Below are 112972 nucleotides of genomic sequence, written 5' to 3' on the forward strand. Positions count from 1 at the left end.
TTGCGGAAAGCCGCCGAAGTCATGAATCGTGCGCGGCTGGGCCATGCCGGTCAGCGCCCAGTCGGACTCGGTCAGCCAGTGGGCCGAGACGCAGAGAATCAGCTGCGGCGCAATGCCTTTGGCCGTCAGCTCCTGGCCCAGCGCCTTCCAGCTCTGGCGCCAGTGCGTGTCCTCGATCACATTCATGGGGCTGCCGTGGCCGAGAAACATCACCGGCATGCGCGGCGAAGGCTTGAGCTGCTGCAGCAGCTGCTCGGGCAACAGGGAAGAAGAAGTGGAGTTCATGGAAAAAGCCTTCCAGCCCCCGCCGGCGGCCAGCACGGAGGCTGCGCCCAGGGACAAAAGCGTACGTCTACGCATCTCGGTCAATCGAACACGCCCCCCAGGGGCATTTTTTGCAGATAGCGCAAGCTTGCCACAGCGCAACAGCGCCTGAAAGCATCGCCAGCGCAACAGACTGTCCTGAAAGTGCCAGGGTCAGGGCCCGGCTTGCACTACAACAGCAGTTGCACAAGCAGTTGAACAAGCACGACTCACGTCAAACATGCTCAGGCAAGGGCTTCGCCTCAAGGAAACCATCCTGATGCCACCCTGGCTTGCACAAGTCCAGACAAGGAATACGCCCACTCATGCCCAGCACCGCCATTCAGCCCCTGCAAGGAATTCGCATACTCAGCCTGGCTCTGAACCTGCCCGGCCCCGCCGCCCTGTGGCGCTGCGCCAGCATGGGAGCCGATTGCCGCAAGCTCGAGCCTCTGGCCCCTGGCTCAGGCCGCAGCGCCGACCCCATGGGCCTCTACTGCCCCGATGCCTACGCGCAGATGCATGACAAGGTGCAAACCCTGCAGGCCGATCTCAAGACCGCCGAAGGCCAGGCCAGTCTGCATGAGCAACTGGCGCAAACCGATGTGCTGCTGACCTCGTTCCGTCCCTCGGCCCTGAGCAAGCTGGGCCTGGGCTGGGAAGCCCTGCAGCAGCGCTACCCCAGGCTGTCGCTGGTGCGCGTGGTCGGCAGCGCGGGCGAGCTGGCCGATGTCCCCGGCCACGACCTCACCTATCAGGCCGAAGCGGGCCTCGTGCACAGCACCGCCCTGCCCCCCAGCCTGTTTGCCGATATGGCAGGGGCGCTGATGGCCAGCGAGGCCGTGCTTCAGGCCGTGCTGGTCAGCAACCGCAGCGGGCGCGGCATAGTGCGCGAGGTCGGCCTGGCCCAGGCCGCGCAATGGCTGGCCCTGCCCTGGCACTGGGGCCTGACCCAGCCCACGGGCGATGTCGGCGGCGCCCATGCGGGCTACCGCATCTATCCCTGCGCCGACGGCATCGTGGCCGTGGCCGCGCTGGAGCCTCACTTTGCACAGCGCCTGTGCGAAGCGGCAGACCTGGTGTTCAGCCATCCCACCGATATGCGCAAGCCAGAGATCCATCAGGGCGTGGCCCGGTTTCTGGCCGCACGCAGCTGCGCTGAGCTGATGCAGCTGGCCCAGGACAGGGACATTCCACTGCACGCCCTGCCCCAAACCTGAAGCAAACCAGAACCTGTTTACGCTCCCCTCCGCGCTAGGGCCTTCGCGGGATGGGATGCTAGGGGGCGGCCCCCGCGCGATACCGCAGCAATAGTGGTGCTATTGCGAGGATTCGCGCGGCCGGCGAGGCAACGCCGCAGACCGCCCCTGACCGGGCGTCCGCAAAGGCACTAGCCTGGGCGCTTTTCAAACGCGTATTTCTCGGTATCGACCTCGCCCTGGCCTTGCAGCGCATAGCGGTCGCCGGCAATGGCTTCAGGCTTGAAGATGTCGTCGAGCTCGGCCAGCAGCTCGGCGTCGAGATGGACGCGGCCACCGCGAATGTCTTCGTGAAGATGCTCCACGCTGGTGGTGCCGGGCAAGGCAATCACATGCTCGCCCTGGTGCAGCACCCAGGCGATGGCTAGCTCGGCCAGCGTGCAGCCGGCCTTTTCCGCCACGGCCTGCATGGGCGCCAGCAGGCGCAGATTCTGCGCATAGGCCTCGCCTGCAAAGCGCGGCATGGTGGCGCGGATATCGCCCTTGACCAGGTTGTCCACCTGCTGCAGCTTGCCGCTGAAGAAGGCGCGGCCCATGGGGCTGAAGGCCACATAGGCAATGCCCAGCTCCTTGCAGGCGGCGAGCGTGCCCAGCTCTGCATTGCGCGACCACAGCGAATATTCGCTTTGCAGCGCGGCAATCGGGTGCTCCTTGTGCGCGCGGCGCAGCGCATCGGCCCCCACTTCCGACAGGCCCAGGGCGCGAACCTTGCCCTCTTCCTTCAGGCGCGCCATCTCGCCCACCGACTCCTCGATGGGCACGCTCTTATCCCAGCGATGCAGATAGTAGAGATCGATCACATCGGTGCCCAGACGCTTGAGACTGTCTTCGCAGTTCTGGCGCAGGGTTTTGGGACGACCGTCGATGACACGGCGCATCACGCCGTCTTCGCCGCGCACGCCGGCCATGCCGCATTTGCTGGCCAGGGTGATGTGGTTGCGATGGGGCTTGAGCACAGGGCCGATCAGCGATTCGCTGGCGCCAAAGCCATAGAGTGCGGCGGTGTCGAACAGCGTCACGCCCGCATCCAGAGCCGCATGCAGCACGGCGTGCGACTGCTCGGTAGAGACGGGGTTGCCGTAGGCATGGCAGAAGTTCATGCAGCCCAGCGCGACATTGGCGACGCTGAATGGGCCGATTTTGCGGTTTTCCATTAACTTTCCTTAAGCATCCAAAGGCCTTCAACCGAACCAAGTGAGGGCGCAGGCCGCTATACAAGCTGGAGCAATATTATTCCAGCAGCCGCATTCCGGTTCGTCGATGGCCGATGCCAAGCCAAAATAATGTCCGCATCAAAATCTGTGCTCGCCAGGTGCCTGCCCGGCACCGACTCACTGCCGCAACAGGCACAGACACAGGCACAGGCGCACGGGCAGGGCCGCATGCGCCGTCGCCGTCTAGGTGCACCAAGGGCTCAGGCTTCTGAAGTACAGCGGTCGACGATGTCGGATAGCTGCGACAGTGCCGGCACCGCCAGAAAGTCCGCTGCTGCATAAGCCGGATTCGGGTAGTCGTAATAGCCCTTGCCCGCCAGCACGCCGGTGCGCCCCTTGTCCATCAAATTGGTCTTGACGTATTCGGCATTGGCCAGCTGCTGCGCATCGCCCTGCAGCCGGCCCCAGTAGGAGGACACGTCGTAGCAAGTCTTCATGCCGACGATATCCATCATGCCGAACGGCCCCATGCGGGCACCGCGGTTGGCAATCAGGAAAGTGCGGTCCACATCCTCGGGCGTGGCGATGCCGTTGGTCACCAGCGTCTGGGCCGCCTTGAGCAGTGCGGGGAACCAGGTGTTGATGACATAACCGTTGTGCTCCACGGCGATGGGAATCGGCACCATGCCGGTCTCGAGGCCGAAGCGGGTGACGGTCTCCAGCGTGGCCCGGGCCGTCGCCGCGTGCGGCATGATTTCCACGACATTGGCCGACCAGATGTAGTTGGCGTAGTGCAGCGCGCAGAACTTTTCGGGCCGGCCCGTGGCCGCCGCGAAATCGCTGGGCAAAAAGGTGGACGAATTGGTGGCGACCACGGTGTGCTCCTGCAGCAGCGGGGCCATCTGCTGGTAGACACCGGTCTTGACATCCGGGATCTCCGGCACGGCCTCGATGACCAGATCGGCCTTGGCCACGGCCCGGGCCATGTCCGTGCCAAAGCTCAGGCGCTGGCGCGTGGCCTCGATGTCGGCTTCGCTGGCACCGAGTTCTGCCAGATAGATGGCTGCGTAGTGCGCCTGTGCGGCGCGGCAGCGCTCCAGTGCATCTTCCGAGATGTCGTAGACGGCAACGGTTTTGCCCTTGAATGCGCTGTGCCAGGCAATCTGACCGCCCAGCACGCCCGAACCGAGGACGGTGAGGTGATTCACATGGGTCATCGCGGGCCTCCTCAGTGAGCTCTTGTATCGAGCAGCGCGGCAAAGCGCTCGATGCTGTGCGTGATGACAGCCTGCGCGCCGGGCGACCAGCGGCCCATGTCGAAGAAGCCGTGGATCATGCCGGCACCTTCAATCAGCTCGGCCTGCCCGCCCGCAGCACGTAGTGCCTTGGCATAGGCCACGCCCTGATCACGCAGCGGATCGAACTCGGCATTCACGATCACGGCGGGTGGCAGGTTCGTCAGACTCCTGGCCTGCAGCGGCGCCAGGCGCGGATCCAGCGCATCGGGGCAGGTGCCGGCGTAATGGTTGTAGAACCAGGCCATGGTCTCGGCTTCCAGGAAATAGCCCTTGGCGTTCTCCTCGGCGCTGGCGTACTGGGCGGCGGCATGGTCTACCGCGGGGTAGATGAGGAATTGCGCAGCCAGGGCAATGCCCGCATCGCGCAGCTGCTGCGTCACCACGGCGCAGAAGTTGCCGCCAGCGCTGTCGCCGGCCACGGCCACGGTGGCGCTGCCCCCCAGCTCATGCGCATTGGCGACCACCCATTTGGCGGCAGCCACGGCGTCCTCTATGCCTGCGGGGAAAGGATGCTCGGGGGCAAGCCGATAGTCCACCGACACCACCACGGCCCGCGCGCCACGGCAGATCTCGCGGCACATATTGTCATGCGTGTCCAGGTTGCCGATAACGTAGCCTCCGCCGTGGAAATAAGCCACGGTGGGAAAAGGCCCAGCGCCTTCGGGCCGATAGATGCGCGCGGCCACAGGGCCCGCGCCGCCGGGCACGGTGATGTCCTGAACACTGGCCACAGGCACGATCTGCTGCGGTGTGAGCGAGCCACGGGTCAGCGCCAGATAGCCGGCACGGCCTTCTTCGGGCGTGCCGTCTGCGGTGGCTTTCCTGTTGGCAGCGGCCAGTTGCTGCAGGACGCCGGCCAGATGGGGATCGAGAGCCATAGGTGAAGTCTCCTGTCGTTATAAAGAGTGAGGGAACGGATACGGGGGCGGACCTAGTGATAGGCCAAGGCATCGTCCTGCAGCGATGCGGAGGACAGAACCACGCGCTCTTCTGCGTACTCCAGGTCGTGCCTCCAGGGCTGGCGGTCGCCCTGGCCGAACATGGCATCTTGCGCACGCAGCACATAGCCGGCGTTGAAGTTGTCGGCCTCTATCCATGACAGGCGCTGCATGCCGGCATCGGCTGCAGCCACGGTGGGCCGCACCTCGGCATGGCCTTGCTCGTGCATATGGGCAAGCAGGCGGCACACCCAGTCGCACACCAGGTCGCAGCGCAGCGTCCAGCTGGAGCGGAAGTAGCCCTGGGTGTAGGCCATATTGGGCACGCCCTCGATCATCACGCCCCGGTAGGAGATGCGCTCGCGAAAATCCACCGGCGCGCCATCCACGCTGAACGCAATGCCGCCGAACAGCTTGAGATTGAAGCCCGTGGCAGTAACGATGATGTCGGCGTCCAGATGCCCGCCGCCAGTCAGCTGGATGCCGCTGGCGTCGAAGTTCTCTATGGTGTCCGTCACCACCGAGGCCTTGCCCTCTCGCATGGCCTGGAAGAAGTCGCCGTTGGGCACCACGGCAATGCGCTGCTGCCAGGGGCGGTAGCCGGGGTTGAAGTGCCTGTCGATGTCAAAGCCCTCGGGCAGGTGCGACCGGATCTCGCCAAGCAGGAAGGCGCGCATCGCTTCGGGGTGTTGCCTGGAGGTCTGCACGATCTCGTCGGTGCGCGCGATGAAGGCGCGGCGCATGATCTCGTGGTACCAGTCCTCGGGCAGGTTCAAAGGCTTGAGCAGCGGCACCAGCGGATGCTCGGACGCGGGCAGGAAAAAGGTGGGCGAGCGCTGCAGCATGGTCACATGGCCCGCATCCGGCGCCAGGCTGGGGATCAGCGTGGCCGCCGTGGCGCCCGAGCCTATGACCACGATGCGCTTGCCCGCGTAATCCAGGTCCTGCGGCCAGTGCTGCGGGTGAATGACCTGGCCCTTGAAGTCCTTGAGCGTCGGCCACTCGGGCGTATAGCCCTGGCCGTGGTCGTAGTAGCCGGCGCAGACCCAGAGGAAGCCGGTGGTGAAGGTCTGCACCTCGTCCGAGCCGCTGTGGGTGACTTCCAGCGTCCAGAGCCTTTCCTCGGAGGACCAGCGGGCCGATTGCACCTTATGGCCGTAGCGGATCAGCGGGGCCAGATCGTTCTCCTCAATGGTCTCGGCCAGGTAGTGGCGAATCTCATCGGCCGTGGCGATGGCATTGCCTGTCCAGGGCTTGAAGCCATAGCCATAGGTGAACAGGTCGCTGTCCGAGCGCGCACCCGGGTAACGGTGCGTCCACCAGGTGCCGCCGAAGCCGTCCATGGCTTCGAGGATGGCCAGGCTGCGGTCCGCGAACTGCTCGCGCAGATGACGGGCCGCACCAATGCCGGAAATACCGGCGCCGATGATGAGAGAGTCGAAATGCTGTGCCATACCGGGTGTCTCCTGCTTATCTGCTGGGGCGTGAGCCGACAGGAATGAGCAGGGATCACAGCCTTGAGGTGAAGCTCCAGCCTGGGCCCGACTTGCGTCAATCGTGTCTGTCACGCAGCCATGCTAGGTCTAGCCCTCTGGCAAAACTTGTGTTTGCGCGACAGGATTTTGATGTTGAACGACATGCAGTACATACCCCGATGCCTGCCAAACACGCTGATTCCGCCGTCATGACCAGTGTCCGCGCTGCCTCGCTCGCGGGCTTTGAAGACCTGGTGCGCGCACAGGGCGGCGACCCCGCCGCCATCCTGCGCGCCTGCGGCCTGGTGCCGGAAGATCTGGCCGACCCCGAGCGCTACCTGCCCAGCCACGCCGTGGCCCTGGTCATAGAGGAAGCCGCCTGCGTGCTGGGCGTGCACGATTTCGGGCTGCGCCTGTGCGCGCAGCAAGGTGTCGAAACCCTGGGCCTGCTGGGGCTGGTCATACAGTCCGCGCCCACCGTGCGCGAGGGCATGATGCAGGGTGGAAAGTACGTCCACTTCCACAACCCCACCCTGAGCTACAGAACCTTCATGGCGCCTGACGAGGGGCTGGAATGCGTGGAAGTGCTGTCACGCCTGCCCTCCCACGCCCCCATGCCCCAGGGCACGGAAATCTGCGTGGCCTATATGTGCCGCCTGATCCATGTACTTTCCGAAGGCGCGCTGCGCCCCTCCGCCATCCATCTGCGCCATGCCCCCGTGGGCAGCAGCGCGCAATACCGACGGCACCTGGGCCAGTTGCCACGCTTTGGCTCCAGCTTTGACGGCATTGCCATTGACCCGCTGGCCTGGCGTCAGCCCATGCCTCGCCACAACCGGCTGCTGCAGCAGTTTGTCGAACGTTTCCTGTTGGGAGCCGCGCCAGGCAGGAATACCAGTGTGACGGACCAGGTGCGCAGCGCGCTGGCCAATCTGGTTCGCATGGGCATGGCCGACCTGCCCTCGGCGGCACGCGCCCTGAGCCAGCACCCGCGCACCCTGCAGCGGCGCCTGCAGGCGGAAGGCGCCGCCTTCGAAGAACTGCGCGATACCGCGCGCAAGACCTGGGCGGCCCAATTGCTGGCACAGCCCGAGCTGAGCCTGGGCCATATCGCGCAATTGCTGGGGTATTCAGACCAGGCCGTGCTCACCCGCGCGTGCCAGCGCTGGTTTGGCCAATCCCCCCGTCAGCTGCGCCATGGTTCTTGGGAGGCATAACCTCGGCATAGGGTATAGGGCCTGGATTCGGGCAGGCAAGAGCCTGATCACGATCTCCCGCGACAGAGACTTTGCGCAATGAAACAAGCCCCCGCAGCCACAGGCTGCGGGGGCTTTCGTGCGGAGAGGCGCCAGGCAATCAGTCCGCGCTGATCAATCCGCGCTCAGCTGCTGCTCCAGGTCGTGCAGAACCTTGTAGCAGTTGAACACCTGCTGCACGCTGGAGTTGGGTTCACGGCCTTCGCGGATGGCGGCGAAGAATTCGCGGTCCTGCAGCTCGATGCCGTTCATTGAGACATCGACCTGGGAGACATCGATCTTTTCGTCCTTGCCGGTGTACAGGTCGTCGTAGCGGGCCAGATAGGTGCCGGTATCGCCGATGTAGCGGAAGAAGGTGCCCAGAGGGCCATCGTTGTTGAACGACAGGCTCAGCGTGCAGATCGCGCCGTTGGCGGCCTTGAGCTGAATGCTCATGTCCATGGCGATGCCCAGATCCTTGTGGATGGGGCCTTGCACGGCGTTGGCCTTGACGATGGGGCTGCCGGCCTGGTAGGCGAACAGGTCCACGGTGTGGGCGGCATGGTGCCACAGCAGGTGGTCGGTCCAGCTGCGGGCCTGGCCCAGCGCATTCATATTGGTGCGGCGGAAGAAGTAGGTTTGCACATCCATCTGCTGGATGTTGAACTCGCCGGCCTCAATCTTCTTGTGCACCCACTGGTGGCTGGGGTTGAAGCGGCGGGTATGGCCCACCATGGCCACCAGACCGGTCTGCTTTTGCAGCTCGGCCACTTCCTGCGCATCCTTCAGGGCATCGGCCAGAGGAATCTCGACCTGCACATGCTTGCCGGCCTTCATGCAGGCAATGGCCTGCTCGGCGTGCATCTGCGTGGGCGTGCACAGGATCACGGCATCGACTTCGGGCAGCGCCAGGCTTTCGGCCAGATCGGTTGCCACATGCTTGATGCCGTATTTGTCGGCCACTTCCTTGGTCTGGTCAAAGCGGCGACCGACCAGGGAGACGACTTCCACGCCGTCGATGTTCTTGATGCCGTCCAGGTGCTTGATGCCGAAGGCACCCGCGCCAGCCAGCGCTACTTTGATGGTCTTGCTCATGATTTGGGTCTCCGTAGAGCCGCCTCAAGGAGGCGAAGCCCCCCACAGGGGGCAGTGAATACGCGAAGCAGCGAACGTGGTGAAACGTTCACTGATTCTCGAGGATCAGATGGCCCACCGCGGTGTTCGATGCGGGCACATGGTAGAAGCGGTGCGCCACCTTGGGCAGCGGTGCGGGGCCGTCCACATCGGACATGGCGCCGCGCGCAATCAGCCACATCACCAGCTCGATGCCTTCCGAGCCGGCTTCGCGCACATAGTCGATGTGCGGCATCTGGGCCAGTCCGTGCGGGTTCTCGATCAGCAGGTCCAGGAACTGGTTGTCCCATTCCTTGTTGATCAGGCCCGCGCGCGCGCCCTGCAGCTGGTGGCTCATGCCGCCCGTGCCCCAGATATGCACGTTGATGTCCTGGTCGTAGCTCTCCACGGCCTTGCGGATGGCGCGGCCCAGGTTGAAGCAGCGCTGGCCGGTGGGCACGGGGTACTGCACCACGTTCACAGCGAAGGGGATCACCGGGCAGGGCCAGGAGCCGGTCTTGGGGTCCTGCTCGCCGCACATCAGCGACAGCGGCACCGTGAGGCCGTGGTCCACGTCCATCTTGTTGACGATGGTCAGATCGAAGTCCTGCTGGATCACGGACTGGGCGATGTGGCTGGCCAGATCGGGATGGCCGACCACCTTGGGCACGGGACGCGGGCCCCAGCCTTCGTCGGCGGGCTGGAACTCGGCAGCCGTGCCGATGGCAAAGGTCGGGATGCAGTCCAGGCTGAAGGCCGTGGCGTGGTCGTTGTAGACCAGGAATACCACGTCGGGCTTGTTGTCCTTCATCCACTGGCGCGAGAAGTCATAGCCCTTGAACAGGGGCGCCCAGTAGGCTTCCTGGGTCTTGCCCATGTCCATGGCAGCGCCGATGGCAGGCACATGCGAGGTGAAAACGGATGCGGTGATGCGTGCCATGTCTTAGTTGCCTTCCTTGTTCTGGTTGCCTGCGCTGCCCTGGGGTTGATGGTGTGCCTGCGCATCACCGTCCTCGCCCACGTAGCGGTTGCCTTCGGCAGAGCGGCCGCCGCCCATCATCATGGCGCGGTACTCCTCTTCGGTCATGCCCGTCATGGAGCCGGCCATCTGCTGGAAGCTCTTGCCGTCGGTGGCACCGATCTTGGCCAGGAAGTAGATATTGCCGCCAGTGCGCATGCACCAGTTCAGGTCGCGCGCCAGCACGGCCTGCTTCTGTTCCTCGCTCATTGCCCACTCGTCGAGATAGGCACGCTCGTTGGCGCGGAAGCGCTCACGGTTCTCGGCCTTCATCAGGCTCATGCAGAACTGGTTGAGCCAGTAGCCCTTGCGGGACTGCTCGGCATCGAAAATGATGGTGCCGGGCACGTCCAGATACGGTTTTTCCAAAGCCATAAATTCTCCTCGTTTACGGATGGCGCAGCCCATGCGACAAGGCTGCGGCCTGTTTCCGGGTGTATGTGTCGCCGGAACTCCGTCAGACCTCTTCGGGCCAGTACAGACGCATGGGGTTGTCCACCAGCAGCTTTTGCTGCAGCTCTGCGGTGGGAGCAATATGGGGAATGAAGTCCACCAGCAGGCCGTCGTCGGGCATGTGGTCCTTCAGGTTGGGGTGCGGCCAGTCCGTGCCCCAGAGCACGCGATCGGGGAACTCCTCGACCACGCGGCGCGCGAACGGCACTACGTCCTGGTAGGCATTCTGCTCGCCATCCAGGGCCTTGGGGCCGGTGACGGACAGGCGCTCGGGGCAGGACACCTTGCTCCACACGTTCTGGTGCTCGCGCATGAACTTCAGGAACAGCGCGAACTCTTCGCTGTCCACGCCCTTGCTGACGTCGGGGCGACCCATGTGGTCGACCACCACGGTGGTGGGCAGCGCGGTGAAGAAGTCCCACAGCTCGGGCAGATCCACGGCTTCGAAATAGATCACCACATGCCAGCCCAGCTTGGCGATGCGGCCCGCGATCTCCATCAGCTCGTCCTTGGGCGTGAAGTCCACCAGGCGCTTGACGAAGTTGAAGCGCACGCCGCGCACGCCGGCGTCATGTAACTCCTGCAGCTCGGCATCGCTGATGGAGCGCTTGACCGTGGCCACGCCACGGGCCTTGCCGCCCGAGGACTTGCAGGCATCGACCATGGCGCGGTTGTCCGCACCGTGGCAGGTGGCCTGCACCACCACATTGCGTGCAAAACCCAGATGGTCGCGCAGTGCATACAGCTGGGCCTTGCTGGCGTCGCAGGGGGTGTACTTGCGCTCGGGGGCGAAGGGGAACTCGTTGCCGGGGCCGAACACGTGGCAGTGCGCATCCACAGCGCCGGCAGGCAGCTTGAACTGGGGCTTGCTGGGGTTGGCATACCAGTCCAGCCAGCCGGGGGTCTTTTCAAATTGGCTCATATCAATCCAGTCCTTATCTTGAAAGAGTGATCAGATCACCATCAAATCCTTGCCAACCACGGCATCGCCCTTGAAATGCTGGCGCACATCGGACAGCAGCATTTCGTCGGTGATGCTGGGGTCGTCGCCCGGCACGATGTGCGATAGCACCAGCTTCTTGACGCCGGCGGCCGCAGCGATGCGGCCCACATCCACCGAGGTGGTGTGACAGGCCAGCAGATGCTCCTTGAGCGTGGCGGCATTGGGTACGCGCTTGACCATGGCGTCCACGGCGGGCACATAGATCACCTCGTGCACCAGCACGTCGGCGCCCTTGGCCAGCTCGGCCACGGCCGGGCAGTAGGTTGTGTCGCCCGAGAAGACGACCGAGCGGTCCTTGGTGTCGAAGCGCAGCGCAAACGAGTCCGCAATGGGCGGGTGAATATTGCGCACCGCCGTCACCTTGACCTTGTCGTTCTCCAGAATCACGCCGGGTTTGGAAAACTCGTGCGTGTTCACCATCTTGCGCAGATCGGGCTTGCTCTCGTCGGGGATGCGGATATCGATGTCGAACTTCATGGACTCCATGAAGGCCTTGGTCATCGCATCCAGCGTCGGCGGCCCCCAGACATCGACCTGGTTGCGCAGGCCGGCAGCCCAGGCCGAATACAGCAAGGGGCCGTATTCCAGGTTGTGGTCCGAGTGCATATGGGTGATGAACACCTTGCTCAGACGCGGCAGCGCAATGCCGGCCTTGACCAGCTGGGCCGCCACGCCATAGGCGCAATCGACGACGAACGGCTCGCCGTCGATCAGCAGCACGCTGGCCGGGTTGGAGCGCTCGCCGCCCACGCGCGGGCCGCCCTTGGTGCCCAGCAGAACGAGCTGCGTGCCCTTGTTCCCGGCGGCGGCCTTGACAGCCTGCGCCAGCGCATTGCCGGCAGTACCCAGGCCCAAGGCGCCGGCGCCAGCCAGGCTGGCCGCAGCGGCGAGACAGTGACGGCGCGAGAGGTTCACGGAAGATTTGAAGGAAGAGAACATGCGGTTGCTCCTGTTGTAATGATTTTTGAGGACCGATGTTCCGATTAGTCGATGTACTTGAGGCCGGCCTTTTCCAGGGGCTCGCGCATCTTGTACATATCCAGGCCGAGGACGCCCGAGGCCAGCTTGGCGCGCTTTTCGCCTTCAAAGCTTTCGCGCTTCTGGGCGGCGGCCAGCACTTCCACGGCACGCGCGGCGGGCACGCAGACCACGCCGTCGTCGTCGGCCACGATCACGTCACCGGGCGTGACCAGCATGCCGGCGCAGACGATGGGGATGTTGACCGAGCCCAGGGTGGCCTTGATCGTGCCTTTGGAAGAGATCGCCTTGCTCCAGACCGGGAAGTCCATCTCCTGCAGCGTCTTCACGTCGCGCACGCCGGCATCGATGATCAGGGCGCGTGCGCCGCGCGCCTGAAAGCTCGTGGCCAGCAGGTCGCCGAAGTAGCCGTCGGAGCACTCGGCGGTGACGGCAGCGACCACGATGTCGCCGGGCTGAATCTGCTCGGCAGCCACATGCATCATCCAGTTGTCGCCGGGCTGCAGCAGCACCGTGACGGCGGTGCCAGAGACCTGCTTGCCGGCATAGATGGGGCGCATATAGGGCTTGAGCAGACCGACGCGGCCCATGGCCTCGTGCACGGTGGCAGAGCCCAGGGCGGCCAGGCCGTCAGCAGCAGCGCGGTCGGCGCGCTGGATATTGCGGTAGACAACTCCCAGTTCGTACATGGAAATACCTCTTTGCTTTGACGTGATTGAATCAAAAAAGTGAGCTTCTATCGCATGCTATACATCAGATTTGAATAGTTTTCATACTGAAAACGTTTCATTACCTGCGGTAGCCGCTCCCTTTTTTGAGAATTTACAGACCCTTGGCCTTCAGCGCCTTGTCCAGGCGGGTGAACACGCGGCGGGCATTGCCTTCGTAGACGGCGTGCTTTTCATCGGCCGTCAGGTTCTGCGTGGCTTCGATGTAGCGCTTGGTGTCGTCGTAGTAGTGACCGGTCTGCGGATCGATGCCGCGCACGGCGCCGATCATTTCGCTGGCGAACAGGATGTTCTTGGTCGGAATCACTTCCGTCAGCAGGTTGATGCCGGGCTGGTGGTAGACGCAGGTGTCGAAGTAGATGTTGTTCAGCAGATGCTCTTCCAGCAGCGGCTTCTTCATCTCCTGCGCCAGACCGCGGAAGCGGCCCCAGTGATAAGGCACGGCGCCGCCGCCATGGGGGATCAGGAACTTCAGGGTCGGGAAGTCCTTGAACAGATCCGAAGTCAGGCACTGCATGAAGGCCGTGGTGTCGGCATTCAGATAGTGGCTGCCCGTGGTGTGGAAGCAGCTGTTGCAGCTGGTGGAGACGTGGATCATCGCGGGGATGTCGTACTCCACCATCTTTTCGTAGATGGGGTACCAGCTCTTGTCGGACAGCGGGGGCGAAGTCCAGTGGCCTCCCGAAGGATCGGGGTTCAGGTTGATGCCAACGTTGCCGTACTGCTCCACGCACTTGACCAGCTCTGGGATGCAGGTTGCAGGGTCCACGCCGGGCGACTGGGGCAGCATGGCGGCGGGAATGAAGTGGTCGGGGAACAGCTCGCTGACGCGGAAGCACAGCTCGTTGCAGATGGCGGCCCAGGTGCTGGAGGTCTGGAAGTCACCGATGTGGTGCGCCATGAACGAGGCACGGGGGCTGAAGATGGTCAGATCGGAACCACGCTCCTTCATCAGGCGCAGCTGGTTGGTCTCGATGGTCTCGCGGATTTCATCGTCGCTGATCTTCAGATCGGCCACCGACGGGGTCTTGCTCGGGTCCTTGAGGCCGGCGATCTGCAGATCGCGCCATGCGCCCAGGGCCGCTGGCGCCGTGGTGTAGTGACCGTGTACGTCAATGATCATCTTCAAGCTCCGTTCAAAATAATTTGTCTATCAAAAAGTTCAGTGCGCGCCGCCCAGGCCCAGCATGGAGGTGCGCGGTGCGCCTCCGGCATAGCGGTTCTTGACCAGCAGCGCCAGCGCAGCGATGACACCAGGAATGGCAACCACCATGAAGACCTGCGGCAGCTCCAGGTGACGGCGCGACAGCTCGGCCACGAGGAAGGAGCCTGCAATGCCGCCAAAGCGACCGATGCCCAGCATCCAGGACACACCGCTGGCGCGGCATTCCGTGGGGTAGTACTCGGCAGCCAGGGCCTGCATGGACGACTGTGCCGCATTCATCAGCAAACCGGCAATGAAGACCGAAGCCACCAGCATGCCCACGCCGCCGCCCAGCACCTGGCCGATGAAGGCCACGCCCAGGCTGGTCAGGAAGTATCCCGTCGCGATGATCAGATTGGCATTCCAGCGGTCCATCAGCAGGCCGACAAAGATCGCGCCCACGCCGCCGAGCTGGAACAGTGCGGCAATCACGGCTGCCTGGCTGGAGGGCACGCCCGCTTCCTTGAACAGCACAGGCATCCAGTTGACCAGGCCGTAGACGATCACCAGGCCCATGAAATACGTCACCCACAGGGCCAGCGTGCCGACCAGATATTTCTGCGAGAACACCAGGCGCAGGCCCTGAGGACCCTGCTGTGCCTGGGCGGCAGCAGCGCTGCTGTCGTTCAAAACGAAGCGCGCAGCATTGCGCGTGCCGGCGGCGATGCGCACCATCACCTTGCGCACGCGGTCTGCCGGATAGTTCTTGAGCACCATGAAGCGCACCGACTCGGGCAGCATCACGATCATCAGCACGGCCAGGATCAGGGGCACCACGCCACCCACGATCAGCAGGCTGCGCCAGCCGAAATGCGGAATCATCCAGGCGGCGATAAAGCCGCCAAAGGCCGAGCCGATGGGGAAGCCGCAGAACATGCAGTTGGTGATGAAGGAACGCTTGCTGTCAGGGCAGTATTCGTTCATCAGCGTGATGGCGTTGGGCATGGCAGCGCCAAGACCCAGGCCAGTGATGAAGCGCCAGGTGGTCAGAGCCTGCAGGTCGTGCACCAGACCGGAAGCAATCGATGCACCGCCCATCACCACCGCGGCGATGATCAGCACGGTCTTGCGGCCCACGCGGTCCGCCAGCGGACCCGCGCCCAGAGCGCCGAACGCCAGGCCGAACAGGGCCGCGCTCAGCACCGGGCCCAGATGGGACTTGTCGATGCCCCATTCGCCAAGCAGCGAAGGTGCGATGAAGCCGATGGCGGCGGTATCAAAACCGTCGAGCAGAACGATCAAAAAGCAGAGAAAGAAAATCCCCCACTGAAAGCGTGAAAACGGGCTCTCGTTGAGCACGGTCTGCACATTGACGACCGTCGGGTCGGTGTTCTGTTTGCTAGTTTGCGAAGTCATATTTGGTATCTCAGTTGCCTCTCTTTGTCGCCTCTATCTCCTGTCTCGCGGCTGGCGCCAAAGCCTCAAAGGCATCTGGTACGTCCGTCACGAAAGGGCTATGACTGCCCTTTTGCTGGATGGGGTGTCAGTGCCAGGCCCCCGCCTGGACACGAATCAATTCAAGCGGGCTCCATGCCCTGGCGGCGCTTGGCCGCTTCGGCTTCAGGCGAAGCCATGAAGGCCAGCAGACGCTGCACGGCATCCGCATGGGCCGAGCCCGTCACAACGCAGGCCGAAAACACGGTGTCGATGGCAATCGCGGCAGGCAGGCCGCCCACGATGCGAATGCCTTCAACATGGATCAGCTCGCTCAGTTGCTGAAAGCCCAGCGCCACTTCGCCCGAAGCAATCATGGAGCCCACGGGAACGCCGGGCCGGGCCTGCACGATGCGGGACTTGATCTCGTCGGCAATGCCCCAGCGCTCGAACAGCTTTTGCAGCGCCACACCACTGGGGCCGGTGGAGTAACCAATGCTGGGCGCTGCCAGCACGGCAGCGCGCACAGCCTCTTCCGAGCCGATATCGGGCTGGGCCGCAGCGGCAGGCACGGCCACGGCGGTGCTGGAGAGCACCAGATCCACCTTGCTGCCCTCAACCACTCGGCCGGCGGCCTGCAGCTTGTCGATGGCGTTGGAGGCCAGGAAGACCACATCAAAGGCTTCCTCACCGGACTGCACGCGCTGCGCAGCATCCACACCACCCACGGATTCGATCTGCACTGGCTCGCCGCCTTGGGCCTGCCAGGCTGCAACCAGATCTGCAAGGACCTGACGGGTTGCCATGGAAGAAATGCCTTTGAGTGCTGCGCTCATGCCGGAAGACTCCTGAAGTGGATGCCATGGCTGCCCCGCAATCCCGAATGCCGCGTCCCGGCCTTTGAGGCCTTTCGAGCCACTCCCGTCGCGTTGCGGCCAAGCCGCACCGCCAGGACAGGACGCTCGACAGGGTGGGCTTGCATCAGGGCAACCATCTAGTCAAAACGAATGGGACTATTGTCGGTAGCCCTGCGCCCTCCCACTAGGCAAGCCCTCCGCTAGCAGCTATGCCTTAAAGGCATAGCAAAGCACCCACTCATAACACGTATAAATACCTACAAACAAAGCATGTAGCCAACAAAAAGAAAAGGCTGATTGCTATTTTTTTAATAGCATTCAGCCTTCATTGCTGTGCATAAGCAACAGTGGGTTTAGTGGTTAACCCCTAATTCAGTCGTCATGGCGTCCATGCCCACGCCCATTCCCATGACCATGGCCGCGCCCCCGGTCATCGCGATCATGCCTGTCCCAGTCGCGTCGATCGCGGCGATCGTCTCTATCCCAGCCCCTATGGTCCCGGCGGTCGTCATGCCAGTCGCGTCGCTCGTAATGGTGGGGCGGCGGCGGGGCGGCACGCCAATGAGGTGGCGGATTGCGCAGGAAATAGACCGGCTGGCCGCAGGCATGGTAGCGGCCGCAGTAGCGGCGCCAGTTGCGCGAATGGCCGGGCGGCACCCACATATAGATGGGCTGCACCTGCGGCACTACCGGGCCGCCCCACATCGGCTGGGCATACAGCAGTTGCGGCGGTGCATTACCGATATTGACCTGACCGTAAACCCCAGGTGCCAGCTGCCCTGAGATGGAGCCGCTGATATAGGCCTGTGCCTGGGCGGCACCCGCTGCGCAAACCAGCGCCAAGGCTGCCAGGCTGCGGGTGAGTGAAGTGCGATTGGACATATGTCTCCATGCTCGATATAGATCACCGTGGGCCGGCGAGATCGCGCTTCAACACGGAAACGCTTCAGTCCTTAACGCGCCAGAGCTGCTTTCGGCTGACCAGAATCGACAGCAAAGCTGGATCACCACAATCCAGACCAGCCATCGCCAGATCACACACCGCAGCCCGTGCTTGTTTATCGAAGCCGATAATGGATTCCTGCCAAGCAGGATTTCAAGACACCTGCGCTCTAGCCCTAACTAGGGATGAACAGTGCAGCACTGCGGTGACTGCAAGTTAACCTACAGCCATGAACTCCACCACATCCACTAGTACTTCCTCCCCCATAACCCCGCGCCTGACCTCTCTGTCCCACGGCGGCGGCTGTGGCTGCAAGATCGCACCCGGCGTGCTGTCGGAGTTGCTGGCCAAAAGCAATCTGCCCAAGCAGTTTTTCCCCGACCTGCTGGTAGGCACAGAAACTGCAGACGACGCGGCCGTCTACAGGATCAATGACGAGCAGGCCATTGTGGCGACGACGGACTTTTTCATGCCCATCGTCGACGACCCCTATGACTTTGGCCGCATTGCCGCCACCAACGCGCTGTCCGATATCTACGCCATGGGTGGCACGCCGCTGATGGCGCTGGCCATTGTAGGCATGCCCATCAATGTGCTGCCGCACGATGTGATTGCCAAGATTCTGGAGGGCGGCGAATCGGTCTGCCGCGATGCAGGCATTCCACTGGCGGGCGGCCACTCGATCGATTCGGTCGAGCCCATTTACGGCCTGGTCGGCATCGGCATCGTCAACCCCAAGCAGATGAAGCGCAATGCCGATGCCAGGGACGGCGATGTGCTGATTCTGGGCAAGCCGCTGGGAGTGGGCATTCTCTCGGCGGCGCTCAAGAAGAATCTGCTCGATGATGCAGGTTATCGCGCCATGGTGGATGCAACCACCAAGCTCAACCGCCCCGGCGCAGAACTTGCCAAGCTCGAGGGCGTGCACGCGCTGACCGACGTGACCGGTTTTGGCCTGCTGGGCCACGGCCTGGAACTGGCCCGTGGTGCCCAGCTCAGTGCACGCATTGAAAGCGCCAAGCTGCCCGTGCTGCCCGGCGTTCAGGCGCTTGCAGAGCAAGGCATTTTCACGGGCGCATCGGGGCGCAACTGGGCATCCTATGGTGAGCACATCCAGTTGGCATCAACCGTGACAGACGCTCAGAAAGCACTGTTGACCGACCCTCAGACCTCTGGCGGCCTGCTTGTTTCCTGTGCGGCGGATGCTGTCCAGCAAGTACTCAAGGTCTTTGCCGACAGCGGATTTGGCGACGCTGCAGTGATTGGCCGCATGCAGACAGGCGCGCCCAAGGTCTTTGTGGACTGAGCGCGTCGGGCCGTCGAGAAGGAGCGCAGCCCTGCTCTCCTTCCAAAACAGAATGCAGAACGCCCGGCGCAAACCGGGCGTTTTGCATGTGAGCGTCAGATGGTGGTTCGGGGTGTCTAAGCCTCGCCCACGACCTCGGCCGTGGTGCGGCGGTCGATCTTGCGGCTCAGCACCACCGAGGTATAGGTCTGCTGAATGCCGTCGATCAGGCCGATACGATCAAGCAGCGCATCCAGTTTCTCATTGCTCTCGCAGCGCACAAACACCATGTAGTCGTACTGCCCGCTGACGGCCGACACCTCTTCCACCTCGGTGAAGCGGTTAAGCGCCTGCATCACCGAAGTTGCCGTCTTGGGCTGAACACGGATACCGCAGTAGGCACGCACGGCAGATTGCTCCATGCGCGAGCCAAGGCGAACGCCATAGCCGGCGATCACGCCTTCCTGCTCTAGCTTGGCGATGCGAGCGACCACCGTGGTCCGAGCCAGATTCATCTGCCGAGCCAAATGCGCGGTCGAGGCTCGCGCGTTGGTCTGCAGCAGGCGCAGCAGCTGGCGGTCCGTTTCATCCAGTCGATATTCCATACCTTGTCTATCCAAATCTTGCCGTGCACTTACGCAAACGCTGCGTTAAACACAAACCCCAAGAACTCTCTGCCACCACCTACAGCCATGCATTGCGCCGAGCGACTGCTGTTGCTGCTCGCCCTCGCCCGAATGTGGAGCAAACCTCAGCTACACCCAACAGTCAATCATTGTGTCAGCTAACCCAGCCTGGTAGTGCGCTTGTCTTTTCAGATGGCAAATCTGTATACATTTGTTTCAATCAGGCAAGATATTCAACATATCTGCACTTGCCTGCGCTTGTGACCATGGCAAGGGCGCACTGCAGTACTCCAGGGTGACTCCGGCCAAAACCAGATCTCTGCTGTGGGCGAGCGGTCAAGCTCATTCACAAGGACCCAAGTGCGCTCACCGAGTAACAGCGACACAAAAGAGCGAGGAGTCTAATGGTTGTTTTCCCGCGCCCATTGATGCCGCCGACGATACGGCGAAAACACTCGGTAAGTTTGGCTGGTTTGTCGCAAATATCTGTGAAAGGCAAGTACTTACCCTTATGCATCATTCGACCTGGTGCGTCGCTTTCGGTAACGCCTGAACCCACCAGAGTGCAAACAGCCTCCCAATTCCGACAACTGCGCCTTGTGCCGTCCAGCAAGGCTGGCTGCGCGATAGCGCTACCTGAATGCCCCGATCGCGCATGACTGAAAGCGTTGGGCTCGCTTGCATGCCTCCCAAGCACGCAAACAAAAAACCCTGCTCATTGCAATGAGCAGGGTTTTGGTTTTTTGGCAGGGGAGGAAGGATTCGAACCTTCGCATGCTGGAATCAAAATCCAGTGCCTTAACCAGCTTGGCGACTCCCCTACGATGGAACGAATTCTACAACGACTTTTCGCTATAAATTTCGAAGTAGCCCAAAAATGTGCAATTGCACATGGAACAGGTCTGCCGCCTTCCTGGCGTCAAGCCAGCTCAGGCTCTGGCTGCCTATTCCACGACGACGGCCGTGCCGCTGGCCGAGACCATGAGCATGCCGTTGCCCTGGCCCAGCACCTCGAAATCGAGGTCCACACCGACCACTGCATTGGCTCCTGCCTCGGCAGCGCGCTGCTCCAGTTCCTTGAGGGCAATTTCACGCGCTCTTTGCAGCTCGCGCTCGTAGGTTCCAGAACGCCCGCCCACAATGTCACGGATACCGGCAAAGAAGTCCTTGAACACATTGGCACCCAGAATGGCCTCACCCGCCACCACGCCGCAATAACGGGTGATGCGCTTGCCTTCGACGGAGGGAGTGGTAGTGACGATCATGCTTTGCTTTCTTAAAAATCGGCGCAAGGAGACAGGCAGCCATACGCTTTGGTCATCGCGCTGCGCGCGGCCGATACCCGTCGGGCCTGGACTGGCCGCAGGCACCGAGTCCTCCGGACGGAGCAGTATATGCATGCAATCTGCGCTGCTATCAAGCTATCAAGGCGGTGGCGGCTGCGTCCATCGGTGCTCAGCGCTTTTCTTGACTAGCGCCCAACTTGGTCTGGCAGCGCAGATCAGCCTCCCTGCAGCGCATGGATGCAGGGTCAAATCAGAAGTCGGACCGCCCCATAAAGAGCAGGACGCCATCAAAAATCATGCATCCGGCAACAGCAGCTTCTGCATGCCTTGCACGGCATCGCGCAGAAAGCTCCAGGTCGTGGCAATGCGCGGAATCTGGCGCGACTCCACGGGCATGCTCATCCAGAAGGTGCGCGTAAAGCACGCCTGCTCGGGCAGCACGCGACTCAGTATCGGGTCCTTGTCGGCCACAAATGCCGGCAGCACGGCCAGACCGGCGCCGGCACGCACGGCCTCGTATTGCGCGGTGATGCTGGTGCTGCGCAGCGCAAAACGCTCAGGCCGGTGCAAGGTATCCAGCAACTGCAGCTCGCGCGTGAACAGCAGATCGTCCACATAGTGCACAAAGCTGTGATGGCGCAGATCCTCGGTTCTTGCCACCAATGGCTTTCGCGCCAGATATTCACGCTGACCGTACAGATAGAGCCGGTAGTCGGTCAGCTTGGTGACAACAACCGAGCCGCGTTTGGGCCGCTCCAGCGAGATGACGATATCGGCCTCGCGGCTGGACAGATGGAGCATGCGCGGCAGCGCCAGCAGATCCACGCTGAGTAGCGGATAGCGCAGCGTGAGCCTGGCGAGCTCGGAGGCCAGCATCTGCGTGCCAAAGCCTTCGGTTGCCCCCACCCGCACCAGCCCGGCCAGCCCCTCGGCGGTCGCTGCATGCGCCAGGGGGCCTCGCTCCAGCCCGTCCACCGCGCTTTGCATGGTGTTGGTCACTTCCTGCAGTTGCCGCCCGGCCTCGGTCAGCCGCCACTGGCCGCCTTCGCGCGCAAACAGTACGGCACCGAGCTGCTTTTCCAGCGCCTGAATGCGCCGCGACACCGTGGTGTGCTCGACCCCCATGCGCCGTGCAGCCGCCGCCATGCTGCCGCTGCGCGCCAGCTCACCAAAAAAACGCAGATGGTCCCAGTCCAATGTCTTTCCTTGCGGTCTCGGTTCGAGGTTCAGTCGTTCACGCTGCCCTGCATCTTGCCCGTGAGGCCCTTGACCGCCTTGACGGCAGCACTGCGCTTGCGCTCGGCACTGCGCTGGGCCACCGCACTCGGGGCGCGTGCGAACTCGTCGTTCTCGTGGATCAGCAGCGACAGCATTTCCATGAACTGTGCCCGTTTGTCGTCGGCAAGAGGCTCCAGCATGCGGCGCTGGGCGCGCAGCACCGAAGGCTCGGCAGCGACCAGCAGATCGCGCCCCTCTTCGGTCAGGCTCAGCAAACGCACGCGTCGGTCCGCAGGGCTGGCGTTGCGAGCCATCAGGCCGCGTGCTTCCAGTCGGTCGATCACGCTGCCGATGGTGGAAGTGTCAAAACCGATATTGCGTGCCAGCGTGCGCTGGTCGATGCCCGGCTGGCGCAGCACGGCCGACAGGGCCGCGTACTGCACGGGCGTCACGCCAAATTCCTCGGTTTCTTCCATGAACACGGCCACCGCGATCTGCTGCAGCCTGCGGATGTGATAGCCGGGATAGTTTTCTAGTTCTGCGGGTTGGTATTGCATGTCTTGAGGGCCGACGCCGGGCCCGCCCTGCCGCGCGGCAGTTGAAGGGCCATGACTGAAAGACCCCGATATTCGCACGACTGCCGCCCCGATTCGCGCTAAGCCTGCTACCGGGTTTAACCCAATCATCGCTGACACAGATCAACATTATGCTAATCATCAGTGTGCTGTTTATTTGATTCACAGCCCCTCCTGGCCCATCTCAAGGCCGTCAGAACCAGACGCAAGGCAGCAACGCACTGCCAAGCTAATACCAAGGAAAGAGACAACCATGAGCCTTGCGCAAGCCCAGCCTTCACCGGTCAAGCTCACGGCCCGCGACGCCCCCGGCCAACCCGAACCCACAGCAGCACTTGCGCAGCTGTACCGGGGTTTCGAGCAGGAAATGCTGGTTCCGCTGTGGACGGAAATCGGCGGCCTGATGCCTGCCCATCCCAAAAGCCAGGCCGCCGCGCATCTGTGGCGCTGGGACAATCTGCTCAAACTCGCAGATGAAGCCGGTCGCATCGTCCCCGTGGGCCGGGGCGGCGAGCGCCGCGCGATTGCCCTGGCCAATCCGGCGCTGGGCGGGCGCCCGTTTGCCACGCCCACGCTATGGGCTGCCATCCAGTACCTGATGCCCGGCGAAGATGCGCCCGAGCACCGTCACACCCAGCATGCCTTCCGCTTTGTGGTCGAAGGCGAAGGTGTGTGGACCGTGGTCAACGGCGACTCGATCCGCATGTCGCGCGGCGATTTTCTGCCTCAGGGCGGCTGGAACTGGCATGCCCACCACAATGCGGCCAGCCAGCCCATGGCCTGGATAGACGGGCTGGATATTCCGTTTGCCTACTACACCGAGTCCCAGTTCTTCGAACATGGCCGCCTGCATCTGGAGCCGCACGAACGCGTCACGCCCGAGTTCTCGCGCTCCGAGCGCCTCTGGGCTCACCCCGGGCTGCGCCCTGTCGCTCATCTGCAGGACAGCCCGAGCACGCCTTTGCTGGCCTACCGCTGGGTGGACACCGACCGCGCGCTGACCGAGCAACTGGCGCTGGAAGCCGAAGGCTGCGCCGCCACGGTCAGCCCCGGCCATGCCGCCGTGCGCTACACCAATCCCTGCAATGGCCGCGATGTGCTGCCCACTATTCGCTGCGAAATGCACCGCGTGACCCGCGGCGCCAGCACCCTGCCTAAGCGCGAAGTGGGCTCTGCCGTCTTCCAGGTCTTCGACGGCCAGGGCACGGTGACCGTAGGCGAGCGCCAGTGGCAGGTGCGGCGCGGCGACATGTTTGTCGTGCCTTCCTGGCAGCTGTTCAGCGCGCAATGCGATGCCGATCAGCCGCAGCTGGACCTGTTTCGCTTTGCGGATACGCCGATTTTCGAGGCCGTCAACGCGTACAGGGTGGAGACCCCCTGAGCCGCTTCGCGTCTTCCCCTCAAGGGAGACGACAGCCTTTGCTGCGGGGCGGAGGCACCGCCCAGGCCCTTGCTGGCTGTCTCACACATAGAACGTGTCTTTTCAAGCACCCAGTCACCCTAGTCACCAATACCTATCAGAAATCACATATGACCCAAGCCAACTACCTCTGGGCGCCGCCCCCCGTGCAATCTCTGCCCGTGCGCGGCAGCGAACAGCGCCTGCCCGTCAATCGCCTGTTCTTCGTGGGCCGCAACTACCACGCCCATGCGCTGGAGATGGGCCGCCCCGTGGACAAAAGCACAGAGCGCCCCTTCTACTTCACCAAGGCCCCGCAGACGCTGACCGAATCGGGTGCCACCGTGGCCTACCCTCCCGAAACCAGCAACTACCACTTCGAGATGGAGCTGGTAGTGGCCATCGGCAAACCAGGCTTTCGCATTCCTGCCAGCCAGGCCCATGAACATATCTACGGCTATGCCTGCGGCCTCGACATGACGCGCCGCGACCTGCAACTAGTGGCACGCGACAAGGGCCGCCCCTGGGATCTGGGCAAGGATGTGGAGCAGTCCTCCGTCTCCAGCGAAATCGTGCCCATGGCCGGCCAGGTGATCGAGTCCGGCCTCATCGAGCTGAGCGTCAACGGTCAGGTCAAACAGCAGTCCGATGTGAACAAGCTGATCTGGAGCATCCGCGAAATCATTGCCGACCTGTCCCTGTTCTATCACCTGCAACCCGGTGATCTGATCTACACGGGCACACCCGAGGGCGTGGGTGCCGTGCTGTCCGGCGACCGGATCACAGGGCGCGTGGAAGGCGTGGGCGACATTGCCCTGTGTGTGGGCCAACCCGAGTAAGGCGCGCAGACCATGAAGCTCTACAGTTTCTTTCGCAGCGGCACCTCGCACCGTCTGCGCATCGCCCTCAATCTCAAGGGCCTCACGCCCGACTATCTCCCTGTCGATCTACGCGTGGACGAGCAGGCCGAGGCGCCATTCAAGCGCATCAACCCGCAAGGCCTGGTGCCCGCGCTGACGCTGGACAGCGGAGAGACGCTGATCCAGTCGCCCGCCATCATCGAATGGCTGGAAGAGCGCTACCCCACGCCTGCACTGCTGCCGGCCGACCCCGAGGCACGCGCCCAAGTGCGCGCCATGGCGGCCATCGTGGGCTGTGATGTGCACCCCATCAACAACCGCCGCATCCTGCAGACCCTGCGCCAGCAGTTCGGCGCCGACGAGGCCGCCATCAACGCCTGGTGCGCCACCTGGATCACGGCCGGCTTCGACGCCATCGAAGCCTTGCTGGCACAGGACGACACACGCGGGCACTTCTGCTTTGGCCATGCACCAAGCCTTGCCGATGTCTATCTGATTCCGCAGGTCGAGAGCGCACGCCGCTTTGGCGTGGATCTGGCCCGCTGGCCGCTGATCGGCGCCGTTGATGCTGCGTGCAGCGCCCTGCCCGCCTTTGCGCAGGCAGCACCTCTGGCCCAGCCCGACGCTCCGCAATAGACCCTTCCCTTGCAGCCGCGCCCAGACGCGGCTGCCCACCTACGCTCTGCAGTCCCTAAAAAACACCCACCGGAGACAAACTGTGAAATACGAGCAAAATCAGCACCAAAGCCAATACATACCCAAGAAAGCAGCTATTAAAACAATAGTTTCCGCCGCCGCTCTGCTGGCCGCAGCCGGCCAGGCGCTGGCCCAGGGTGATGCGTCCGGCTATCCCAACCGCCCCGTGACCGTGGTCACGGCCTTTGCCGTGGGCAGCGGCCCCGATGCCGTGCTGCGCATCGTCGGCGAAAAGCTGGCCCAGCGCTGGAGGCAGGGCGTGACCGTGGACAACCGCCCCGGCGGCGGCGGCTTTGTCGCCATCGAGTACGCGCGCCGCGCCAAGCCCGACGGCTATACCCTGCTGCAGCTGGACAGCGAACATATCTCGGCCCTGCCCTATCTCTACAAGAACAAGAACTTCAACACGCTGAGCCACTTCGATCCCGTTGCGCCACTGTTCCTGACTCCTTTCTTTGTCGCCGTACCCACGAACTCGCCCTGGAAGAACATGGGCGATCTGATCAAGTCCGCCAAGGCCGAACCCGGCAAGATCAGCTACGGCTCCTGGGGCGTGGGCAGCCCCGGCCACCTGGGCGGAGAATGGCTGGACTATCTGACCGGCAGCAAGATGACACATGTGCCTTACCGCGAGGTCAGCCAGCTGTTCACCTCGGTCGCCAATGGCGACCCGACCTGGAGCTTTGCCAGCCTGCCCTCCAGCCAGGGCATCTACAAAAGCGGCAAGATCCGCTATCTGGCCGTGGCCGCCCCCAAGCGCATTGCGCAAATGCCCGACGTGCCGACGGTCGCCGAAGCGGGCGGCCCCGCTGAGCTGGATGTGAACTCCTTTGTCTCCCTGCTCAGCCCCAAGGGCGTGGATGCCGCCGTGCGCGACAAGATCCGCAGCGATGTGGTGGCCGTGCTGCAGGACCCGCAGGTCAAAGAGAAGTTCTCTACCTTCGCCTTCCAGCCCATGAGCTTCACCGTGCCCGAGATGCAGCAATTCGCCAAAAAGAAGTCCGAGCAATACAAGCTGCTGATTGAAAAAGCACAGATCAGCCTGGATTGAGAGCCGCCTTCGGCCATCAAAAAGATCACGGCACAGGCATGCGCCTGCAGCCGTCAAAGCCCCGTCAGCACAGGCTGCCCGGGGCTTTTTTCATTGGCGCGACGCCCCTCTGCGATCCAGATCAAGAGGCGTTGCACGAAGACAGCGGAGCTGCCAAGGCGTGCAAAAACGACCGTGACCCGGGGTTACACTTATTGCGAGGCGTTTCTGCGGATTTCCATCCCACCTCTAGAACGCCCGCATGCCATGAGCCCCCGCTGATAAGCGTCAGGGCTGTGCGGCAGCTTCCCGCCCAAGCCGCAGCGCCGTCTGTCTGCCAGGGCTCCTTGCTGTTTTCACGTGACTCCACGTGATTCAGCCCCTTCAAATCGTTATAAAAAGATGAACAATTCCATCAAGACTGCCATCGCTTTTCTGCTGCTTCCGCTGGCCGCAGCTTCGCAGGCAGCCGAGCCCCCTTCGCCCATTGCTGCTGCCGAGCTATACATCCGCACTCTGGTCAATCACGACGAGCAAGCCATCAGCCAGCTCAATGACTACCTGCGCCCGGACCGCCTGCGCTCGGGCCGCAGCGCGGACTACGCCAACGCCGCCGAACTCAAGCAAGCCGACAAGGACTTCCCGCGTGAAGTCACCGACGTGGCCCTGCCTCTGTTCCCCGAGGCGCAGCGCAACGCCCTGCGTGCGCCCGTGGAAAGCCTGATGAGCACGGTGCAAAAGGCGCGTCAGCAATCGCAGTGCAAGACTGTATCGGCCACCAAGCCCAAGCTCGACAAGCATGGCGTGCTCAATACCGAGGTGAAGTTCACCTGCCAGCTGGTCAAGACCCCCGAGACCTGGGCCGAGGGCATTCAACGCATGGTGCGCAACAAGCTCAGCCTGGACCAGGTACAGGGCGAACTCAAGAAGCTGCAAGCTGCATACTCAGCCCCCGCCAGCTACAACTACGAGGGCGTACTTTCCCTGGGCATGGTGCCCAAGGACAAGGACAAGGCCTGGCGCAATGACTTCGCGAGCGAAGCCTTTGACGAGATGTTCAGCGAGCTCTGAGAGCACCTGAGAACGGCAAAAGGGCCCGAGTGGGCCCTTTTGCATTTTGCCGCCGCAGGTACTGCAGCCATGCGTGCACGACAAGCTCCAAGGCACTGGCAGACATAGCATCCACTTGTGCACATTTGCACACCCTATGTGCAGTGTTTGCTATTGCTACGGCAAATCCGCACACATACCATGAGGAACGAATTCACCAACGGAGACACCTCATGAACGCACCGACTTCCGCCAAGGTTCTGGCGCCCACGGTCAAGCTGCTCATCAACGGGCAGATGGTCGAATCCAAAACCACCCAGTGGCGCGATGTGGTCAACCCTGCGACGCAGGAAGTGCTGGCGCGCGTTCCGTTCGCCACGCCCGAAGAGGTCAACGCCGCTGTGGCCAATGCCAAGCAGGCGTTCAAGACCTGGAAAAAGACGCCCATCGGCGCGCGCGCCCGCATCTTTCTGAAGCTGCAGCAGCTCATCCGCGAGAACATGAAGGAACTGGCCGCCCTGCTGACGGCCGAACAGGGCAAGACCCTGCCCGACGCCGAAGGCGATGTCTTCCGCGGCCTGGAAGTCGTGGAGCACGCGGCCAGCATCGGCAATCTGCAGCTGGGCGAGCTGGCCAACAATGTGGCCAACGGTGTCGATACCTATACGCTGAACCAGCCGCTGGGCGTGTGTGCAGGCATCACGCCCTTCAACTTCCCGGCCATGATTCCGCTGTGGATGTTCCCCATGGCGATCGCCACGGGCAATACCTTCATTCTCAAGCCTTCCGAGCAGGACCCCATCGTCACCATGCGTCTGGCCGAGCTGGCACTGGAAGCCGGCGTGCCCCCTGGCGTGCTCAACGTCATCCACGGCGGCGAGGACGTGGTCAACGCCATCTGCGACCACCCCGATATCAAGGCCATCAGCTTTGTGGGCTCGACCAAGGTCGGCACCCATGTCTACAACCGCGCCAGCCTCAACGGCAAGCGCGTGCAATGCATGATGGGCGCCAAGAACCACGCCATCGTCATGCCCGACGCCAACAAGGAGCAGTCGCTCAACGCCCTGCTGGGCGCCGCCTTCGGTGCGGCCGGCCAGCGCTGCATGGCGGTCTCCGTGGCCGTTCTGGTGGGAGAGGCCCGCAACTGGATTCCCGATCTGGTGGCCAAGTCCAAGACCCTCAAGGTCAATGGCGGCACCGAGCCCGGCACCGATGTCGGCCCGCTCGTGAGCTGCGCCGCCCTGTCGCGTGTCGAGGGCCTGATCGAGCGCGGTCTGGCCGACGGCGCCACGCTGGAGCTCGATGGCCGCAAACCCGAGGTGGCCGGCTATGCCAAGGGCAATTTTGTCGGCCCCACCATCTTCAGCGGCGTCAAGCCCGGCATGAGCATCTACGAGCAGGAAGTCTTCGGCCCCGTGCTGTGCCTGGTCGCTGCCGAGGACATCGATCAGGCCATCGAGTTCATCAACGCCAACCCCAATGGCAACGGCACGGCCATCTTCACCCAATCGGGTGCGGCCGCGCGCAAGTTCCAGGAAGAGATCGATGTGGGTCAGGTCGGCATCAATGTGCCCATCCCCGTGCCCGTGCCGCTGTTCTCGTTCACGGGCAGCCGTGCCTCCAAGCTGGGCGACCTGGGCCCCTACGGCAAGCAGGTGGTCATGTTCTACACCCAGACCAAGACCATCACGGCACGCTGGTTCGACGACAGCACCACCAGCCACGGCGTGAACACCACCATCAGCCTCAAGTAAGCCGGCCATGAAACCCGACAGTGCAGCCCTGCCTCTTGTCAGGCCCGGGCTGCGCTGTGCGGCTTTGCCGATGATGGCAGGCATGTACGTTCAAGAATTGTCACGCTCCTCCCCCCTGCGCCCAGCCGCAAACACATTTCACAGCCCCGCACGGCGGCTGGCACGTCTGTGCGCCCTGGCAGCCGGCTGCCTGCTGATTGCCCATCTGCCTGTGGCGTCGGCCCAGGACAATGAACCAGCCCCGTTGCACTGCCCCTCAGATCAGCCACTGTCTCTTGCCTGCCTTGAGCAACAGGCCCAGGTCATAGAGCGCAGCATGCAGGTGCTCTATCTGTACCTGCAGCGCCAGCTGCCGCCGGCCAGCGCCCAGGCTCTGCAAGCCGAGCAGGAAGACTGGACACGGCAGCGTGACCGGCGCTGCCTGCCCAATGGCTATGTCCATGAGGCCGAAGACATGGCTGCTTGCCGCATCGGCATGGCCCTGAGCCGGGTCAAGGACTTCAAGAACAACTGGTCTCCGCTGGCGAAACAGGCTCAAGGTGCAAAACAGCCATGAACAGGCTCACCTCACACCGATTGCGCCTGCAGGCCACCACGGACTGCGATGATGCGGGCATGACGATCCGCATTCAGAAAATCAGGCAACCGCGGCCTGCGACCATCGACACCAAATCGCTTGCAGCTCTTCTGATTGCAGCAAGCTTGAGCCAGCACGCCCTGGCCCAGGCCGGAGCCGACTGCGTGCCCGGCGGCACCACGGCCCAGACCAATGCCTGCGCCATCAAGGACTTCCAGCAAGCCGACACCGACCACCAGATTCTCTATGGCGATGTGATGCGTGCGCTATCGGCCCATGAGCGCCCCGCCCTGCGCAAGGAGCAAGGCGAATGGAGCCGCCATCGCATCACCCAGTGCAAGCAGGCCACGAAGGCCTTTGAAGCGCAGCCCGACTGGCCCAGCCGCTACCACGGCTGTCTGGTGCAGCAGATCACGGCCCGCGATGCGGTGCTCAAGCGCTGGCTGCACCAGGGGCCGCCGGACTGAGCGGCAAAGCCGTCGGGGGCCAGAAGACGAATAGAACAAAAAGGAGACATGAAATGGACTTTGAACTCAGCGAAGATCAACGCGCTTTTGCCGATACCGCCCGTGCTTTTGCGCAGGCCGAGCTGGCGCCGCATGCGGCCGAGTGGGACCGCGAGCACATCTTCCCGCGCGAGGCGATTGCCAAGGCCGGCGAGCTGGGCTTCTGCGGTCTCTACGCTCCAGAGAGCATCGGCGGCCTGGCCCTGCCACGACTTGATGCAACGCTGGTATTCGAAGAAATGGCGGCCGTCGATCCATCGACCACGGCCTTCATCACCATCCACAATATGGCGACCTGGATGCTGGGCACCTGGGCCACCGATGCCGTGCGCACCGAATGGGGCGAGCAGCTCACCAGCGGCAGCAAGCTGGCCAGCTACTGCCTGACCGAGCCCGGCGCAGGCTCGGACGCTGCCTCACTCAAGACCCGGGCCGAGCTGGTCGGCAACGAGTACATCGTCAACGGCAGCAAGGCCTTCATCAGCGGCGCGGGCAGCACCGATGTGCTGGTGCTGATGGCAAGAACCGGCGATGCCGGCTCCGGGGCTTCCGGTATCTCGGCCTTTGCCGTGCCTGCCGATGCGGCCGGCGTGAGCTATGGCAAAAAGGAAGAGAAGATGGGCTGGAACAGCCAGCCCACACGCGTCATCAGCTTCGACAATGTGCGCATTCCCGCGCACAACCTGCTGGGCCGCGAAGGCGAAGGCTTCAAGATAGCCATGAAGGGCCTGGACGGCGGGCGCATCAATATCGCCACCTGCTCGGTGGGCGCGGCCCAGGGGGCACTGACCCAGGCACAAAGCTATATGCAGGAGCGCAAGCAGTTCGGCAAGGCCATTGCGAGCTTCCAGGCCCTGCAGTTCAAGCTCGCCGACATGGCAACCGAGCTGGTCGCAGCACGCCAGATGGTGCGCCTGGCTGCGTCCAAGCTGGATGCCGGCGCGCGCGACGCATCGACCTACTGCGCCATGGCCAAGCGTTTTGCCACCGATGCCGGCTTCATGGTCTGCAACGAGGCCCTGCAGCTGCATGGCGGCTATGGCTATATCCGCGAATACCCGCTGGAGCGCCTGATGCGCGACGCCCGCGTGCACCAGATTCTGGAAGGCACGAACGAAATCATGCGCGTCATCATTGCCAGGCGCATGCTGGAGGGCGATGCTCCTGAAGTGATTCGTTAAGACGACCTACATGCCTGAAACACTGACCACCACCGTCCAGGCCGTCCACCAGGACAGCAATCACCGCTTCAGCAAACAAGCAGTGCCCACTATCGCGCTGCAATCGGGCTTGGGCGTGGTGGGGGACGCGCATTACGGCGCCAAGGTTCAGCACCGTTCCCGCGTCAAAGCCAATCCCGATCAGCCGAACCTGCGCCAAGTGCACCTGATCAGCGCCAACCTGTTTGCGCACTTGGCTACGCTCGGCTTCCAAGTGCAAGCAGGGCAGTTGGGCGAGAACATCACGCTCACCGATACGCCTGGCCTCGATTGGTACGCCCTGATCAGCCTGCCCGTAGACACCCAGCTAAATTTTGCCCAAGGGCCGGTTTTGCAATTGACTGGTCTGCGCAATCCTTGCGTACAAATTGACAACTATCAAAAAGGCCTGCTTGCCGCCATGCTGGACAAAACCGCCGACGGCCAGTGGGTACGCAAAACCGGCGTCATGGCCGTGGTGCTGCAAGGCGGCACTGTGCAAGCGGGCGATAGCGTGAACGTGCAATTACCGGCAGCGCCGCATAGACCTATGGAGCGCGTGTAAACATGCCCCGCCGCCCTCTCGCCCCCGAAACCCTGCAGCTGATTGACGCAGTGCGCGAAGCGCTGGCCGAGAACGTCGTTGGCGTTGATGTGCAGGAGAAAACCATGTTCGGCTGCCATGTGTTCATGGTCGACGGCAAGATGTGCCTGGGCGTGGAGAACGACGAGTTGCTGGTGCGCCTGCCCCCCGCCAGCCATGCGCAGATTGCAGAGATGCCGGGCGTGCGCCCGCTGTCCTCGCGCGGACTGATGGACGGCTACTTTCTCGTCGGTCCCACAGCCTACGCCAGGCGTGAACAGTGGCAACACTGGATCAGCGAAGCCCTGGCCTTCAACCCATTGGCAAAGGCCACGCCAAAACGCAAGACCGCCAGCAAGGCCAGCAGCAAGGCCAGCAGCAAGACCGATAGCAAGAAGCCAGTCGATGGACAAAGCCCAGCCGGTCAAGGCACCAGCAGCGGGCGCAGGCGCACCAGGGCTGCCCCGAAACCGGCTGATGCCGACGCCCCCGGAAAGCACCCTATTTTCGACAGCGAATAAGCACAAAGGACTGACCTCATGGCCATACGCATAGTCCAGCTAGGCAGCGAACGCGCCCCCGACGAGGGCCTGCGCATAGGTACGGTGCGCAGACCGCCGCGAGGCGTGCCCAAGGCCGAGTTCGCAAGCCGCAACTACTACGACTGCTGGTATCCCGAGCTCTCGCCCGAGCAGGAGCTGATGCAGCAGGCCCTGGAGGCCATCAAGCTGCGCACGGCCGGCCAGGAGGCACAGGCCGACAAGCTCTGGAAGCAGTTTGAAAAGCAGTTCCGCAAGCAACTGGCCGAGCCCGCCGCCGATCGCACCCTGGGACTGCTCGCAGCCTTGTCGCACAGCTCCGCCTTTTCTCTGGGTTGCTACTGCGACGATGAGGCGCATTGTCATCGCAGCATCTTGCGCAGCCTGCTCGCGGACAAGGGTGCCATTTTCAAGAATTAAGTGAAAAGCCAATCAATCGCTTACGGATAAAGCGCCAGACGCTATCAATTCAACAACAGCAAGGAGACAGACATGCAAATCGCTTTCATCGGTCTGGGCAATATGGGTGCCCCCATGGCCGTCAATCTGGCAAAGGCCGGCCACAGTGTCAAAGCCTTCGACCTGAGTCAGGAGGCCATCGCCAAGGTCGTGTCCGCCGGCGCACAGGCGGCCTCCAGTGCCCAGGAAGCCGTGCAAGGCGCCGAAGCCGTCATCACCATGCTGCCCGCCAGCCAGCATGTGGAGAGCCTGTTCCTGGGCCGCGACGGTGCGGCAGGTCTGCTCGCGCATATCGCCAAGGGCACGCTGGTCATCGACAGCTCCACCATCGCCGCGGCCACCAGCCAGAAGGTGGCCAAGGCGGCCCAGGCAGCGGGCATCGACTTCATCGACGCCCCGGTTTCGGGCGGCACCGGCGGTGCAATTGCCGGCACGCTGACCTTCATGGTGGGCGGCAGCGACGCGCAGCTGGCACGCGCCCAGCCATTGCTCGAAAAAATGGGGGCCAATATCTTCCACGCGGGCGGCGTCGGCGCGGGCCAGACGGCCAAGATCTGCAACAACATGCTGCTGGGCATTCTGATGGTGGGCACCAGCGAAGCAATCGCCCTGGGCGTGGCCAACGGCCTAGACCCCAAGGTGCTGTCCGAAATCATGCGCCGCAGCTCGGGCGGCAACTGGGCCCTGGAGAAATACAACCCCTTCCCCGGCGTGCATGAGAACGCACCGGCCAGCAAGGGCTATGCAGGCGGCTTCGGCACGGACCTGATGCTCAAGGATCTGGGCCTGGCGCAGGACAATGCCACGGCCAACCGCGCCAGCACGCCGCTGGGCGGCATGGCGCGCTCCATCTATGCCGCGCACAGCCTGGCCGGTCACGGCAGCGAAGACTTTTCCAGCGTCATCAAGATGCTGCAGAAAAAAGCCTGAAGCCATGGCTCTGCCCCACGCCCAACCCGGGGTTCCCGTCGAAGTGCAGCCCTACGGCACCTCGCTGGGCAACCAGAAGACCGCGGCACTGTTCAAGTCCGACACCCTGGAAGTGATCCGCCTGGTGTTGATGGCAGGCAAGCGCCTGCCTGCGCATCAGGTGCCGGGGGAACTGACGATTCAATGTCTGGAGGGGCAGCTCGCCGTCATCCTGGGCGCAAGCCGTCAGACATTGAGCGCGGGGCAGTTGCTGTTTCTGCCCGCCCAAACCATGCATGAGGTCGAGGCCGAGGACGACTCCTCGGCCCTGATCACCATCGTGCTGCACAGCCACTAGCCACCGGCTGCGGCAACCGACCGTCCAGCCCCGTTCGGCCCCGGTGGATGTCTGCGCCAGCCTCCGATAGGGGGCGTCAAACTGTCAGCGCCGATCCAGCAAGCGCTGACAGCTATTCTTTCTGAAGCGGACGGCTCCTGCTGAAGACTCCTTGTCTGCCCACGCAAATCGACTCCTGCTGACGCTTGCCACGGTGGTGCAAATCGCCGCCCTGTGTTTAAGATGGCCCCAGAGGAAGTGATCGCTGCGTTGCTCTCAAGGAGTTCTCCATGATGAAGCTGACTGGACAGAACATTCTCATCCTCGGCGCCGGCAAGATCGGCTCAACGATCGCCGACATGGTTGCCGAGCTGCATGAAGCCACCGTCACGCTGGCCGATATGCAGCCCCCGCCCGGCAGCGACCCGCAGATCCGCCCCCTGCAGCTGGACATAGACGACGATGCGGCACTGACCCGCGCGCTGCAGCAGCACTCAGTGGTCATCAATGCCCTGCCTTTCTTCTGTGCCGAGCGCGTGGCCCGGGCTGCGGCGCTGCAGGGCGTGCATTACTTCGACCTGACCGAGGATGTGGCGGCCATGCGCGCCATACAGCAGATGGCGGCGCAGGCGCGCTCGGTGCTGATGCCGCAATGCGGACTGGCGCCCGGCCTGATCGGCATGCTGGGCGGACATCTGGCCCAGCAGTTCGACGAGCTGTTCGACCTGCAGCTGCGCGTGGGCGCGCTCACGCGTCATGCGACGAATGCGCTGCGCTACCACTTCACCTGGAGCGTGGACGGCGTCATCAACGAGTACTGCAAGCCCTGCAACACCATCGTCAACGGCCAGCCCATGCTGGTGCCGCCGCTGGAGGGGGTCGAAGCCCTGATTCTGGACGGCGAGAACTTCGAGGCCTTCAATACCTCGGGTGGTCTGGGTACGCTGTGCGAGACGCTGCAGGGCCGCGTGCGCAACCTCAACTACAAGACCATACGCCACCCCGGCCATCGCGACGCCATGCATTTGCTGCTGCACGGCCTGCGCCTGATAGAGCGCCGCGATCTGCTGCGCCAGGTGCTCGAAGGCGCGGTGCCCCACAGCCGTGAAGACATGGTGGTGATTGCCGCCATGGCCAGCGGCATGCGCGCGGGCCGGCTCGAGCAGCTGATGCGCGGCACCCGCATCTTCGGTGCGCCGCTGCGCGGCAGACAGCGCACGGCCATAGAGCTGACGACCTCTGCAGGCATGCTGGCCGCCGTGGAGCTGTTCGCCACGGGCCAGTTGCCGCAGCAGGGCTTTGTGCGCCAGGAGCAATGCACGCTGGCCGCACTCTCGAACACCCGCGTGGCCTCCTACTTCGACGGCCTGCTCGGCTGAGGCCTGTATCTCACACCCATCAGGAGGGAATGCCATGACTGCCATCTCCGCTGCCGACTTCCAGACCGTGCTGAGCCGCTGCGGCATAGCGCTGCAGGCCCTTGAAGGCAAGGACATCACTGTGCACTCGCCCATCGACGGCACGGAACTGGCCAGCCTGGCCGCCCTGCCCGGTGCCCAGGTGCCGCCAGTCATCGACCATGCGGTGCAGGCTTTCAAGCAGTGGCGCCTGGTGCCCGCCCCAGTGCGCGGCGAGCTGGTGCGGCTCTGGGGCGAGGAGCTGCGCAGCGCCAAGGCCGATATAGGCCATGTGATTTCCTGCGAGGTCGGCAAGATAGCTCAGGAGGGCATGGGCGAGGTGCAGGAAGGCGTGGACATCTGCGAGTTTGCGCTGGGCCTGTCGCGCCAGCTGCATGGCAAGACCATTGTTTCCGAGCGTCCCGGCCACCGCATCATGGAGCAATACCACCCGCTGGGGCCGGTGGCCGTCATCACGGCCTTCAATTTTCCGAGTGCCGTGTTTGCCTGGAACGCCGCAATTGCCCTGGTCTGCGGCAACCCGGTGATCTTCAAGCCTTCCGACAAGGCGCCGCTATCGGGCCTGGCCACCTTCAAGGCGCTGGAGCGGGCCATTGCCCGGTTTGGCGACCGTGCTCCGGCAGGTCTGGCGCAGATCGTTCTGGGCGGCGCAGCTGTCGCCGAGGCCCTGGTGGACAGCCCCCGGATTGCGCTGGTATCGGCCACTGGGTCGAGCCGCATGGGCCGCACCGTGGGCCCCAAGGTGGCGGCGCGCTTTGGCAAGCGCATTCTGGAGCTGGGCGGCAACAACGCCATGGTGGTCACGCCCGCTGCCGATCTGGATCTGGCCGTGCGCGCCATTGTCTTCAGCGCCGTGGGTACAGCCGGCCAGCGCTGCACCTCGCTGCGCCGCCTGATCGTGCACCGCGATGTCAAGCAGCCGCTGCTGGACAGGCTGCTGCCGGCATACCGCAGCCTGCGCATCGGCAACCCGCTGCAGCCGGATACCCTGGTCGGCCCCTTGATCAACCAGGCATCTTTCGAGGCGCTGCAGCACTCGCTGAGTCAGGCGCTGAAAGACGGCGGCCATTTGCTCACGGGCGGCCAGCGCCAGCTGGAGCAGCAGTTTCCCCAGGGCTTCTATGTGGCTCCGGCCATTGTGGACATGCCGGCCCAGACCAGCATCGTGCGGCACGAGACCTTTGCCCCGCTGCTCTATGTGCTGAGCTACGACGAGCTGGAGCAGGCCATTGCGCTCAACAACGATGTGCCTCAGGGCCTGTCCTCCTGCATCTTCTCCAACGACCTGCGCGAGGTGGAGCTGTTCTTGAGCGCGGCCGGATCGGACTGCGGTATGGCCAATGTCAATATCGGGCCCAGCGGTGCCGAGATCGGCGGCGCCTTTGGCGGCGAAAAGGAGACCGGTGGCGACCGCGAGAGCGGCTCCGACGCCTGGAAGCAATACATGCGCCGCACGACCAACACCATCAACTACTCGCGCGAGCTGCCGCTGGCCCAGGGCATTCAGTTCGGGTGAGGCACAGGTAGCGCAGCCCGTGACTGCCAGGGAGGCCATGCAACGCGGATTCCGGGGTTAACGGACTCCATTCAAGAGTCATGGCTGCCCAGCTTCCACCAGGTTCTGCACGCTGGCCACAAAGGCCTCAAGCACGGCCGACATGCCCTGTGGCCGCCAGGCCAGCACGGCCGGCGTGGTCACCCGGCTGCCGCGCAGCGCCGCAAAGCGCACGCCGTTCATGCCCACGGTCTGCATGCAGGCAGGCACCAGGGCCACGCCCTGCCCGGCCGAGACCAGGGCCATGACGGTCAGCCACTGGCGCGCGGCATGGCGTGTATGGGGATGGATGCCGGCCTGCTGCAGACAGGCGATGACGTTGTCGTAGTTGGCCGGCGCCACCTCGCGCGCAAACATGACGAAGGTGTCCTGGGCCAGTTCGCGCAGATCGATTTCGCCGCGCTGGGCCAGCGCATGGTCGCTGGGCAGGCAGCAGACAAAAGGCTCCTCGCCTATGGACAGCGTGCGTATATCGTCCTGGGGCGTGCCGATGTTGAGAAAGCCGCAGTCGATCTGCCCGCTGGCAATGGCCTGCAGCTGGTCACGCGTGGACATCTCGTGCAGGCATAGCTCGACCAGCGGGCGCTCGGCACGAAAGGCCCGGCAGAACCCTGGCACCTGCCGGTAGACCATGGACCCCGTGATGCCGATATCCAGCCGCCCCTGCAAGCCCTGGGCCACGCCGCGCACCACCTCGGCCGCATGCTGCAGCTGGGCCAGCACCTTGCGAGCCTCGTGCAAAAAAGCCTCCCCTGCGGGCGTGAGCTTCACGTTCTTGGCGTCGCGCTCCATGAGCACCGTACCCAGATCCTGCTCCAGTGTCTTGAGCGCCATGCTCAGCGGTGGCTGGGTGATGCACAGGCGCTGGGCGGCCCGGCCGAAGTGCAGCTCCTCGGCCAGGACCACAAAGTAACGCAGCAAATGGGTTTTCATCATGATTCGCAAAGTTTGGCCAAGACCATACCTGATGCAGCAAGACGCCGGGAGTTCGCCTCGGTGGGTCATGTGTCTCGCTCACCATCTCCTGCGGTCATGTAGCTGCAATAGAAAATTCAATTCAGCCTCTAGCCCTTTCACAGAAAGTGCAAGTAGCTATCAAAACAGCATTGCTTTGTCTCTAGCTACAGAGGCCTTGCCGGCCACGCCGGGATTTCGCCCCGGCGGACGACTCACTTTCTGACGCGTCAGAAAGTAAGCAAAGAGCGCCTCCCTACAGTCTGCGTCCCTGCGCTTCGCTGCGGGCAAACCTGCATCACGCCATTCAGGCTGCGTTGCCGCCCAACTCGCTGTGCGGCACGCCGCTTCGCTCAGACAGACGGCGGCAAGTCAGTTCACGATGCAACGCTGTCCTGTGGCAGCGTTGCCCGCAGCCCGAACCGCGTGCCGCAGGCGCAGACACACGGGTAGATACGGGCGGCCTGCATGAGTTGCGACGAAGCCGGTTGTTGGTCTCGCCCCTTGTGCCAACGCTGCCCGCAGGCGCAGCCGGCGGGACGGGGCAGCAGGGGCCAGCTCTTTGCTTACTTTCTTGCGGAAGAAAGTAGGTCCGCTGGCGGGCCGAGACCCGCCGGGGGGCGCCTAGCCCTCTGTCTAAAAAAACAGGCATGTTGCTGAAGCAGAAATTCAAGCCAAATCAGCCTCTAACCCGATCACTGCAAGCGACAGAAGCCTGGCCGTACACGCCGAGATTTCGCCTCGGTCCGCCCTCTGCAAACCGATCAAGCAAGCCATCCACTCGCTTCACAGGTCAATACGACTTGGGCAGGCCCAGCACCTTCTCGGCGATAAAGCACATGATGAGCTGCGGGCTCACGGGTGCCAGGCGCGGAATCCACGACTCGCGCATATAGCGCTCCACATGGAATTCCTTGGCATAGCCCATGCCGCCGTGCGTGAAGATGGCGGTCTCGCAAGCCTTGGCGCAGGCTTCGGCAGCCAGGTACTTGGCGGCATTGGCCTCGGCACCGCATGGCAGGCCCTTGTCATAGAGAAAGGCGGCCTTCTGCACCATCAGGTGTGCGGCCTCCAGTCCCATCCAGGCCTGGGCCAGCGGGTGCTGCACGCCCTGGTTCTGGCCTATGGGCCGGTCGAAGACCACGCGTTCGTTCGCATACTGGGTGGCGCGCGCCAAGGCAGCACGGCCCAGGCCCACGGCTTCGGCCGCAATCAGAATGCGCTCGGGGTTGAGGCCGTGCAAGATGTACGAAAAGCCCTTGCCCTCCTCGCCGATGCGGTCCTGCACCGGGATGCGCAGCCCGTCGATGAAGAGCTGGTTGGTGTCCACGCATTTGCGGCCCATCTTCTCAATCTCGGTCACGGCGATGCGGCTGCGGTCCAGGTCGGTATAGAACAGCGACAGGCCTTCGGTGCCCCGGCACTCTTCCACGGGCCTGGTGCGCGCCAGCAGCAATATCTTGTTGGCCACCTGGGCCGTGGAGATGAAGACCTTCTGCCCATGCACCACATAGACATCGCCTTCGCGCACGGCACGGGTCTGCAGCTTGAGGGTGTTGAGCCCGGCATTGGGCTCGGTCACGCCGAAGCAGGCCTTGTCCCGGCCAGCGATCAGCGGCGGCAGCCAGCGCTGTCTTTGCTCGTCCGTGCCGAAGACCACGGCCGGGTGCAGACCGAAGATATTCATGTGCACGGTCGAGGCGCCCGACAGGCCCGCCCCCGTGGCCGAGATGGTGTGCATCATCAGCGCCGCTTCGGTGATGCCAAGACCCGCACCGCCGAACTCCTCGGGCATGGCAATGCCCAGCCAGCCGGCTTCGGCAAGGGCCTGGTGGAAGTCGTGCGGAAAGCCGCCGTCCCTGTCCTTCTTGAGCCAGTAGTCATCATCGAAAGGCGCGCAGGCCCGCTGCACGGCGTCCCGGATCTGCTCCTGCTCAGCGCTCCATAAAAAATCCATGGCGGCTTCTCTCTATCGGTTGAATCTCAATGAAATCCGCCTCAAACGCCCGTCTGACAAGCGCCATCAGCTATTGTTTTAATCAATCAGGCCGGCGCACGCGCGCCGGGTTCTCGCCATAGGGCGGGCTGTAGATGACCAGCAGACGCACGGGCGTGTCGCTGGTGACGCGAAACACATGCATGCAGTCCTCGGGGAAGAAGCAGGTGTCGCCCGGCTGCATGGCAAAGCGCTCGGTCTGGCCCTGGCTTTGCACCTCCACCTCGGCCGTGCCGTCCAGCAGATAGCAGGCCTGCTCCATGCCCGGGTGGGCATGCGGCAGCGCACCGCCGCCTTTTTCCAGCGTTCCGAGCACCACTTCCATATGCTGGGCGCCGACATTGGCCTGGCTAACCAGACGCCGGTTCACCGTGCCGTGGTGGTTGGCGGGGCTGTATCCCTGTACGTCCTTCTCGCGGATCAGATAGCGGGGCATATGTCTGTCTCTCTTTTATCGTTGGATGAGGAAGCCTGCATGCAGGCACCGCTGGCCTGCAGTGCGGCGATCTGTGCCTCGCCCAGACCCGCTTCGCGCAGCACCTGCAGCGTGTGCTGGCCCAGTTGCGGTGCCGCGCTGGCCTCACGGCCCGGGGGTGTGGCGCTCCACTGCGTGGGATTGGCCGTGGTACGCAGCCGCCCCTCGCTGGGGTGCTCGATCTCGCGCACAAAGCCCGTGGCCGCATGGTGCGGATCGGCCAGCAGGTCCTCGGGCGAGGCCATGGGCATATTCGGCACGTCGGCCGCATCGAGCAGCGCACGCCACTCGGCCGTGCTGCGCTCGCGCATCAGGCTCGCCACCTCGGCATAGACGGCATCGATATTCGCTGCGCGCTGGCCGTGGGTGGCAAACATGGGTTCATGCATGCGCTCGCCCTGCCCTATGGCGTTGAAAAAGCTGTGCCAGTGCTTGTCGTTGTAGATCAGCACGCAGAGATGGCCGTCGCTGGTGCGGTAGGGCTTGCGATGGCGCGTCAGCAGCCGCGCATAGCCGGCGTCGCCCAGCGGCGGCTCGAAGCTCAGCCCGGCCATGTGGTCGCCCAGGATGAACTGCGTCATGGCCTCGAACATGGGCACGACCACCGCCTGCCCCTGGCCGCTCTTCTCACGCGCATACAGCGCGGCCGTGACCGCATAGACCGCATGCAGGCCAGTGACCCGGTCACCCAGCGTCATGGGCGCATAGGACGGCTCGCCGCCGCCGTATTGCTGGGCCAGCCAGGGCACGCCGGTCGCCCCCTGGATCAGATCGTCGTAAGCCGGCTTGGCCGCATAGGGACCGGCCTGATCGAAGCCGCAGCAGCTCACATGGATCAGGTGCGGATGGCTTTGCTCCAGCGTCTGCCAGTCCAGCCCCAGCCGGGCCATGGCCTGGGGCCGCACATTGCTGATGAAGACGTCGGCATCGGCCAGCAGCAGCAGCAGCGCCTGGCGCGCTGCGGCCTGCTTGAGATCCAGCACCACGGAGCGCTTGCCCTGGTTGGCCTGCAGAAAAATGGGGCCCATGCCGGGGTTGCGCATGGGGCCTACATGGCGCATGTTGTCGCCCTCGGGCGACTCCACCTTGATCACATCGGCACCCAGGGCGGCCAGAATCTGCGTGGCAAACGGCCCCATGATCACCGAAGTCATGTCCACAATCCTGACGCCGGCCAAGGGCCCGGCTGAAGTACCCGCAGCCTGACGGCTATCGCTGTGCATGCTCGTCATCTCACTGCGCCTCGATACCGGCCTGCTTGACCAACTGCCCCCATTTGGCGAGCTGCTCCTTCACATAGAGCGCGAACTCGTCGGGCGTGGCCGTGGGCCAGACCTCGAAGCCGACCTGGGCCAGTTGCTCCTGCACGGCCTTGTCCTTGAGGATGAGCTGCAGCTCGCTGTTGATGCGCTCGGCTATGGCCTTGGGCATGCCGGCCGGGCCGAAGATGCCGTTCCACGAGGTGATATCGAAGCCCGGCAGCGTCTTGCCGATGGCGGGCACATTGGGCAGCAACTGCGACCCCTTGGCCGCCGTCACGGCCAGCGTGCGCACGCGCTCGGTCTTGAGCGTGCCCCATGCCGAACCCAGATCGGCCACATACATCTGGATCTGGTTGCCCATCACATCCGTCAATGCCTGCGGGCTGGACTTGTAGGGCACGCCGGTGATCTGCGTACCCGTGATGTATTTGAAGGTTTCCGAAGCCACCAGCGAGGTGCTGTTGGGCGTGCCGTAGGAAAGCTTGTCCGGATGCGACTTGGCATAGGCAATCAGCTCGGCCACGGTCCTGGCCGGCACCGAGGGATGGACCACCAGCGCAAACGGCAGCTCGCCCACGCGCGCAACGGGCGTGAAGTCCTTGATGGGGTCGTACTTGAGGCCCTTGACCAGCCATGGGTTGGCCGAATGCGAGGTGTTGGTGGTCATGAACAGCGTATAGCCGTCCGGCTTGGCCTTGACCACATGCGCGGCTGCAATCTGGGCATTGGCCCCGGCCCGGTTGTCCACCACCACGGCTTGCTTGAGCCGATCGCCCAGCTTGTTGGCCACCACACGGGCCACCGCATCAGTGCCACTGCCCGCGGCAAACGGCACCACCAGCGTGATGGGGGCTGCGGGATAGCCCTCCTGCGCCAGTGCCGTCCCCGCAAGGCCCATGCCCACGGCAGCTGCCAGGGCTGCGCTCGCACAGGCGTGCAGTAAGAATCGCTTGTTCATGCTTGTCTCCTTGTTCAGGCTGCGGCACCTGTATCCGGTGCCTGCTGTGCATGCTGAAGCGTTCAATCATTCATGTCCAATTGTTTAAACCACATGAACGATTCGATTTCCGAATCTTTAGGTCCAGCTAGACATTCCCAGCCGCTGCGCCTGATGCGTCACCCCTCTGCACGGCGAAATGAGCTGGATTTGTACCTGCGCCCCCAGCCCTTTTGCCCTTGAGGTGGTGGCAGCAGCCCGCGCTGGCCAGGCCTTGAGGCGTCGAATCGGCAGAGCTTTTGGCGGCGAAAAGGAGACCGGCTGCGACAGCGAGAGCGGCTCCGACGCCTGGAAGCAATACATCTGCCGCACGGGCAACGCCATCAACTACTCACGCGAGTTGGTGCTGGCACAAGGCATTCAGTTTGAGCAAATAGCTGGAGCGGATACGGCGTTCAAAGCACCGCCCAATGGCAGACTGTCGCCTTGTTCCTCTGTATTCTTCTGACCATGGCCGAGCCTCTCAAGCACCCCGGCAGCGACATTGAGTTCCATGCCGACCCGTCTCTTTTGCTGGCGCCCTTCGATATCTATGATCGGGAAGAGTCTCTGGGTCAGGAACTCGCTGCCTATGACCCCAATGATTCCCAGCAATTGCTGCGGCTGCTCGATCGCTATTTCTTTCCTTGTTGTGAGCAAGCCTCATGGAGCACTGCACATAAAGTGATGCTGACCCGGTCATTGCAAGCCGCCTTGCAAAGCCTGCAATACGACTTTGCAGCCCCGCTGCAAGACAGCCATGACGACTGCTTCTACCTGCCCGCAACCTGGCAGATTCAGGCTCCTCGACAGTTCTTCCTGAACGCTTATTCGATCCTGCTGAAACGCTGGGCTGCAGAGTTCGCGACAGCGGGCTTCAGCCCCATGCCTGCCGAGAATCTGCGGCACCTGGCATGACAGCTGTCAGTCGTACCCGGACCTCAGCAATACGCGCCAAACAGCGCTGATGAGCAACGAAACGAGGTGATAAGGCCTGATGCCCTACAGCGCTGTCACAAAACGGTGATTGAACTTGGGCCCCACTCGGGGGAGAATGCCTTATTACCGCTTTCGCTCAGGTGCTGTCATGGACCATATCCACTCCACGCCCACCCACCAAGCTCTGGATGTCGCTCCTTACGGAGCCAGGCTTTCAGCCGCTCACTCGAGCGTGCTCTTCAAGGCGGAAGATCTGGAAGTCATTCGCGTCGTGCTGCGCTCGGGCCAGTCGCTGCCGCCGCATCGCGTTCCTGGCAGCGTCAGCCTGCAATGCCTGGAAGGTCGACTCGAAGTTCTCATCGGCCAGACCGTGCATGAACTGGGGCCCAAGCAACTCATGCATCTGCCAGCCAATATGCCCCATGCCGTGCGTGCCATGGAAGACTCGTCCGCGATTGCCACCATCGTGCTCTGTGAGGTTTGAAGAACTTCTATCGAACAGGCAAAAACTGCATGAACGGGCCGGCAAGCAATCCCTGCGCATAGCCGATGACGGAGCGCCGGTAGCGCTCGGTGGTGTAATCCGCCACCAGATCCAGCCGGCCGATGATCTTGCCCATCTCGCGCTCGAAGCTCAGGTTGCGCCCTTCTTCTGCTATCTGATTCGATAGCAGCAAGGGCTTTCCACCGGGCGCCTTGCGCGAGTTGAGAATCCAGTTGGCGATCTCCAGATTGCGCGCTGCATTGAAGACATGCTGCGGGTCCAGCCCGTCGATCAGCGTGAAGCTGGTTCGCCCGCCATGCGCGGTGATCAGCATATCGGCTGCGGCATGAACAAAGGCCGCAACCCGGTCCCCTGCGAACTCGGGCTGCAAGGCCAGGGACAGCGCTGCCACGTCGCGCTTGTCCTGCAGCTCATGCCAGGGCTGGCGCTCCATGACGGCAATGCGCACATAGGTCATGGCCGCTTCGCGGCTGGAGGCGGTCTTTTTCCATTCGGTGGGGTTGCGGCGGTAGAGCTTGTCCATGATGAGAAACAGGCTCTCCAGGTTCTCCTTCATGGCCAGCGTCGCCATGCGGTTGCTGTCGGACTGCAGCAGCTCGCGCGAGTGAAAGTCCTCACCCTTCACTTCGCCATGATTCGTGGGAGCGCTGGAACAAGCGGCCAGGGCGCACAGCACCAGCCCTGACAGCAGCCACCGCCCCATACGCGGGTGACCGCGCAGGGGATCGCGCGTGCAGTGGCCTGCGGCGGCAAGGGGCAAAGCTCGTGCTGCTGTCATGCTACAAACATAACAGCAGATGCTGCTGGGTCAGTCACGCCAGAGGCGCGCGATTGTTATCAATCGTGAACAAAGCCCGATCCCGCACACGGGTCAGGACTCTATTTGCGCAGTTGCCTGAGGATCTGCTCCAGCACCTTCCATGGCTCGGTCTGGTCGGCCATCGCCACTGGCACGCGCAGCTTGCTGCTGGTTGCCTGCTGCGGCGAGAACAGCAGACCCGGCGCCAGCAGCAGATTGCTCAGCGCCGCCTGACGCGCCAGCACCTCGGTGTCCACGCCGCAGTCCACCCAGGCAAAGGTGCCGGCCACGGGTTCGTACTCCGCATGACAGCCCAGCGCTTCGAGCCTGCGCAGACAGCGCCCGCGCGCCCTGTCCACCCGCTCGCGCAGCCGGTCCACATGCTTGCGAAAGGATCCGTCGGCCAGAATATGGTGCACGATCTGCTCTGCCGGCAGCGAAGAGGTCAGGCCCGCCAGCAGCTTCATGTCGGTGAGCCGGTGCACATACTCGGGCTTGGTCGCGATATAGCCCACCCGCAGGCCGCCCGACAAGGTCTTGGAATAGCCCCCCACCAGAATCACGCGCTGCAATCTGTCCATGGCCGCCAGCCGCAGCGGCATGGCGCCCAGGAATTCGGAATAGGTGTCATCCTCGACCAGCAGGAAATCATGGCGCTCGGCAATGCGCAGCACCTCGTGGGCCACGCCGGCAGACAGGCTCAGCCCCGTGGGGTTGTGCACCGCCGTGTTGAGGATGAAGAGCTTGGGTTTGTGGCTCTGTGCCAGCGATGCCAGGGCCGCCACATCGGGCCCGCCGGGCAGGCGCGGCACGCCGACGACGTTCACGCCCATGTATTTGAGTCGCCCGAAGATCAAAAACCAGGCCGGATCTTCGACCAGCACGGTATCGCCGGGCTTGAGAAAGCAGCGCACGACCAGATCCAGGCCATGGGTCACTCCGCCCACCGTCATGAGATTGGCCTCGGGATGGGCCGGCACCTCCTGGGCCTGCAGATTCGAGGCTATCTGCTGGCGCAGCGGCAGAAAGCCCTGGGGATGGCCATAGCTGAGAAAGCTCTGCTCGGCCCGCACATTGTTACGGGTGATGGCGCGCATGGCACCGGTGATCAGGCCCTGATCCATCCAGCTCGAAGGCAGGCAGCCCGCGCCCCCGGTGCCCGCGCTGTCGTCGCGAAAAATCCCGCGCAGCAGATAAGCGGTGTCGAAGTCTGCCGGCTGCGCCGAGGCGCCAGCCACCGCGGCAGGCTCCATCACGCGGCGCTGGGCCGCCACATAAAAACCGCTGCCGCGCCGCGACTGCAGCAGACCCTGGGCCGCCAGCTTGTCGTAGGCCTGGACCACGGTGTCGCGGCTGACACCGGCGTTTTCCGCCAGCGCCCGCACCGAAGGCAGGCGCACACCCACACGCAGGCCATGGTTGCGGATCAGCCCGCCGAAATGCTCGACCAGCTGATCCACCAGTCCCACCGCACTGGAGCGCATGGGTTGCCAGCCCATGGATGCCGTCCCGGCCACGGGCAAGGCTGCCGGGGTCGTGGCTCCGCCGTCGATCTGTGGATCCAGCATGAAGTGCTTTCTCAAAGTGTCAGGTCAATTAGAGCAGGCCAGCTCATCAACTGGCCTGCAAAAGTGTACTGATAGTGTACTGATTCAAGCTTTTAGTATAGAGGCACAACGCTTATGCAGCCCCAAGGTTCGCCATGTCATTTCTGCCTGAATCCTCTGCCTTCATTCTGCCTCTGGCCATGTTTGCCTTTGTCAGCTCCGTCACGCCCGGCCCCAACAATGTGATGCTGACGGCCTCGGGGGCCACTTTCGGCTACCGCCGCAGCGTGCCGCATATGCTGGGCATCTGTCTGGGCGTGGTCCTCATGGTGCTGCTGATCGGCGCGGGCCTGGGCAAGCTGTTCGAGGCCGAGCCCCGCATCTACACCCTGCTCAAATATGTGGGCGCGGCCTATCTGATCTGGCTGGCATGGAAAATCGCCCGTGCCGGCGGCGTGGACCAGGGCCAGTCGGGCAGCCGCCCGTTCAGCTTCTGGCAGGCCGCCGCTTTCCAGTGGGTCAACCCCAAGGCCTGGATCATGGCCGTGGGCGTGGTCGCGACCTACACGCCGCGCGAAGGTTTTTTCGTCAACCTGGTGTTGTCGGCCCTGGTGCTGGGCCTGGTCAACTATCCCAGCATCAGCGTCTGGACCCTGTTCGGCAGCACCGTGGGGCGCGCACTGCGCACTCCACAGGCACTGCGCATGTTCAACGGCGTGATGGCCGGTCTGCTGCTGCTGTCGCTGGTGCCCATCTTTGCCGAGCATGTCTAAACTCGGTCCATGCAATATGACATACGCCAGCTGAACGAGTCCGACCTTTGCAACTATCGCGCCCTGCGCCTGCAGGCCCTGACAGAATGCCCCGCCGCCTTCGGTGCCACGCCCGCAACCGAGCAGGCACTCGGCGATGCGCAGCTACTGAGCCGCTTCAGCGGCGCCCAGGGTCAGGCCATGTGGGGAGGCTTTGGCGCAGACGGCAGACTCTGCTCCAGCCTGGGCCTGTATCGCGATCAGGGAGAGAAGACCGCGCACAAAGGCCATCTCTTTGCCATGTATGTGGCTGCACCGGCCCGGGGCCAGGGCCTGGCCTGCTGCCTGCTGCCTGCTGAAGACTGCTGTTGCGCACGGCAGAGCGCTGAACTTGCGACAGCTGATGCTGGGCTGCAACGCCGGCAACGACAACGCACTACGCTTGTATGAGCAGGCAGGCTTTCGCGAATATGGGCTGGAGCCTGCGGCCCTGTATGTGGACGGCGAGTACTTCGACGAGGTGCTGATGGTGATGAAGCTGGACTAGTCCGCACCGCATCGGCCCATTTCAGCTGGCAGGTTTGAACAAGCGGCTTGGCTCAGCGCGCCTGCATCGCAATGATCTGCTGCGCCAGGCCAGCAATGGCCTCGTCCGAGAGCTGGTCTGTCTCCAGAATCTGGCGCCGGGGCCATTGCTCGAAGTGATTCGACTGGGAGCGCTCGTAGTGCGGGTCGTAGTGGCGCAGCATCAGCTCCTCGAACAGCGCAGGCAGCTCCCCTTCCCGCGCCCATTGCTGCCAGCGGCCCACGGTCTCCTTGCCCTGCAGCTCCTTGAGCCAGCCCAGTTTGGTGGCCAGCATTTCGGGATCGTCGCCCAGGTAGGCATAGTCGCGCAGCAGGTAGGACAGACGTGCGGCAGCCGTTGCACGCACTTCGATGACTGGAGCCTTGTGCAGATGCTGCACCAACACCAACGGCAAGCCGACACGGCCGATCTTGGCGCTCTCGCCTTCCACATAGACGGGGCGGGAGAGATCGAAGGTCTCCAGCTGCTCGGCAATCAGGGTCTCGAAACGCTTCTGGCTGGGCTGCTCGATGCCAGGCAGACCGCCCAGCAAGGAGCCCTTGTGGCTGGCATAGCCCTCCAGGTCCAGCACCTGCTCGCCGCTCTGGGCCAGCGCGTGCAGCACGCGCGTCTTGGCGGAGCCGGTGGCGCCGCAAAGCACCCGTATCTGCAGCTGCGGCACCTGGCTTTCGAGCTGCGCGATCACATGGCCGCGAAACGCCTTGTAGCCGCCGGCCAGTTGCTGGGCATCCCAGCCGACCAGACGCAGCCAAGTCACCATGGAGCCGCTGCGCAGGCCGCCACGCCAGCAATAGACCAGGGGCTTCCAGTTGGCGGGCTTGTCGGCAAAGGTTTCACGCAGATGGCGCGCGAGATTGGCCGACACATAGGCAGCGCCCAAACGCTTGGCCTCGAAGGGGCTGACCTGCTTGTAGATCGTGCCGATCTCGGCACGCTCGGCATTGCTCAGCACGGGGCAGTTGATGGAGCCCGGAATATGGTCGAGCTCGAACTCGGCGGGCGAGCGGGCATCGATCAAGGCATCGAACTGGTGGCGTTCAGGAACGCGAACGGGCTGGCGGTGGGACACGGCAGACTATCCATGGCTGCGCCTGGCGGCCTGCATGGCCGCCGGGCAAATGGCGTGTGCTCGGGCGTGAAGCGGCAATCGCGATGAGGCTGCGATTCGACTTGAGGCTCGGCAACATGAAAAACCTGCCGCCTCATCCAACGATGGAGCCCGGCAGGCCACGAAGCATGGGCGTGGATCGAGCCTCGATACGCACAACGGCTGCGGCAAGCTTGCCCGCAGCGGTCATTCCCTGTGTGCTGCATTTTCGCAGATGTGGCGGACTGCTTCAGCGCCGGCAGCCAAAACCCGGCACACCCGGGCCGAGACCGAATCAAGCTCTGGCGCTACTCACTTGCGCGGGCGCAGCAGCATTTCGTCGCCGCTCATCTGCACATCGAAGAAGCGCAGAAAGTTCTGGCCCAGCAAGGCGTCTTCGCTATCGTCGCCCGTATAGCCCGTGCCCACGCGCACATCGCGCACACGCAGGCTGGCGATGCGGACCTCATCAGCCGTGACGATGCGGCCGTCACGTTCGCCGTTGGCCGTGCGAAAACGTACTTTCTCGCCGCCTTCCAGCCCGGCACGCTCGGCCAGCGCATCGGTCACGCTGACCGAGGTGGCCCCGGTATCGACCAGAAAGGTGACTGGCTGATCGTTGACATAGCCCTTGACGCGAAAGTGCCCGTCCATGCCGCGCTCTATGCGCACCGTGCCGTCGGCCAGGACCTTGGCCTGGGCCGGCTTGAGGAAATGCTGCATGGCCAGATACATCGCGCCCATGACCACCAGCCAGAACAGCAGAAACAGCATGGTGCTGCGCCGTGCCACGGATTGCGGGGAAGGCTCGGACTCTGGCGAGGACTGGGGCGGCGGCGTGACATTCAGGCGCATGGGCAGGCAAACAAGCTGAGGACAATGCAGCCATTTTGCCAAGACCGGCGCCAAGGTCATACCCGGCCATTACGGCGCCAGCGCCACTACCGCGCTTACATTGAAGCTTGTTTGCAAATCTATCGGCCTGCAAGGCCGCCCAACCATGAACACATCCAAGCTGCCCGCCCTGGTGCTGCACTATATTTTCGATCCCCTGTGCGGCTGGTGCTATGCCGCCGCGCCGCTGGTCAAGGCCGCGCGCGAAGTACCCGGCATCGAGGTTCAATGGCATGCCGGCGGCATGCTGACCGGAGCCCACACGCGCACCATCACTGCGGACTGGCGTAACAAGGTCATGCCCAGCGACCAGCGCATTGCCGAGATGACGGGCCAGCCCTTTGGCGATGCCTATCTCAACGGCCTGCTCAATGACATTGGCGCGCCGCTGGACTCCGAGCCCCCGACCACGGCCCTGCTGGCCGCCGAAGCGCTGGCCGGCAAGGGCCTGGAGATGCTGGCTGCCGAGCAGAAAGCCCACTACGTGGAGGGCCGCCGCATCAGCGAGCCCGCCGTGCTGCGCGAGCTGGCGGCCGGCATCGGTCTGGACAGCGCGGCCTATGACGCGGCCTACGCCGAGCAAAGCGGCGCGGCCACGCAAAAGCATATCGCCGACAGCCGCCAATGGCTGGGCATGGTGCAGGGCCAGGGCTTCCCCACCCTGGCGCTGGAGTTCGACCACCCCGAGCAGGCCGGCCAGCGCGCCGTGCAGCGCATCGAGATCGGTGAATGGCTGGGCGATGTCGACGGCTGGAAGCAGCAACTGGCCGCCTGGGCCGAGCAGATTGCCGAGCTCAATCAGCAGCAGGCTGGCGACACCGACACCAGTGGCGACCCCAGTTGCGGCCCCGACGGCTGCGAGCTGCCACCGCGCTGAGCGGCATGGCTTGCGCAGTAGCCACTCTCTTATTCATAGCTTATAGCGCTTGATATTCAAAGAACTCAGACATTATTCAATCTGAAGTCCTTATCTATCAAGCGCAAGAAGCTATCCTTTCTGCATCCTTCTACCGGCGGCTGCGCACCCTGTCGCTCTTGCCTTCGCTCTTGCCTTCGCTATTGCGGCAGGGCATAGGCGATCACATAGTCGCCGCGCCTGGGCGACTGGCGTGCGCCGCCTGCGGTGATCACCACATACTGCCTGCCGGTTCTGGGCGAGACATAGCTCATGGGCCCGCCCTGGCTGCCCACGGGAAGGCGCGAGCGCCAGATCTCCTTGCCGTTGGCGCTGTCGAAGGCGCGCAGATAGAAGTCCTGCGTGCCCGCGAAGAACACCAGCCCCGACTTCGTGACCATGGAAGGCCCCAGCGTGGGCATGCCGATGGGAATTGGCAGCCACATGGGAATGCCCAGAGGACCTGTGTCACGCACCGTGCCCACGGGTACCTGCCATTTGATCTGGCGCGATTTCAGATCCACGGCCGTCATGGAGCCAAAGGGCGGCTTCTGACAGGGAATGCCCAGCGGCGACAGAAAGCGCTGACGCATGGCGCCAAACGGCGTGCCCTCCTGGGGCACGGCCCCCATCTCGATGCCGCTGGCGCCGGGCTTCATATCGGCGCGCGCAATCATGTAGTTCGCCAGACCCAGACGCATATCGTTGACGAACATGGTCTGGGTGATCGGGTCTATGGAGACGCTGCCCCAGTTCATGCCGCCCAGCGAGCCCGGAAACTGCAGCGTCGGCCCCATGCCCGGCGGCGTGAACACGCCTTGATGCTGCATGTCCTTGAAGGCTATGCGGCACAGCAGCTGATCGAAGGGCGTGGCCCCCCACATATCGGACTCCTTCAGGGTCTGGTTGCCGATATTGGGCATGCCCGTGGAATGCGGCTGGGTCGGCGCATAGCGCTCGCCGGGCACATGGCCTTGCGGCACGGGCAACTCCTGCACCTCTGCCAGGGGCTCGCCACTCTCGCGGTTGAGCATGAAGATCATGCCCTGCTTGGTCACCTGCAGCAGCGCGGGGTCCACCCCGCCCTGGGCGTTGGTTACATCGACCAGAGCGGGCTGGGACGGAATGTCGAAGTCCCACAGATCGTGGTGCACGGTCTGGTAGAGCCAGCGCGGCTTGCCGGTCCTGATGTCCATGGCCACGATGGCGGAGCTGTTCTTCTCCATCTCCGCAGTGCGCTGGGCCGCATAGAAGTCCGGCGTCGCATTGCCCGTGCCCAGATAGGCCAGACCCAGTCTGGCGTCATAGGACATGCCGCCCCAGACATTGGGCGAGTTGCGCGTATAGGTCTGCCCCTGCGGCGGCTGCCCGGTGATGGCGGCATTGCCCGGGTCCCAGGCCCAGACCAGCTTACCGCTGTGCACATCAAAGGCGCGCACCACGCCCGAGGGCTCGTCGGTCGAGAAATTGTCGGCCACGCGGCCGCCCACGATCACCAGGTTCTCGGCCACCAGCGGCGCCGAGGTCTGCTGATACCAGCCCTGCTTGACCTCGCCCATGCCCTCGGTCAGATCCACCACACCGTCCTTGCCGAAGTCGGTGCATGGCTTGCCCGAATCGGGGTCCAGCGCAATCAGGCGCGCATCGATGGTGGGCAGAAACAGACGACGCCTGCAGCCTGATACTGCATCTCCGGGCTTGCCGAGGGCGCCCGAGGCCTTGATTGCGGCCTCGTTGCCATCGAAGTAACCCAGACCTCTGCAGCGCTGCCAGTTGGGCGACTTGGCCTCGGGGTCGAATTTCCATTTCTCCTCGCCCGTATCCACATCCAGCGCCAGCACCTTGCCATAGGCCGTGCAGACATACAGGCGGTCTCCGATCTGCTGCGGCGTGTTCTGGTCTTCGGCGCCCGAGCCCGTGCTTTGCGGAACATCGCCGGTGCGTGCCGTCCAGGCCACGGCCAGCTTGTCGACATTGTTTCGGCTGATCTGCTCGAGGGCCGCAAAACGCTGGCCTGCGGGACCCTGCCCCCAATCCGTCCAATCCGAAGGCTTGAGCTCCATGGAGCCGACCGAAGGCACCTCGGTGACCTCGGGGGCAATCACGCCCTTGGGCGAGAAGGCACTGACGGCTGTTGCGACGATGCCCAGGCCCAGCACCACTACCGACACTGCGGCGCCCAGACGGCCATAGTCGTTCATGACCAGCTTGCCCGCCTCAAGCTGTGCGTAGCCCAGGGCCACCAGCAGACCCAGCACGGCAAACACCATCAGGCGCGAAACCAGCGGCCAGAACTCCCAGCCCGCATCCCACCAGGCCCATACCAGGGTCAGCACAAAGGCCAGCGCATAGAGATGGGCGCCAGCCCTGCGCCGCGCCAGCAGCAATGCCGCCGATGCCAGCAGCGCCAGCCCCATCAGCACAAAGTACCAGCTGCCTCCCTTGCCCAGCAGCACACCGCCGCCTATGGTCATGTACAGACCCATCAGCAGCATCAGCAACGCCACTGCAAGCCAGTACCAGCGCCCGTCATTGGATGAAGGAGCCATAGCCTCACCTGAAATTAATTGCCATTTGTGTATTGCACGCTTTAACGCCGATACACATCGACATACTTTCGAGGGTTTGCACGCCAGCCTCAGGACTACAAGCGCCAGGTCAGGGGCACAGAAAAAAAGCCGCACCGTGGAGACGGTGCGGCCGCTGAGATGGCAGTTCCGGCAACTCCTGCAAGCTGCCGGGCAGGCAGCGCGGCTCAGTCCATCATCGAGATCACCACATCCCCGAAGCCCGAGCAGGAAACCTGGGTCGCTCCGTCCATCAGGCGGGCAAAGTCGTAGGTCACATGCTTGCTCTGGATGGCTTTTTCCAGCGACTCGACGATCAGGTCTGCAGCCTCGCGCCAGCCCATGTGGCGCAGCATCATCTCGGCGCACAGAATCATGGAGCCAGGGTTCACATAGTCCTTGCCTGCATAGCGCGGCGCCGTGCCGTGGGTGGCTTCGAAGCAGGCAATGCTCTCCGACAGATTGGCGCCGGGAGCAATGCCGATCCCGCCCACCTGCGCAGCCAGCGCATCCGAGATGTAGTCGCCGTTGAGGTTGAGCGTGGCCACCACCGAATATTCGGCCGGACGCATCAGAATCTGCTGCAAGAAGGCATCAGTGATCGAGTCCTTGATGATGATGTCCTTGCCCGTCTTCGGGTGCTTGATGCGGCACCATGGGCCGCCGTCGATCAGCTCGGCCCCGAACTCGCGCTGCGCCAGCGCGTAGCCCCAGTCACGGAAGGCGCCTTCCGTGTACTTCATGATGTTGCCCTTGTGAACCAGGGTCACGCTGGGCTTGTTGTTGTCGATGGCGTACTGGATGGCCTTGCGCACCAGGCGCTCCGTGCCCTCGCGCGAGACGGGTTTGATGCCGATGCCCGAGGTTTCGGGAAAGCGGATCTTGTTGGCGCCCATTTCCTTGGCCAGGAAGTCGATGAGCTTTTTCGCCTTCTCGCTGCCGGCCGCGTATTCGATGCCCGCGTAGATGTCCTCCGAGTTCTCGCGGAAGATCACCATATTTGTCTTCTCGGGCTCCTTGAGCGGCGAAGGCACGCCCTTGAAGTACTGCACGGGACGCAGGCAGACATACAGGTCCAGCTCCTGGCGCAGTGCCACGTTCAGCGAGCGGATGCCGCCGCCCACGGGCGTGGTCAGCGGACCCTTGATGGACACCGCATAGTCACGCACGGCAGCCACGGTTTCCTCGGGCAGCCAGACATCGGGGCCGTAGATGCGCGTGGCCTTCTCACCCGCGTACACCTCCATCCAGGCAATCTTGCGCTGGCTGCCGTAGACCTTGGCCACGGCAGCGTCAGCCACCTTGCGCATCACCGGCGTCACATCGACACCGACTCCATCGCCCTCAATGAAGGGAATGATGGGTTGGCTCGGAACATTCAGCGTCTTGTCCGCGTTGACGCTGATCTTCTCCCCCTGCGGCGGAACCTGGATGTGCTGGGACGTGCTCATGTTGTGGAATCTCCTAGTCTTGAATACTGCGCGGTGGCGCACCTTTTTGGTGCTAATTCATTGCCCCCGATTTTGGCACCTTGCTCTAAGCAAATTTTAAGAAATACAGCATAAAAACCTGTCAACGGCGGCACAGATCTGCCGTTGAGAGGGCGTGGGGGACAGATGGGCTGCTCCTCACTTCAATCTGAAACCTGGCATTGCCGCATCTTTAGGAAATTGGCATATATGAAAAAACTACTCGCTGTCCTGATTGCTGGTTCGTTCGCTGCTGGTGCTTTTGCCCAAGCCGCCGCGCCGGCGCAGCCTGCCACCCCCGCCACACCTGCCGCAGCAGCAGCGGCACCCACCGTCAAGCATATGAAGGCAAAACCTGCCAAAAAGCATCATATGCAGCACAGCAGCAAAAAGATGCACAAGCCAGCCTGATCGCGCGCTGAAAGCGGGTGAGGCGATACCGGCACTCCAAGCCTCTGTACGCCGGACCTGACTCACGCCCAAGCCTGCCGAACGGAAAGTTCTGCAGGCTTTGCATTTTGCAGGCCGGCTCCGGCCGCCTATTTGCGACAGCAATTTGCACCGCGACCCACGCGGATTGCTATAGGCTTGTGACTTCCGACTTCCTGTTTGGCATGCAAGGCTCATGAAGAACCTCCCCACCAAGACAATCCCCAAATCCGGCTGGCGCGCTGCGCTGCTGACCCTGGCCTGTACCGCCCTGCTGGGCCTGTTCGGCAACCCGGCCATGGCCCGCGACGAAGGTCAGCCGCAGACGAATCTGCGCCGCATCGACCTGACGGCCGGCATGTACCGCATCGACACCCAACTGGCCATGACGCCGCAGCAGCGCGAGATCGGTCTCATGTTCCGCAAAGAGATGCCGCAGCAGGAAGGCATGCTCTTTGTCTTCGAAGTACCCGGCGTGCAGTGCTTCTGGATGCGCAACACCATCCTGCCGCTGACCGCGGCCTTTGTGGCCGATGACGGCACCATCGTCAATCTGGCCGACATGAAACCCATGAGCGAGGACTCCCACTGTTCGGCCAAGCCCGTGCGCTATGTGCTGGAGATGAACCAGGGCTGGTTTGCCAAGCGCGGGATCAAGGCCGGCACCAAGCTGGGCGGTGCGCCCTTCAATCGCTAAGCGCCGCCAGAGTCAGCATCCTTCATGCTCTACCGGCCCCAGTTTCCGCAAGCGCTGAGCGATACCGCCGCTGCGCTGCTGCAGAAACTGGGCAAGTCGCAGGCATTCGAGCCCTACCCCGGCTTCACGACAAGCATCAATGGCGAATTGCTGCATGTACCCTACCGCGTGTACTACGACGAACGCGCGCTGCAGCAATGCATTCAAGAAAGCAGCGGCGCTGCACAGCAACTGGCCCTGTGCCTGGGCAGCCGCCACGCCAACGGCCATGTGCGCGAAACCTGTCTGCGCCAGTTGCTGGAGCACGACTGCACCTGGGTGCGGCCGTTTGTGGTGCGCGCGGCTGGCGAGTATGTGCTGGAAATTGCCGAGCATCTGACAGCCCAGACCCATAGGCTATCGCCACACAGCTACGGGCGTTTTGCTGCCGAAAACCCCGAGTTTGTGACTGCCTGCAAGCAGCAGGCTGCCAGTTACTGGAACTGCTACCACCGCCAACGCTATCCGCTGCTGCGTCAGCACCCAGGCATACGATTTCTGCGCTGGGTTGACGATGCACGGCAATCACTGCCCCACGCGGATTGATGCCACCTTGCTCAGAACGCGCGGTCCATGCCGATAGTGGTTGCGCGCTGCCGGTGGGAGCACGCTTTTGAGCATTCGGTAATCGCAGGCACCAAAGTACTGAAAGTTGCGCCGACCTTCGCGCAGCGTCATATGGTTGGGGCCGGAGTATTCATCCGGGCAGTCCACATCCCAGCCACTGTCTTCCCAGAAGCAGACGCTGCAGATGCTGTACTCGCCACGGTCATCCAGCGAGAAATAGTCGCAGCAAGGACACTGATACAGCGGCATGGAGCGCCTTTCATAAATTCGGATCAAATCAAGCTGCAGTGCTTATACATCATGCACAGGCAGCTTCTACTTATATAGCAACTACTGAGGCCGGACACAAAAAAGCCGGCGACCTTTTCAGGTCCACCGGCTTTTTATGGGGCACTGCCTGCACGCAGGCGGGGCAACCCGCGCTGCGAGGCAAGCTGGCTTACACCGACGCGATGGCGGCGTTGAAGGTGGCGCTGGGGCGCATCACGGCGTCCAGCTTGGCCACATCGGGCATGTAGTAGCCGCCGATATCGGCAGCCTTGCCTTGCACTTCCTTCATCTCGGCCACGATCTTGGCCTCGTTCTCGGTCAGGCTCTTGGCCAGAGGTGCGAACTTGGCCGCCAGTGCTGCATCTTCGGTCTGAGCAGCCAGAGCCTGGGCCCAGTACAGAGCGATGTAGAACTGCGAACCACGGTTGTCCAGCTCACCGGTGCGGCGCGAAGGCGACTTGTCTTCGTCCAGCAGCTTGCCGGTGGCTTCGTCCAGAGTCTTGGCCAGCAGCTTGGCGCGGGCATTGTTTTCCTTGATGCCCAGGTCTTCGAACGAGACGGCCAGGGCCAGGAATTCACCCAGCGAGTCCCAGCGCAGGTGGTTTTCTTCCACCAGCTGCTGCACATGCTTGGGAGCGGAGCCGCCAGCACCGGTTTCGTACATGCCGCCACCGGCCATCAGAGGCACGATGGACAGCATCTTGGCCGAGGTGCCCAGTTCCAGAATCGGGAACAGGTCAGTCAGATAGTCACGCAGAATATTGCCGGTCACCGAGATGGTGTCCAGACCGCGAGCCACGCGCTCCAGCGTGTAGCGCATGGCGCGCACTTGCGAGAGGATGTGGATTTCCAGGCCGTTGGTGTCGTATTCCTTCAAGTAGGTCTGCACCTTCTTGATCAGCTCGGCTTCGTGGGGACGATAGGGGTCCAGCCAGAACACGGCAGGCATGCCGGAGTTGCGGGCACGGGTCACCGCCAGCTTCACCCAGTCGCGGATAGGAGCATCCTTGACCTGGCACATGCGCCAGATGTCGCCAGCTTCCACGTTCTGGCTCAGCAGCACTTCGCCGGTGGCGATGTCCACGATGTTGGCCACGCCGTCTTCGGCGATCTCAAACGTCTTGTCGTGCGAGCCGTACTCTTCGGCCTTTTGCGCCATCAGACCCACGTTGGGCACGGTGCCCATGGTCTTGGGGTCGAAGTTGCCGTGCCATTTGCAGAAGTTGATCACTTCCTGGTAGATACGGGCAAAGGTGGACTCAGGCATCACGGCCTTGCAGTCGTAGGGCTTGCCGTCAGCGGCCCACATCTTGCCGCCCACGCGGATCATGGCAGGCATGGAAGCATCCACGATCACGTCGTTGGGCGAGTGGAAGTTGGTGATGCCCTTGGCGGAATCGACCATGGCCAGGCGCGGACGGTGCTCCTGGCACTTGTGCAGGTCACGGATGATTTCTTCGCGCTGCGAAGCAGGCAGGGTCTCAATCTTCTCGTACAGATTGGCCATGCCGTTGTTCACGTTCACGCCCAGCTGATCAAACAGCTTGCCGTGCTTTTCGAAGGCTTCCTTGTAGAAGATCTTCACGCAGTGACCGAACACGATGGGGTGGGACACCTTCATCATGGTGGCCTTCACGTGCAGCGAGAACAGGATGCCCGACTCGCGGCAGTCTTCGATTTCCTTTTCATAGAAAGCGCACAAGGCCTTCTTGCTCATGAACATGGAATCGATCACTTCTGCAGCCTGCAGCTTGACCTTGTCCTTCAGAACGATGCTGTTGCCGGACTTGGTCTCCAGCACCATCTTCACTTCGCGGGCCTTGTCCAGCGTCATGGACTTTTCGCCGTGGTAGAAGTCGCCCTCTTCCATGTGCGACACATGGGTCTGCGACCACTGCTTCCACTCACCCATGGAATGGGGGTGCTTCTTGGCGTAGTTCTTGACCGCAGCAGGCGCGCGGCGATCCGAGTTGCCTTCGCGCAGCACGGGGTTCACGGCAGAGCCGATGCACCTGTTGAAGCGTGCCTTGATGTCCTTTTCGGCATCGGTCGTGGCGGTTTCAGGATAGTCGGGGATGGCGTAGCCCTTGCCCTGCAATTCCTTGATCGCTTCTTGCAGCTGGCCCACAGATGCGGAGATATTGGGCAGCTTGATGATGTTGGCTTCAGGCGTCAGCGTCAGCTTGCCCAGTTCAGCCAGATTGTTCGGAGCGCGTTGGGCTTCGGTCAAAAAGTCGGGGAACTCGCCCAAGATACGGCCTGCCAGCGAGATATCGCTGGTCTCCACATTGATGCCGGCCGGTGCTGCGAAAGCACGGATCACGGGCAGGAATGCGCTGGTTGCCAGGCGGGGAGCCTCGTCAGTCAAGGTGTAGATGATGGTGGGTTGCTGCGTACTCATCTCTTGTCTCAGGTTGTGAAAAAAGGGGGGAAGGTGCCTTGGGCCTGCATCCCGGGCTTGCGCAATGGGGCCTGACACAGCGGGACGACACTTTCTTGATGCAATGCGTTCCCACAATACAAAATTCTACGCGCAACCAGGCCGATTTTTTCAAGTCTTGTACAAGACTCAAGGATTTAGCTCAACTTTCGCAAGGTGTTTTCATAGGGGAACAGGCTTTTTTCCCTGGTTGTCTGCCATGTAAAAATGTCGCACTGAGGCATTCATTTAGAGACCACCACCGCCATGCAAGTTGCGCTTGAGAGTTGCGTTAGTTGCGTTGCGCGGCCTTTGGCACAAATTTGCGCGATCTTTGGCACAAAGTAGCACAGGCTTTGGCACCAAGGCTGACAATTTGGCAAGGGACGGCACCACGAATGTGTTGTTTTTGCACCAAAAGACCGAGCGAGCACTGGCGATAAATGTGTAGGCCAGTGGACTTTTCAGTCCTACAGCAGCGGCAGGAAGCGACCCATACCGGCTCTTCCCATTTCGAGCCATATGAGTGAAAAAACTATTCGCCAGAAGAAATCATGCGGCGAATCTTTGTCGCTTTTTCAAAGTGATCAAGCTGGTGTTGCTTGATCCACCATTCAGCCGCCTCCATCAGCAGGTCTGGATCATCATTTTTATTGGCGAAGAAAGCGTAAAACGAAAGGCCTACAGTTTCCCCTTTCTTCATGATCTTCTCATCGCAGATAGCAATAGCCTTTGCTCTTAAGCTCGATCTCATACTAATTTTTATCCTGAACCTTTCAAAGAAGAATTGTCATCTAGGCTAGATGTCCCAACATAAATTTCTCTGCCTCTGTCTATCTTGGAGGTCAGCATCACCGTATTACACAGGATCTCAAGTCGGCTTCTGGCCGTTAGCAACCAGCCCCTGGGGCCGCCAACACCCCTGAAAAGTCGTTCACACTCCGCGAGCGAACAGGCAAAACTCACGGAATTCAAGAAGGAATTTCGTAGCCTCAGGATGCACATCCGGGCCATTTACGATTGCTCGTATGGACTCCGTCGTCTCCTTCATCAGTGGCAAGCGAAGAAATAGAGCACTGTTAAAATTTGAACTGACTGTAGCAAGAACCAGTCGCATATCTTCCAGCATGTCGTCACCCCGATGTGACGCATGAACGAGCGCTATAGGTTTTTGAACAATCTGCTCTCCCGAAACGAGCCAATCTATTGCATTTTTTAGGCCGCCGGGTATGGAGCGCACATATTCGGGGCTGGAAATCAACAATCCCTCCGCCGCTTGCACTTTCTGAACAAACGCGCGCACACACTCAGGAGTCAGGTCTCCTTCCAAGTCCGGTGAAAAGACCGGCAATTCCCCAATCCGATGAAAGACTTCAATTTCTAAATCAGGGGGAGCTATGTGTTGCAAAGCCGTTAGCAAAGCCGTGTTAGTAGATCCAACTCTTGCACTACCTGATATGGCTAATAATTTCATTCAATAACTACCCTAAAACACTATTCTGAGCCACCAACGCATCTGCTACAGGTATCGAAGTCGGCTCCTGCCCGTCAACAGCCCATCATAAGCGCTGCAATCGACAAACGGCGGCTGACCCAAAAACCATTGCCAACTTTCCTAGCTCTCGGAATTGCCGGTGGCGTAGAGACGAAAACGCAGAAATTGAACGCCTTCGACATCAAACTCACCATCTTCCTTAAATCCCAGTCTAAAAATACCTCTAATCCTTTTTCTCGAAGGTGGAAGCAGAATGGTGATGGAACTCAATCCCATGCTGGTGAAAGCGCGATTGATAATTTCCTGATAGATGGTTTTTCCACTTCCCCAATATTTGGGGTGCAGCACCAAGGCCAAGTCTGCATCACCTGATTCATACTGTAACCCTCCCCAGCCGGCAAAATCCTGATCTACAATAAAAGCCCAAGGACCGTACCCATATTTCGCCCATTGGGCGTCTTTGTTTTCAACCCAATCCTTAGCTTTAACTTCATCGAAATCGGCCCTGCCTAAAGGCATTTGGCGTAGCACTTCGGGATTGTTGTTGAGCGCAATGATTTCGGCCAAACCGACTTCGGTAAGACGCTTGAATTCCAGAGTCATGTCTTGACTTTATCTGGATTTGAGTGGATGGTGAAGCATGTACATCAGAGGCTATAGCGCAGCCTACTGGCATCCTCCAGTTGCGCCCTTCAAGCGCACCAAAAACCTCTTTCGGACAAACGTCCTCGGACTTCGTCCTTTTGGAAAGACCTCGCTCATGCAAGCTGACAAGCTTTAGTGCCAGCTTGACTGTACGGCTTCCCCAACTTTTTTTCATCGGCTCTATGTTTTTCCGAATTAATACGCATCAAGTTGAGCCACAATGCATGCGTTCACTTTCAATTGAAATTGAACTAACTGCATAAGCGATGTATCTCATGTATGAGTGCACCAATTTAGTGCTCGCACAAATATTTACAGAGGATATCTTTTTAATGAGTACAAATTCCTATAAAGAATTATTGGCGCAACGCGAAGCTCTTGAGCAGCAGATTGCCGCTGCTCGAAAGGCTGAAGTCGCAGGTGCGGTGCAAAAAATCAGGGACTTGGTCGAGGCCTTCAGCCTGACGCAGGACGATGTCTTCCCTCCAGCAAAGCAAAAACAAAAGCGCGAGACTGGCTCCGTTGCCCCTAAATACCGCGACCCCGCCACAGGTCAAACTTGGACGGGCCGAGGAAAGCCTCCAAACTGGATCAAAGATCAAGACCGTTCCAAGTTTGAAATCTAAAAGTGGCCCTCGTGGCCACTTTTTTTGTTGCGCCGCAGCTTCCTATCTTGCTGGTCCAGCGGGCCTCGTTCAAAACAGCCCCGCAGGCTCCTCGCTCCTGGCCCAGTTGTAAATCACCAACTCGCCACGCTCCACCCGATTCGCTCCGCCACCAACCGTGTAGTCCAGTTTCAAAGCCTCCATCTCAAAGTCTTTAAAGCACTCTCGGATGGCAGGATGGTCGTTGATGCTGATTACGGCCTTGCCTTTGATCTCCTTGAGCTTTCTTGCCATCAGCTCGTACTGTTCCCACTCAAACGGCACACCATAGCCCTCGGTCTCCCAATAGGGAGGATCAAGGTAGAAAAGCGTGTGCGCCCTGTCGTATCGGTCAATGCATTGCACCCAATCGAGCTGCTCAACATAGGTTCCAGACGCCAGGCGCAAATGAGCAGCCGAAAGGTTCTCCTCGATCCGAAGCAGATTAATGGCCGGGGCCGTGGTCGCCGTACCAAAGGTCTGGCCTGCCACCTTCCCGCCAAAGCTCTGCTGCTGCAGATAGAAGAACCGGGCAGCGCGCTGAATGTCAGTCAAGGTTTCCGGCCTTGTCTCCTGCAGCCATTTAAAGACCTGCCTACTGGTCAAGGCCCATTTGAACTGCCGCACAAACTCTTCCAGGTGGTGGGTCACCACCCGGTAGAGATTGACCAGGTCTCCGTTGACGTCATTGAGGACTTCGACATCAGCAGGGTGACGGGCAAAGTAGACCGCCGCCCCACCGGCAAAGACCTCCACGTAACAGCTATGGGCTGGAAAGCGTTTCAGGAGCAGATCGACCAGGCGGCGTTTGCCTCCGATCCAGGGCACGATTGGGTTTGTCATTGGATTCAGCTGTTGGCCCTGCTGGGGGCTCTGGTTCGGTGCTCACGGCACTCAGCTGATTGAAGGCCCCACATCTGGGGCACTTGATGCTTAGGCGCACGTACACGCCCTCGCCTAACTTCTTGCGGCAGTTGCCGCAGCGGATATCGTCCATTTGCAAGCCTTTAAACCTTTAAAACTCTGGTAGGCTCAGCGCGCTCTGTACAGGGTGAGCGGGCCTTGCCAGCTTGCAGGCATGGTCTGCGGTTGGGGCTTGGCTGGGTGTTCGTAGCACCTAACCAGGTCGCCCGTTCTTTTTTTGGTGGCTACACCTCCCCTTCTGTATAGGTGAGGTTCGGAGCTTCGCCCTCGATCGCTCCATCACGCACAAACACGCGCTGGCCAGCTTGAGCCGGGCCTCGCGCCTGCATCCGCCCGCCGCCTGGCAGATTGATCGTCGCCAATCCGTTGACTACAAAAGCCACCGTTCCTACCAGCAAAGGCTTGGGCGACTGCAGATCCATGAACTGCTTGTAGAGGTTAGGCATGAGTTTCGACCTCCAACGTCTGGCGCAGCTTGGGAGCCGCCCAGTTGATCGACGTCGACCGCACAATTCCCATCACGGTCTCCGGCCCCAGGTAGCGAATAGTGTGCCCCGGCAAAATCACACCGGTCTCAGGCAGTACCTGCATAGAGAGCGAAACCCGCGCCTGGCGGCCCGCGTCAGCAAGCTCGGCCAGGCCGCGCTGCCTGTGCACCGTGGAGTCTGTGATCAGCGCGTGTGTGACCTGGGGCGCAATCAGATCGCCAGCGGTTCCGGCCCGAGTAATGGGGCCAAAGACACCCGCGCTCATGCCACCAACGAACACCCGGTTGTAGTCCGGCTTGTCCAGGAATTCGGTGCCCTCCACTTCGGCCACGGCTGCAGGAATCTCAAAATCCGGCACGACATCGCCCCAATGCCAAGGGGCTGTTGGGTACTTGGGCAGGATGCGCAACACCTGGTCGGTGTTATGGGGCTGCACATAGCCGCCAGCCGCCGCCGCAATATCGTTGATGGCATCGATATAGCTGCCCTGCAGCGCCCAGGCTCCGGCAGGCACTTGCCAGTCCTCCAGCTGCCAGTCGATCCCCCAGCCAATGGAGACGCCGTTGACCTTGAGCACTTCGGCAGCCAGTTGCTGGGCCGTCAGCGTCTGATTCGGGCTGCCGAAAGACATGGACTTGGCCCAAGGTTCGACCAGGACTGCGGCCAAGCCGCGCCCTGAGACAGACCAACGCTCCTGGGGCAAGAATCTGCGGTCGCGGCTGGTGCGCTCCAGGCGCAGCTTGAACGCCACGCCATTGACATTGGCCAGGAGCTGCGCAGGGTCGCCATCCGTGTCACGGCCAAGATGCAAAGCCGCATCCTTATGCAGTGAGGCCGTCCAGTTCCACGTCCAGCTCTGGAAGTCCAGGGACATATTGAAGGCCAGAGCAGGCAGCTCGACGCCGGTATCCAGTCGCGTGAGCGTGATTTGATTGAGCACGATGTAAACCTTTCGGGCGGGAACGATGACCTTGCCCGGCTGCGGCCCTCCATCCTTGCAGCACGCAAAGACCAGAGCGGTCGACACGGCCCAGGGCTTGCAGAACAGCAATTTGATGGGGCCACCAACCAGTTGCTCATAGCAACCGGGCTTTTCAGGCTCGGGCAGTTTGGTCTGCGACTTGCCAACGGGCGGCTTCATGGCCTGCTGGTAGCGAGCCTGATAGCCCCGGTACAGCGGCACCGCTGGCCCTACGCACGTGGTGAGCTGGTACTGCAGGCCTATCGCATCCTGTGCCGTTGCCTCCAGCATGCGGCGACGGTCGCGCAGGCCTTCCTGAAACCGCACGACCCAACCGGCGCGAACGGGTGCGGCATCCTGGGCCGTGGCCTGAAGGCTCAAGCGCGCCCCCAGGGCTTCTTGCCAGCGAGCCTGCGTTGATGCGCCATGCAGTGCCCGCGCTTGCTGAAACCGCCCCTGCACGGCCACCCCTTGCCGCTGACCGTCCTGCCAGGCAATGCCGAACTGCTCTTGCAAGGGCTTTGCGTCCTGCGCGCTCGATGTCCAGCCAGCCGGCAGTGCATCGGTTTCCTGCCAGCTGGAGATCCAGCCCTGCGCCATAGGCTGCGCCTGCTGGGCGCTCGCGGCCACCTCGGCCACCACGGGCCGGGGCGTGTCGGTGTTGTAGCGCACGACCGCGCTACAGCGCAGACCGGGCATGCGGCCCGCAGCGACCAGATCCTTGCGCACATGCACCAGGGATCTGACCCGCAGACCCGGCATGCGCGCGGCAACGACCAGCGTTGCATCGGGCACCTGCCCGCCACCGCCATCGTCGCCAAACACCAGCTCAACCGGGTTGCCGGTCTTGAAGGCGCGGTTAAAGATCAGGTCGACGCCGGCCATCAGTCAATCCTTGTCTCACCTAGGATGGCCTTGCCACCTGCATAGAGCTGGGTGCCGGTGCTGCCCAACAACTTGAAATGCCCAGCTCCCGATTCATCCGTGACCAGGCCGCGCCCGATCAGCTTGCCGTCGCTGGTACTCCAGACGCCGACAGCAGCCTGGCCGCTGGTCAGAATCATGTCGCCGCTGCCGCTGGCCTGGGTCAGCACCAGATAGCCGGCCTCCACGATCTGGCCGCAGGGCTTGGTCAGCGTCAGCGTGACGAGCAGCTGCTCTGCCGCGTCATAGAGGGCGATGGTCGACGCGGCAGGGCCTGAGTCCGCAAAGGACAGCGTGGCCTGCAGGCGGGCCAGAGCGTGGGCCGCCGAGATCTCGAATGCGGGCAGATCGCTCATGCCACCTCCGCCAGCTGGTTATTGGCGACGGTCGAGTACTCCTGCAGCTCGTGATCCCAGGCGATCACATCCCACTCGTAACGCGTGGAGATCTCGCGGAATTCATAGGAGCCGTCAGCCTTGCTCCAGGTCTCACGGGCCAGATAGCCGTCCACGCTGCGATGCAGGCGCACGCGCCGGCGCAGCGGCATATTGGCAGGCGTCTCTTTGCGCGAGACCGTCCCGTAAATGCGGCCCTGGCCGCCGCACTCTACGTCGATCAGTTTGCGAACACGGTGCGTGCTCATGGCCTGAAGCCCTTGCGAGACGGGGCTAGACGCCAGGGCGAACAAGGGGCGATGCCGCTGCATGGACAGTGTGCGAGTGACACGCGGGTCACTGGAGACCGCCGCGACCTCGGCAGCCGACAAGGCACGATTGAAGATCGCAAAGGCGCTTATCAAAGAGCCAGTAGGCAAGCCAGCACCGCCAGCACGCGACCCCACATGCAGCTCCGAGCTGTTGTAGACAGGCCCTCCAGAGCTTGCATAGTCTTTGGAGTTCAGCACGCCATCGAAATAGAGCCTGCGCCCGCTTTGCGCGCTATAGGTGAACAGAATGCGATGGGGCCGTCCGTCATTGATCGCATCATTCGTCATGGTCAGCCCGCCGCCTGCATTGAATCCGCAAGCCACGATGATGCCGCCCGGTACCGCTCCATAAACAGTCTGGCCAGGGCCTGCGATCTGCAAAGACCACCCCTTGTTGTCCGAGCCATGCTCGGCAATCACGAGGTTTTCTGTGGTGTCCGTCTGCAGATCGATGACGACAGAGAAGTCCCCAGCATCCACGCCCTGAGCAGGAATCGCCACCAGCCCACTGGTCTGCGGCTCAAACGAACCTGACAGCCCAACAGTGATCACCGTGGAAGACGTGACGCCACCCGTGCGGGTGCCGGTACGCGATCCAACCAGGTCGGCCTGGGCTGCACCCGCTCCATCCAGACCCCAGGCTCCTGCCGGCGTGGCTGCCAGGATTGAGTACAGCACGTTGCCACTTTCCCGAAACCAGGCACCGCCAGACACCAGCGCAGGCCATGCCGTGTAGGGCTGAATCGTGCCGGGGCGGAGCACCGTCATTCGGGCAGGAAGCAAAGCCCCACCGACATAGACCTCATCCACGCGCTCTCCAGCGAGGTCGACCTGTATCCAGAATCCAGGCGCACGGACATCGGACGCGGCCCAGCGGCAAGCTGTGGCGAGGTCGCCGTCGAGCAGGCTGGAGACATCACCAGCAACCGGAGGCAGGCTGCAGGAAATCGACGCACCAGCATCGACGCGCTGACCTTGAGCCCAGAACTGCAGCTCGGACAGATCCAGATCGCCACCCCGCGCATCGATCCCGATCAAGCGAAAAGCAGCCATCTCAAGTCCTCCAGGGTCCGCGCACGTCCAAGAATCCCACCCCCACCGAGATCGACGGAAATCCAGTGGCGAAGCTCAGCAGCTTTCTTCCAAGAAATTCCCCCTGACCATTCGTAATGGACGCATCACCCCCCATAGCCGCCAGTACGTTGGTTTGAGGACAGTGGTAAGCGCCCGGCATACCCCCCCTGCTAGGCGCTGAACCTGGGCCGTCAGTCAGATGAATTGCAGACAGCTGCAAGCTGTTGTCCACCACGGACGGAAACGATCCCAGATAGCCATCCAAGCCGGACACCGCACTGACATTGCCGAACGCCTTGCGGCTGCATTGGGCAGACATACCGATACCGTGAGCCAGGCGCTTGATAGAAAAACCTGACGATCCAACGGCAGCAAACACGCAGCCGCTGGTCTGAGCGAAATCGGGGTCGCTAGCGCCCGTCAGAACGCCACACCAGGCATCACCACTGCGTAAGCTATTGAGATCGCCGGCATAGCAGGAAACACCGGCATAGCCGCTGAAGCTCGCTGCTGTAGAGCCGAAGGGATACAGAACAAGGTAAAAGCCGCGAGAGTCACCTGCAAATACCCAATAAGAAGAACCGGAACCGTTACGCTTGTGCCAGTAGTAACCGCCAGAGACGCTGAGCGGCGCTGCCGCAATACCGTTGTCAACATCGGTCATCGACTCGTACATTTGCACTCGGGCGTGTTGCGTATTGGTGTCATCTACACGGTAATAAGTGCGGGTCGACATCGGGTCCGTCTGACGATATACCGCCACATTGGTCTTGCTGTAGACCTTCTCCCAGCCCAGCGGGGCCATCTTGAAGCTGATGGAGCCGGTAACGGCACCGTCCGGCAGGTCGGTCTTGAACTCCACCCAACCATTGGCAACGGCAGTAACCTTCTGCTCGCCGTTGAGCGCCGCTGGCGAAGCCCCAGAGACCACAATCACCGCCTCTTGCTTGGCTGCGCTGACCCCGCTAGCGAAGTTCAAGCGGCAGACGCCATTGCTGATGGCCGCCGAGTCCACGGCCTTTGCGCCCCAGCCGTTGACCAGAAACGCATCGAGCGCGCCGATCAGGGAGCCTGCGGTGCCGCCGATGACCGGAGCCCCGGTCATGGAGCTGTATGCGTGCTTGACGCTGGTGTCTACAGGGGATGCCATATCTCTCTCCGCTCTCTCGGGGTATTCAGTTGGACTGCGGGCGGTTCACATCGCCGCGCGCCAGGATGGAAAAGCTGTGCTCGATGCCGGTCTCGGGACCCGGCTGGATGGTTCGCACCACCCAAAAGGGGTAGATAGCGCCCACCGTGTTGATGCGCAGAATGTTCCCCACGGCCCAGCCGCTGCCCCAGCCCAGCGGATCGATCGTGAAATACGGCTTGCCGGTGGCCGGGTTCAACGGCGAGCAGACGCTATTGATGTCGCCGGTCGCGATCACGCCGACATGCTCGCCAATCACCCGGAACTGGCTGGTCGAGGTGAATTCCAGCACCCAGCGCTCGGTGCTGCCGCCTGCATTGGTGATCTCGATAGGCGAGACGCCTTGGTCGTACTTGGCGGGCGGCTCCTGCCCCATCAGGGCGTCAGACCAAGCGTTATCGACCCACGTCTTTTGCGCAAAGGCCAGACTCACCCGAGCGCGTCGGTCGCTGGCCTGCAAGGCGCTGGAGACATAGGTGCCGTCCTTGGGGTAGTCATGGGTCAGCGCCCTGTTGAAAGTGATCTCGCCCGAGATCTGCACATCCGTGGCAACGGCCATGTCCTCGATGCGATCCTCGATCGTCACCGGCATGGTCATTGCGGACACATCGGTAAAGGTGACCAGCCCGGCCTCCAGGTCGGCGCTGTAGCCCGTTTGATGGGTCTTGCCGTTGGCATCTCTCACCACCACGCGAGACAGGCGCACGCGGGCCAGGTTGATGGTCTGGTTGTTGCTGACGTTGAGCTGGGCGCTGGTCTTGGTGTGACCCACCACGCACAGCGAGCCTGGCCGGAAGATAGGCACCTTGCCGTCACTGGGCAGGCGCACCGGGTCAATGCCGATGATGTCGGCATTCATGGGCAGATAGGCATAGGCCACCGCCGAGTAGCGCAAGGCACTGGCAACCACGGGCTGCGGTTTAAAGATCCTGCCGTCCGGCTGGACGTTGGCCTCGTCATACCAGGGCTCGGACTCATTGCCTGCGGCCACAACCAGGGCACCGAAGCCCAGGCGCACCAGACCAGTCTCATAGTCCACCGTGCCAACTACACCGGGGGCCGTGATCGTGCCGTCAATGCCCGCGCTGACGTTCTGAGAGCCGCCCGAGGCCCTGGGCACCTGCACCGTGAGGGAGCCAGGGCGCAGGGGAGCCGCCGCTGTGCGAAACACATAGGCGCTGCTAATGGCGTCGCCCAAGGCGGTGATGCAGCCTGCCCGACGCAAGCTTGGGTTGCCGCCCACTTCCCAACTACTCAGGCTGATGCGGCCCGTGGCGTAGTTGATGCTGCCGCGCGTCACAAACCCTGTACCAACCAGAACCCGCAGCACGCCTCTGCCGTCATCGCTCCATGGCTGGCCATTGCGAGGCATCAGCACGACCGAGCCAGGCACCAGCGGGGCCTGCACGCCCGTGACCAGGTCAAACTCGGGCGCAAACGTGACCTGCAGCGTGCGGCGCGTGGCGCTGCCCGTGGTGCGAAAGCGAATCTTGACGTAGCCGCTTTCGTCGTTGGGGTACATCGAGGGCGCGTTCATGTACTCGATGCCCTCATAGTTGAGGCGATACTGAGCGACCTCGCCCGAGAAACCGCCGCCGCTGACCTGGCGGGACGAGTAGACCGGCTTTGGGATCTTGATGACCACATCGGGGTTGAAGTCCACCGCGCCCGTGCTGTAGGTCACGGTACCGACCTGCACGCCACCCAGCATCAGCTTGCCAGCACCGTCATCGCGTGCGATCTGGATCGGGTCGACCAGCGTCACGCCCATCTCTCTGAGCTGGTCGCGGGTGTAGAGGCCGAGCACGCTCTGGTCGGTCAGCGTGTTCCATTCCACCTCGACCGTGAACGGCACCAGCGCACCCTGGCCTGCTGAGAGCGCCAGGCGGCCCTGGCCGTTGCGGGACGGATGCTGCAGGCTCACCTCGACCGCAGGGGCGGTGTCGACCGTGACATCGAGCACCGTGCCCACAGCGGGCAGCAGCTTAGGCGCAAACAGCACCTCGGAGCGGCCCACACGCACCTCGCCCGTGGCGTCACCCTGCAGCTGCCAGGCTGCAGTGGCCGTAGCGGTGCGCTGGGTCTGGCCGTCCATCCACTTGATATCAAAAGCACCGGGGTACAGCGCCTGACCGGCTGGTAGCTGCAGCGCAATGGTCTGGCTGATCAGCAGATCGGCGGCAGGCTGGACGGTTTCCTGGGTCGGCACACCCCACTGCTGGACGATGGAGCTACCCACATCAGGCAAGGCACCCAAGGTGATGACAAAACCGCCGGTCTCGGCGCGATAGGTGCCAGCGCCATAACTGGAGTCGGTACCGCGCAGCGCGCCGTCGCCAGAGTCCGAGAGCACATACCAGCGGCCCTGCGCCCGGTAGCTAAAAGACAAGGTGCCGCGTGCAGGCAGCGGTGCGATGAAGCCGGTGTAGCTCTGGCTGCGGTTCTCCGCTGTGATGCGGATCTCGCTGGACTGCGGCATGCGCTGCATATAGGCGGCAGGCCGGTAGCCGATGGTCTTGAGACCTCCATAGCTGCCCGAGCTGGACATGACAATGCCGTTGGCATAGTCCACCAGACCGATCTGCTGGGTGCCCGACATCAGAATGCCGCCCTTATCGGTAAAGGTCACTCCGCCCACGGCAATGCTCAGAGAGCCCGGCAGACAACCGCCCGGCAAGGCCAGGCTGGTGGTATTGCTCCATGCCTGGTCTGTGTTGAATGTCACCGCCTCGGCCGCAGAGACTGGGAATCCCGCCGCCGCATAAGGAATGACTGCAGGAATCGGCGTTTCGCTCTGGGCCGAGGGCACGATCTGGGTCATGATCGTTTGAGCAATGATGGTGAAGTCGCCCAGGGCTGCAGCTTTCTGCAAAGGCGTGACGCCCACATAACTGCCCGCGTCGGCCACCACTGTGTCACGCAGATGGGCGCTATTACCCTGGCGCGTGAACTGACGGCTGGCCGGGGAGCCCGTGAAGTCATAGCGCAAGGCGTCCGACAGCTCCATGGTCACGATCAAGGCCTTGTAGTCCTTGTCTATGTCGTAGGTGAAGGTGCGCTCCACGCTCGTCACGCGAATGGCGCGGACATACTGCTCCTGCTCGCTGGCCAGGCCTTCATTACCCACCAGCACCAGCGTCTTGCCCACGGCGGGCAGCTCGGTACCGGGGCGCTGGAAGATCTGAATGACGCGCTGACCCTTGATGTGGTTCTCATAGAGATAGCCCGCCCACTCGGCCCCCTTGTTCAAATAGGCCTCCAGCCGGGCCTGTGCCTGGGCGCGGGTGTCATAGACCCCGCCCGTGGCAAACAGGGTGATGGAGACATTGGGATCTTCAGGCGGCTTGGCCACGATGACATTGCTGCCCTGGTAGGTGTCGCGGTCTTGGGTATCCACGCCCACATGCACCTGACGCAGATTGGCGCGGCCCGTGGCGCGATCCATCTCGGAAATGTCAGGCATCACGGCGTTTTCTTGGCCGGACTCGATCACGACCGTGGACGGCCCGCCACCGCCCTCGGGCACATCGTCCATGACTCGGCTGGCTCGCAGCTGGATATCGCCTTGCAAAATGGCCATCGTCAAACCTCAATGAATCGGAAAGTGGTGAGATAGAGCTGCTCGGGCGATTCCTCGCCGTCCTGCAGCTTGAAAACGGGCTGACCTGTAAAGCCACCCTTGGCGTGGTCAAACATGACCTGGCGGGCCTGGCCACGCAGCACCAGAGTGAGCTGGATGCCAGGCAGCTCGGCCCAGGCCTGCAGCGTTGAGCACAGCGCCCGAGTGATCCAGGCGGCGGTCTCGGTGCCCATCAGCGTGATGGGGCGACCGGCCTGCTTTAAAGCCACATCGACCAGCAGCGCCCCGGTGGTGCTGTAGCTCGTGGCCTGGTCGACTGGGCTCCAACTGAATTCGTCCTGCCAATCCAGGCGGTCGCTGATATGAGCCGTGGTGCCGTTGTAGGTGAGCGTGATCATGAGGACGAGGCCCCTTTCTGGCGGCCCAGCTCCGTGAGGTATTGATGAAGCGAAGCTGCACCCGATGGGTCGGTATTGACCTGGCCATAGGGCTGGCCGTTGAGCTGCAGATTGATGGTGGAGACCTGGCGCGAGACCATGGCCTCCAGCGGCGTCTTGCTGGAGTTCTCCGCATTGCCGTTGCCCTTCATGGTGTTGCGCAGCTCCATGGCTCGCACTTCCCTGTCCCACTCGAACATCGTCATGTCATGCATGAAGTTGCCGAGCTGGCCACCGCTTTGCGTAGAAAACGGGTTGTCCCTGACGTACTGCTCTTTCCACTTGGCAAGCCAGGCATCAGCCTGGGCCTGACTTTCAAAGGCTGGAACGGCATCAGCGCCTCGGATGGTTCCCGCATTGCGCTTGGCCTCCATGAGCTGCAGCTCACGGGTGGCCAGCTCATTGGCTTTTTCCTGAGAGGCAATTTCTCGCTCACGCTCGGCGTTCAAGCGCTCCAGGGCCGTGCGGTGCTGGTCGATGGCATTGGCTGCCCGGCTGTGTGAGCCTGCCGAATCGTCGACCGAGCCCTTGAGCCTGAGCGTGGCCCGACCGGCGCTGTCGACCGCCACCTCGTATCCGCGCATGGCAGCCTCGGCCTGGACCCAGGCTGGCGCAATGCCCTTGTTGGCCGCAATCGCCGCATCGGCAGACTTTTTAAAGGCCTCGCCCATTTCACGGGCGCTGGCCGTGCCGCTGTCGCGCAGCACGTCATAGGCGGCTTTTGCATCGGCTGCCGTCTTCTTGAGCGTTTCATCCGAGGTAATGCCCAGCTGCTTGAATGCCTCGCGCACGCTATTAATGCCTGGCGTGGCGGCGTCCAGAGCATCCTTGAGCGCATCGGCTTTCTTTTTAGCTTGGTCAAGCAAGCCATCGGCCAGCGGCTGGCCCAATGCACCGCGCACCGATTCAATTTGCTCCCGAATAGCCTTTAATGCGGCTTCGCTGTCCGCGCTTTCAATGGCTTTGCTGAAACTCGCATTCAGCACTCGACCGGTGTCGACACCCTCTTCCTTCAGTTTGCCGAGTTGGTCAATAAGCGCCTGGGTGTCATTAATTGCGCTGCGAGATGCGGCGGCAATATTTCCCCGAAGTACGTCATATTCCAGACCAGCGCGTTTAATCGCTTCGGTCAATACCGCATCGGTTAATTGCGCCAGGCGCTGCGCTTCACGGCTACTGCCCAAAAATGCCGCTCTGGCATTGGCTTCGAATACCGCTAAATCCTTGCCCGATAACGCCTTGGCCCAAGCCGCCTCAGTTTCACTGGCCGTAATCTTTGCGGTCTCGCCCAGCTTATCCAGGGTGGCCGCAAAATCCTTGATGCCTTGAATCTTGGTTAAATCAAAACCTTCGGTGACGCTCTTTAAGGCATCAGCACTGGCCTTGCCGGACTTTGTGAGCTGTTCAAACTCGGCCACGGCATTACGCGCAGCCTTGGACAAATCAAAGAGCTTGTCTGCCGCGTCCTGGGTTTTCTGGGCCTCTGCGGCACGCGCTGCAGCCAATTCACGCGCCGCTGCGGCTGCGGCTTTTTCTGCCTTCTCCAGCTCTTCGGTGCGGTCCTTGTATCCCGCCAGCTTGGCCGCGCTCTCCCCAATCCACGTACCGATATCTTTGATGTTGGAAACAATGCCAACCAAAGTGAAAGTCTTGAGCCCACCCATGACCGCCGCAAAACGGCTGGTGCTGGCTGCAGCTCCTGCGGCTGCCGCCTGTGTGGCCACGAGCTGGGCATTGGCAGCAGCAATGCCTGTAGCGGCCACTTGTGTCGCTTGGCCAATGCCCAGAAAGTGCTGCGCCAGGCGCAATGCAGTGAATGCCGCCGCAGCCTGGCCTAAATCCATCAGCAGGCCCGCAATGCTCTGCAGGTTATTGGCCAGCAGTTGAATGGCTTTGGCCGCTGCAGCGCTGGCTCCATTGGCCTGGTCCACCTTTTGCACATATAGGGTCCACTGCGTGGACAGATCCTGCATAGCCCGCCCCACCGTGGGCGGCAAACGCTGGAACTCTGCGGCGACGGCTGCACTTTGGCCCTGCAAGGCAGCAATCACCGTCTGCGTGGTCAGCAGGCCGGACTCGGCCATCTTGCGCAGCTCGCCCGTGGTCACGCCCAGACCATCGGCCAAAGCGCGTGCCAGGCGCGGTGCCTGCTCCATGACGCTGTTGAATTCCTCGCCGCGCAGCACGCCGCTCTGCAAGCCTTGAATCAGTTGAGTAATGGCAGCAGAAGATGCCTCTGTGCTCGCACCGCTGATCTGAATCGTCTGATTAATCGTCTCCGTCAGACCCAGGCTCTGCTGGCTGGCCCTTTGTGCGCTAAGGCCTGCATCCAGGCCAGCCTGGGCAATGCGCGAAAACAAGACACCTGTACCTTCGAGAGCACTGTGAGTGCGCAGCGCAACCTCAGTCACCCCCTCCCAGGAGCGCTTGAAGTTCTCGCCTTCGCCAGTCACCAGCTTCATCCGGCCCTGCAGGTTATTCGCCTGATCCGCCGTTGCAGCAAGGTCAAACGCAAGGTTCTTCATGCCTTGCAAGGACTGCAGCCCTATATAGAACTTCTGCAACCGGTCCAGCTGCTTGCTGATGGACTCGACGCCATCACCGATCTGGCGGTGGCTGCGCACCATGCTGGCGGCGGCATTCTGAGCGCCTGCTGCAGCACCTTGGTGAGCGGGCACCAACGTGAGCACCGATTCACGGACTTGCTCCACCTCCTGGCGCAAGCGCTGCTGCGCCTGCTGGGCATTCTGGCCAGCGACGCCAAAGCGCTGCAGCTCACCTTGGGCCTGAGACAGGGCCTGTTTCTGCTGGTCAAAGGTGGAGCGGGCACTATCTGCTGCCGTATTCAGCTGCCGCAGCGCTGCTGCTTCTTTTTCTGTGGGCGGGCCAAGCGCCGAGATCTGACGACCGTAGTTTCTGGCCTCGGTCTCGGCCTGGCGCAAGCTGGTAGCCGATGACCTGGCCTCCGCCTCCAGCTTGGTGAACGTGGTGATCGCAGCGTCCTGCTGGGCCAATTCGCGCAGCTTGGCAGCCGCCGTGCGCGCCTCAACCGCAACCTCGCCCTCCAGGACCTTGGCAACATTCTCCAGATCGTCAGCCAGGCCCACGATGGACTCACGCCCCGTGACCCCGGTGTCGATCTGCAGGCTGATTTGCTTATCTGTCATGGATTCCTACAATGGGCGGATGACTCGTCTCATCGCCTTCATTGCATGCATCGCCTTCCTGGTGGGTGCAGGAGTGTCTGTGCGCGCAGGCATGGCACTTGCGGCAGTGGCCTATGGCCTGCTCGGTGCCTATGTCCTGTGGACCGGGCTGCAGATGCTTCTTGGCCCCAGACGGTGACGCTGCTTGAAAGCGGCTTTCAGGCATCACTGTCGGTTTTTGAGCGCCAACAAAAAAGGCCAGCGAGTGCTGGCCTTAGTCTTTTAAAGGGTCTGGTGCGGCGTCAGGTCTTGCGCACGCGGTAGTACTTGCTGATGCCGTTGCCCACCTTGGTGGAGTCCATCAGGACCGAGCCGGTCACCTTCAGATTGATGAACCCGCTTTCCTGCAGCAGCGCGATGGATGATGCCACGCCCTGGCTTGCTCGCCAAATTTCCACAATAGCCAGCTTGCCGTCATCGGCCTCGTTCAGCCCTTCCAGGATGATCTCCAGTTCCTTGGGCTTGGTGGTCAAGGCCTCGATCACGGCATAACCTACGTGAGAATAGGCAACCTTGACCTCTTCACCATCGGAGAGCCCTGTCGCGTCCTGGAACACGAAGATGCCAGCCGGGCGCACTTCATAGTTGCCTGCCGCAGGCACCACATCGCCAACGGTTTGGTATTTGTAGTTGACCCAGATGCCCTTGCCATCCGTCACATCGGGAGCAGCAGGATCGAGCTGGATACCTGCCGCCGTGACCGAGTAGTTCCCCGCCATGGTCAGTGCGGTGGCCGTGGCCACACTGTCACCGATGCGCACCGTCACGTCCGTGGCCCCCGTATGGGCCAGCGCTACCAGGTCGCCCTTCTTGACGTCCAGATGCTCTTCATCGGTCACGGTGGCCGAGCCTTGTGTCGTGCCCTTGGTCAGGACGACATTGCTGGGCTGCAGATGCTTGGTGCGCAGCAAGCCGCCTCGCGTCACCTTCAGGGTCTCATTGCTGGTCTGGCCCTGCTCCACTCCGCTGACCGTGCCCTGCGTGGCCCGCGCCAGGTTGATCGGGTTGATGTCGGCCAGCGTCATCGCCAGCTCCACTTCCGTGACGCGGCGGATCTCGGAGTGGGTGCCGCCGCCCAGCGTGGTCATATTGGGTTGCTTTTTCACATCCTCCTTGTGCGACAGCTCGGCAGCCAGCACGTTGCCAATGGGCAGCGGCGCACTGGTGCTGCCGTACTCGCGGGCATAGATCTGGCCGACCAATGCGGCAGGGGCAAAAATGCGTTTGATGACGTCATCAGACATAGGTCAGTCCTTTGTGTTGACAGGTTGAGGTGCGGTTTGAGTTGTGGATGGAGCGGGTGCGGCGACACCCATGGCCTCCAGCCATTGCGCGGTATCGGGGTGCACTGAGATCGCTGAGCCTGGCTGGAGCACAGAGCCCAGATGCTCGTGCTCCGCCATCAAGGTCACAGAGACCATGGCGGGCTGGGCCGGTGCGGCCTTGCGGCGGGAGCTGGGTTTCATGGCTTCCTCCATTCCACCCAACTGCGGGTGCTTATCTCCAGCATGGCGCTGTGGCACAACACCCCGGCAAACATGACCGGGCCAGCGCTGGCCACCTGCACGCCGCGCTCCTCCTGAGTGGAGCCGCCCAACATGCCGGGCAAGCCGAGCGTGGTGTCCACGCGCACGGCAGAGCGGATGCGCTCGACCAGGTCGTCAAATATCAGCTCACTTTCCACGGCATCTTTAAAAGCCATGTAGCCACGGATCAGCCAGCGGTGCTCATTGAGAATGCGTCCATTGGCGTTGACCTCGGTGGTCGCAGTGCGGCGCACATACCAGCCACGGATATGCGGCTCCAGGCCGAAGGCATCGTCGGCCTGTGCCGGGCTGTACAGATAGAGCTTGCGAAACTCCGCCTCACTGGCGGCAAAGCGCTCCCGAGAATGAACCATGCCCACGGCAGGCACTGCGGCCAGGACGGCCAACAGCGCCCTGCGGGCAGCAGACAAAGTGGCGGCAGTCATGCCTTGCCTCCTGTGATGAAGTTGAGGATCTGGGCGGCAGCGCCTTCAAACATCGCGATGACCTGGCCGCGCGTGGCCAGGGCCGCCCGCTCCATGGGGCGCTGCGGGGCAGTCCCTTCGCGCGCAATCTTTCTGGCAACCAGGAAGGCCACCCGTTTGACTTCCTTGGGCTCACGAATGCCCAGCACGGCCTTAACCCAGGGTTCGATGGCCTTGATTGGCGGCATGTGGGGCTGGGTGCCCAACTCAATAAACAAGGCCGTGGGCTGGCTGCTGCCCACAATGCCAAGCACCCCTGCAGGCGTGCTGGCCACATCGCTGGTGATGCTGCGGGCCGTGATGCCACTGACGCGCGGCATGTTCTCTTGCCACTCGCGCTGCACCAGCAGCGTGGCCTGGTGCATGGTGGTCTCCAGCACCTGGCGGGTGTAGTCAGGCTCCTGGCGCAGGCCGCGCTCGATGGCGCTCAGATCGCCCAGGCTGATGTCGAGGTTCATAGGCCGCCCCTGCTCACCAGACGGTGGCGCGGATTGCGGCGCGGCCAGCTCACGACTGCAGACACTGCAGAGCCGGCGACCGCATCCTGAAGCGCCGGGTCCAGTTGCCCGATGCCTGCAAAATAGGCTGCGCGGTAGTCCTTGGCGCGGGCCGCATAGTTGCGCGAGCGGCTCTCCGTGCGAGACATGTCCGAGCCGAGCGTGGTCTCACGATCGCCTGCAAAGCGCGTGGCCAGTTGCTGGCAAAGCAGATGGGCGGCAAACGACGCCACTGCCAGACGGTGACGCTGGGGAATGCTGTCGGCGGTGGCGTCCAGCGCATGGGGAAGCAGAAAACTCACCCGGACCAAGGCATTGCCAGGCAGCGCGTGTACGCTCTCCAGACCCCAGCCGTTCGCCGCTCGGTAAGCATCCGCTACCACCAGAGAGGCTGGACGCCGCCCCACCGCAAACTCCACGGACTGGATGACCGCGCTATCCGACCAGCCTGCAGGCACCGGACCAAAGACGCCAGTGGCAGGCCACACCACCTCCTCCAGCTCCAGGCGCGGCACGTCTTCGCTGTAGCGCATCCGTGCCTGGTCGAGGGCACGGTCACGCACTTCAGTGGTGATCACATCGTCCTGGTCCGAGACCATGTCCTTGAGCAGCTTCTGAAAATCCTCAAGCGCCACGATGGCTCCTAGTGTTTAAAGAGGGAATGAAAAAATCGACCATGGGTTTGCAAAGGCTCCTGACTAGGCTGGTGGCTTTGCAAACCCGCCCCGCTTGGGGGCAGGTCTGGATGGCTCTGACGGGCCGGGCGAGTTACGCGACCACAGCCTTGGTCGTGCCCTTTTCACCGTCGACCAGGACGGTGCCGCCGTAGATGTGGCGGATCTTGTAGGTCAGCTTGTCGTTGCTGAACATGGAGCCGCCGTTGGGCTGGTCCTGCACAAACAGCTCGGGCTCCTCCTGGCCGTCGAGGAAACCAACCTCCAGCACCGGCAGCACCACAGGGTCAGCGACCGTGCACCAGTCGTTGGCATCCGTCCAATAGCTGACAGGGATCACCTCGGGGTTGATGGTCTGAACAAAGGTCTTGTCCAGGTTCTGGCCACGCACAAACAGGTCATAGGCGGTTTCCTGCAGCTCGAACGGCACCAGGATCGCCGCTGGACCTGTGGCCAGACGCTTGGCGCTACCCGCACGGGTCTGCTTGAGCATGGCCAAACGATGCGCCGCAAACTCGGCAGCCGTCAGTGCGCCCGTGAACAGGTTGTTGTGATCGGCGTGGTACAGCGCCTTGGCGTCGTAGATCAGGCCGTTGACGCGGAAGAAGTCGAACACGAACTCATAGAGCGTGTTCTTGGCCGCCAGCGCCAGCTCGGTGGGAATGCGGCGCAGCGCCTGGACATCGTCGTTCTTGATCGCTTCCAGCGTCACGTCCTCCGTGCCGCCGCGCTTGCTCACCGCAAAGGTAGCCTTGTCATCGCCAGGCGAGCCCAGCGGCTGATAAGGAGCCCCCTGCGCGACCGCAGGCAGGTTGCCATAGCCACCGATGCGGATGCGTTCTTGCGTGCGGAAGTCTTTGATCGGTGCGGTCGTGGCCACACGTCGCCATGCGTCCAGGTTGGTCAGGCCGGTGTAGACCGCCTGCATGCGGCGGGTGATGCTGTCGCCCAGCGCATCGCTCCAGGTGCTGCTGGTGACCGACTCACGCATGACGCCCAGGCTCTCAGCCATGCGGCCCAGATCGCAGTCACGGATCTGGCCGGTGACACGGCGGTCGCCCGTGATCTCGATATAGCACTCGCGCAGCGACTGCACATTGCGGTGCTCCTTGTGCGTGGGGTCGAAAAACGCCGTCAGCATCTCGCGGATGGACACGCTGCGGTCTTCCACGTTGATTGAGCCATTACCGAACGCAGGCACACGAACCGTGCCGGACTCCGTCATACGGGCGATGTAGTCGCCTTCTGCCTTGATCAGATCACCCACGGCGGCTTCAGTCAGGCGATCAGCGCCAGCGGTGGCCACCTGGGTCAGCAAGCGCTCCTTGGCTGCATTCGGGAGCTTGGCGGCATTGATGCGCTCACGAGCCGCGCCGCGCAGTTCAAACACCTGCAGGTCGGCGCGGGTCAGCGGCGCATCGTCCGCCTGCGCCTCGGTCACACGCTGCGTGCCAGGCTCAGGCACCAGCGGGCCGCAAACGGCTTCATGCAGATTGACCACCTCGTCGTCGGTGATCGTGTCCAGTTTGATGGCGGCATGCTTCGCCGGGTCTTTGGCCTTGATGGCCTCCAGCATGCGTTGCTTCCACAAAGGCATGGTTTGGCTTCCTTCTTGAGATTCAGGGGGAGAGGTACTTGGATCGGCAGCGGCTTCGGTCAGACGGTCCAGGCCGCCGCCAGCGCCTGGCTCGACAATCAGGTCCACCGAGTGCACCTTGGTGAAGGTCACGGCTTCGCGCAGGGTCTCGCTGCCATTGCGGCGTTGGCGAGTTCGGGCATCAGCATCGATCGACAAGCCCAGCAGACCCTGCATGCCCCGTTTGACGGAGCCGACCATCTTGGTGACCGTCGAGTCGCTGGGGTCGATGGCTTTAAAGGTGCCGACCAGGCTGCCGGAGTCGGGCGTCTTGCCCTCGACAAAGCGCACGCTGTAGATGCCGCCGATCAGATTGCGCACGTCCTTGCCCTTGCCTGCGCTGTGATCAGCATCAGACTTGGCGAACACGCGCACGCCCTCAAACATGGGGGCCGCTTCGCGCAGTGCCTGGTCGGGGTAATAGTTGCGGTTGCCGCTGCGGCCCGCACGGATCAGCGTGACCTCGATCGTGCCGTCCTGGGCTTCACGGAAGGCTGCCGCTTCCTGAGATTCGCGCACAACTGAAGCAGCGGCGGGATCGGCGGCTGGTGCAGTGCTCACCGGCTGAAACTGCGCCACAACCTCTTCGGCCTCGGCCAGCACAACGGCGTTTTCTGCGCTGATCGTGTAGGCGTAGCTGTAAAGACGGCCCTTGTACTGCACCACCGCCCGGTCAGGCCAGATGCCGCGCATGTCCACGTAGTAGTCGCTGTTGAGGGTTAGGCGCAGCTTGTCTCGTACAGCCTGGCGCACCAACTCAATCAACTGACCATATTCAGAAGTGACCGCCTCCGTCAGGCGATCAAAGCCCGTGCCGTGAGGGATAAGCTTGAGCATGGCTTATTTGCCAGTCAGCTTCTGACCGTCCACAGTCACCACGACGATGTGAGTGCCGTAGTCCTTGAAGGACAGCACTTCATCAGCGGAAACCGCGAGACGCTTTTCTTTGAACTTGTCCTTGCCTTCTGCAGGCTCCAGGACGATGCGCTGGACGCGCTTGGCAGCATCGGCTGCCGTCAGCTTGGTTTCTTTTGTCTCGGATTCGGACATGAGCCACTCCATCGAAGGTGAGCCGCAGGGGCGCGGCATTGCGATGGAGTGACTGTGCCCAGAGGGACATAAAAAAATAAGGCCCGCAAATGCTGGCCTCATCTTGCTGTACGTCTCACCTCGTACTAGGTAGATATCTACTCGAGTTCAACTCGAGTGTAGAGCGCGTTCACAACGCAAACAACCGCCAAAGGCTGTTCAGATCACTTGCGCTTCTTTGAGTCGTCAACCCAGAAGCGAAAGACTTTGCCATTCCTTGGATAGATCGTGCGCCCATTCTTTACGATGTAGCGGCACACCACCCAATGGCCTCCAGAGCGTGGAGCAGTCATGGGAACCTTTCACACGGACATACCGTGAAAGGGTTGCCAGGGGTTGCCGGTTGCAGCGCCAGACCTTGAGACGTAGAATCCCTTGGCCTTTCCCTTCAAAGAAAGCACCGCCGATGCCTCACCCGTAATCGGCACCAAGGTGGCGGAAGCTGGTAACTTCCGCCACCAACCTTGGTCAGAACAGGTCCATTTGTCCTGGATGGGAACGCCAGTGCTGGCTCACCGTTTCCCAACGCCCGAAGCGACGACGGGTGTAGCGGCGAACAAACACAGGTTTGATGCGTGTGTAAGACATCTATCTTCCTTACCGAAATGATTGAGAAGTTTTGGCTTGCCTACACGCGCTGAACTGATACAGTCCGTTCCTGTCTTCCCCAAGACATGCGTGCGTAGTTGGTTTGGTAGACCTCTATTCACCATTCCATAGAGTCCCAAAGTGTTGGTAGCACTTTCGGGGCTCTTTTCTTTCGTGAGTTCAGTCATTCTCTGAACCTCACGCTTGCAGCGTCACGGCTTACACCAAAACGCTCCATTACCTCCTCTAGGCTCCTGCAATCTTTTAGATGTACTTCGTCTATGAGCAAAGCACTGGCAAATGTATTTGCTTGCCACTCGCTGTTGCAGTAGATCTTGGTGCTACTGGTCATAGCTCGAGCAAAGCCAATACGCGTGTGCAGGAACAGATGTCCAAGTTCATGCGCGCCAGTAAACCGATCTCTTCCTCTGCCCATACACATACCGTCGTAAACGTCGCGCCTGAGATAAATACGCCGCTTATCTGGGTACGTCTGCCCATGATCTTCCCCCATCTCCCAAGGCTCCTTAACCTCCATTTCAAAACCTGGAAGAAGGTCCGGCAAAAGCTCGTAAACCACTCCAATCGGTAGCTTTCCCTCTCCTGATATGAGTTGTCCAAAGACCCCTCTTACAGAGGTCGCAAGTTTGCAAATGTCCTCCTTGCGTCTAGGAGGAACGATAAAACCGGGATGACCCATACTTCTCCTTTCGGGCTCATTGATGTTTATCGAATACAGACATTAGTTGAGAAATCTCTGTATGCGACAGTTGGCTGAAATTTCTGGCGAACGCGACTGCAAGTTCAGTTGCATCTTCTCTAGAGTCGAGAGTCAAACGAACTTCCTTTTTTGTTTGATTTGCCAGTTGTATGAACTTCTGCTTCTGCTGATTCACTTCTTCATAGACATTCGCCAAACGATCAACCAAGTCATCAGGAGCTGCCTTTTTTCCAGTCTCAACCGACGACAACATTGCCGATGAGATGCCAATAGCAGTTGCCATATCAAACAAGGTAATACCAAGATCGAGGCGGATTTTTCTCAGTTCCTTTCCAAAATTAGTCATGTGTTACTCCATTCAGATATCAGTGAAGACATGTGCTCTTCCGATTTTTGGTCTCCGCCACATTTGCCAATGACATGCATGCACGCATGCTTCATCAACTTCTGTGGTCTACAGCCGGGCTCACGAACACTATCTGTTCGTGGCGATCGCTACAAAATCTCTGTTTTTTCACAATCGCGAAGCCAATTTACCATACCAGTAAATTGGCTGCAAGATTTTGTGAAACAAGATGCAACCCAAGGCCACAGACTCAGGAGCGCGATGCGCTTCGGTTGAGGAGCCCTTTAAACTGGCTTTAAACGGCCCCGCAACAGCTAAGTGCTCTGGCACTTAGACGCTGATGACCCGCGCACCTTTTAAAGCTGCTGCGGCCCCTTCATTGCGACCGCCCCCCAGCCCTCTTCGCCGCTTGATCCAGCACAGCCTTATGCGCATCAAGCTGCAATTCACGCTCGGTGAAAGGCTTGGCCCCTGGCGTCATGACCTTCCAGGTCTTCATCCAAGGGATGGAAATGCACCCGCAGTGAATGATCTGCTCGACGGGAGCCCTGGGGTCATGTGGGCACTGCATCTTGTCGATGCCGCCGCCAGGGTTGGGCACCTTGAAAGGCTTGCTGGCTTCCACGACCTGGCCGTCGATGATGTCGTGATTCCAGCGGCTGTGTATCTTGCCGCTGCGCCGCCACTGCTTGCCCAGGCCTGGCACCAGGGGCTCGGCCTGTTGCAGGCGTTCATTGGATGCCACAGCAAATGCCCGGCTGACTTCCGTGCGAACAATCGTCGCCGCGCGCCTGGGTGACTCGGCCCCGAGAATCTTCTGCACTGCCTGGATGGCCTGGTATGGCGTCTGCGCGCCAATGGTGGTCTGGCCCAACTGCTGGCCAATCTTGCGGGCGGCTTCGTTGCCCACGTCCTTGAGCCGCAGCGAGCCGAAGGCTTTCATCTGCTTGAGGACGCCCACATCGAGCTGGGCCAGTTGCAGCTCCACGCGGTGGCCAATGATGGCCAGGGGCTTGTCTACGAAGTCCTCCCCCAGGGTCCAGGCATCCTGCATACGCATTTCAAATACGGCACCTGCGCGGCTGGTGGCTCCGGTCAGGACGTCCTCGATCTGACCCAATAAGCGCGAGAGCTGCAGTTGCTGCCAATCGGCAGGCAAGCCTGCCAGCGTGACCAGGATCTGGTCGCGAGCCTCTTTGAGCAGCAGCAGAACCTGGGTTTCTCCAGTCAAGAGCAACTGGGCACGCTCGCGCAAGCGCCGGGCCAGCTCTGCCTCAAATGCTTTATCAGGCTTCTGGCCCAGCTCCTTTTCGCTTTTTGCCTTCTTAGCCATGGTTCTGACCAGATGCCTCAGCCCGTGCTGCAGCCAGATCTGCAGGCAAATTGGTGAACACGTCTTCAGCGTCTCGCTTGGCCTTACGCTCGGCAGCTTCCTTGCGTGCGGCCTCCAGCTCGGCCTTGGCATCAAAGTCCTGGCCAAAGCGCTGGGCCACATCGGCCACGATCTTGAGGGCGGTCTCCTCGGTCATCAAGCCGGCCTCGATCATCTGCACCACGGACGCAGCCAGAGTTTGCATGGCGCTGGCAAATTTGGTGACATCACGGTTGAGCAGTTCAGGGAAGACCGCCGTCACCTGCCATTTCTCTTCTGACCAGTCCGGTGTCACGCCTTGGGTTCGTGCCTGGCACAGCAATACATGGCGGCCAATCTCCTCCAGCATGATCTTGAGGAAGGACTGGCGCATGCTGTACATCTTGAAGGTGGGCTCACCCATCTCAGAGGCAGCAGCTCGGTTCACATCCCCGCCACCACCAAACCAGTGCTCTGGCATGGTGCTGCCGCCGAGCACATGGTTTCTCAGCAAGCGGGCGCTCTCGCTGGTGTCGGCTGCCTGCAGGCTAGGGCTCTTGGCTTCCAGGGTGACGCTGTCGTTATGGACGAAGGTGCTGTTGGGCGCAGGTGGCACAAAGGTCTTCTCGTATTCCTTGACCTTGGTGTCATCCGCGCCCTTCAGCTCCACATCCCAGACGAAAGAACGCAAGTAGCCGATACGGTCCAGCTCGTTGAACAGGAACTCGTCATAAGCATCGAGCCAGTCCATCTGCCCCAATAGGTCAGAGCGACCACGGCTGCCGTTGGGAAACTTGTTGAGCTGGTAGAGCAGACACTCACCGTCTGTAAATTCATCAGCGCGAATGCGGCAAGTGTTCTCACTGAACAGCTCCGCGTCCTCGCCCAGGACGATCACTCTGTATTTATATTGACGCCCTCGGTTGTCGCGTTTGGTGATCACACCAATGGGCTGCTCAGGGTTTCCAGGGTCATTGACCACGGTAGCGATCTGGCGCGGGTCCAGATAACCCAGCCGCACAAAGCCGTCGCCGTCGCGCACATTGGTGATGTAGCACTGCTCACCCAGCAGGCCCAGGGCGCGCACCCTGCCCTGCAGCTTGAGCGGCCAGTTATTGATGGGATCAGTCCAGAACGTATTGAGCAGCGCCTGGTGCTCATCGTCCTGGCACTGCAGAGAGACGCCCTCTGCCAGCAAATAGGCCAGGGGCAGCTCGGTCAAGCGATTGGCCAGCAGATTGCTTTGCCACAGATATTCAGCCAGCTTCTGCATGCGGTCCTGGGCCATTGGTGCCAGGTCGCGGTCGTTCAAGCTATCGAGACCGCCACCGCTGAGCTTGCGCCACCCTTCATCACTATTGCCCTGTGCACTGGCTGCTTCACGCATGGGCTGGGTGTGAAGTGCCTGGTCTGCGTCTTGTGCGACCGCTGCCTGGTCAAAACCCAGAAAGGATATGAACCGGCTCCATGCCTGGGGCTTCATGTATTTCTCCTGAACATTCGTGAGGCCTGGCGGGCATAGCGCTCGCGGGCGGTCTGTACTTGGTGGTTGTTGCCGCCCTGGGTGGCCGCGGCTATGCCACCAGTGACGGCCAGCATGTAGAGCATCTGGACCATGTCAGGACCATCGTCGTGGTCGGCCTTGGGAAAATGCCTGAACTGGTCAATCAGCGTGGTCTGGCTGCTGTGCACACGGATCAGGCCGTTGTGCATATGAGGCTGCAGGCTTTCAATGCGCAGCAGCTTGTCGCTGATGGGCAAGAGCGGACGAGCCGGCACCGGGACACCCTGCTGGGCGCTGCGCTTGACCAGCTCAGTGCGCAAGAATTCTTGGAACTGCACGGATTCGAAGCCCCAGACAATGCAGCAGTACTCGCGCTGCATCTCGATCACGTCGCTGATGATGCGATCGGGTACGCGCTTGCGAATGGCCGCCTCGACCACATCCATGATCCCGGTCTCACGGTTGTAGCCGCCGACGCCAATGGCGCTGGGGTCGCGGCTATTGCCAGCCCTGCCCAAGCTGGGGTCGCATGCACCGTAGAACACCCACTCAGCCAGGCGGTTGACCCAGAAGCGGATGGAGTTGGCGAATGGCGCATCCTCCCCGGCTGTCGGGTCGTTCTGCTGCTCGGAGTCAAAGGCCGAGTGCCCTTCACGGGCGCGGCGGATCATCAACTTGACCAGGGGGCGCAGCGCTGGCCAGGACACCTTGCTGCCTTTTTCCATCTCCGCCTGATGCTCTCTATATAGAGCCATGGCGGCAGCCTCGCCCTCCTGGGGCGTGTCGGCATTGAGCAGAAAGCCCTCGAACTGCTCCCACAGATCCATGCGCTCGGGCCACTGGATGATGGCTTTAAAGACTTTGCGATTCCACAACGGGTTCTTGAGAAAACGCGCGAGCACGCTGTCGTAGTGCAGCACTGTGCCCACCAGGATGGCGTCCATGGAGTCATCGGGCGGCCCCAGGGACAGCACGCTCTTGGTCACAAAGGCCTGCAGCTTGTCGCGCTGGGCTGGAGTGTTGACGTTCTCGTCGTTCTCGATGTCGTCGCAAATCGCCAGATCTGGGCGGTGCGCACCGTGGCGGCGGCCCCGGATCTTCTTGCTGGAGCCGAATGCCTCGACCTTGCGACCGTTCGCCGTCACGATCACGCCTGCCCGCCAGACACGACCCTGCCCGCAGGCTTCGGGAAAGTCGTTGGCAATGCGTGGATTAGCTTCCAGCTCAGCCTTGATGGCCTCCAGCATTTCTGCAGCCTGCTCAAAGGCATCCATCACGATGATGGCGTACCACTTGGCCCCCGTGACCAGGCACCAGGACACAAAGCTCATGCTGATCTTCGTGGACTTGGCCTCACCACGCGGGGCCGCAATGGCGTCGCGCTGCCCCGCCGCAGTGTTCACTATCTCAGGCAGGCGCTTGTATAGGTACTTGTGCAGCTCGCTGGGCTCGGCCCGGCCATAGTGCGGAAAGTAGTTGCGGTCCCAATACTCATAGCCATTGACTGGGTCGCAGACCTTGCGGCGGCGCTCGGCAATGGCGGCAGGATTGGTGTCCCAGCCATCCAGGTTGGCGTCGATCTGCTTGCGCAGGTCATCGGCAAGCGCTGTCAGGCCCGCCAGAAAATCCTTGCTGTTCTTGGCCATGGCTATTTCACCTTGGCAAGCTCTTCGCCAAACGGCTCCAGCATCTCGACCAATGCGACCAAGTGCTGCGGATAGCGCTGCTGGGCAAACGCGGCAAAGCGTTGAAGGATGTCCAGCTGCACTGCCTGGCGGTTCAGCTCAGGATTGAGGCGCTTGAAGCTGGACATGGTCTTGTTAAAACTGTCGCTCATGCTGGCCAGGGTCTCGGCGCGATCGCGCGGCCCCATGTCCTTGGCCTCGCGCAACAGATCCATGGTGGCCTGGTGCTGAATGAGGTAGTCCTCCAGCAGCTTGGCCGAGAGGTTCTTGAAGTTTTCATCGCCCATGGCTACGGCAGCTCGGGCCGTCTCCCAATCGTCGCCCTTGTCTGCCGCCTCCTGCTTCCAGCGATTGCCGGTGCTGCGAGGCACGCCGAGCTTCTTGCAGGCCGCTTCCATGGCCATGCGCTGAAACACATACAGGCCACGCAGCTGGGTACGTTTTTCTTTGCCGTGCGCCATTAGTTCCCCAGGCCCCCGCCACGAAAATACGTCTTGATGCCCTCGACGATCAAAGCCGTGCCTACCGCCACGGCACCGCCTGACACCGCGCCCGCGACCGCAGCCTTCTTCTCGACTTCGCGCAGCCGTGTATCAATGGAGTTGAGCCGCTGATCCACACGCTCATCCAGCTCTTGAATGCGTTGATCCTGGCGATTGAGATGCGCAGTGATGCCGTCCAGCTTGCCGTCGATCTTTCCCAGCAGCATCAGTTCGTCTTTTTCGAGTGACATGGTTCCTCTGTTTTTTGTGGCGAGTCATGGGTGCAGCAGCAGCGACCGGCAGGACGCATAGGCCGCATTAAGGGTTTCGATCTCCTGAATCACTCCTGCAAGGCGTGCAGAATTTGCTGCTGGAAGTAGCCCGTAGGCCTCGGCTGCGTCTGCTGCACCAGGCTCGGTGCTGGCGGCTTGCTCACCTGTGGCGCGACAACCACCTGCCCCACTGGCAGCGGGCTGGGAGACGATGCGCACCCGCACAGGGCGCTGCTCAAGCTCACCAGTAAGGCGAGCGATTTCTTGGACTGCCTGGGCATCGGTTTTTTCCTGCTGTTGGTAAAGCTGATCCAGCCTGGCTTGAGCAGCATTGCGCTCAACTGTCAGGCGCTCCAGTTCGGCCTTAGCGATACGGTTCTGGGTGGTAACGCTGGCCTGCAACTGCTGCAGCTCGGTGGCAACTGCCTGAGACTTGGCCTTGAAGTGCCACATGCCCAAAGCAAGCGCCAGACACAACAGCAATGCCAGCGCCAGCAGCCCTGGGGCGATGGATTCCAGAAAACGCTTCATGGCTGCGCCTTCCAGGTGCCAGTGGCAAAGTCATAGTTCGCACGCAGCAAAGCCACGCCTAGCAGGCAATCAGCGCGCTCTTTTAAACGGCGGTTGTAGAGGCCCTGGACAAAGCGGTACTCCCACTCGCCCTTGGCATTGCGCTTGCCGGTCTTGGTGTAGCTCCAGACAGGCATGCCACTTGGCGCGTGTGCCAGCGCATCGCAGGCTTCTTCGTAGCGCTTCGCATTGAGCAGGCCCATGGCTCGACTGGCGCAGGTCGACGGTTCACCGTTGTTGTGGCCATGGCTGGAGAAGGCATCCAGAACGGGCTGGGTCACCGGCACCTTGATGCAGTCAAGTACCTTTGCCTGCCCCTTGGCCAGCACCTGACTGCCCACGGCCATACATTGCTCGTCGGACCAGTAATCGCTCAGCACCACCGGCACCGGGCTGGCACCCCTGGTCAGGCCCAAGCAGGCCGTAGGCAAGCCTGCCGCCAGTGCATCTGCATAGACCACGTTCTTGAATTGCGGCCTGCCATCGCGCTTGGCAGGACCATCCTCGTAGGCCGAGATATAGGTGACATACGCACCGCCACCCAGCACGAGTGGGATGCCGAAGCGCAGAACCGTTTTACCGAGGGAGAGTGTGTTTGCCATGCCCTCGACTTTCGTGGGGCACACACAAACAAAAAAGGCCCGCAAATGCTGGCCCGAAAAATTGAAAGAATCTTAACTGCTCTTAAAAATACATAACCAATGTGGAGTCCGTCAAGATACCTCGCGTCTTACACGCCTGAAGGCAGCTCATCGATTTTATTAAGCCAAGCATCAAAGTGCGGACAACTTTGTCGCATTGCATCTATTCCTATTTCTGCAGCGATCAATGGTCCATGAAATGTTTTCTGATAATTGGGCATGGCAGAAATAATTCTCTTAGATGGAGCAGTTATTGGACTGTCATTAATATCTTCCGGCTCCTTGTCCTCTCGCACGCGACTTAAAGGATCTATTACGCTATCGTCATCAGTCCACTGAGTAAATACTTCCAAATTTACAAATAAAAGAGCTTCAAATTCGTGAACAATTATGTTAGGTATAAAGTTATTTTTTCCAATATCCAGAGACCATTCTTGCTCTATTAAATCCGCTTTATCATTTCCATTTCTTTTAAATTGGAAAGTAGGGTGATTCTTGCCAGGAAAATCTACTGGCAAACCATAAAGATCAAAAATTGTAGTTACATAAGCATTACCATGCTGCCTACATAATCTATCGATTTGAGGTTTTATTTTTGCGTACTTACTAACGCCACCTTTGTGTCCTGGACTTGTGGAGACTATTATTGGATACAAGTATTTTTGCTGTCTGAGATAATACGGAGCCAAACATTCATTCACAAATATTTCTTCAGTTTGGCCCTCAACCAATATGTAAACACGAGTCATCTCCCTGGCCTCCCACCCAGATGATTCATTTTCCATAGCTCTCCCAGAGAATAGTCTTCCAACCACTCAGACATAGCATCTACATCCACCAATCGAAAAACTGATGCACCATTTTTCTTGTCCGTAATGATCAAGTCTTCAGGGTCGAAATGATTAACGAGCTCTACGGATTGAGTAGATATGATTAATTGATGATCCTGAGCAGTTGAACTAATTAATCCAGCCAATATCTTTATAGCAAATGGATGCAATCCAAGTTCAGGTTCATCAATCAGAATAGTTTTCGGCATAAAACGCTCAGGCTGCAATAGAACTGTTGCCAGACAAATAAACCGCAACGTTCCATCTGACAGCGCACTTGCCGTAAAGGGAATATCTTGACCTACCTCTGTCCACTCAAGTTGAATTGACTCCTTATTATCAACTGTAGGCCGAAGGTAGAAATCGCCAAAAAATGGAGCAACCAACCGAATTACTTTTACTATTCGTTGATAGTGCTCTTCATGATGACCTTTTAAGCGCAGCAAAAATGCTGCAAGATTTTTCGCATCATCACGCAAGTATTCATTGTCATTAATACTATGGACTTGCTTCACATACGCACTTGCACTGGTATCATGAAAATGATATATGCGCCAGCTTCGCATAGCCGGAACGACATGCTGGTAAATTCCAGTTCTCGAGCGCTGCTCCTCAGCATAGGTCTCGAAATGTCCACTTGCAGCGCGCCAGTCACCATGAAGCTCCCACCAAAGAGCCTCCTTGGAAAACATCATTCGATTGTCAACAGTGGGCTTTAATGTAAATCTGTATCCATTCTGCCCAAAATACATCTCGGCGTGTAGCTCTTGAGTCTTTTTTCTCCCAAAATGAAGAAGAGCATCTGGACCACCATTAATTCCAACTGTCGTTTGAAGCTGTTTATCTAGGATTCGACTAATAAGACGAAAGAAACCAATAAAATTTGACTTACCTGCTCCATTCGCGCCGATTAGCACATTGAGACGATTTAATTTCAAATCACATTGTGCAATTGACTTATATCCTCGCAGAACTATTCGCGAGATCTGCTCAGGATTATTGACTGGCTTAACGTTGTTCATATATCCATTTTCCTACACGTTCACGCTTGTTAGCCGTTGCATCGAGAGAAATGAGAAGTGAGTCATCACAGTCAGACCTCTCCCCCATGCCAGACAACACGCCCCGTTATGCGGAGGCGATTAGCAGCTTCTCCTTCAAGTGCTTGAACTGGGTAGTCTGGGTTGTAACTGATAACCCTTACGCCACCTGTATTGAAATCACGTTGAAGAAGCTTTACGTAGTCCTCTCCCTCCAGCTCTATCACGTAGACACCATCGTGCGCGAGAGTGTTGACGGACGTGTCAACCAGTAGAACATCGCCGTCATTGATGCGGTCAGACATCGAGTTGCCACGCACCCTGACGATCCGCGCATTATTACGGTTCAGGCCTTTGGAACGCAGCCAGGCTGTACGAAACGCTAAACGTCCCAGAACCTCCTGCTCTCCATTGGTTGCACCATTTCCCGCGCTCATACAAGCGTCCAGCACCTCGATCTGAGTGAACTCGCCATCATCTTGGTAGCCCTGAGTCGACTCTGCTCGGCTTCCTACACCAGCCTGCGCACTGAAGTGCTCAACGGTACGACCTGAGTGCCTTGCAGCTCTCAATAACTGCTTTACAGGTACTTCACCCCGCTTACGCCAAGTTCTAACCGTTTCAGGCTGAACCTCCATCAAGGCCATCCATCCGGGCCCCAATGCGTCTGCAATGCGGGCAACAACTTCGTCTACTGAGGGCAATGCGGAGTTTTGAGGATTTTTTTGCATAGAGCTATTGACTGCGTTTCATTTTGAACCAAGAATACGGTTCAAGTTGAAACGTTTCCTTTTGAACCAATAGCGTAGCAGCAAATGCATCCAGAACAAATTAAAGCTGAGATCCGTATGCGGGGAACGACACCGGCCGCCATGGCCGATCAGTTGAGCCTTTCACGCATGACCGTTAGCAACGTCATACATGGTCGGTCAACTTCGCGACGCGTTGCCGATGCCATTGCCAGACTGATTGGACAACCCATCAATCGCATCTGGCCTGGTCAATACGAACCACATCGTACGAACAGATTGAAACGCCGGGGGCAAGAATGAAGCCTCGCCTCAAGCTAACAAGCGATGGACATCTGGTCGTGCTCATCTCTGGGTTGAACCCATGGGGAGAGATCAGTGCTCGTAAATACATTCAGGAGCATTACGGCTCGCTCCACGGTTTCGCGCGTCAGTACCAGCTTTCGTACAACGCGGTTTGCAAAGCGCTGCGCCCCATTTACCGGCCTGAACGAATGGCAGGTCAGGTTGCTAAGGTTAGAGCTATCCTAGGACTTGAATCGCAACCTACTGCCCAAGCGCTACGCGTTGCAAGCAAGCAGGAGCGCCGCCCATGACATGGCTCACTGCCCGAGAAATCGCGGGCCTGCCCTGCTTTGCCATGTCTGAGCGAGCAACGCGTGACAAGCTGACCCGCTTGAGCATCCCACATCGCCCACGTCCTGGCCGTCAGGGTGGCGGCGGCATGGAGTACGACTGCTCTGCTCTTCCCGAAGAGACCCGCACAGCCATAACTGCCCGAACGATTCAAGCCGCTGGCGCGAGGGCACTTGAAGTGGTGGATACGCCTCCGGTTCGCAGCTTCTTGCCGCCTACCACCACCGCGTCAGTCCCCTGCACCGTCAGCCGTGTACCCAGCCAGGCAGAAAAGGACGTCGCCGACGCGCGTGTGCGCTTGGTCAACCTGGTGCTTGAGTTGGTGCCCCTGCATGGCCTGCGCCGAGCCTGCCAGTTGCTGGCCGCGCGCATCATCACAGGCGAAGCTGGAGCCGAGGCACAGAGCATTGCACGTCAAGCGAACCAACGCGCTCGCGGCGGTGAGGTCAGCGCCCGTTCGCTGGAGCGCTGGGTAGGCATGCATCGCAGCAACGGCTGGTTTGGACTCTTGCCCGCTGCTCCCCAGTCTGAATCGACCCCACATATTGATGACGATGTCGCTGCAGTGCTTGGTCTGTTCCATAGCAAGGACCACCGCTTTCGCAAGCTGAGCGGCGCGGCCAAGGAAGTCACCCGCATGCTGGGCCGCGACTTCGATGAATGGAGCAAGCTGTACCACCGCGCCCGGCGCGTTCTGGACAAGCTGGGCCAGTCTGCCGAAGCCAGTGTCGCCCTGATCAAGTCGCGCCATACCGGCGCACAGCGCGACACCAAGCTGCCATTTAAACGCCGCGATACCTCGATGTTGGCTTTTGCCGATGTGTTTGTGATCGACGGTCACACCTTTAAAGCCAAGGTTCGCCACCCTGACCATGGTGCCCCCTTCGCGCCAGAGTTGACGGTGGTGCTAGATGCCGCCACTCGTCTGATCGTGGGCTGGTCGGTCAACCTGTCCGAGAACGTGATTGCGGTGGGTGATGCCTTGCGCCACGCGGTGAGCCAGTACGGCATTCCTGCCATTCTTTACGGTGACAACGGCGCGGGAGAAACCGCCAAGGCCATGGATTGCCCCATCGACGGCATCTGTGCCCGCCTTGGCATCGATCACCGCCTGGGCCTGCCCGGCAAACCACAAGGTCACGGAATCATTGAGCGCAGCTGGCAGACCCATGCCATCAACGCTGCGCGCAAGTTCGGAAGCTTTCAGGGTGGCGATGTTGATGCAGGCACCTTCCGCAAAGTGGCAGCAGTCCTAGCCAAGGAGCAGCGTGCCATCAAGCGCTCGGAGCAGACCGGAGAGGTCATCGCGCTCACTCCCAAGGCACCGACCTGGAAGCAGTTCGTGGACGGCATTGAAGTGATGGTCCACGAATACAACACGCAGCACCGCCATCGCGGTCTGCCCAAGCGCACGGACGGCAAGCACCCCACGCCTATGGAAGCGTTTGACGCCTGCTTTGACCCAGCTCTGCAGGAGAAGCCTTCGGAGCTGGAGCTGCGCACCTTGTTCATGCCGAGCGTGATCCGCACCGCCAAGCGAGGTCAGGTGCAGTTCTTCAATCAGTTCTACCAGGCACCGGACCTGATGCGCCGCGATATCGATGGCCGCGAAGTCAGCGTGCGCTACGACATTCACAACCCGAACTATGTGTTGATTTACACGCTGGGCGGTGAGTTCGTCTGCGAGGCCCAGTGGGATGCCAACCGCATCGACTACTTCCCCAAGCCCGTCATTCAGATGGCCCGCGAAAAACGCGTGGCCCAGGCCGTCAAGCGCCGCGAGCTGCAGATCGACACCGCCTTGCGCGAGCTGGGTCCAGCCATGGACACCACACCTCTTTCCCTGCCGGAGCCAAGCACCCCATTCGTGACGGTGCCCTCCTTCGTGGAGACATCTGTCTCCGCCATCAACTCTCCCTCCACGGAAGCAGCTGCGCAAGCAGCTACTAGCAGGCCTTTCTTCAACGGACCGAGCGAACGCTACGAGTGGCTCATGCGCAACCAGGACCAATGGACCGAAGCAGACGGCGCGTGGCTGCGCAACTACACGGCATCGGAGAGTTATGCAGATCTACGCGACTACTACGAGGGGCGGGGTTTGGGATGGAGCGACGCGGGCAATGAGCCCGGTTTGAAGAGTGCTCTGTGACGGCGGCAACCGTCACAGAGCGTGCCAGAGATTTTTTGAGAAATACGAGCAGGAGAAATGTACTGTGAAACGAGGCTTTGTCAAAACTGAAAACTTTAAGCGCTTGTCCGAAGCCCAAAAGCTGGTGGAAAAGCGTGGTGCCCGCGAGGCAAGCCTGGTGCTGGTCCAGGGCCGATATGGCATTGGCAAATCCGAGCTGACCGAGCGCTGGGCAGCAGACAGTGGCTGGGTGTTTGTGCGCGCCAAGAGTACCTGGACCAAGCGCGCCATGCTCGATGAGCTGGCCGAGCGCATGGGCCTGGCCAAGACCGGGCGCAATACTGAGGTTCAGTCACGCATCATCGGCAAGCTGGCAGTCGAGATGGTGCCGGTGATCATCGATGAGGCCGACTTTCTGGTGGGCACCACCGCAAGCCTGCTGGAGTTGATCCGCGACATCACCGACCTGACCGGCACCATGTGCTTCCTGGTCGGCATGGAGCACTTCCCCATGAAGGTGGCCCGCTTCGGCCACATCGCCAGCCGAGTGGCCAAGGTGGTGGAGCTGCAACCGATCTCACTCGCCGACGTCAAGGCCACGGTCGCAGCCAAGGCTGAAGTCGAGATTGCCGAAGAAGTCCTGCCCGAAATGCTGGCCCAGGCAGAAGGCCGCATGCGGCTGCTGCTCAACGCCATTGCCAATCTTGAAGCCTGGGCGGACGCCAATGGCTGGACCAAGGTCACCCTGGAGCACATCAAGGGCTTGCCCCTGTGCCCAGAATTCAATGGCAAGCCGCTGGGCCGCAAGGGAGTCAAGCCATGACGACCGCCTCGGTGAAGCCTTACGGCTGGTTCATGCCTGCCACCTTGATCGCTCTGGGTCGCTATACCGCCCACGCAGTGCAGCCCTTCACGGTGGCCGAGTTGCAGAAGATCGTGCCCGAGCTGACAGAGGGCAAGGACGCTCGCAGGGCTTGCAAGCTGCTGGAGCAGCGCAGGCTGGCCGCCCCCTGTCCCACCCAGCGGTTTACCTGGGAGCTGACCCCTGCGGGAGTACAGACCTGTAAAGCGGCTCTGCATGCGTCGCTGGCTGAAGGCAAATGCAAGCCTGCGGTGATGCGCCCCAACAAGCTCACGGTCGCCGAGCAGATCTCTGCACGCCTGTGGAATCTCCTGCGCATTCGCTCTGTTCTGACCAGTGTCGACGCGGTGTCGGTCTTGGCCAATGCTGGCGACAACACGGTCTATTTACAGGCTGTCATCGGTCGCCTGCTCAGGGCTTGGAGCGAGGCCTGCCCCGACGCGGTCGAGGTCAGCAAGAAGCGGGTCAATGGTGCATTGCGCTATGTACTCAAGCGCGACATCGGCCCCCAAGCACCTGTGCTGGCCAAGGCGAAGAAGGTGATTGCATGAAGCCCGGCTACATGACAGAGCCTTGGTTCGCAATTCTCCTCGAACGTGCGCAGCGCCCTGAATCCGTTCGGGCACGGATAGCACGCCAGCTCGGCATCAGCGCAGCGGCTCTGAGCCAGGTGCTCAATGCGAGTGGCTGTTACGGAAACGGCACCGCCAAGACCGACCGCATTGCAGAAAAGGTGATTCACACCTTCGGTCGCTACACCTGCCCACACCTCACGGCCGAGGCCAGTGGCGACGACCAGGTCATCACTGCAGAGCAATGCCGCGCCTTTGCCCACCGTGATGCGCCCACATCCAGCCCCCGCGACATGCAGCACTGGCAAGCCTGCCGTCAATGCAGCCACCGGGAGGCCAGCGCTCCACCCGTGCCTCGCGCTCTGCAGATCAGAGGTGGCCGCAAGGTCATCCCCATTACCCATATCCAGGAGGTCAGCCATGCATCACCTCGTTAAAGACGGCTGCCTGCCCTTGGTGATTGGCCTTGCGCTGCCCATGAGCGAGGCCGACTACCACCGCCCTCCCTTGGGCTGGATCAAACGCCGCGCAAGGAGGCTGATGCGCGCTTACAGCATCGACCGCCGCTATGCCATCGCCTGCGCCGCAGACGACTACTCCGACTTCACGCATATGCACCGCGAACGCCTGTCTCAACTGCTCAAAGGAGAACACCAACATGCCTAAGACCAATCGACCCCAACAGCGCCCTCTGCCTGCTTGGACCATCGAGCACGCCAGCACAGCCCCCATGTCTCGCCGGGAAAAGGTGGCCCTGACGCTCTTCATCTTTGTGCTCCTCATGGCCTTGGGTTTCTTGATCGCAGCCATCACCGGCTACGCCGAGATGCGCTCTGTGTTTCCTTGACCAGCCAATCACCACCACCAGAAAGAACGTATGAATCAGCAAATCTCTCTTCCCGAGATCCCCGCAGGCTATTGGGAAAACGCCAAAGGTGACCTGGTCCCCGAAACCAAGGTCTCCGACATCGACAAGCTGCGCGACCAGTTGGTGCGCGACCTGTGCACCCAGGCCGAGGCCAGGAGTAAGGATCTAGCCAAGTTCAAGCTGGACTCCATGGGCGACGTCACGGCCTTTGTGGAAACCAGCGTGGAGCAATACGGGGTCAAGGTTCGCGGCACAAAGGGCAACTTCACGCTCATGACGTTTGACGGCAAGTTGAAGGTCGTGCGCCAGATGCAGGACCAGATCACCTTTGGCGAGCAACTCCAGGCGGCCAAGTCCTTGATCGACCAGTGCGTGACGCGCTGGGCCGAAGGAGCCAACGACAACATCAAAGTTCTGGTCTCCGATGCCTTCCAGGTCGACAAGCAAGGCCTGATCAACACAGGCCGCGTGCTGGGCCTGCGCCGTTTGGACATCAAAGACGAAGACTGGCAAACGGCCATGAAAGCCATCTCAGACAGCATCCAGGTCGCCAGCACCAAGCCCTATATCCGCTTCTACAAGCGCAATGAAACCACCGGCGCTTTTGACGCCATCAACCTGGATCTGGCTGCCGTATGACAACTACCCGCTTTGCCTCTACTGCCGATGTCGCTCACTCCGTCTGTACCAGCGACGGAGCCAAATCACTGCCCTTGGCGCAGACCACCAAGATCGTGGACTTCACCCTGCGTACGGTCATCGGTCTGAACTGCCAGAACGGCAACACCCTGGACATCAATCTTGGAAACGGCCATGTCTTGAGCTGCTGCATCAAGAAAGCCATCGGCCCTACGGACGTTTAAAGGAGGCGATATGACCCGCTTTGTTGCTCACACCTCGCCTTTTGCTGCAAAAGATCAGCGCCGTCGCGAGCTGGGCCACATCCATCAGGGGCGCACCGCTCTGGGCTGGACGGAGGATGACTACCGCTTCCACCTATTTGAAGTTACGGGGGTCGCCAGTTCTGCGGATTTGGACGCGGCGGGTCGTGCCAAGGTGCTGGCTCACATGGCCAAGCTGGGCTTTCAGCCCAAGTCCAGCAACTTCAAACCCTTTGGTCAGCCTGAGAAGATCAAGTGGCTCTGGAAGAAGCTCAATGAAGCAGGCGGTCTGCGTGACGGCAGTCCCACCGCCCTGCTTGCCTTCGTGGACCGAACGATTGGCACTGAGGTGTCGGATGTGAAGTTTCTGCCAACCGCCCAGGCCAGCACGGTCATTGAAGCACTGAAGTCCATGCTTGACCGGGCCAAGCGTCAGGCACAGGTGAAATGACCCAGACTTTTACAGTTCCCATCGACCTGCTGCCGCCGCTGCTGCAAGAGTTTGAGCGCCTGGTAGGTCTGCAGGCCACCATGGCGCTGGTTCAGAAATGGGGTGGGCTGCGGGTTTACTTCCCGACCCCAGAGCGCGTCACCGAAGATCACCCCTATGCCGCAGTCATTGGCACAGATGCGCTTTTAAAGTTGGCAGAAGAATACGGAGGTCTGCCTCATTTCCAACTGCCAAAGGCGGAAAGAGCGCTCCAGGCCGTGCGCAATGCGCGGATCGCTGCTGGCTATGCGACCAACAAGACCGCCAGAGAAATCGCCGCCGAATATGGTCTTACAGAGGGGCAAGTCGTTCGCATTGTGGCCAGCATGGGAGTGACAGCCCCGCTCGACAGGAGGCAACGAGCACTCTTTTAATCCCGCCTTGCTCCACAAAAAAACGCCCAACCATCCTTGGTTGGGCGTTTTGCATTAGACAGAATTCTCATAGTATGCGCAACGAAATAAAACACATAAAAATGGACCTATCCGCTCACACCCCAAAGTAGCCGCCAAGGAAATGTAATTTCACCTATTTTTTACCTATGAATTATTCACCTTTAGATATTCTGAAAGTTCTACAATTAAGAATAAAATAATTTAATCCTCCTAGCTACTAAAGATCGCTGCTCTTTCATTATTACTTTTTAAGTCTCCTTCCCCCTTGCTCACAATAGATCGATAATTCTCTTGAAAGGCATCAAAATTCATAAAATGACCACGAGCAAATTCAACAAATTTATTAATAATAAATCTTATTAAAACTGGTGAGAAGCTGCATTCTGATGCTATATGTTTCATTGCTATAGCCAATCGATATTCAGCGGTCCCTCCCTCATATTTCATCAAAAAAAATCGCAATCCATGATTGAAGATTTGTTCCGTGTAATGTTTCCAAGGTGAGTATTCAGCATATGCCGACCATGGATTGTCATCAGCAATAATTCGTGCTTGAAGGTGAACACAGATCATATCAAGAAGAAAAACTAGCCTCCCACTACCAACAAATATATGACTTCCATGGTTCTGAATAATTTTATCTAAAATATATCCAGCAATAGTATTCGTGCTAGCGGCCAGATGATAGATATCGGAAAAAGATATCGGCAGTGGAATAGCCTTGAATGCGAATAGCAACAATCCATGCCGCTTATGCTCAATATCGAACGGCCTTATATTTCCAGCCTGCAACACAAGAGAATCCACATTTGCTAAAGGATACTGCTTAGAGTGATGAAGTGCTGCAAAAACGCTATCCATGCACAACCATGGGATATCGTTAGCAAACGACAGCTTCATCGCATCATACACAGTATGATCTACTGCATCCTTTACAGAATAGAGATCTCCCGGCGTATCGTGCGAAACTGGATAAGCGACAGAGGAATTCTCCAAAATCAAACGCAGTGACGAAAGTATATGTGCACTATGGTTTTTAAGATCCAACGCTGTGGTACGAACCAGTCTACCGTTATCATCCACATCGAGCGTCATGAACTTCTCATCTGAAAGTCTTCGGACTTCATCACTTAATACCTCTCTTGTACTAAATGGCAGAATAAAAGAAACTCCAATATCCAGGAAGTCCTGCGCGAGGTCTGTGAGGGCCAAAAATCCAATACCATAGGCGTCAAGAACCACTGCACCAGCCCTAGCATTACCAAGGGCCAAGAATGATGACTTGGAAACTCTAGTGTCAGTCCAGGAATTCAATGCAGCCTTTAATGATTCTCTCGGATATGAAAAATTCCCGTGCATATAAATGGGGACATCCAGAATCTCATTCCGCTGCCTTCTTGTTGAATTTCTGCCGAATTTATCTTCCAAATAAGAAATAATTTCATTAGAATCAGAAGGCAGTTTCAGCATCGCAAAACTATCACTACCGTCATTTTGTCTATGTCTAAGTTGCATGGCAATTCGTACGCATGCCACATATGGGGGAATACGTTCTATTGCCTCATAAGAGACCATACCCAAGGATATACGATTTTCCAAAGGGGAACTTTGCAATAGCGTTGCCAACTGACTGGAAGCCTTCAGTGTGTATTCACTTGATTCCTGATTATTATCAACAATGAGCCGAACTACAGTTTTACCGTCTTGCTCATACTGGAAAGCTGCCAAGCATTGTTCTAAACCAGGTGAAACTTCAAATGGCTCCTTGCCATTCATAGTCTGCCCTAAATGGAAGTTCACCAATTCAACAGCACATCCCTTCGGATCCTCAACAAACCACTTAACCCAGATTGATTCTGCCCGCTTAAAATCCCCGGCATTCGCGAGATAGCTTAGGATCGCGACTACTTCCCGCGAACGGTTCTGCAGTACAGAATCCGGTATTCTCTTATGAAATGCTCGCTGTTCGATCTCATCTTGGAAGCGGATACGTAGATAGCTCCCTCTGTACCATCCATATGGAACCTCTGGCGCCAACGCAATTGCTTCTTCACAAATCTGGATAGAAGATGAAATGTCTCCCATCTTTTCAGCCTTCAGTGATTTGAAGTTCATTAAACCGGGTGAAGAATTCGATTCTGAAACCCTATTCACAAGCTCATCAAAGCTATTGTATTGCTCAGATTCCAGCAATATTCTCAAATAAGAAAGAATAAATGGCGATGGCCATAATTCATGCCTTGGAATCAATCTAGACGTTAATTTCAGCGCTTTGTGTGGAAGTTTAGCAATTAAGAGTTTTTCTGCCAATTCGAATACCAGCGCTGCATTGATATTTGAAAAATCAACACTCCATTTAATCAACAACTCTTCTACATGCTTATCAAGCGTATGCCTCTCAGAGAAAACCTCAAATTTCTCTCCTGGGAAAGAGGCATAAACTAAAACTCGCAAAAATTCAGACTCCATTGCAGAAGCTCCATCAATGGCTACTGACCTGGATAGCCACTCTTCGATCTCTGATGGAGTTGCAATACGACTAAATAAAACTACAGACTCCGGCGTACAATTATCTTTTTCAAGAAAATCTATACACCAGAGGCTTCTTTTCTGTTTATTATTTTTAGAACCTATTAAATCTCTCTGCCAAAACTCTAAAGAACTATAGTCCCCATTTTCAGCCTTCAGTCTGGCCGCCCATTCAGAATTAATTGATTCTAAATGCGTCAAATATTTATTCAGGGTTTTGGTTAAACCTTCTGGCGCCAATCCTTGATAAGTAATAAAGATCGGAAAAGCCATGTTATAAAGACGCTCATCTGCACCCTCTGATATCTCAAGAAGCTCTACGACCCTCGAAGTAAGAGTGTCAACGCTTTGCTTAACCCCCGGCAAGCTGAACCAGAGATGGCATTTAACGACATCGTTATTTAGTGCAAACGCGCTTGCCATTACAAGCAGCACTTTAGAGTTATAAGACTTATACTCCTTATCAAGTCTCTTCGCCAAACGCTCAGCTAATTCTACCAATCCTAATCGAAAAGCACCTTCTACTGCGCCTGTCAGTTCCCCCTCTAAAATATAAAATGCCAGAGCGGCATCGTCCAAATCTGCTTCACTGGCATATAAACGCAAAAATGCCTCTCTGGCATACGGTCCAGGATCTGATTCTTTTATGTAGTATTCTTTTGCAGCATCTTCACGCTCTGATTTGTAAGACAGCTTTAGCAGAGCAGCCAAACACACGTCTTTAACAACTTCATTTCTAGATGAGGCTGCAATTCTTGAAACTGTTCCCCAAGCACTGCTATGAGCATCATCCTCGACTAGTTCACCATAGATGGATATAACCTCTGCCAATGCAGCATTTTCAGGATCTCTCTGAGCTATAGTCTTCAAAACTGCCATCTGAATCATAGCAGTTGGACGGTCTTTCTTTCTCAGACTTTCGAATACCATCTCCATGGGAGCACGCAAATCATCCGGAGCCAGCGACTTTATATCTATGTATATTTTATCCCTAACATTATCTCCGCTGCCACTATGAGTCTGATTAATGATGCTCAATTTCGCTACCTCAAATTAGATCACGCAGAAATTTTATTTCCAGCAACATTATCCCCACTACCGCTATGCACCTGAGAAACACTGGTAATCGCTGAAGGTGCAACAACCGCTGAAGATGCATTAATTGTTTGAATCAACCTTGATATTTCAACAGACTGCTCAAGGTGTCTTTCAATGGATTTTTCGCTCATTTCGTCACTGATACCCAGCTTGGTCAGCTCCTCAGATACGGCCACAGCAATTACATCATCCTTAATCCAAGTCCCTAAACGATCTTTAATTGTTTTAGCAGTCAATTTCAGACCCATTTTTAAGAGGTCATAGGCAGTGCTTGCAATGATGCCGGTGGTTATGAAGTCCATCTTAGTAGTTCCTTGGTATAAATTGAGTTTCAGTTCTAGAAGTGACAATTTGCGTCCACTCTCAAAGAGGATAGCCTATTTTTCTGTTGACAACCAAGAGTAAAGGCGGCAGGACTTTTTAAGAGACCAGAAGTTAGCTTCCCGAATAGCCGCTATTGCTGAAGTCAAGTCACTGTGCTCGGACCAAAGCTAGCTGACGAACATGGCAGCTGGAGATTTCCATAGCGTACTCAGCTGAGAGCACCTAGTGGTGGAAAATGCTCTCACAAAGGGCTTGTGATCGCACTGAGTCGCAGCCTTAGATGCGCCATCATGTAAGGACGATCCTTACCGGCACCGCTTGTAAGCTAGCTAAGTCCCAATAAGCACCCCTGGCTTTGCCGCGCTGGAGGCTTCTCCGCAGCGCAAGTGATCAATAGACCCCAAAAATTGGAACTTCCAACCTCTCGCGAGGTGGACAGTTTTGAAGATTGAGGTAGATCCAAGTATCTACTTGTTTTCAATAGTTATTTTGAGGTCGGCAGCAAAACGCATTCGGACCTCAACACTTCCGACCTTGGAATAGTGAAGTTTTCCAGGCCGTACAGCCAAGCGTGCTCCTAAACGCCCGTCGTACAAGAGAATCCAGAAATTCCGCTGTAGCACCATTCCGGCCATTTTCGGATCATTTGAGCCGTTTTATGCCCTGGGTTGGCCCAGTCCGTGCCATAGCACGGCAACACTCCCCACGCGTACAAATCGCCCGCAAACCCTCACCAGTATTAGCGAATCCGAATTTTTTCAACCCTTACCTCTGTGCCAAAGCGGTCACTCCCCCACACGTTGCGCGGCCTTTGGCACAAATTTGCGCGATCTTTGGCACAAAGTAGCACAGGCTTTGACACCAAGGCTGACAAATTGGCAAGCGATCACGTACTCGAATGTGTTGTTTTATCACCCTTCGACCAGTCTCCATTGACGATGGATGCGTTGACCAGTTGACCTCCAACCGGGAGCACTGGCGAGAACAGGCCTTTAGCTGCCCTGTAGGTTTCTGCTAAAAAAGGAGTCCTGCAAAGCCATATGGGTCACTTCTGACTGAGCGGCTCAAGTCGGCTTACCGCGAGCACCGAACGAATGCTTTGCAAGCACTCAATAGGATGGCTTCTGGTCACACCTAGCCAATCGCTCCATACCTTTGAATAAGACGTCGTGCAATACGAGACGCTTCAGTATCTGCTTGTCTGCTTGTCTCTAAAGCTCATCTTATTTTTTGTGTGCGCCTGAGCTTTTGGAGTTGACGGACCTCAAACCAAGACACAATGTACGCGGTCACTTTCGACTGAAAGTGAACCAACTGCATAAACGACGTATCTCATGTATGGGTGCATCCCTTTAGTGCTGGTTCATAACTTTACATAGGACCTCTTTTAGATGAGTACACATTCTTATAAGGACTTGTTGGCGCAACGCGAGGCTCTTGAGCAGCAGATTGCTGCCGCCCGCAAGACTGAAGTCGCAGACGCGGTGCAAAAAATCAAAGGCTTGATCGAGGCTTTCGGGCTGACACAGGATGATGTCTTCCCTGCCGCCAAGCAAAAACAAAAGCGCGAGACTGGCTCTGTAGCCCCCAAATATCGTGACCCAGCCACAGGCCAGACTTGGTCCGGTCGAGGAAAGCCTCCGAATTGGATCAAAGATCAAGATCGTTCTCAGTTTGAGATTTGAAAGTGGCCCTAGCGGCCACTTTTTATTTCTCCCGACTGCCGCAGCGACCGGTCTTCCTCGCCCACTGGCGATTCTTTCAACACTGCCCCGGAGGCTCCTCACTCTTGGCCCAGTTGTAAATCGCCAATTCGCCACGTTCGCGCTGATTCGCGTCGCCGCCAACCGCGCACTCCTGCCGCCGGGCTTCCATCTCAAAGTCCTTGAAGCATGCCCGGATTGCAGAATCCGGTCGTTGATGCTGATGACGGCCTTGTCTTTGATTTCCTTGGGCTTTTCAGCCGTCAGTTAGTACTGCTCCTACACGAGCGACACACTATAGTCTTCGGCCTCCCTGCGACTGTGCCCCACCGTATCGAGCCATCTGTGCCCAAGCAAGCTGCTCGGTGTAAGCGTCGCCTGTCATTCACAGATATACCGCTGATAGGTTCACAGCCACGGTGAGCAAGGCCACATTCAGCGGGCTGCGACAAGGGGCTTGCTCACATGCCCAAGCAGGGCTTCCGGCCCAAGTCCAGAAACTTCAAGCCATTTGACCAGCCCGAGAAGATCAAGTCGCTCAGGAGGAAGCCGGATGCAGCGACAGCCTAGCTCGCTTTCGTGTGCCGAACCCTAGTCGAACACCACTCCTGAAAACTGCTCAGTCTTCATTCAAAGCCGGGCGTTTCTATAACGTTCTCCAAACTGATATGGCTCAAGAATTCAAAAGAAAAAAGCGAGCTCTTGTTGAGGGCTCCACCGTAAAAATTCGCAGCCACTTGAACTCAGCATCCGTGTAATGCGTCTTGATCGTATCAACGATGCTGAAAAAGAATGTTATTTATCTGCTGGATACTGAATATCACATTGCTACGCCGAACTAGCAAACGGACGCTCCAGGACCAACCAACGCACAACATCTCGCAAATTTCCAGCCCTCCGCAATGTGAACCAATGACAACAAATGAAACAAAGCGCATATAGTTTGTATATTTGAGCTTGTATCCCTCAGCTTGCATGCTTACGAGACCCTGCACATTCCTCCTATATGGAGTGTCTGGAGCCCTTGCATGGATGGTGATGTCAGCCTAGGCCCGCGGCAAGTGAAAAATAGCTTGTAGCGGCCTGCATCTAGCGTAGGAGCGCGTTCTATGGTGCGGAGGTCTAGTTTCGAATCTAAGGTTGTCACTGCATTTGGAGCAGCCGCGCTGGTGGTGATCGCGATGGCACTATCGACGTGGGAAGTCGCAAATGATGCTGCCAAAGCAGCCCAAATGGTGACACATGCACACCAGTTGCTCAACAATATAGATCGCGTCAGAGGCTACTCTCTCCAATCTGAGCTAACCACTCAAAATTTCCGTCTGACAGGTAATGCTGAGCATATTGCCGAGCGAAATGCGGCGATGGCTGAGAGAGAGCTTGCGCTGGAAAAAATACGGCAGCTAACGATCGACAATCCAGATCAACAACGTCGCTGGACAGAGCTGCGTAAAGTCATTGATCAGCGCATGGCAGCTGCACGCCAAATTGAAAAATTGCGCAATACCCAAGGTCAGAAGGCAGCAAATGCATTTGCTGCCGCAACTACGCTTGCGGCCACGCGTTTGCGCACCTATGAATTGCTGAGCGAGATGGATACCGAGGCGCGCCTGCGACTCGCCCTGGAAGAGGCAGAGCACAAGCAAGCGCGTCATAAGCTGGTGACGGCTGGAGCATTGGTCGCTGTAGCACTTATCTTGCTGCTGGGCTCCTCCTATCTTCTGATAAGACGACAACTGCGCGAAACCGAAGCCAGTCAGCGTGCTCTGGCTGACAATGAAGAAAGCCTTGTGACTACCTTGCACTCGATCGGCGATGCAGTACTTGCAACAGACACTGAAGGGCGAATCACCCGCATGAATTCAGTGGCCGAACATCTCACAGGCTGGAGCATTAATGAAGCTCAAGGCCGTTCTATCGAGGAAGTATTCAATATCATCCATGAGCAGACCCGTGAGCCTGCTCACATTCCTGTGGCAACGGTGCTAGCCACCGGGGAAGTGCAGGTACTTGCCGATTACACCTCAATCATTGCCAGAGATGGCACCGAACGACCAATTTCTGATAGCGCCGCCCCCATCCGCGATTCCAAGGGTCAACTGCGAGGTGCTGTATTAGTCTTTCGGGACGTTACTCTGGAGCGAAAGGCACAACGGATCATCCGTGAGCAAAATGCGTCACTTGAAGCCGACGTACACCAACGCACCGTGCAATGGCATGAGATTCAAAGTCATTTGCACAACGTTATCAGCGCCGTTCCGGCGCTAATTGCCTACGTTAATGCACAACAGCACTACGAGTACGTCAACACTCAGTATCGTCAGTGCTTTGCACCTGACCGTGAAGACATCACGGGTGAGTCGGTAAGACAAATCCTCGGAGAGGAACGCTATGTTGTTGCCAATGACTTGATCAGCAAGGTTCTCGCAGGAGAGCCGCAAACATATGATTGGCAGCCCTTTCCAGGAGTTTGGCAAACCATTCAGTATGTTCCCAAACATCAAGCCGATGGAACGGTTGCTGGCTACTACGTATTGGGCACAGATATTACCGAGCGCAAGCACTATGAAGAACGTATCCAGACGCTCAATGGGGAACTTGAACAACGAGTGCATGAGTTAGAGCACATTGGCCGCGGACTGCGAACCTTGAGCGCCGGTAATCGCACCATGTTACGTGCCAGTGAAGAACAGAGTCTGCTTGAAAACATGTGCCGAGCCATCGTGGCTGCAGGAGGCTATGGCATGGCTGCCGTCTGGTATTCGGGTGACGAGCCAGATCAACAACTACACCCGATGGCCGAGTGCAATTATCCAGGCGGCATAGAAGCACTTCGCAGCCTGGGACTCATAGCAGCCGATACGGAGCTGGGCCAAAGTCTGACGTCTAGCGCAATTCGCAGCGGCAAGGTTCAATTTGTCGGCGACATGCGCATGGATTCCAACCATGCTCGATGGCACGACAAGCTTGGTGAACTGAAATCAGGCGTATCTTGCCCTTTATTGGTAGAGGGCGAAGTCATTGGCGCACTCTCCATTTATGACACCGAACCAGACGCGTTCGGCGAAGATGAAATCGCATTGCTGACTGAATCAGCGGACGATCTGGCTTTTGGGATTTCCATTCTTCGAACACGTTTAGAACAACAACGTGTGCAAGCAGAGATGAATCATATGCTGCGCCATGATCCCTTGACTGGACTACCCAATTCAATTGAATTCAGGGAAGTTCTGACGGCGAAAATTGAGGGAAGCTCCCCACACCCAGAACCAATCGCTGCTTTGCAATTCAATATTGAACGTCTTCGAGAAATCAACGAAGTGCTAGGTTTCTCTAATGGGGACCAGATTCTCAGAGACTTCGGAGAGCGACTAAGACATAGTATTCCTGATTCCGCACATATCGCGCGTTTACGCGGAGACGAATTTGCAGTATTAGCGCCCACTTTGGATAGAGGTTCTGCCGTAGCTTTGGCCGAAGAGGTGGAAAAAACCATCTCCCGCCCCTTCCCGATCGCAGATATTGAATTGGATGTCAGCGCAAGAGTTGGCATCGCTTTATTTCCCGAACACGGCACAACTGCCGATGAACTACTGCGTCAAATGGGAAAGGCCACCCATCAAGCCAAAGCCCGCGGATTGAGCCAGTGCGTATTTGATCCTTCGCATCAGAAAAATCAAGCGGGTCGCTTGACCATGGCAGGGGAGCTTCGGCGAGCCATTGCAGGCAACCAGCTGCGACTATTTTTACAGCCCAAAGTTGATTTTTCCTCCGGGCAAATCTGTGGAGCAGAGGCCTTGGTACGCTGGATGCATCCGCTTAAAGGATTGATTCCTCCCGGATTGTTTATCGACTTGGCTGAGCAAACAGGCTTGATCAAGCCTTTGACGGAATGGGTCATTGTCGCTGCCCTTGACCTACTGCAGAGCTGGCAGGCAAAAGGTTGTGCTGTTCCTATTGCAATCAATCTCTCCGCGCGAAACTTCAGAGATGAACAGCTTTTCGCCAAGTATCGCCAATGGCATTCAGAACGATCTGTGTCAACAGGATTATTGGAGATTGAGATTACGGAAAGCACCGTAATGGAGCATGCTGAATATGCTCTACGAGCACTGAGCGAGATGAGCGATGCGGGGATTCCTCTTTATGTGGACGATTTTGGAACAGGATACTCCTCATTGAGCTATCTACAAAAACTACCAGTAGATTATATCAAGATAGACCAGTCATTCGTTTCTGCAATGCATCGCGATCGTGATTCCGCCACGATTGTCCGCTCAACCATTGATCTCATGCATGATCTCGGACGGAAGACAGTTGCCGAAGGTGTGGAGACCAAAGAGCACTGGGATCTGCTCAAGGAGCTTGGCTGTGATATTGCACAAGGCTACTATATCGCTAAACCCATGCCTTCCAGTGATTTCCAGAAATGGGCCGAAGATTTCAGAAAATCTCAATCACGGGATAGCTCCTCCTTTTCAATATAATCCATTACTTTGAAAGTACGCCCCCAATAACAAGAAAACAAGTATTTTCATCAGCAATAATTTTTCAAGACAGTAGAATCATGCGGTGCATATATACACCTGAAATCTTTTTTTAAAAAATTCAATGACGACAGCCGGAAAATAATAATCTATAGCGATCAAAGTAATCAGGCGATTGCAAGCCTTGCTCCTTTGACTCTGCACTTCGTAATTTCATAGCTGAATACAATATCACTTCCGACCCCATACGAGGTTGCAAGCTCTCGAATTTGAAAGCGTCGAGTCGGGCATCTATTTTGTTTAGATGACATTCAAAGGTCGAAACCCAAAAGCAACTACCGTCCTTATAGTTTCCGACATCAGACTGAAGGCCAAGCACACAAGAAGTGCTTCAAATACGCATCACGCAAAAAAAGCAAATACGCCAGTGGCGCTATGCAGATCACTATCGCCTGTGGATTCAACTGGTCAATGCAACACAATGGACACCTCTGGTCCAAGGAGTGCAGACATGAGGCAAAGACCGCGGATTTACTGCGCTGACAATCCAAAGATCCACACTTTGTACCCAAACAGTCACTCCCCAACACCCTCTGTCAGCCCGACTTCGCTGTCCAATTCACTTACCTCCGAGTACTGTGCCTCCCGCCATGACACCTGACCAATATCTTGCGCATTTGCAGGCTGTGTATGCCGCATTCCAGCTACGCTTTCACCCCATGCCGCCGGCCAGCGAACAGGATCTGGCCGCTTTGGCAGCCGCGCTGGGGCCTCTGGATACCGATCTGACCTCATTCTGGCGCCTGACTGCAGGCAGCAGCGCCGACAGCACTCAGCCCCTGTTTCAGCGGCCAGGCTTTGTGGATGCACTGGACCTTCTCACGCCACCGCAGGCCATGGCCCTGGCACTCCGCATGGAAAATCGAGCCCAGCGCATGTGGGATCTGGCCGGCCACGCATCCCAGGACCCTCGCCTGAGCGGGCGCTGGTGGCACGCCGGCTGGCAGCCGTTTGCCAGCTTCTATGGCGACATCGTGCTAATGGTCGATCATCATCCCGGTCCTGAAGGACAGCGCGGCCAGATCATTGCCTATGCGCACGACCCCGACCAAATCTGCTGGATCGCCCCCAGCTTCTCAGCCTATCTTCAAGCGTCCGCCGACTCGATTGACGATGACAGGGAAGAATTTTTGAATGGCCCACTGGACGAGCAAGAATCAGTGGAGCTCTGAGCTACGCCCCGGCCTCAAGGCAGTAGCTGGACAGCGTGGCCGAGCCCATGAAGGCCTCTTCAAAGTAAATGCGGCGGGCCTGGTCTTGCTCGGCCGCCCCCACCACCACCATCAACGGCAGCAGATGCTCCTCCCGCGGATGCGCCACGCGCGCGCCGGGGGCCCGCTCCCAAGCGGCCAGCCGCTGGCTTCGCGCGGCAGGTGTCATCTGCATCAGGGTCTCGGCCAACCAATCGTCAAACAGCTTGGAAGGCGCCCGCCCCACGGGGCCGAAGCTACGCATATTGTGATAGCTGGAGCCGCTGCCAATGATGAGAACTCCCTCGTCACGCAACGGAGCCAGCGCACGTCCCACGGCCAGATGTTGTGCGGCGTTCAGATTGCTGCGGAGGCTGAGCTGAAGCACGGGCACATCGGCCTGCGGATAGATCACCGCCATGGGCACAAGCATGCCATGGTCGTAGCCGCGCTGTTTGTCTGCCCGCACGTCTTCCCCAGCCTGCGCCAGCAACTGTTGAACCCGGCCTGCCAGCTCAGGCGATCCTGAAGCACGGTAATGCAGGTCATAGGTGTGCGGCGGAAAGCCGCTGTAGTCATACAGCATGCCAGGATGGGCGGCACTCTGTACGGTGAAAATCGGCTCCTCCCAATGGGCGGAGAGCAGCAACACGGCCCTGGGTCTGCGCGCCAGTTGGAGCGGAATATTGCGCAAACCCTCTGCCATCAGCGCATGCCAGTCGTGCATCTCGGGCACCCAGGGCCAGGGGCCGGCGCCATGGCAGAGAAAGTACACGGGCATGCGAGCGCCTGCCTCCATTAGCCCGGGAACTGCCTGATTGCCCAGGCCTTCACACTCCTCCATACCAGTCTCTCCCATGCATCAACAGGTCATCAAAAACATAGCCGCCTGCACTTTCCCATCAAAACTGGAGACCTATAGATCCTCATTCTCAGCAGACAGGCATAAAAAAAACCTCCTTGCGGAGGTTTTTGCCAACGATCAGATCCGAGCCATGCAGCCACAGACCTGATGACGTATTGCCGTGATCAGGCAGCGAAGTTGGCTTCGGCGAACTTCCAGTTCACCAGCTTTTCCAGGAATGTTTCAACAAACTTGGGGCGCAGGTTGCGGTAGTCGATGTAGTAGGCGTGTTCCCACACGTCCACAGTCAGCAGCGCCTTGTCGGCGGTGGTCAGGGGAGTACCGGCAGCGCCCATGTTGACGATGTCCACGGAACCGTCGGCCTTCTTCACCAGCCAGGTCCAGCCCGAACCGAAGTTGCCGGCAGCGGAAGCCACGAAAGCCTTCTTGAACTCGGCGTAGGAGCCCCACTTCTTATTGATGGCATCAGCCAGAGCACCTGTAGGTTCTGCTCCGCCGTTGGGGGTCATGCAGTTCCAGAAGAAAGTGTGGTTCCAGATCTGGGCAGCGTTGTTGTAGATGCCGCCGGAAGACTTCTTGACGACTTCTTCCAGATCCATGTTTTCGAATTCGGTGCCCTTTTGCAGGTTGTTCAGGTTCACCACATAGGCGTTATGGTGCTTGCCATGGTGGAATTCCAGGGTTTCCTGGCTGTAACCGAACGGAGCCAGTGCATCGATAGCGTATGGCAGGGGGGGCAGAGTGCGTTCCATGATGGTTTTCCTCGTGGTTGAAATTTTTGGGGGCCGTCCAGTGCCAAGGCGTCTGAGCGGTGACCGCTGTGCCGACCGGCACATTGCTGTACTACAGACGTCAAGTATTGCACTAACCGAACCATTGTAGAAAGAACTGAGAGGCTGCGCGCCACTCATCAGGACTATTGCGCACGCAGCCAAAAGCATGCGCTCACGGCTTACAGCGCATGAACACTGGACCCTGTTGCATTGCCTGCGCCGATTGCAAAAGAGTTCTGATGAAGAACCCGGTTAGCGTGCGGGTGTTTTGCGGCCAGCTTGTGGCTGGCGAGCATCAAAGCAGACGCGGCTGAGTGACCACCACATCCACTGCCCCATCCGACAACTGAGCCTTCAACGCCGTCCCCGGAACGGCTTGCCTGACCTGGGTCACAGCCCTTCCCTGCTCATCCGTCAGCAAGGCATAGCCGCGCTGCAGCACCAAGCGCGGATCCAGCAGTTGCAAGCGCAGGTCGATACGATCAAGCGTTTGCTTTTGCTGCTCCAGATTGCGCTGGAAGATATTGGGGAAATTGACCTGTAGCGCTTGCTGGTTCTGCGCAAGCCGCTGCAGTTTCAATAGCATGGCATGACGCAGGCGCTGCGCCTGACGGCTGAGCTGCAGCTGGTTGCGCGCCAGTTGCTCGCTGGGCCGGCCCAGACGCTGGGCCGCGATATCGAGGCGTTGGGCTTGGCGATCCAGCACACGCTGCACGGCATTGTCCAGACGATCCTGCATCAGACCCAGAGTCCCCAGCCAGACCTCGCGCGGCTGGGCTACCAGCTCGGCCGCAGCCGTGGGCGTGGGCGCGCGCAGGTCGGCGCAAAAAT

At 60.0% G+C, this 112972-nt stretch carries 112 protein-coding genes, 1 tRNA gene and 1 pseudogene (2 of these 114 cut by a window edge); 44 read left to right on the forward strand and 70 right to left on the reverse strand.

The genetic code is table 11. The features are described from left to right. On the reverse strand, window positions 1–342 hold the 5' portion of the coding sequence (gene ygiD, locus DFO48_RS15390) for a 4,5-DOPA dioxygenase extradiol (protein WP_114863972.1). It extends 585 nt beyond the left edge of the window; the window shows 342 of its 927 coding nt (coding positions 1–342); the start codon lies at window positions 340–342; its stop codon lies off the left edge, out of view. Between the two features lie 287 nt (window positions 343–629). On the opposite strand from ygiD, the gene DFO48_RS15395 reads away from it, so the two are divergent. Then, a complete protein-coding gene (locus DFO48_RS15395; RefSeq protein WP_114863973.1) occupies window positions 630–1523 on the forward strand; it encodes a CaiB/BaiF CoA-transferase family protein in 894 nt (297 codons plus the stop codon). 170 nt (window positions 1524–1693) lie between these two features. Here DFO48_RS15395 and DFO48_RS15400 read toward each other — a convergent pair whose 3' ends face one another. The 4 genes from DFO48_RS15400 to DFO48_RS15415 form a co-directional block, all read right to left on the reverse strand. Then, window positions 1694–2716: an aldo/keto reductase gene (locus DFO48_RS15400; protein ID WP_114863974.1), complete on the reverse strand. Its 1023-nt coding sequence runs from the start codon at window positions 2714–2716 to the stop codon at window positions 1694–1696. A gap of 260 nt (window positions 2717–2976) precedes the next feature. Beyond that, window positions 2977–3933 (reverse strand): 3-hydroxyacyl-CoA dehydrogenase, encoded by a 957-nt coding sequence (locus tag DFO48_RS15405; protein ID WP_114863975.1) that lies wholly within the window; start codon window positions 3931–3933, stop codon window positions 2977–2979. 11 nt (window positions 3934–3944) lie between these two features. After that, window positions 3945–4892 carry an alpha/beta hydrolase gene (locus DFO48_RS15410; protein WP_114863976.1) on the reverse strand — a complete coding sequence of 316 codons (948 nt, stop codon included), beginning with the start codon at window positions 4890–4892 and terminating at the stop codon, window positions 3945–3947. A 53-nt stretch (window positions 4893–4945) separates the two neighbouring features. Next, window positions 4946–6406 (reverse strand): NAD(P)/FAD-dependent oxidoreductase, encoded by a 1461-nt coding sequence (locus DFO48_RS15415; RefSeq protein WP_114863977.1) that lies wholly within the window; start codon window positions 6404–6406, stop codon window positions 4946–4948. 200 nt (window positions 6407–6606) lie between these two features. Between DFO48_RS15415 and DFO48_RS15420 the strand changes: the two genes are divergently transcribed. Next, a complete protein-coding gene (locus tag DFO48_RS15420) occupies window positions 6607–7644 on the forward strand; it encodes an AraC family transcriptional regulator (RefSeq protein WP_114863978.1) in 1038 nt (345 codons plus the stop codon). A 153-nt stretch (window positions 7645–7797) separates the two neighbouring features. On the opposite strand, the gene DFO48_RS15425 is transcribed toward DFO48_RS15420, so the two are convergent. The 10 genes from DFO48_RS15425 to DFO48_RS15470 form a co-directional block, all read right to left on the reverse strand. Beyond that, window positions 7798–8757 (reverse strand): Gfo/Idh/MocA family oxidoreductase, encoded by a 960-nt coding sequence (locus tag DFO48_RS15425; RefSeq protein WP_114863979.1) that lies wholly within the window; start codon window positions 8755–8757, stop codon window positions 7798–7800. Between the two features lie 88 nt (window positions 8758–8845). Beyond that, window positions 8846–9715 (reverse strand): class III extradiol dioxygenase subunit beta, encoded by an 870-nt coding sequence (locus DFO48_RS15430; protein WP_003075873.1) that lies wholly within the window; start codon window positions 9713–9715, stop codon window positions 8846–8848. 3 nt (window positions 9716–9718) lie between these two features. After that, a complete protein-coding gene (gene ligA, locus DFO48_RS15435) occupies window positions 9719–10168 on the reverse strand; it encodes a protocatechuate 4,5-dioxygenase subunit alpha (protein WP_114863980.1) in 450 nt (149 codons plus the stop codon). An 82-nt stretch (window positions 10169–10250) separates the two neighbouring features. Further along, window positions 10251–11168 (reverse strand): amidohydrolase family protein, encoded by a 918-nt coding sequence (locus DFO48_RS15440; protein WP_114863981.1) that lies wholly within the window; start codon window positions 11166–11168, stop codon window positions 10251–10253. A 30-nt stretch (window positions 11169–11198) separates the two neighbouring features. After that, window positions 11199–12188: an MBL fold metallo-hydrolase gene (locus DFO48_RS15445; RefSeq protein WP_081033982.1), complete on the reverse strand. Its 990-nt coding sequence runs from the start codon at window positions 12186–12188 to the stop codon at window positions 11199–11201. A 44-nt stretch (window positions 12189–12232) separates the two neighbouring features. After that, window positions 12233–12916 carry a 4-carboxy-4-hydroxy-2-oxoadipate aldolase/oxaloacetate decarboxylase gene (ligK, locus tag DFO48_RS15450; RefSeq protein ID WP_003075867.1) on the reverse strand — a complete coding sequence of 228 codons (684 nt, stop codon included), beginning with the start codon at window positions 12914–12916 and terminating at the stop codon, window positions 12233–12235. A gap of 133 nt (window positions 12917–13049) precedes the next feature. Then, complete coding sequence (locus DFO48_RS15455) at window positions 13050–14078, reverse strand: amidohydrolase family protein (protein ID WP_003067554.1); 1029 nt, start codon at window positions 14076–14078, stop codon at window positions 13050–13052. Between the two features lie 39 nt (window positions 14079–14117). Continuing rightward, the gene (locus DFO48_RS15460) at window positions 14118–15515 is read right to left on the reverse strand and encodes an MFS transporter (protein WP_114863982.1); all 1398 of its coding nucleotides are present in this window, start codon (window positions 15513–15515) and stop codon (window positions 14118–14120) included. Between the two features lie 161 nt (window positions 15516–15676). Next, on the reverse strand, window positions 15677–16369 hold the full coding sequence (locus tag DFO48_RS15465) for a substrate-binding domain-containing protein (protein WP_114863983.1): 693 nt from the start codon (window positions 16367–16369) through the stop codon (window positions 15677–15679). A gap of 393 nt (window positions 16370–16762) precedes the next feature. Continuing rightward, complete coding sequence (locus DFO48_RS15470; RefSeq protein WP_003075861.1) at window positions 16763–17272, reverse strand: hypothetical protein; 510 nt, start codon at window positions 17270–17272, stop codon at window positions 16763–16765. Window positions 17273–17562: 290 nt separating this feature from the next. On the opposite strand from DFO48_RS15470, the gene selD reads away from it, so the two are divergent. Continuing rightward, complete coding sequence (selD, locus tag DFO48_RS15475; RefSeq protein ID WP_003075858.1) at window positions 17563–18639, forward strand: selenide, water dikinase SelD; 1077 nt, start codon at window positions 17563–17565, stop codon at window positions 18637–18639. A gap of 116 nt (window positions 18640–18755) precedes the next feature. Here selD and DFO48_RS15480 read toward each other — a convergent pair whose 3' ends face one another. From DFO48_RS15480 to DFO48_RS15500, 5 genes are all read right to left on the reverse strand, one after another. Beyond that, complete coding sequence (locus tag DFO48_RS15480; protein WP_003067511.1) at window positions 18756–19223, reverse strand: Lrp/AsnC family transcriptional regulator; 468 nt, start codon at window positions 19221–19223, stop codon at window positions 18756–18758. A gap of 765 nt (window positions 19224–19988) precedes the next feature. Continuing rightward, window positions 19989–20065, reverse strand: a tRNA-Gln gene (locus DFO48_RS15485). Window positions 20066–20188: 123 nt separating this feature from the next. Then, on the reverse strand, window positions 20189–20509 hold the full coding sequence (locus tag DFO48_RS15490) for a heavy metal-binding domain-containing protein (protein ID WP_003075856.1): 321 nt from the start codon (window positions 20507–20509) through the stop codon (window positions 20189–20191). A 315-nt stretch (window positions 20510–20824) separates the two neighbouring features. Further along, entirely contained in the window at window positions 20825–21727 is a 903-nt protein-coding gene (locus tag DFO48_RS15495) for a LysR family transcriptional regulator (RefSeq protein ID WP_003067507.1), read from the reverse strand. Window positions 21728–21756: 29 nt separating this feature from the next. Continuing rightward, complete coding sequence (locus DFO48_RS15500; RefSeq protein ID WP_114863984.1) at window positions 21757–22305, reverse strand: MarR family winged helix-turn-helix transcriptional regulator; 549 nt, start codon at window positions 22303–22305, stop codon at window positions 21757–21759. Between the two features lie 271 nt (window positions 22306–22576). Here DFO48_RS15500 and DFO48_RS15505 point away from each other — a divergent pair, with 271 nt between their 5' ends. From DFO48_RS15505 to DFO48_RS15580, 16 genes are all read left to right on the forward strand, one after another. After that, the gene (locus tag DFO48_RS15505) at window positions 22577–23704 is read left to right on the forward strand and encodes a cupin domain-containing protein (RefSeq protein ID WP_114863985.1); all 1128 of its coding nucleotides are present in this window, start codon (window positions 22577–22579) and stop codon (window positions 23702–23704) included. Window positions 23705–23853: 149 nt separating this feature from the next. Beyond that, window positions 23854–24561, forward strand: coding sequence for a fumarylacetoacetate hydrolase family protein (locus DFO48_RS15510; protein ID WP_114863986.1), 708 nt, complete (start codon window positions 23854–23856; stop codon window positions 24559–24561). Window positions 24562–24573: 12 nt separating this feature from the next. Further along, window positions 24574–25218 (forward strand): maleylacetoacetate isomerase, encoded by a 645-nt coding sequence (gene maiA, locus DFO48_RS15515; protein ID WP_114863987.1) that lies wholly within the window; start codon window positions 24574–24576, stop codon window positions 25216–25218. Between the two features lie 118 nt (window positions 25219–25336). Further along, window positions 25337–26329 carry a Bug family tripartite tricarboxylate transporter substrate binding protein gene (locus DFO48_RS15520; protein ID WP_370449588.1) on the forward strand — a complete coding sequence of 331 codons (993 nt, stop codon included), beginning with the start codon at window positions 25337–25339 and terminating at the stop codon, window positions 26327–26329. A gap of 381 nt (window positions 26330–26710) precedes the next feature. Continuing rightward, window positions 26711–27379, forward strand: coding sequence for a hypothetical protein (locus tag DFO48_RS15525; protein ID WP_003075841.1), 669 nt, complete (start codon window positions 26711–26713; stop codon window positions 27377–27379). A 212-nt stretch (window positions 27380–27591) separates the two neighbouring features. Further along, a complete protein-coding gene (locus DFO48_RS15530) occupies window positions 27592–29115 on the forward strand; it encodes a CoA-acylating methylmalonate-semialdehyde dehydrogenase (protein ID WP_114863988.1) in 1524 nt (507 codons plus the stop codon). 82 nt (window positions 29116–29197) lie between these two features. After that, complete coding sequence (locus DFO48_RS15535) at window positions 29198–29671, forward strand: lysozyme inhibitor LprI family protein (protein WP_233506412.1); 474 nt, start codon at window positions 29198–29200, stop codon at window positions 29669–29671. Then, window positions 29668–30159 carry a lysozyme inhibitor LprI family protein gene (locus tag DFO48_RS15540; protein WP_003075832.1) on the forward strand — a complete coding sequence of 164 codons (492 nt, stop codon included), beginning with the start codon at window positions 29668–29670 and terminating at the stop codon, window positions 30157–30159. Before DFO48_RS15535 ends, DFO48_RS15540 begins: the two co-directional genes overlap by 4 nt. 53 nt (window positions 30160–30212) lie before the next feature. Next, entirely contained in the window at window positions 30213–31379 is a 1167-nt protein-coding gene (locus DFO48_RS15545; protein WP_003075830.1) for an acyl-CoA dehydrogenase family protein, read from the forward strand. A gap of 10 nt (window positions 31380–31389) precedes the next feature. Next, on the forward strand, window positions 31390–31962 hold the full coding sequence (locus DFO48_RS15550; RefSeq protein WP_114863990.1) for an MOSC domain-containing protein: 573 nt from the start codon (window positions 31390–31392) through the stop codon (window positions 31960–31962). A 2-nt stretch (window positions 31963–31964) separates the two neighbouring features. Then, window positions 31965–32501, forward strand: a complete 537-nt coding sequence (locus DFO48_RS15555) for a TfoX/Sxy family protein (protein ID WP_114863991.1) — start codon at window positions 31965–31967, stop codon at window positions 32499–32501. 18 nt (window positions 32502–32519) lie between these two features. Next, window positions 32520–32939: a DUF488 domain-containing protein gene (locus DFO48_RS15560; RefSeq protein WP_114863992.1), complete on the forward strand. Its 420-nt coding sequence runs from the start codon at window positions 32520–32522 to the stop codon at window positions 32937–32939. 72 nt (window positions 32940–33011) lie between these two features. Then, the gene (gene mmsB, locus DFO48_RS15565; RefSeq protein WP_003075823.1) at window positions 33012–33908 is read left to right on the forward strand and encodes a 3-hydroxyisobutyrate dehydrogenase; all 897 of its coding nucleotides are present in this window, start codon (window positions 33012–33014) and stop codon (window positions 33906–33908) included. Window positions 33909–33912: 4 nt separating this feature from the next. Beyond that, on the forward strand, window positions 33913–34245 hold the full coding sequence (locus DFO48_RS15570) for a cupin domain-containing protein (RefSeq protein ID WP_114863993.1): 333 nt from the start codon (window positions 33913–33915) through the stop codon (window positions 34243–34245). 269 nt (window positions 34246–34514) lie between these two features. Beyond that, window positions 34515–35603, forward strand: coding sequence for a saccharopine dehydrogenase family protein (locus tag DFO48_RS15575; protein WP_114863994.1), 1089 nt, complete (start codon window positions 34515–34517; stop codon window positions 35601–35603). A gap of 34 nt (window positions 35604–35637) precedes the next feature. Then, the gene (locus DFO48_RS15580; RefSeq protein ID WP_114863995.1) at window positions 35638–37158 is read left to right on the forward strand and encodes an aldehyde dehydrogenase family protein; all 1521 of its coding nucleotides are present in this window, start codon (window positions 35638–35640) and stop codon (window positions 37156–37158) included. Window positions 37159–37236: 78 nt separating this feature from the next. On the opposite strand, the gene DFO48_RS15585 is transcribed toward DFO48_RS15580, so the two are convergent. The 5 genes from DFO48_RS15585 to DFO48_RS15605 form a co-directional block, all read right to left on the reverse strand. Next, window positions 37237–38133: a LysR substrate-binding domain-containing protein gene (locus DFO48_RS15585; protein ID WP_114863996.1), complete on the reverse strand. Its 897-nt coding sequence runs from the start codon at window positions 38131–38133 to the stop codon at window positions 37237–37239. Window positions 38134–38944: 811 nt separating this feature from the next. After that, window positions 38945–40108, reverse strand: a complete 1164-nt coding sequence (locus DFO48_RS15590; protein WP_114863997.1) for an acyl-CoA dehydrogenase family protein — start codon at window positions 40106–40108, stop codon at window positions 38945–38947. 82 nt (window positions 40109–40190) lie between these two features. After that, the gene (locus DFO48_RS15595; protein WP_114863998.1) at window positions 40191–40583 is read right to left on the reverse strand and encodes a cupin domain-containing protein; all 393 of its coding nucleotides are present in this window, start codon (window positions 40581–40583) and stop codon (window positions 40191–40193) included. After that, window positions 40568–41854 carry a CaiB/BaiF CoA-transferase family protein gene (locus DFO48_RS15600; RefSeq protein ID WP_114863999.1) on the reverse strand — a complete coding sequence of 429 codons (1287 nt, stop codon included), beginning with the start codon at window positions 41852–41854 and terminating at the stop codon, window positions 40568–40570. Before DFO48_RS15600 ends, DFO48_RS15595 begins: the two co-directional genes overlap by 16 nt. A 1-nt stretch (window position 41855) precedes the next feature. Then, window positions 41856–42842, reverse strand: coding sequence for a tripartite tricarboxylate transporter substrate binding protein (locus tag DFO48_RS15605; RefSeq protein ID WP_114864000.1), 987 nt, complete (start codon window positions 42840–42842; stop codon window positions 41856–41858). A gap of 265 nt (window positions 42843–43107) precedes the next feature. On the opposite strand from DFO48_RS15605, the pseudogene DFO48_RS25455 reads away from it, so the two are divergent. From DFO48_RS25455 to DFO48_RS15620, 3 genes and pseudogenes are all read left to right on the forward strand, one after another. Continuing rightward, window positions 43108–43251, forward strand: a pseudogene (locus DFO48_RS25455) (aldehyde dehydrogenase); the annotation flags it as partial. A gap of 80 nt (window positions 43252–43331) precedes the next feature. Continuing rightward, entirely contained in the window at window positions 43332–43778 is a 447-nt protein-coding gene (locus DFO48_RS15615; protein WP_114864002.1) for a hypothetical protein, read from the forward strand. 169 nt (window positions 43779–43947) lie between these two features. Further along, window positions 43948–44283 (forward strand): cupin domain-containing protein, encoded by a 336-nt coding sequence (locus tag DFO48_RS15620; protein WP_003075803.1) that lies wholly within the window; start codon window positions 43948–43950, stop codon window positions 44281–44283. 7 nt (window positions 44284–44290) lie between these two features. On the opposite strand, the gene DFO48_RS15625 is transcribed toward DFO48_RS15620, so the two are convergent. Together DFO48_RS15625 and DFO48_RS15630 are read right to left on the reverse strand one after the other, a co-directional pair. After that, a complete protein-coding gene (locus DFO48_RS15625) occupies window positions 44291–45082 on the reverse strand; it encodes a hypothetical protein (RefSeq protein ID WP_034348696.1) in 792 nt (263 codons plus the stop codon). 101 nt (window positions 45083–45183) lie between these two features. After that, window positions 45184–46671 carry a PLP-dependent aminotransferase family protein gene (locus tag DFO48_RS15630; protein WP_114864003.1) on the reverse strand — a complete coding sequence of 496 codons (1488 nt, stop codon included), beginning with the start codon at window positions 46669–46671 and terminating at the stop codon, window positions 45184–45186. Between the two features lie 134 nt (window positions 46672–46805). Here DFO48_RS15630 and DFO48_RS15635 point away from each other — a divergent pair, with 134 nt between their 5' ends. After that, window positions 46806–47423: a LysE family translocator gene (locus tag DFO48_RS15635; RefSeq protein WP_003075798.1), complete on the forward strand. Its 618-nt coding sequence runs from the start codon at window positions 46806–46808 to the stop codon at window positions 47421–47423. Window positions 47424–47432: 9 nt separating this feature from the next. After that, window positions 47433–47852 (forward strand): hypothetical protein, encoded by a 420-nt coding sequence (locus DFO48_RS15640; RefSeq protein ID WP_233506414.1) that lies wholly within the window; start codon window positions 47433–47435, stop codon window positions 47850–47852. A gap of 149 nt (window positions 47853–48001) precedes the next feature. Here DFO48_RS15640 and mnmH read toward each other — a convergent pair whose 3' ends face one another. After that, window positions 48002–49057, reverse strand: a complete 1056-nt coding sequence (gene mnmH, locus DFO48_RS15645) for a tRNA 2-selenouridine(34) synthase MnmH (RefSeq protein WP_114864004.1) — start codon at window positions 49055–49057, stop codon at window positions 48002–48004. Between the two features lie 330 nt (window positions 49058–49387). Next, on the reverse strand, window positions 49388–49930 hold the full coding sequence (locus DFO48_RS15650) for a TIGR02281 family clan AA aspartic protease (RefSeq protein ID WP_114864005.1): 543 nt from the start codon (window positions 49928–49930) through the stop codon (window positions 49388–49390). Window positions 49931–50075: 145 nt separating this feature from the next. Between DFO48_RS15650 and DFO48_RS15655 the strand changes: the two genes are divergently transcribed. Then, window positions 50076–50846 carry a DsbA family protein gene (locus DFO48_RS15655; RefSeq protein WP_114864006.1) on the forward strand — a complete coding sequence of 257 codons (771 nt, stop codon included), beginning with the start codon at window positions 50076–50078 and terminating at the stop codon, window positions 50844–50846. 179 nt (window positions 50847–51025) lie between these two features. On the opposite strand, the gene DFO48_RS15660 is transcribed toward DFO48_RS15655, so the two are convergent. Next, the gene (locus DFO48_RS15660; RefSeq protein WP_114864007.1) at window positions 51026–53413 is read right to left on the reverse strand and encodes a membrane-bound PQQ-dependent dehydrogenase, glucose/quinate/shikimate family; all 2388 of its coding nucleotides are present in this window, start codon (window positions 53411–53413) and stop codon (window positions 51026–51028) included. A gap of 206 nt (window positions 53414–53619) precedes the next feature. Continuing rightward, a complete protein-coding gene (gene icd, locus DFO48_RS15665; RefSeq protein WP_003075787.1) occupies window positions 53620–54882 on the reverse strand; it encodes an NADP-dependent isocitrate dehydrogenase in 1263 nt (420 codons plus the stop codon). Window positions 54883–55047: 165 nt separating this feature from the next. Between icd and DFO48_RS15670 the strand changes: the two genes are divergently transcribed. The 3 genes from DFO48_RS15670 to DFO48_RS15680 all read left to right on the forward strand — a co-directional run bounded on the left by DFO48_RS15670 (window position 55048) and on the right by DFO48_RS15680 (window position 56611). After that, on the forward strand, window positions 55048–55311 hold the full coding sequence (locus tag DFO48_RS15670; RefSeq protein WP_233506415.1) for a hypothetical protein: 264 nt from the start codon (window positions 55048–55050) through the stop codon (window positions 55309–55311). 214 nt (window positions 55312–55525) lie between these two features. Next, the gene (locus DFO48_RS15675; protein ID WP_003075785.1) at window positions 55526–56026 is read left to right on the forward strand and encodes a DUF192 domain-containing protein; all 501 of its coding nucleotides are present in this window, start codon (window positions 55526–55528) and stop codon (window positions 56024–56026) included. Window positions 56027–56050: 24 nt separating this feature from the next. Next, window positions 56051–56611: a hypothetical protein gene (locus DFO48_RS15680; RefSeq protein WP_114864008.1), complete on the forward strand. Its 561-nt coding sequence runs from the start codon at window positions 56051–56053 to the stop codon at window positions 56609–56611. Here DFO48_RS15680 and DFO48_RS15685 read toward each other — a convergent pair. The 5 genes from DFO48_RS15685 to DFO48_RS15705 form a co-directional block, all read right to left on the reverse strand. After that, complete coding sequence (locus tag DFO48_RS15685) at window positions 56591–56881, reverse strand: CPCC family cysteine-rich protein (RefSeq protein ID WP_114864009.1); 291 nt, start codon at window positions 56879–56881, stop codon at window positions 56591–56593. The genes DFO48_RS15680 and DFO48_RS15685 overlap by 21 nt on opposite strands. Before the next feature lie 190 nt (window positions 56882–57071). Next, window positions 57072–59303: an NADP-dependent isocitrate dehydrogenase gene (locus tag DFO48_RS15690; protein ID WP_003075779.1), complete on the reverse strand. Its 2232-nt coding sequence runs from the start codon at window positions 59301–59303 to the stop codon at window positions 57072–57074. Between the two features lie 553 nt (window positions 59304–59856). Then, entirely contained in the window at window positions 59857–60024 is a 168-nt protein-coding gene (locus DFO48_RS15695) for a DUF6500 family protein (RefSeq protein WP_003054053.1), read from the reverse strand. Window positions 60025–60255: 231 nt separating this feature from the next. Then, entirely contained in the window at window positions 60256–60795 is a 540-nt protein-coding gene (locus DFO48_RS15700; RefSeq protein ID WP_114864010.1) for an NADPH-dependent FMN reductase, read from the reverse strand. Between the two features lie 141 nt (window positions 60796–60936). Beyond that, on the reverse strand, window positions 60937–61419 hold the full coding sequence (locus DFO48_RS15705; protein ID WP_114864011.1) for a GNAT family N-acetyltransferase: 483 nt from the start codon (window positions 61417–61419) through the stop codon (window positions 60937–60939). A 374-nt stretch (window positions 61420–61793) separates the two neighbouring features. Here DFO48_RS15705 and DFO48_RS15710 point away from each other — a divergent pair, with 374 nt between their 5' ends. Continuing rightward, window positions 61794–62087 carry an H-NS histone family protein gene (locus DFO48_RS15710; protein ID WP_034400951.1) on the forward strand — a complete coding sequence of 98 codons (294 nt, stop codon included), beginning with the start codon at window positions 61794–61796 and terminating at the stop codon, window positions 62085–62087. A gap of 69 nt (window positions 62088–62156) precedes the next feature. On the opposite strand, the gene DFO48_RS15715 is transcribed toward DFO48_RS15710, so the two are convergent. From DFO48_RS15715 to DFO48_RS15760, 10 genes are all read right to left on the reverse strand, one after another. Then, complete coding sequence (locus DFO48_RS15715; protein ID WP_114864012.1) at window positions 62157–62948, reverse strand: DNA adenine methylase; 792 nt, start codon at window positions 62946–62948, stop codon at window positions 62157–62159. Next, window positions 62869–63102, reverse strand: coding sequence for a Com family DNA-binding transcriptional regulator (locus tag DFO48_RS15720; RefSeq protein WP_114864013.1), 234 nt, complete (start codon window positions 63100–63102; stop codon window positions 62869–62871). Before DFO48_RS15720 ends, DFO48_RS15715 begins: the two co-directional genes overlap by 80 nt. Before the next feature lie 151 nt (window positions 63103–63253). Continuing rightward, window positions 63254–63475 (reverse strand): hypothetical protein, encoded by a 222-nt coding sequence (locus DFO48_RS15725; protein ID WP_114864014.1) that lies wholly within the window; start codon window positions 63473–63475, stop codon window positions 63254–63256. Continuing rightward, window positions 63468–65363 carry a hypothetical protein gene (locus tag DFO48_RS15730; RefSeq protein ID WP_199407009.1) on the reverse strand — a complete coding sequence of 632 codons (1896 nt, stop codon included), beginning with the start codon at window positions 65361–65363 and terminating at the stop codon, window positions 63468–63470. Before DFO48_RS15730 ends, DFO48_RS15725 begins: the two co-directional genes overlap by 8 nt. Beyond that, window positions 65363–65758, reverse strand: coding sequence for a hypothetical protein (locus DFO48_RS15735; RefSeq protein ID WP_114864015.1), 396 nt, complete (start codon window positions 65756–65758; stop codon window positions 65363–65365). The genes DFO48_RS15730 and DFO48_RS15735 overlap by 1 nt, the downstream gene beginning before the upstream one ends. Beyond that, window positions 65755–67161 carry a LamG-like jellyroll fold domain-containing protein gene (locus DFO48_RS15740; protein WP_114864016.1) on the reverse strand — a complete coding sequence of 469 codons (1407 nt, stop codon included), beginning with the start codon at window positions 67159–67161 and terminating at the stop codon, window positions 65755–65757. The genes DFO48_RS15735 and DFO48_RS15740 overlap by 4 nt, the downstream gene beginning before the upstream one ends. Before the next feature lies 1 nt (window position 67162). Then, complete coding sequence (locus DFO48_RS15745; RefSeq protein ID WP_114864017.1) at window positions 67163–68332, reverse strand: hypothetical protein; 1170 nt, start codon at window positions 68330–68332, stop codon at window positions 67163–67165. Between the two features lie 25 nt (window positions 68333–68357). Further along, on the reverse strand, window positions 68358–71951 hold the full coding sequence (locus DFO48_RS15750) for a hypothetical protein (RefSeq protein ID WP_114864018.1): 3594 nt from the start codon (window positions 71949–71951) through the stop codon (window positions 68358–68360). A 2-nt stretch (window positions 71952–71953) separates the two neighbouring features. Further along, complete coding sequence (locus DFO48_RS15755) at window positions 71954–72349, reverse strand: hypothetical protein (RefSeq protein ID WP_114864019.1); 396 nt, start codon at window positions 72347–72349, stop codon at window positions 71954–71956. Beyond that, the gene (locus DFO48_RS15760) at window positions 72346–75555 is read right to left on the reverse strand and encodes a tape measure protein (RefSeq protein WP_114864020.1); all 3210 of its coding nucleotides are present in this window, start codon (window positions 75553–75555) and stop codon (window positions 72346–72348) included. The genes DFO48_RS15755 and DFO48_RS15760 overlap by 4 nt, the downstream gene beginning before the upstream one ends. A 19-nt stretch (window positions 75556–75574) precedes the next feature. Between DFO48_RS15760 and DFO48_RS25305 the strand changes: the two genes are divergently transcribed. Then, a complete protein-coding gene (locus DFO48_RS25305; protein ID WP_158545674.1) occupies window positions 75575–75733 on the forward strand; it encodes a hypothetical protein in 159 nt (52 codons plus the stop codon). Window positions 75734–75836: 103 nt separating this feature from the next. On the opposite strand, the gene DFO48_RS15770 is transcribed toward DFO48_RS25305, so the two are convergent. The 19 genes from DFO48_RS15770 to DFO48_RS15860 form a co-directional block, all read right to left on the reverse strand. Further along, window positions 75837–76838 carry a hypothetical protein gene (locus tag DFO48_RS15770; RefSeq protein ID WP_114864022.1) on the reverse strand — a complete coding sequence of 334 codons (1002 nt, stop codon included), beginning with the start codon at window positions 76836–76838 and terminating at the stop codon, window positions 75837–75839. A 3-nt stretch (window positions 76839–76841) separates the two neighbouring features. Continuing rightward, window positions 76842–77060 (reverse strand): hypothetical protein, encoded by a 219-nt coding sequence (locus DFO48_RS15775; protein WP_147282744.1) that lies wholly within the window; start codon window positions 77058–77060, stop codon window positions 76842–76844. Beyond that, on the reverse strand, window positions 77057–77566 hold the full coding sequence (locus tag DFO48_RS15780) for a hypothetical protein (protein ID WP_114864024.1): 510 nt from the start codon (window positions 77564–77566) through the stop codon (window positions 77057–77059). Before DFO48_RS15780 ends, DFO48_RS15775 begins: the two co-directional genes overlap by 4 nt. After that, window positions 77563–78063, reverse strand: coding sequence for a hypothetical protein (locus DFO48_RS15785; RefSeq protein WP_114864025.1), 501 nt, complete (start codon window positions 78061–78063; stop codon window positions 77563–77565). Before DFO48_RS15785 ends, DFO48_RS15780 begins: the two co-directional genes overlap by 4 nt. Next, window positions 78060–78737: a hypothetical protein gene (locus tag DFO48_RS15790; RefSeq protein WP_114864026.1), complete on the reverse strand. Its 678-nt coding sequence runs from the start codon at window positions 78735–78737 to the stop codon at window positions 78060–78062. The genes DFO48_RS15785 and DFO48_RS15790 overlap by 4 nt, the downstream gene beginning before the upstream one ends. Window positions 78738–78870: 133 nt before the next feature. Beyond that, the gene (locus DFO48_RS15795) at window positions 78871–81249 is read right to left on the reverse strand and encodes a hypothetical protein (protein ID WP_114864027.1); all 2379 of its coding nucleotides are present in this window, start codon (window positions 81247–81249) and stop codon (window positions 78871–78873) included. Between the two features lie 3 nt (window positions 81250–81252). Continuing rightward, window positions 81253–81462: a hypothetical protein gene (locus DFO48_RS15800; RefSeq protein WP_114864028.1), complete on the reverse strand. Its 210-nt coding sequence runs from the start codon at window positions 81460–81462 to the stop codon at window positions 81253–81255. Window positions 81463–82273: 811 nt separating this feature from the next. After that, window positions 82274–82789, reverse strand: a complete 516-nt coding sequence (locus DFO48_RS15805) for an ImmA/IrrE family metallo-endopeptidase (RefSeq protein WP_114864029.1) — start codon at window positions 82787–82789, stop codon at window positions 82274–82276. Between the two features lie 16 nt (window positions 82790–82805). Beyond that, window positions 82806–83156 (reverse strand): helix-turn-helix domain-containing protein, encoded by a 351-nt coding sequence (locus DFO48_RS15810; RefSeq protein ID WP_114864030.1) that lies wholly within the window; start codon window positions 83154–83156, stop codon window positions 82806–82808. 376 nt (window positions 83157–83532) lie between these two features. Continuing rightward, a complete protein-coding gene (locus DFO48_RS15815; protein ID WP_114864031.1) occupies window positions 83533–84489 on the reverse strand; it encodes a hypothetical protein in 957 nt (318 codons plus the stop codon). Then, on the reverse strand, window positions 84482–85990 hold the full coding sequence (locus tag DFO48_RS15820; protein ID WP_114864032.1) for a hypothetical protein: 1509 nt from the start codon (window positions 85988–85990) through the stop codon (window positions 84482–84484). Before DFO48_RS15820 ends, DFO48_RS15815 begins: the two co-directional genes overlap by 8 nt. Beyond that, a complete protein-coding gene (gene terL, locus DFO48_RS15825) occupies window positions 85987–87657 on the reverse strand; it encodes a phage terminase large subunit (protein WP_114864033.1) in 1671 nt (556 codons plus the stop codon). Before terL ends, DFO48_RS15820 begins: the two co-directional genes overlap by 4 nt. 2 nt (window positions 87658–87659) lie before the next feature. After that, window positions 87660–88157 (reverse strand): DUF1804 family protein, encoded by a 498-nt coding sequence (locus DFO48_RS15830; protein ID WP_114864034.1) that lies wholly within the window; start codon window positions 88155–88157, stop codon window positions 87660–87662. Further along, complete coding sequence (locus tag DFO48_RS15835) at window positions 88157–88429, reverse strand: hypothetical protein (RefSeq protein ID WP_057092523.1); 273 nt, start codon at window positions 88427–88429, stop codon at window positions 88157–88159. The genes DFO48_RS15830 and DFO48_RS15835 overlap by 1 nt, the downstream gene beginning before the upstream one ends. A 24-nt stretch (window positions 88430–88453) precedes the next feature. Continuing rightward, window positions 88454–88981 (reverse strand): hypothetical protein, encoded by a 528-nt coding sequence (locus DFO48_RS15840; RefSeq protein ID WP_114864035.1) that lies wholly within the window; start codon window positions 88979–88981, stop codon window positions 88454–88456. Then, window positions 88978–89622, reverse strand: a complete 645-nt coding sequence (locus DFO48_RS15845) for a lysozyme (protein ID WP_147282745.1) — start codon at window positions 89620–89622, stop codon at window positions 88978–88980. Before DFO48_RS15845 ends, DFO48_RS15840 begins: the two co-directional genes overlap by 4 nt. Window positions 89623–89750: 128 nt before the next feature. Next, entirely contained in the window at window positions 89751–90410 is a 660-nt protein-coding gene (locus DFO48_RS15850; RefSeq protein WP_114864037.1) for a DUF4276 family protein, read from the reverse strand. Continuing rightward, a complete protein-coding gene (locus DFO48_RS15855) occupies window positions 90407–91513 on the reverse strand; it encodes an AAA family ATPase (RefSeq protein WP_114864038.1) in 1107 nt (368 codons plus the stop codon). The genes DFO48_RS15850 and DFO48_RS15855 overlap by 4 nt, the downstream gene beginning before the upstream one ends. 71 nt (window positions 91514–91584) lie before the next feature. Next, window positions 91585–92262, reverse strand: a complete 678-nt coding sequence (locus DFO48_RS15860; protein WP_233506416.1) for a S24 family peptidase — start codon at window positions 92260–92262, stop codon at window positions 91585–91587. Between the two features lie 84 nt (window positions 92263–92346). On the opposite strand from DFO48_RS15860, the gene DFO48_RS25875 reads away from it, so the two are divergent. The 11 genes from DFO48_RS25875 to DFO48_RS15920 all read left to right on the forward strand — a co-directional run bounded on the left by DFO48_RS25875 (window position 92347) and on the right by DFO48_RS15920 (window position 99091). After that, window positions 92347–92583: a helix-turn-helix domain-containing protein gene (locus DFO48_RS25875; RefSeq protein ID WP_114864039.1), complete on the forward strand. Its 237-nt coding sequence runs from the start codon at window positions 92347–92349 to the stop codon at window positions 92581–92583. A 289-nt stretch (window positions 92584–92872) separates the two neighbouring features. Continuing rightward, on the forward strand, window positions 92873–95065 hold the full coding sequence (locus DFO48_RS15875) for a Mu transposase C-terminal domain-containing protein (protein ID WP_114864041.1): 2193 nt from the start codon (window positions 92873–92875) through the stop codon (window positions 95063–95065). 103 nt (window positions 95066–95168) lie between these two features. Next, complete coding sequence (locus DFO48_RS15880; protein WP_233506417.1) at window positions 95169–95867, forward strand: AAA family ATPase; 699 nt, start codon at window positions 95169–95171, stop codon at window positions 95865–95867. Then, a complete protein-coding gene (locus tag DFO48_RS15885) occupies window positions 95864–96457 on the forward strand; it encodes a hypothetical protein (protein WP_114864043.1) in 594 nt (197 codons plus the stop codon). Before DFO48_RS15880 ends, DFO48_RS15885 begins: the two co-directional genes overlap by 4 nt. After that, a complete protein-coding gene (locus tag DFO48_RS15890; RefSeq protein WP_114864044.1) occupies window positions 96454–96915 on the forward strand; it encodes a hypothetical protein in 462 nt (153 codons plus the stop codon). Before DFO48_RS15885 ends, DFO48_RS15890 begins: the two co-directional genes overlap by 4 nt. Next, complete coding sequence (locus DFO48_RS15895) at window positions 96899–97144, forward strand: hypothetical protein (protein ID WP_140401004.1); 246 nt, start codon at window positions 96899–96901, stop codon at window positions 97142–97144. The genes DFO48_RS15890 and DFO48_RS15895 overlap by 17 nt, the downstream gene beginning before the upstream one ends. Further along, window positions 97137–97325 (forward strand): hypothetical protein, encoded by a 189-nt coding sequence (locus tag DFO48_RS15900; RefSeq protein ID WP_114864045.1) that lies wholly within the window; start codon window positions 97137–97139, stop codon window positions 97323–97325. The genes DFO48_RS15895 and DFO48_RS15900 overlap by 8 nt, the downstream gene beginning before the upstream one ends. A gap of 30 nt (window positions 97326–97355) precedes the next feature. After that, entirely contained in the window at window positions 97356–97985 is a 630-nt protein-coding gene (locus tag DFO48_RS15905; RefSeq protein ID WP_199407010.1) for a DUF3164 family protein, read from the forward strand. After that, window positions 97982–98209 (forward strand): hypothetical protein, encoded by a 228-nt coding sequence (locus DFO48_RS15910; protein ID WP_114864046.1) that lies wholly within the window; start codon window positions 97982–97984, stop codon window positions 98207–98209. The genes DFO48_RS15905 and DFO48_RS15910 overlap by 4 nt, the downstream gene beginning before the upstream one ends. 10 nt (window positions 98210–98219) lie before the next feature. Continuing rightward, window positions 98220–98678: a regulatory protein GemA gene (locus DFO48_RS15915; protein WP_114864047.1), complete on the forward strand. Its 459-nt coding sequence runs from the start codon at window positions 98220–98222 to the stop codon at window positions 98676–98678. Then, window positions 98675–99091 (forward strand): Mor transcription activator family protein, encoded by a 417-nt coding sequence (locus DFO48_RS15920; protein WP_114864048.1) that lies wholly within the window; start codon window positions 98675–98677, stop codon window positions 99089–99091. The genes DFO48_RS15915 and DFO48_RS15920 overlap by 4 nt, the downstream gene beginning before the upstream one ends. Window positions 99092–99322: 231 nt before the next feature. Here DFO48_RS15920 and DFO48_RS25190 read toward each other — a convergent pair whose 3' ends face one another. Together DFO48_RS25190 and DFO48_RS15925 are read right to left on the reverse strand one after the other, a co-directional pair. After that, window positions 99323–102679, reverse strand: coding sequence for a hypothetical protein (locus DFO48_RS25190; protein WP_147282746.1), 3357 nt, complete (start codon window positions 102677–102679; stop codon window positions 99323–99325). A gap of 20 nt (window positions 102680–102699) precedes the next feature. After that, window positions 102700–103041: a hypothetical protein gene (locus tag DFO48_RS15925; RefSeq protein WP_114864049.1), complete on the reverse strand. Its 342-nt coding sequence runs from the start codon at window positions 103039–103041 to the stop codon at window positions 102700–102702. A gap of 1413 nt (window positions 103042–104454) precedes the next feature. Between DFO48_RS15925 and DFO48_RS15930 the strand changes: the two genes are divergently transcribed. The 3 genes from DFO48_RS15930 to DFO48_RS15940 all read left to right on the forward strand — a co-directional run bounded on the left by DFO48_RS15930 (window position 104455) and on the right by DFO48_RS15940 (window position 110485). Then, window positions 104455–104748, forward strand: a complete 294-nt coding sequence (locus DFO48_RS15930) for an H-NS histone family protein (protein WP_003075778.1) — start codon at window positions 104455–104457, stop codon at window positions 104746–104748. Between the two features lie 1127 nt (window positions 104749–105875). Beyond that, window positions 105876–109253, forward strand: coding sequence for an EAL domain-containing protein (locus DFO48_RS15935; RefSeq protein WP_114864050.1), 3378 nt, complete (start codon window positions 105876–105878; stop codon window positions 109251–109253). 650 nt (window positions 109254–109903) lie between these two features. Then, window positions 109904–110485 (forward strand): SMI1/KNR4 family protein, encoded by a 582-nt coding sequence (locus DFO48_RS15940; RefSeq protein ID WP_114864051.1) that lies wholly within the window; start codon window positions 109904–109906, stop codon window positions 110483–110485. Window position 110486: 1 nt separating this feature from the next. On the opposite strand, the gene DFO48_RS15945 is transcribed toward DFO48_RS15940, so the two are convergent. The 3 genes from DFO48_RS15945 to xseA all read right to left on the reverse strand — a co-directional run. Continuing rightward, on the reverse strand, window positions 110487–111347 hold the full coding sequence (locus DFO48_RS15945) for a class III extradiol ring-cleavage dioxygenase (protein ID WP_114864052.1): 861 nt from the start codon (window positions 111345–111347) through the stop codon (window positions 110487–110489). Window positions 111348–111532: 185 nt separating this feature from the next. Then, window positions 111533–112120: a superoxide dismutase gene (locus DFO48_RS15950; RefSeq protein WP_003054032.1), complete on the reverse strand. Its 588-nt coding sequence runs from the start codon at window positions 112118–112120 to the stop codon at window positions 111533–111535. A 316-nt stretch (window positions 112121–112436) separates the two neighbouring features. Beyond that, window positions 112437–112972 carry the final stretch of an exodeoxyribonuclease VII large subunit gene (gene xseA, locus DFO48_RS15955; RefSeq protein WP_114864053.1) on the reverse strand. Its footprint extends 811 nt past the window's final position, so only the last 536 of its 1347 coding nucleotides appear in the window; its start codon lies beyond the right edge, outside the window; the stop codon is at window positions 112437–112439.

Origin of the sequence: Comamonas sp. AG1104 (assembly GCF_003350425.1) — a bacterium.
GTDB lineage: Bacteria > Pseudomonadota > Gammaproteobacteria > Burkholderiales > Burkholderiaceae_C > Comamonas > Comamonas testosteroni.

Bases quoted from the DNA above. Each gene is read 5' to 3' on its own strand.
- DFO48_RS15470 (WP_003075861.1), bottom strand. From the start codon at position 17,272: ATGTCCAATCGCACTTCACTCACCCGCAGCCTGGCAGCCTTGGCGCTG.
- DFO48_RS15895 (WP_140401004.1), top strand. From the start codon at position 96,899: ATGCATCACCTCGTTAAAGACGGCTGCCTGCCCTTGGTGATTGGCCTT.
- DFO48_RS15545 (WP_003075830.1), top strand. From the start codon at position 30,213: ATGGACTTTGAACTCAGCGAAGATCAACGCGCTTTTGCCGATACCGCC.
- icd (WP_003075787.1), bottom strand. From the start codon at position 54,882: ATGAGCACGTCCCAGCACATCCAGGTTCCGCCGCAGGGGGAGAAGATC.
- DFO48_RS15395 (WP_114863973.1), top strand. From the start codon at position 630: ATGCCCAGCACCGCCATTCAGCCCCTGCAAGGAATTCGCATACTCAGC.
- DFO48_RS15730 (WP_199407009.1), bottom strand. From the start codon at position 65,363: ATGGCCGGCGTCGACCTGATCTTTAACCGCGCCTTCAAGACCGGCAAC.
- DFO48_RS15805 (WP_114864029.1), bottom strand. From the start codon at position 82,789: ATGGGTCATCCCGGTTTTATCGTTCCTCCTAGACGCAAGGAGGACATT.
- DFO48_RS15850 (WP_114864037.1), bottom strand. From the start codon at position 90,410: ATGACTCGTGTTTACATATTGGTTGAGGGCCAAACTGAAGAAATATTT.
- DFO48_RS15430 (WP_003075873.1), bottom strand. From the start codon at position 9,715: ATGGCACGCATCACCGCATCCGTTTTCACCTCGCATGTGCCTGCCATC.
- ligK (WP_003075867.1), bottom strand. From the start codon at position 12,916: ATGTACGAACTGGGAGTTGTCTACCGCAATATCCAGCGCGCCGACCGC.
- DFO48_RS15400 (WP_114863974.1), bottom strand. From the start codon at position 2,716: ATGGAAAACCGCAAAATCGGCCCATTCAGCGTCGCCAATGTCGCGCTG.
- DFO48_RS15755 (WP_114864019.1), bottom strand. From the start codon at position 72,349: ATGATCACGCTCACCTACAACGGCACCACGGCTCATATCAGCGACCGC.
- DFO48_RS15685 (WP_114864009.1), bottom strand. From the start codon at position 56,881: ATGCCGCTGTATCAGTGTCCTTGCTGCGACTATTTCTCGCTGGATGAC.
- DFO48_RS15605 (WP_114864000.1), bottom strand. From the start codon at position 42,842: ATGAACAAGCGATTCTTACTGCACGCCTGTGCGAGCGCAGCCCTGGCA.
- DFO48_RS15670 (WP_233506415.1), top strand. From the start codon at position 55,048: ATGGGCTGCTCCTCACTTCAATCTGAAACCTGGCATTGCCGCATCTTT.
- DFO48_RS15415 (WP_114863977.1), bottom strand. From the start codon at position 6,406: ATGGCACAGCATTTCGACTCTCTCATCATCGGCGCCGGTATTTCCGGC.
- DFO48_RS15595 (WP_114863998.1), bottom strand. From the start codon at position 40,583: ATGCCCCGCTATCTGATCCGCGAGAAGGACGTACAGGGATACAGCCCC.
- DFO48_RS15950 (WP_003054032.1), bottom strand. From the start codon at position 112,120: ATGGAACGCACTCTGCCCCCCCTGCCATACGCTATCGATGCACTGGCT.
- DFO48_RS15835 (WP_057092523.1), bottom strand. From the start codon at position 88,429: ATGTCACTCGAAAAAGACGAACTGATGCTGCTGGGAAAGATCGACGGC.
- DFO48_RS15720 (WP_114864013.1), bottom strand. From the start codon at position 63,102: ATGGACGATATCCGCTGCGGCAACTGCCGCAAGAAGTTAGGCGAGGGC.
- DFO48_RS15770 (WP_114864022.1), bottom strand. From the start codon at position 76,838: ATGTCTGATGACGTCATCAAACGCATTTTTGCCCCTGCCGCATTGGTC.
- DFO48_RS15500 (WP_114863984.1), bottom strand. From the start codon at position 22,305: ATGCAATACCAACCCGCAGAACTAGAAAACTATCCCGGCTATCACATC.
- DFO48_RS15615 (WP_114864002.1), top strand. From the start codon at position 43,332: ATGGCCGAGCCTCTCAAGCACCCCGGCAGCGACATTGAGTTCCATGCC.
- DFO48_RS15590 (WP_114863997.1), bottom strand. From the start codon at position 40,108: ATGGATTTTTTATGGAGCGCTGAGCAGGAGCAGATCCGGGACGCCGTG.
- DFO48_RS15460 (WP_114863982.1), bottom strand. From the start codon at position 15,515: ATGACTTCGCAAACTAGCAAACAGAACACCGACCCGACGGTCGTCAAT.
- DFO48_RS15780 (WP_114864024.1), bottom strand. From the start codon at position 77,566: ATGACTGCCGCCACTTTGTCTGCTGCCCGCAGGGCGCTGTTGGCCGTC.
- DFO48_RS15575 (WP_114863994.1), top strand. From the start codon at position 34,515: ATGATGAAGCTGACTGGACAGAACATTCTCATCCTCGGCGCCGGCAAG.
- DFO48_RS15840 (WP_114864035.1), bottom strand. From the start codon at position 88,981: ATGAAGCGTTTTCTGGAATCCATCGCCCCAGGGCTGCTGGCGCTGGCA.
- DFO48_RS15695 (WP_003054053.1), bottom strand. From the start codon at position 60,024: ATGAAGAAAGGGGAAACTGTAGGCCTTTCGTTTTACGCTTTCTTCGCC.
- DFO48_RS15555 (WP_114863991.1), top strand. From the start codon at position 31,965: ATGCCCCGCCGCCCTCTCGCCCCCGAAACCCTGCAGCTGATTGACGCA.
- DFO48_RS15505 (WP_114863985.1), top strand. From the start codon at position 22,577: ATGAGCCTTGCGCAAGCCCAGCCTTCACCGGTCAAGCTCACGGCCCGC.
- DFO48_RS15510 (WP_114863986.1), top strand. From the start codon at position 23,854: ATGACCCAAGCCAACTACCTCTGGGCGCCGCCCCCCGTGCAATCTCTG.
- DFO48_RS15540 (WP_003075832.1), top strand. From the start codon at position 29,668: ATGAACAGGCTCACCTCACACCGATTGCGCCTGCAGGCCACCACGGAC.
- DFO48_RS15745 (WP_114864017.1), bottom strand. From the start codon at position 68,332: ATGGCATCCCCTGTAGACACCAGCGTCAAGCACGCATACAGCTCCATG.
- DFO48_RS15725 (WP_114864014.1), bottom strand. From the start codon at position 63,475: ATGCCTAACCTCTACAAGCAGTTCATGGATCTGCAGTCGCCCAAGCCT.
- DFO48_RS15925 (WP_114864049.1), bottom strand. From the start codon at position 103,041: ATGGACTTCATAACCACCGGCATCATTGCAAGCACTGCCTATGACCTC.
- DFO48_RS15740 (WP_114864016.1), bottom strand. From the start codon at position 67,161: ATGGCTGCTTTTCGCTTGATCGGGATCGATGCGCGGGGTGGCGATCTG.
- selD (WP_003075858.1), top strand. From the start codon at position 17,563: ATGAACTCCACCACATCCACTAGTACTTCCTCCCCCATAACCCCGCGC.
- DFO48_RS15800 (WP_114864028.1), bottom strand. From the start codon at position 81,462: ATGTCCGAATCCGAGACAAAAGAAACCAAGCTGACGGCAGCCGATGCT.
- mmsB (WP_003075823.1), top strand. From the start codon at position 33,012: ATGCAAATCGCTTTCATCGGTCTGGGCAATATGGGTGCCCCCATGGCC.
- DFO48_RS15875 (WP_114864041.1), top strand. From the start codon at position 92,873: ATGACATGGCTCACTGCCCGAGAAATCGCGGGCCTGCCCTGCTTTGCC.
- DFO48_RS15680 (WP_114864008.1), top strand. From the start codon at position 56,051: ATGCTCTACCGGCCCCAGTTTCCGCAAGCGCTGAGCGATACCGCCGCT.
- DFO48_RS15860 (WP_233506416.1), bottom strand. From the start codon at position 92,262: ATGCAAAAAAATCCTCAAAACTCCGCATTGCCCTCAGTAGACGAAGTT.
- terL (WP_114864033.1), bottom strand. From the start codon at position 87,657: ATGGCCAAGAACAGCAAGGATTTTCTGGCGGGCCTGACAGCGCTTGCC.
- DFO48_RS15585 (WP_114863996.1), bottom strand. From the start codon at position 38,133: ATGATGAAAACCCATTTGCTGCGTTACTTTGTGGTCCTGGCCGAGGAG.
- DFO48_RS25875 (WP_114864039.1), top strand. From the start codon at position 92,347: ATGCATCCAGAACAAATTAAAGCTGAGATCCGTATGCGGGGAACGACA.
- DFO48_RS15830 (WP_114864034.1), bottom strand. From the start codon at position 88,157: ATGGCGCACGGCAAAGAAAAACGTACCCAGCTGCGTGGCCTGTATGTG.
- DFO48_RS15775 (WP_147282744.1), bottom strand. From the start codon at position 77,060: ATGAAACCCAGCTCCCGCCGCAAGGCCGCACCGGCCCAGCCCGCCATG.
- DFO48_RS15710 (WP_034400951.1), top strand. From the start codon at position 61,794: ATGAGTACAAATTCCTATAAAGAATTATTGGCGCAACGCGAAGCTCTT.
- DFO48_RS15535 (WP_233506412.1), top strand. From the start codon at position 29,198: ATGTACGTTCAAGAATTGTCACGCTCCTCCCCCCTGCGCCCAGCCGCA.
- DFO48_RS15705 (WP_114864011.1), bottom strand. From the start codon at position 61,419: ATGACTCTGGAATTCAAGCGTCTTACCGAAGTCGGTTTGGCCGAAATC.
- DFO48_RS15490 (WP_003075856.1), bottom strand. From the start codon at position 20,509: ATGATCGTCACTACCACTCCCTCCGTCGAAGGCAAGCGCATCACCCGT.
- DFO48_RS15445 (WP_081033982.1), bottom strand. From the start codon at position 12,188: ATGTTCTCTTCCTTCAAATCTTCCGTGAACCTCTCGCGCCGTCACTGT.
- DFO48_RS15625 (WP_034348696.1), bottom strand. From the start codon at position 45,082: ATGACAGCAGCACGAGCTTTGCCCCTTGCCGCCGCAGGCCACTGCACG.
- DFO48_RS15945 (WP_114864052.1), bottom strand. From the start codon at position 111,347: ATGGAGGAGTGTGAAGGCCTGGGCAATCAGGCAGTTCCCGGGCTAATG.
- DFO48_RS15440 (WP_114863981.1), bottom strand. From the start codon at position 11,168: ATGAGCCAATTTGAAAAGACCCCCGGCTGGCTGGACTGGTATGCCAAC.
- DFO48_RS15630 (WP_114864003.1), bottom strand. From the start codon at position 46,671: ATGCTGGATCCACAGATCGACGGCGGAGCCACGACCCCGGCAGCCTTG.
- DFO48_RS15700 (WP_114864010.1), bottom strand. From the start codon at position 60,795: ATGAAATTATTAGCCATATCAGGTAGTGCAAGAGTTGGATCTACTAAC.
- DFO48_RS15675 (WP_003075785.1), top strand. From the start codon at position 55,526: ATGAAGAACCTCCCCACCAAGACAATCCCCAAATCCGGCTGGCGCGCT.
- DFO48_RS15620 (WP_003075803.1), top strand. From the start codon at position 43,948: ATGGACCATATCCACTCCACGCCCACCCACCAAGCTCTGGATGTCGCT.
- ligA (WP_114863980.1), bottom strand. From the start codon at position 10,168: ATGGCTTTGGAAAAACCGTATCTGGACGTGCCCGGCACCATCATTTTC.
- DFO48_RS15635 (WP_003075798.1), top strand. From the start codon at position 46,806: ATGTCATTTCTGCCTGAATCCTCTGCCTTCATTCTGCCTCTGGCCATG.
- DFO48_RS15580 (WP_114863995.1), top strand. From the start codon at position 35,638: ATGACTGCCATCTCCGCTGCCGACTTCCAGACCGTGCTGAGCCGCTGC.
- DFO48_RS15940 (WP_114864051.1), top strand. From the start codon at position 109,904: ATGACACCTGACCAATATCTTGCGCATTTGCAGGCTGTGTATGCCGCA.
- DFO48_RS15650 (WP_114864005.1), bottom strand. From the start codon at position 49,930: ATGCGCCTGAATGTCACGCCGCCGCCCCAGTCCTCGCCAGAGTCCGAG.
- DFO48_RS15905 (WP_199407010.1), top strand. From the start codon at position 97,356: ATGAATCAGCAAATCTCTCTTCCCGAGATCCCCGCAGGCTATTGGGAA.
- DFO48_RS15560 (WP_114863992.1), top strand. From the start codon at position 32,520: ATGGCCATACGCATAGTCCAGCTAGGCAGCGAACGCGCCCCCGACGAG.
- DFO48_RS15890 (WP_114864044.1), top strand. From the start codon at position 96,454: ATGAAGCCCGGCTACATGACAGAGCCTTGGTTCGCAATTCTCCTCGAA.
- DFO48_RS15465 (WP_114863983.1), bottom strand. From the start codon at position 16,369: ATGAGCGCAGCACTCAAAGGCATTTCTTCCATGGCAACCCGTCAGGTC.
- DFO48_RS15885 (WP_114864043.1), top strand. From the start codon at position 95,864: ATGACGACCGCCTCGGTGAAGCCTTACGGCTGGTTCATGCCTGCCACC.
- DFO48_RS15820 (WP_114864032.1), bottom strand. From the start codon at position 85,990: ATGAAGCCCCAGGCATGGAGCCGGTTCATATCCTTTCTGGGTTTTGAC.
- DFO48_RS15855 (WP_114864038.1), bottom strand. From the start codon at position 91,513: ATGAACAACGTTAAGCCAGTCAATAATCCTGAGCAGATCTCGCGAATA.
- DFO48_RS15815 (WP_114864031.1), bottom strand. From the start codon at position 84,489: ATGGCTAAGAAGGCAAAAAGCGAAAAGGAGCTGGGCCAGAAGCCTGAT.
- DFO48_RS15920 (WP_114864048.1), top strand. From the start codon at position 98,675: ATGACCCAGACTTTTACAGTTCCCATCGACCTGCTGCCGCCGCTGCTG.
- DFO48_RS15915 (WP_114864047.1), top strand. From the start codon at position 98,220: ATGACCCGCTTTGTTGCTCACACCTCGCCTTTTGCTGCAAAAGATCAG.
- DFO48_RS15795 (WP_114864027.1), bottom strand. From the start codon at position 81,249: ATGCTCAAGCTTATCCCTCACGGCACGGGCTTTGATCGCCTGACGGAG.
- DFO48_RS15405 (WP_114863975.1), bottom strand. From the start codon at position 3,933: ATGACCCATGTGAATCACCTCACCGTCCTCGGTTCGGGCGTGCTGGGC.
- DFO48_RS15550 (WP_114863990.1), top strand. From the start codon at position 31,390: ATGCCTGAAACACTGACCACCACCGTCCAGGCCGTCCACCAGGACAGC.
- DFO48_RS25305 (WP_158545674.1), top strand. From the start codon at position 75,575: ATGACTCGTCTCATCGCCTTCATTGCATGCATCGCCTTCCTGGTGGGT.
- DFO48_RS15660 (WP_114864007.1), bottom strand. From the start codon at position 53,413: ATGGCTCCTTCATCCAATGACGGGCGCTGGTACTGGCTTGCAGTGGCG.
- DFO48_RS15480 (WP_003067511.1), bottom strand. From the start codon at position 19,223: ATGGAATATCGACTGGATGAAACGGACCGCCAGCTGCTGCGCCTGCTG.
- DFO48_RS15530 (WP_114863988.1), top strand. From the start codon at position 27,592: ATGAACGCACCGACTTCCGCCAAGGTTCTGGCGCCCACGGTCAAGCTG.
- DFO48_RS15600 (WP_114863999.1), bottom strand. From the start codon at position 41,854: ATGACGAGCATGCACAGCGATAGCCGTCAGGCTGCGGGTACTTCAGCC.
- DFO48_RS15570 (WP_114863993.1), top strand. From the start codon at position 33,913: ATGGCTCTGCCCCACGCCCAACCCGGGGTTCCCGTCGAAGTGCAGCCC.
- DFO48_RS15690 (WP_003075779.1), bottom strand. From the start codon at position 59,303: ATGAGTACGCAGCAACCCACCATCATCTACACCTTGACTGACGAGGCT.
- DFO48_RS15760 (WP_114864020.1), bottom strand. From the start codon at position 75,555: ATGACAGATAAGCAAATCAGCCTGCAGATCGACACCGGGGTCACGGGG.
- DFO48_RS15715 (WP_114864012.1), bottom strand. From the start codon at position 62,948: ATGACAAACCCAATCGTGCCCTGGATCGGAGGCAAACGCCGCCTGGTC.
- DFO48_RS15735 (WP_114864015.1), bottom strand. From the start codon at position 65,758: ATGAGCGATCTGCCCGCATTCGAGATCTCGGCGGCCCACGCTCTGGCC.
- DFO48_RS15900 (WP_114864045.1), top strand. From the start codon at position 97,137: ATGCCTAAGACCAATCGACCCCAACAGCGCCCTCTGCCTGCTTGGACC.
- DFO48_RS15455 (WP_003067554.1), bottom strand. From the start codon at position 14,078: ATGATCATTGACGTACACGGTCACTACACCACGGCGCCAGCGGCCCTG.
- DFO48_RS15655 (WP_114864006.1), top strand. From the start codon at position 50,076: ATGAACACATCCAAGCTGCCCGCCCTGGTGCTGCACTATATTTTCGAT.
- DFO48_RS15845 (WP_147282745.1), bottom strand. From the start codon at position 89,622: ATGGCAAACACACTCTCCCTCGGTAAAACGGTTCTGCGCTTCGGCATC.
- DFO48_RS15425 (WP_114863979.1), bottom strand. From the start codon at position 8,757: ATGAGCAAGACCATCAAAGTAGCGCTGGCTGGCGCGGGTGCCTTCGGC.
- DFO48_RS15640 (WP_233506414.1), top strand. From the start codon at position 47,433: ATGCAATATGACATACGCCAGCTGAACGAGTCCGACCTTTGCAACTAT.
- DFO48_RS15930 (WP_003075778.1), top strand. From the start codon at position 104,455: ATGAGTACACATTCTTATAAGGACTTGTTGGCGCAACGCGAGGCTCTT.
- maiA (WP_114863987.1), top strand. From the start codon at position 24,574: ATGAAGCTCTACAGTTTCTTTCGCAGCGGCACCTCGCACCGTCTGCGC.
- DFO48_RS15420 (WP_114863978.1), top strand. From the start codon at position 6,607: ATGCCTGCCAAACACGCTGATTCCGCCGTCATGACCAGTGTCCGCGCT.
- DFO48_RS15910 (WP_114864046.1), top strand. From the start codon at position 97,982: ATGACAACTACCCGCTTTGCCTCTACTGCCGATGTCGCTCACTCCGTC.
- DFO48_RS15935 (WP_114864050.1), top strand. From the start codon at position 105,876: ATGGTGCGGAGGTCTAGTTTCGAATCTAAGGTTGTCACTGCATTTGGA.
- DFO48_RS15410 (WP_114863976.1), bottom strand. From the start codon at position 4,892: ATGGCTCTCGATCCCCATCTGGCCGGCGTCCTGCAGCAACTGGCCGCT.
- DFO48_RS15750 (WP_114864018.1), bottom strand. From the start codon at position 71,951: ATGGCCATTTTGCAAGGCGATATCCAGCTGCGAGCCAGCCGAGTCATG.
- DFO48_RS15525 (WP_003075841.1), top strand. From the start codon at position 26,711: ATGAACAATTCCATCAAGACTGCCATCGCTTTTCTGCTGCTTCCGCTG.
- DFO48_RS15810 (WP_114864030.1), bottom strand. From the start codon at position 83,156: ATGACTAATTTTGGAAAGGAACTGAGAAAAATCCGCCTCGATCTTGGT.
- DFO48_RS15785 (WP_114864025.1), bottom strand. From the start codon at position 78,063: ATGAACCTCGACATCAGCCTGGGCGATCTGAGCGCCATCGAGCGCGGC.